Source organism: Vibrio sp. Vb0349, from assembly GCF_033338975.1.
Genome location: NZ_JAWOTS010000002.1, coordinates 230686 through 346028 on the forward strand (window position 1 = coordinate 230686; position 115343 = coordinate 346028).

Here is a 115343-nt window from a genome sequence, read left to right on the forward strand (position 1 = left end):
GCCGCAGCCAAGTTAAACGCTTTGAAGGAACGAAGCCCAAGCATCCCGTTCAGGCATTGTTAACTTTGTTGTAATCGGACTAAATCAAGCCCAGTTTTACTGGGCTTTTTAGAAACCGTATTTAGACCCTTTCAAAGGATATGAATCTTGAGAAAACTTGAACTCAAAGTCCCACCTGTTGTGGTGTTTTTGCTAGTCATACTTTTGATGTACGGACTTAAAGTTTTGACGCCGAGCATGAACATTCGAGTACCCTTTGTTGAATTTGTAGTAGGTGTATTAACTTTGTTGTCTGGCTACATGGGCATTGCTGGCGTGTATGAATTTCGCAAAGTAAAAACCACAGTGAACCCAGTAAAACCTGAAGCGGCATCTTCTGTTGTAAGAACTGGTGTGTTTGCCTTTTCACGCAACCCTATGTACACGGCATTATTGCTTCTAATCATAGCAACTGGTTTGTGGTGGCAGCACTTGAGTGTGGTGCTTTGTGGCGTGATATTTGTCAGTTATATGAATCGGTTTCAAATCAAGCCTGAGGAACGCGTTTTAGAGCGATTGTTTGGTGAAGAGTATGTGGATTATAAAAATCATGTTCGTCGTTGGCTCTAAGCATTGCATTTAGTTTTGTTTGGATGAGACATAAAAAGAAAGCCCAACGGTAGACGTTGGACTTTCTTTTAGTAAACACATTTTTTGTGCGCTTCTGATAGGGCAGTCGACTAGGCTGCCTTAACGAACTTTGCTAGGAATGCATCCTTACGTTCATTAAAGCGGCGTACAAGGTCGTCAACCGCTTCTTGGTCATATGGCTTCAAGCCACTTGCAACCATGCGCTTAATACCTTTACCAACGACTTCACCGTCTTCTTTAAACGCAAAGTTTAAGGTGACTACACCTCGTTTTCCTTCTACGTCGAATGTTGCGCCAGTGAAATCCACCTCTGGATGCGTAAGGTCTAAGCGTGAAAATTCGACTTCCATGCTTTCATAAATAACTAATGGACGCTGGCAGTTAATCATCATTTGCTTCTCTTCCATAAGAGGAACCATGATGTGAGGGAAGTTCATACCAGAAAATTGCACGTAATTTGTCACTACATGCTCAATAAATGCCGGATCGTGGTTAGTTTCACCTTCACGGGACATGTGTAAGTATTCTTTACCTGCCTCGTCAACAACAGCGCTTTCTTTGTCACACTTATTTTCAATATGAAGTGCTACACCATCGTTTACCATGCCAGAGAAGTTAAAACGCATCTTTTGGCTAACGCCTTCTTTACTAAGAAGCACAGCGAAAAGTAAATCTCCAGGGACACAAAAGCGTTTGTTGTCTTCATCATGAATTGGGTTGTAGTCACCTGCGACACGTTTTGCAAAGTGGCTTGCTTGTTCGCGAGTGAACTGAAACTGGTGATTAGTGTTTGAAAAATAAGGTGTTAGAAACATAATTTTTACGTAGTAACCAAAACTGTGTGGGATTATATGCGAATATCTGCGTAGCAATGGTCCATCCAGTGAAAACTTCACCGTATCCTAACAATAAGACACTATTTCGGCGGATAAACCGTTAAAAACGCATACTTTAGCAACGCTTTTATTTGTGAAAACAATAAACAACGACTTTTTCGCTCGCCTATCTTTTAAAGTATAGCCATCAAAGTAGACTGGCGTTCATAAATAGTGCCATCAACATGTTTAATCGTATGTAAAAAGGCTCCACGCTGAACGTAGAGCCTTCAAGTCATTATCTGTTTATTCGATGAAATGCCAGTTATGCTTGGTTATTGAACACTTGGTAACAAGCTCTCTGGCATGAGCGTGTTGTGGATAGCCAGCTTAAGCAGAGTATTTGCCTGTTCAATGTCTGGAGCAAAGTAGCGATCTTTATCGTAGAACGATACTTTTTCACGCAACATTTGTTTCGCAATCTCAATACGCTCAGAGGACTTGTTTGGTGCTCTAAAGTCTAGGCCTTGTGCTGCTGAGAGGTATTCTACCGCCAGAATACCGCGAGTGTTTTCGCCCATTTCTTTCAATCTGCGAGCCGCGAATGTTGCCATTGACACGTGATCTTCTTGGTTTGCAGATGTTGGCAAGCTGTCTACTGACGCTGGGTGAGCGAGCGTTTTGTTTTCACTTGCTAACGCAGCAGAGGTCACCTGAGCGATCATGAAACCAGAGTTCACACCACCATTGTCGACTAAGAACGGTGGCAGTTTTGATAGCGCGCTATCGATAAGTAATGCCATACGACGTTCAGACAAGCTGCCGATCTCGGCAATCGCAAGTGCTAGGTTGTCGGCTGCCATTGCAACAGGCTCCGCGTGGAAGTTACCGCCAGAGATGATGTCACCATCTTCAGCAAACACCAACGGATTATCTGATACGGAGTTCGCTTCTACTTGTAATACTTCCGCCGCATTGCGGATTTGCTGTAAACACGCGCCCATCACTTGAGGCTGACAGCGCAAAGAATACGGGTCTTGCACTTTTTCACAGTTAGTGTGCGAGTCACCTATTTCACTCGATGTGTCTAACAAATGACGGTATGCGAGTGCTGCGTCCATTTGGCTGCGATGACCACGTACACGGTGAATGCGCGGATCGAATGGACGTCGGCTGCCGAGAGCGGCTTCAACAGACATTGCACCACAAACGGTTGCTGACGCGAAAAGGTCTTCCGCGATAAACAGGCCTTCCAATGCGAACGCTGTGGATGCCTGAGTCCCATTTAGTAGCGCTAAGCCTTCTTTTGGCGCCAGAGTGATAGGCTCTAGACCTGCGATTTTTAAAGCTTCTTGCCCGGAAATGATATTACCGTTGTGGCGAGCTTGTCCTTCTCCCAGTAATACTGTGCTCATATGGGCTAGAGGAGCTAAGTCACCTGATGCGCCAACAGAGCCCTTTTTAGGTACGCAAGGGTAAACTTGTGCGTTGACTAGGTCGGTCAGCATATTAATGACTTTTAGGCGAATCCCAGAAAAGCCACGAGACAGACTATTGATTTTTAATACCATCATCAGACGAACCGTTTCATCTGACATAAACTCACCGATACCTGCCGCATGAGAAAGAACGATACTGCGTTGCAGTGTTTCTAAATCTTCTGGTGCTATTCGTGTGTTAGCCAATAGCCCAAAACCAGTGTTAATTCCGTAAACCGTTCGATCTTCCGCGATGACTCGGTCTACGACCTGTGTGCTTTCTTCAATGGCCGGAATGGCTTCAGGATCCAAAGTAAGGTTGACTGGTGAACGGCTCACTTGGCGTAGTTCGTTTAAGCTAATATGACCTGGCTTTAGCGTTAAATTTAACATCTCTTTCATCCTTACTTGAGCTTCTTCAGTTCTTCGTTGAGCATTGGCAAATCTAGCCCTTGCTCTGCTGCACATTGTTTAGCGATATCGTATCCCGCATCAGCATGACGCATAACGCCTGTTGCTGGGTCGTTATGCAGCACGCGGGCAATACGTTCTGAGGCATCTTCACTGCCGTCACAGCAGATAACCATACCTGAGTGTTGCGAGAAGCCCATACCTACGCCACCACCGTGGTGTAGTGAAACCCAAGTTGCGCCGCCCGCCGTGTTGAGTAGCGCGTTTAATAATGGCCAGTCTGATACGGCGTCAGAACCGTCCATCATACCTTCGGTTTCACGGTTCGGGCTTGCTACAGAGCCAGAATCTAAGTGATCTCGACCAATGACAACGGGCGCTTTAAGTTCGCCATTTTTCACCATTTCGTTGAATGCTTGACCAAGACGCTCACGATCTTTAAGACCAACCCAGCAAATACGCGCAGGTAAACCTTGGAACTGGATGCGTTCGCGAGCCATATCTAGCCAGTTATGTAAGTGCGGATTATCTGGAATTAGCTCTTTTACTTTTTGGTCGGTTTTATAAATGTCCTCAGGATCGCCAGAGAGAGCAGCCCAACGGAAAGGACCGATACCTTCACAGAATAGAGGACGAATGTAGGCTGGAACGAAGCCAGGAAAATCGAATGCGTTTTCTACGCCTTCTTCCAAGGCCATCTGGCGGATGTTGTTACCGTAGTCGAGTGTTGCGGCGCCGCGATTTTGCAGCTCTAACATCGCTTGAACTTGCACAGCCATGGATTTTTTCGCTGCTTTTACGACCATTGCTTCATCTTGCAAACGCATTTCTGCTGCGTGAGACATGCTCCAGCCTTGTGGTAAATAGCCATTGAGCGGGTCGTGTGCAGACGTTTGGTCTGTTACGACATCAGGCGTGATATTACGTTCTACCAGCTCAGAGAAAACGTCTGCTGCATTACCTAGTAGACCAACCGATACTGGTGTGTCTGACTCTTTAATGATAGCTAGCGCTTCATCTAAAGAAGTCGCTTTCTTATCGACATAGCCTGTACGCAGGCGGTAATCGATACGTGATTCATCACACTCTACTGCAATCATGGAGAAGCCCGCCATTGTACCAGCGAGAGGTTGAGCACCACCCATGCCACCAAGACCACCTGTTAGAATCCAACGGCCCTTTGCTTCACCGTCAAAGTGTTTTTTTGCAACAGATACGAACGTTTCGTATGTGCCTTGTACGATACCTTGCGAGCCAATGTATATCCAGCTGCCAGCGGTCATTTGGCCGTACATCATCAAGCCTTGTTTATCGAGCTCGTTGAAGTGTTCCCAGTTTGCCCAATGCGGAACAAGGTTTGAGTTTGCGATAAGCACGCGTGGGGCATTTTTATGAGTAGGGAAAACACCAACAGGCTTGCCTGATTGAACTAAAAGCGTTTGGTCATCTTCGAGTCTTTCAAGTACTTCAACAATCTTGTCGTAACATTCCCAGTTTCGCGCTGCTCGGCCAATGCCGCCATATACAACCAGTGAATGTGGATGTTCTGCAACATCAGGATCAAGGTTGTTCATCAGCATACGAAGAGGGGCTTCGGTTAGCCAAGATTTTGCGCGCAGTTTATCTCCGTGAGGTGCACGAATTGTTCTGCTTGTATCAAGTCGTGGATCTTGTCCCTGGCGCTGTGTCATTTCAGACTCCTTTAGTTTCTCGTGATGACCAAGTACTTGCTTGGTCGTAATAATCAGTGGCATCTGGGATGCATCATGGTTTGTGCTGTTTTTCCGCCATTGCGTTGGCGATATCCCAACACAAACGGGCAGCTAATCGTGCAGTTTGACTATCGACGTCATAATTTGGGTTGTATTCGGCGATATCAGCCAGCATTAGCTTATTTTTGTAATGAAGAATTCGCTCTAAAAAGGGTGCAATAGTGTCGTAACTCACTCCCCGAGCAGCTGGTGCGCTGACTCCAGGTGCGGTTGCGGCAGGAAATACATCTAGATCAATGGTCAAATAGAGGTAGTCACAGTCGTCAATAAAATGCTGAAGCTGAGTTAAGTGATAACTGTGGTTTAAGTAGCAGAGCTGATTGTCCTCTACATACCAAACATTTAACGCATCTGCTTTTTCAAATAGCGCTTTAGTGTTGCTACTACGGCTTACACCAATACAAGCGTAATGAAAGTCCCAATCGTTACGTTGACAAAAATGATGAATTTGGTTGAAGGGTGTGCCGGAGCTCGGTCTTATGTCGGCGAGGTTGCTCTCAAATGCGCGCAAATCGAAATGAGCATCGAAATTAATAATGCCGATTTTAGGCTTCTTCTCTGGATAGTGCTCTTTAAAATACCCCGCTAAGCCGGAAAAGGAGGCCCACGCAATCTCATGCCCACCACCTAGCACGATGACTGGCGTATGGGGCAGTGCGCTTGAAATGGTTGCTGCACATAGAGCTTGGCTCTCTTCCAGTAAGTCGTCTTCACACACCACAGTACCTAAGTCATATAGTGGGGCGTCTTGGTGCCATGCTAAATTAGCGAGTGCTCGTCGGATTAAGTCTGGCGCTTTTTTCGCGCCAATGCGTCCTTTGTTTCTCGCAACGCCAGCGTCGGTAGCAAAACCGAGTAATGAGACGCCATGCGCAACGGCACTCAACTCATCTGCTTTTTGGCGTTGAACAACGTGATGAATTCGCTGACGAAGCTTGCCGTCCTCGGCATCATGACGGCCTTGCCAATGAAATAGGGGAGAGTGTAGGTCGAATTGAGACATATTATTGGCCTCCGTGTGAAATGTATTCACCATTTACTATACGACCTACCAGACGTTTTGCTCCGACTTGATAGCTTAAATCCGCAGGGCTTTCGATATCCCAGATAGAGAAGTCCGCATCAAACCCTACTTTGATTTCGCCACGTGAGTTTTGATAACCCAGAGCTTTGGCTGCATGTTGCGTTACACCACGCAGTGCTTCTTGCGGTGTAAGGCGAAATAGTGTGCACGCCATATTCAGCATGAGTGTGAGATCAGAAAATGGTGATGTACCTGGGTTGACGTCCGTAGCAATTGCCATCGGCACGTTATGCTCTCTCAACAACTCAATCGGTGGTAACTGAGTTTCTCTTAGAAAATAAAAAGCGCCAGGCAATAGAGTGGCGACAGTGTTTGATCGAGCAAGTGCTTTAACACCTTGCTCATCTAAAAACTCGATGTGATCCGCTGACAGACCGTTGTATTGCGCAGTGAGGGCTGTACCACCGAGATTAGAAAGCTGCTCAGTATGCCCTTTAACCTTTAAGCCGTGACGTTTTGCAGCTACAAACACTTTTTCTGTTTGTTCAAGATTGAAACCAATCGATTCACAAAAAACATCGACACTCGTAGCTAATTCTTCCTTTGCGACAACAGGGATTATGTCCTGACAAATGTGCTCAATATAATCATCTGCACGACCTTGGAACTCTGGCGGAATGGCGTGAGCGGCGAGAAGTGTAGTGGTGATTTTAACTTTGCGCTCTTGTTCAAGCATTTTGGCTGCACGGAGCATTTTTACTTCATCATTCAGTGTCAATCCGTAGCCTGATTTCACTTCGACAGAAGTGACGCCGCTCGCGAGTAGCCCGTCTAAACGTGGCAACGCTAACTCAACTAATTGCGCTTCGGTTGCTGAACGCGTCGCATGCACCGTTGAAAGTATCCCACCGCCTTGTTTGGAAATTTCTTGATATGGCACGCCGTTTAAGCGCATTTCAAATTCGTTGGCACGATTGCCCGCGTAAATAAGATGAGTGTGGCAGTCGATCAAACCTGGCAGAACTAACTTGCCTTGAAGGTCGATACTCTGAGCGTAATGTTGGGCAGACAGCAGAGACTCGGTTTGCGGTGCGTCTTCACCAATGGCACAAGTACTGATCGCAACGATTTTTCCAGATTGAATACCAATGCGCGCTGGAGGCGTTGGAAGGTATCCGCATTCTCCCGATTGCATGGTAACTAGACGTGCGTTTTCAATCAGCAAATCCATGTTTGTGTCCCTGTGTTTATTTGTATCATTAAATGTATATACAAATAAATAGAGCAAAATAAGAACACTGACAAGATTGATGTTGCTAAAATGTGATCAAAACGTAGATCTAGAGGACAAATCTTGTCCTTAAATGAGCACTTTTGAGCTCAGCTTATATTTGTTACCAGGGTGATAAAGTAGGGCGGTACTGACTAACTTATCTTGGCTCCACGTTCTGCGATTCAAGAGAAGGCAAGGTTCATTGGCTTGCATTTTTAAGTCTTGCTTAATACGGCTTTCAGGCACAATTGCCTCTACAGTATGTTCTATCGCGCTGAGTGGGCAATTATTTGACAGGTATTGATTTGGAGTGATTTGTGTGAAGTCTTGATTTAAATAACTCGGGGCATATTGGCTATTCACCCAGCGGAGCTCCAATTGAATCGGCGTTTGGTCTTCATAGTGAATAATTTCACTGTAAAACACTGTCGTGCCTAGCATAACGCCGAGTTTTGTCGCAATGTTGTCATCTGCTTTTATGGCAATCTGTTTGAGCACTTTACTGCCATACTTTCGCCCTCTATCGCTGACTTCTTCGGCAATGTTTCGAATGTCTAGCAGGGGAGATTCTGACTTTTCACCAGGATCACACACGAACGTGCCTAAGCGTGGGCGACGTTGTAATCGGCCCTCATTAACTAAATCCCGAATTGCTTTGTTCACTGTCATTCTACTGACACCAAATTGCTCGGTAAGCTCAATCTCGGTGGCGATGCGATGACCAACTACCCACTCTCCAGCATCAATTTTATCCAGGATAAATTGTTTAATTTGAATGTAGAGTGGTGCAGACATAATGATTTCCCTTTATTTGACTATACAAATACTGCTTAATTTAGGTACAAATTGCAAACATTTCTCGACGAATGTACCGCTTAGTGACCGAACAATCCTATTGCAGAGCTGAATGACTCTTGCTGCTGAGCATTATTTGGATTGATGATTGAATTCAAACATTTTCTTGTGGTCTATTGCTTGCACAGCAGAAAACAATTGTGTAAACAAACGATTATTAGAAGAAAAGTCGCTAAAAAAGGAAAAGTATGTTTAAAAAATTGAAAGCATCACTGGGGATCGGCTCTGCAAAAGTAGATACCATTTTGGACGAAATGAGCGTGTTTCAAGGAGCGACGCTGAAAGGGCATGTTCATATCAAAGGCGGAGACGTCGAACAACAAATTGATGCTATTACGATTAAATTGAACACGGAAATGAAAGTCGAAGTGGATGATAGCGTAAGTTACCAAACCTTCACTATTGATCAATTGAAAGCAGTTGACCCTTTTGTGATTCAACCTAATGAAGAAAAGCAGGTTCCGTTTGAGCTAAAACTGCATGATGAAACGCCAATTACTGCGGTTAGCGCACTTAAGAATCAATGTCATGTTTGGGTCGAGACGACGTTAGATATTGATTTTGCGATTGACCCGCGTGACCGTGACTATATTGAAGTGAAACCACTACCAGTAGCATCTCGGGTTATTCAAGCGATCGAGCAAGCTGGCTTCACTATGGTTAAAGCCGATGTTGAAAAAGGCTTTTTGCGCGGTGGCTCGTTTGCCTCTCGCTCTGGTATTTATCAAGAGCTAGAGTTCCGTAACAGCGGCTTTATCTCATCAAAAGAAATTGAGCTCTCTTTTATTCTGGAAGGGCAGGTCATGCATTGTTTGGCAGAGATTGACCGTTCGCTCAGCTTGGCTGGTGACCAATATCGCTCGTTTACGTTGCCGATCAATGCAACCGATGCTCAAGTCGCTGCCGCAGTTGCACCAACGCTAAATCTATAGCTCTCATCAACTTGATGAAAATATGTACCGATATCCTATTGTGAAAGCGATATCGGTACTGTTATCCATGTTTCTTGCGTTCTCTACGGCTAAAAACTCAAGCGCTGAATTTTCCATTAGATATCGATAGCCTAACACCAGTTCATTAGAGGCATCAGCAAACTCTGTGGGCCCTTCTGTTGAGCCTTGATACCAATGATATTCCAACATCAGGTGATGGTTATCTTCTAAGGCATAACGGTACCCACCCGCAATGGCAATCGTATTATGTCGATAGGGCAGATCGAGCAAGGCACGGTCATCCGATCGAAAAGTCATGCCAATCATCGAATAAAATGCATGAGCATCACTTAAGTAGCTGTAGTTTAATTGGAAGCCTTGCTCGAAACTGCTACCTTGAAAAGTGCCGTGAGCCACATCGTTAAAATACAAACTGCCGCCAATCGATAGGCCGTGATGTTCATTTTGGAACACTTGATACTGTAAGTAAGTAGATAGGTTATTGGCCAGTGTTTGTCCTTCGAAATCATCTTCAAGCACATCATATTGCGGCATTGAAATGTAAAAACGATCTCTGTCTACTTTATCCCGCCCATTTTGTCCGATACCGAAAAGTTTATGGAAGCTTTTCGTCAGTCCATCTAAATGGTTGTCAGCGGCAAAGACCCATCGATAGTTGAGCTCCCACTGCCAACGATCGCTGACTTGCCATTTGTTGCCTAATTCGATTTGATTGTGGTAATAATCCAGTGCGTATTCATCAGTATGAGCCCAAACACTTGCCACGGTTCCTGAACCATAGGCTTCGACAAAACCAGAGGGCAGACTATGTCCTGAGCGCAGTATGTTAGTGTGACTAACCACTTGCATTGGGGATTGTGCGTAAGAACGCAGCGGGCCATATAAGTCATTTGATGCGAAGGCTTGTAAAGAACATATCGAGGTGCTTAGAAGCACCATAAAGCGCGATTTGAAATAGACCATGATGAATACCTACATACAAACTACTCTATAAAACAACTATATACCTAAATCGCACGTTGAGCTCTCGCCCAGCGTGTTAGGCTTTGTATCGGTTCACACGTAATAGGCGATATTGTAATTTGTTGTGTAAGTTCATTGAGGGGCAATTCCGTTGGTCCCTTAAAAGCATGATCAGATTGTCGTGACGGGTCTGCGGTTAAGTTCTTATGACAAAACAAAATCGCGCTTTGCATTCTAAATGTGAGCTAGGTACAATCCCATTTTCGATAACGGTCCGGTATTCGTGTTACCGAGAGGCCTTTATTGACTCTCAACTATTTTCAACAAATAGCTTCTAATTTGAATAACATGTGTTGCTTGGTGTGCAACACCACTGTAAAGGACATAGCATGCCTATTATTACTCTTCCTGACGGCAGTCAGCGTCAATTTGACAACCTAGTTTCTACTATGGAAGTTGCGCAATCGATCGGTCCTGGTCTTGCAAAAGCAACTATCGCTGGTCGTGTAAACGGTAACCGCGTTGATGCGTGTGATCTAATTGAAGAAGACGCAAGCCTTGAAATCATCACAGTTAAAGATGAAGTAGACGGTCTAGAAATCGTTCGTCACTCTTGTGCTCACCTTCTTGGTCACGCTCTTAAGCAGCTTTACCCTCAAGCTAAAATGGCGATCGGTCCAACCATCGACAATGGCTTCTACTACGATATCGACCTAGACGAATCTCTAACGCAAGAAGATCTTGAAAAGATTGAAAAGCGTATGAAAGAGCTAGCGAAAACCAAGTACGAAGTGGTTAAGAAAAAAGTAAGCTGGCAGGAAGCGCGTGATACGTTTGAATCACGTGGCGAACCATACAAAGTTGAAATCCTAGACGAAAACGTATCTCGCGATGATCGTCCAGGCCTTTACCACCATGAAGAATACATCGACATGTGTCGTGGTCCTCACGTTCCTAATATGAGCTTCTGTCAACACTTCACTTTGCTGAATGTTGCAGGTGCTTACTGGCGTGGTAACAGCGACAACAAAATGCTTCAACGTATCTACGGTACGGCTTTCCACGACAAGAAAGCACTGAAAGCGCACCTAACTCGCCTAGAAGAAGCGGCGAAGCGTGATCACCGTAAGATTGGTAAGCAACTAGACCTATTCCACATGCAGCAAGAAGCACCGGGTATGGTGTTCTGGCATCACAATGGTTGGTCTATCTTCCGTGATCTAGAAGTATTCATCCGCGCTAAGCTAGATGAGTACGGTTACCAAGAAGTGAAAGGTCCACTTATGATGGACCGTGTTCTTTGGGAACGCTCAGGTCACTGGGATAAATACGCTGATGCAATGTTCACAACTTCTTCTGAGAACCGTGAATACGCGATTAAGCCAATGAACTGTCCAGGTCACGTACAGATCTTCAACCAAGGTCTAAAATCGTACCGCGACCTACCGCTACGTATGGCTGAGTTTGGCTCATGTCACCGTAACGAACCATCTGGTGCACTACACGGTATTATGCGTGTACGTGGCTTTACTCAGGATGACGCTCACATTTTCTGTACTGAGAGCCAAATTCAAGAAGAAGTAACAAACTGTATCAAGATGGTGTACGATACGTACCAAACATTTGGTTTCGACAACATCGTAGTGAAACTGTCTACTCGTCCAGAGAAACGTGTAGGTTCAGATGAAATCTGGGATCAATCTGAAGAAGCATTGAAGCAGTCTCTTGAATCGATGGATATCCCATACGAAATTCAAGAAGGCGAGGGTGCGTTCTACGGCCCTAAGATTGAATTCACACTATACGATTGTCTAGACCGTGCGTGGCAGTGTGGTACTGTCCAGCTAGACTTCAACCTACCAGGTCGCCTAGGCGCTACTTATGTAGGTGAAAACAATGAACGTCTTGTACCGGTAATGATTCACCGTGCGATTCTAGGTTCACTAGAGCGCTTCATCGGTATCCTTATCGAAGAATATGCTGGTTTCTTCCCAACTTGGTTGGCGCCAGAACAAGCAGTTCTTATGAACATTACTGATAAACAGTCAGGTTATGTTCAAGAAATAGTACAAAAACTACAAAAAAGTGGAATTAGAGCTAAAGCGGACTTGAGAAATGAGAAGATTGGCTTTAAAATCCGCGAACATACTTTGAAGCGTGTACCGTATATGCTTGTTGTTGGTGACCAAGAAATGGAAGCTGGCGAAATTGCAGTGCGTACTCGTAAAGGTAAAGATCTTGGTAAATTTAAAGTGGATGATTTTATTGCATACATCCAAGACGAGATCTCTAGCCGTAAGCTCAATCTGGAGGAATAAGCTATTAAAGGCGGAAGACGTGGCCAACAGCCGGTAAAACAAAACCCGCACCGTATCAACGGTGAAATTCGTGGTATTCGTGAAGTTCGACTAACAGGCGCTGACGGTGAATCAGTTGGTGTTGTATCGATTCAAGAAGCCATTGCAGCTGCTGAAGAAGCTGGTATGGATCTCGTTGAGATCAGTCCTAACGCCGAGCCACCTGTTTGTCGTGTGATGGACTATGGTAAGTTCCTCTTCGAGAAGAGCAAAACTGCTAAAGAGCAGAAGAAGAAGCAAAAGCAGGTCCAGATCAAGGAAGTAAAATTCCGTCCTGGAACTGATATTGGAGACTATCAGGTAAAACTACGCAACCTGACGCGTTTCCTTGAAGAAGGCAACAAAGTGAAAGTAACAATTCGCTTCCGTGGCCGAGAGATGGCACACCAAGACATCGGTGTTGACGTTCTAAATCGTCTTAAGGAAGATACTGCAGAAATTGCTGTAGTTGAATCTTTCCCTAAGAAGATTGAAGGTCGCCAGATGATCATGGTGCTAGCCCCTAAAAAGAAGTAATTAACGGCTCATCAAGTAATTAAAACCTAGCCGCTTTCCTTTCGATAAAGGCATAACGGCTGGGTTTTGTTCGCCCTAATTACGTTGTTTATTAAACCTACTCAATGCGGAGTTATTCATCATGCCTAAGATGAAAACCAACAAAGGTGCTGCTAAGCGTTTTAAGAAAACTGCTGGTGGTATTAAGTACAAGCACGCTACAAAACGTCACATCCTGACTAAGCGTACTACTAAGAACAAGCGTCAACTACGTCCGAATGCAATCCTTCCAAAATGTGAAGTGGCTGCAGTAATCCGTATGTTGCCATACGCTTAATTCTTTTTAGTTATCAATCGTTTAGTTTAGGAGAAGCATAATGCCTCGCGTAAAACGTGGTGTACAAGCTCGTGCACGTCATAAGAAAGTTCTAAAACAAGCTAAAGGTTACTACGGTGCGCGTTCACGTGTTTACCGCGTAGCTTTCCAAGCAGTTACTAAAGCTGGTCAATACGCTTACCGTGACCGTCGCGCTAAGAAACGTCAATTCCGTCAACTATGGATTGCACGTATCAATGCGGCATCTCGTCAAAATGGTCTATCTTACAGCCGTTTCATCAACGGTCTTAAGAAAGCATCTATCGAGATCGACCGTAAGATCCTTGCGGACATCGCAGTATTCGACAAAGCTGCATTTGCAGTTCTAGTTGAAAAAGCGAAAGCTGCTCTTTAATTAGCAGTTTAGGATTAAGAGAAGGAGAGCATTAGCTCTCCTTTTTTATTGCTAAAATTTATACCCAAATGACTTTTAGCTTGGTTATTTAGAGTATTGTTTATCAGTCTTCTCAATTTATTGGTTAGCACCTTATGTTAGTTATAAGGTAGCTTGGGTATAAATTTTTACGTTTATAAGGGATTAAAAATGATCTACACAACGACCGAAAGCATTCCTGGCAAGCAGATCTCTGAAATCAGAGGGGTTGTAACTGGTAATGTTGTTCAATCAAAACATATTGGCCGTGACCTCATGGCGGGTATCAAGAGCATTGTTGGCGGCGAAATTCGTGGTTACACGGAAATGATGACCGACGCGCGTGATATTGCTATACAACGCATGGTGGCGGACGCTGAGTCTAAAGGTGCCGATGCAATTGTAGGGATTCGATTTACCACAAGCTCAATCGTAGATGGTTCTTCGGAAATTTTGGCATTTGGTACTGCGGTGAAATTAGCGAACTAGTCTACTTGAATAGCATTGCAAAAATGCCAATAGAGAGCGGTGAATTATTATGCATTTACCGTTCTGTTCCTTTTAGGTTAATTATTCTAGATTTTTGTAGAGCGAATAGGTTTATATTCTCAACTTTACGTTACTATTAAAATTAATCACGACAATTTAGAGTAATTGCTTTACTTTTATTTTGCATATTATTTTATATCTATAATGAAATTGAATTCATATTGAATTTTTCATTTGTTGTGTGAATTCTCCTTTCAGTATATTAATTCATGTTTTTCTTATAAAAATATGAACTTATACCTTGCCAAGCGGTTCTAAATTGTTACAAATACTATACAGCTGTAACATTGCCAAAAGGAATTGTAGATGAGAGATCTGACTCCCGAATACTTGCTAGCCGCATTACGCCAAGCGATTAAAACAAAAGGGCTAACATATCGAGAGCTATCTGAGAAAATGGGTATGCCACTGTCTACCTTTAAGAGACATCTTACAAGCACGAATCTCGCTTTAGATAAGTTGCTGGAATATTGTAGAGCGGTTGATTGCACGTTAGATGAACTACAAAAGCTCGCAAATCAATTGCAAGGTGAAGACGAGGATTACTTTAGTCGCACACAGGATGAAGTATTCTTTCAATTCCCTCACCTTTACGACTTTTATCGTGAATTGAGAATGTTACGAGGTAAAGACGGCTATTCTATTTTAAAGAAAAAGTATGACTTGTCTGAGCAGAGCATGTCCGATTACTTAAAAGCATTAGAGTTGTTGGATCTCGTTTACGTTGATGAAGATAAAAATATAACGCTGCACGGACCTTTATATTATAGCTATGCAGAGAACTCCAAGCTCAACGACAAATATACCGAAATCATAAAAGAGCAGACGACTACCCACGATAAGTGTGTTCGCGTTGCTTTGGCGCGTATGAAAATTACCGAAGAACAGCTTTTGTTACTGGAAGATCAAGTCGCAAAGACCGTCATCGATTTTCATTCCAAAAATGTTGTAGCAGAGAACTTTAATGTCTCTGATTTTACTAATATTGTTCTACTTGCTGGGCCACATCAGCCAGTCACATTCTCTGACGGCATTATTGAGACAGAGGGGCGATTTATTGATGATATTCGTTATGCCATCGCAGCTGCAGGTGATAAGCCAAGCCTATCTATATAGATTTTGAGCCTTTTTTGAAGAGAGTTTCTGAAAGGGCGTTGCAAAAGAAAAAGCCTAAGACAGCAAATACTTTGTAAGTAGGGCATTCAGCGGTGTTTGCTCTTAATTCAGACTTAAAGTGTTTTGGGCTTATTTCGAATAATACCTGTTCAGCATCTACTTTCGTTATTTTTAACATGCTGATTTCCTTCGTTGTTCCTCCCAAAGCCTCTCTCGCTTCCTCTACAAAGAAACCATTCTCGTTGAACCAAGCATCCTGTAGCTACTTGGGTATGCATAATTGGTGGCTATTTATCTTCTAATTATAAATTCATACTTGAAATGTTTGTTTTTTGATCTATTATGACGAAGTGTCATTTGTGACGGTTCGTCAACTTTAGTTACGTTCCTGTATTAAAGAATCGTGTTACAATTATTGGGAGTGTGTTGGTATACGGATCAAAGGATTATGTTTAACTTTCGCTGTAAAAAATATAGCAAGCAAGACGGATGTCGTGTGTCTTCAGGGCTAACAAAAAAGCAACAGGCGATTGCTGATCGTGAGATAGAGCTTATTCAATTGGCTAAGTCTTTAGTTCAAGAGCAAGGCTTTGCCAACTTAACGATGGACAAGCTTACAGCGTCAAGCCCTTATTCTAAAGGGACGATCTACAATCATTTTTGCAGCAAAGAAGATGTGATTCTTGCGCTTTGTATTCATTCGCTGAAAAGCGAAGCAATATTTTTCGAACGTACCGCCAAATTTAATGGCAATACCAGAGAAAAAATCATTGCGATGCATGTAGGTTATCGTATTTACGCTCGTATGGAGCCAGTACTATCAACCTGTGCGATTGTTGCAAAGACGCCTTGGGTTCTAGAGAAGGCTTCGCCTAAACGTGTGAATGAACTGAATAACTTGGAAGAACAAGTAATAGATGGTGCTGATGCGCTGGTGAACAATGCGGTAGAATGTGGTGATCTTAAGTTTTCTCCCGCAATTGGTTCTGATGCTATTGTATTCGCCAACTGGTCTATTGCATTCGGTTCAAACGCTTTGGCGCAAAATGCATCGAACAGTCGATGTATTCAGCGAATTCAGGACCCATTCTCAGTACTGCACAACGCGAATATGTTACTTGATGGTTTAGGTTGGTCGCCTTTATCTACAGAATGGGACTACCGTAAAACCTGGCGTCGAGTGGAGCAGGAGTTATTTAGTGAAGAGCTTGCTTATTTAGAGTCAGTGAATCGCTAATAAACTGGAAAGGCCAATCTGACGTTATGGTTGGCTTTTTTATCGCACTATTGTGACGAATCGTCATTAAATCTCGAGGGTTGGCGTTCAGCCAATGATCACGAGAAGCATAGGAAGTTACTAAAAACTGACTTATGTAGCCAAATTCATTCGATCTAAAGTTTGCATGTCGAGTTTGTCTGGTTATTTACAGCATTTGCTGTTTTTTTAGTTTTTAAATTTGACGAAACGTCACAAAAGGAGAGTGTGATGCCACATCACAACGTTCAACAATACGCCCGTTCAGGGTGGGGTAAGCTACCAACGAATTACAGTGTATTGGTGATGCTTGCTACCGTTTTATTGATTGTCATAGCAACTATTGGAGGAAAAAATCTTTACTTTAGAGGAGATTACGACATCTTCTTTGATGGAACAAATGAGCAGTTACTTGCGTTTGATGAAATTCAAACCACCTTTGCAAAATCTGACAGTCTTGCTTTGGTTATAGCGCCAAAGAGCGGCACTGTTTTTACTCCTAGCACATTATCTCTTATTCAGCAGATCACTGACGAGGCGTGGCAAGTTCCATACTCCACCCGCGTTGATTCCCTCGCCAACTACCAGCATACCGAAGCGTTTGAAGATGATCTTCTTGTCGAAGACTTACTGTATAGCGAATATGAATTGACACCTCAACGAATAGAGAAAGTCAAAAGTATTGCGTTGAGTGAGCCGGTTTTGAAAAGTTCACTGATTTCTGAAAAAGGAGATGTCACGGTCGTAAACATTACGGTCCAACTCCCTGAAATAGATAAAACTGCTGAAGTACAAGAGGTGGTTGCTTACATAAACGGAATGATTGAACGTTATCAGCAAGTGTACCCAGACACGGAATTCCACAAGGCTGGTATTATTGCAATGAACTACGCGTTTATGACCGCAGCCCAAGATGATAGCGCAACATTAGTGCCTACTATGTTACTAGTGATATTGGTGTTTCTGACCATCATGTTGCGCTCATTGCTTAGCGTCATCGCGACGCTCATCGTTATTATCGGCTCGGTTATGGTTACAATGGGCTTGTCAGGATGGGCTGGTATGTTCTTAAGCACGGCGACCGTTAATGTGCCTACCTTGGTGATGACGCTTGCCGTCGCAGACTGTGTACACATCATCGCGACAATGCGTCAGTCTATGCAAAACGGCTTTAGTAAAGCCCACTCTATTGAGCGAAGTATTGCGCTCAATTTCATGCCTATCTTGATTACCTCCATTACCACCGCGATCGGCTTTTTAATGATGAATATGTCGGATTCTCCAATCCTGAGAGATTTCGGCAACCTATCAGCCCTTGGCGTCATGGTTGCTTGTTTCCTTTCCATCACGTTACTTCCCGCCTTGCTTAATATCCTTCCGGTTACGGTGAAGTCGGATACTTCTGATGAAAGAAAGCACTTTATGGATCATTTAGGAGATTTCGTGGTGTCAAAGCGACATGCGTTATTGCCGTTGTCGGTGCTTGTTATTGTCGCGAGTGCGAGCTTGATTCCGCTGAACAAAGTCAATGATGAATCCGTCGAGTACTTTGGCCATAGCAATGAATTTCGCCGAGCGGCTGATTTTATGGAAGAGCGAATCAGTGGCATGGCGAACATCAGTATCGCGATAAAAACCAACGAATCGCAGGGCATTGCCGATCCTAATTTTCTCAATTCCGTGGGTAAATTTACTGACTGGCTAAGGTTGCAGCCAGAAATGGACCATGTTGCGACCTTGAGCGATGTTTATAAGCGCCTAAACAAGAACATGCATGGAGATGATCAGGCTTATTACTCGCTCCCTCAAGAAAGAGAATTAGCGGCTCAATATCTGCTGCTTTATGAAATGTCACTACCGTATGGTTTAGATTTGAACAACCAAATCAATGTAGATAAGTCGTCGATCAAGATGGTTCTCACCGTGGAGAACTTGGGCAGCGTCGAGCTTGTTGATTTGGAAAATCGCATTTACCAATGGTTTAACGAAAACGCGCCTCAATATGATGTTGTTGCGTCTAGTCCTTCATTGATGTTTGCGCATATTGGTGAAACGAATATGGCCAGCATGCTGTCAACCTTGCCCATTACTCTTGTCTTAATCTCTGCATTACTGATCTTTGCCTTGCGTTCGTTCAAGCTTGGCTTAATTAGTCTTGTCCCGAATATTGCTCCTGCGCTTATTGGTTTTGGTATTTGGGCGCTGGTTTCTGGCGAGATTAACTTGGGATTGTCTGTCGTTGTGACATTAACGCTTGGTGTTGTTGTCGATGACGCCGTTCACTTTCTTTCTAAATATCAACACGCTCGTAAAGATGGCCACAGTGCGGAGCAAGCGGTTCGCTACGCCTTTCGTACCGTGGGGCGCGCTCTCTGGATTACGACGGTCGTGCTTGTTGCTGGTTTCTCTGTTCTGGCGATGTCGAGCTTCCGTTTAAATGCCGATATGGGACAGTTGAGTGCCATTGTCATCTTTATTGCCCTTGTTGTGGATTTCATCTTTCTACCGACTCTACTGATGTTGTTTGACAAAGGCGTCTACGTCGAGGTGGACCGCCGAAACAAGCTTAAATCAACTGACTCTCAAACCACGGCTGTTACTCAGTCATAACGAATCAAAGGATTGAACATGAATTTACTAAAAAATGCCTTAAAAGTATCTGCACTTTCTGTCTCGCTTTTTATGAGTCATGCGGTGTTAGCGGATCAAGCGAAAGGATTAGAGATTGCTCAAGAGCGCAAAGCCCGTGATGAAGGGTGGGGGGATTCTGTTGCTACGATGCAAATGATTCTGCGAAACGCGCAAGGAGAAAGCAGCACACGTTTAATGCGCTTACAATCACTTGAAGTTGATGGCGATGGTGACAAAGGGCTCACGATATTTGATGAACCGAGAGATGTAAAAGGCACGGCGTTTCTCAACCATTCTCATACGGTGGGTGCCGATGACCAATGGCTTTACCTTCCTGCACTGAAACGTGTGAAACGTATTTCCTCGCGTAACAAATCAGGTCCTTTTATGGGCAGTGAATTCGCGTATGAGGATCTCAGTTCCTTTGAGATTGAAAAATACCGTTTCAACTACCTAAAAGATGACAGCATAAACGGGCAAGATGTTTTCGTCGTAGAGCAAATTCCGACCGATAAGAACTCAGGTTATACCAAGCAAACGGTGTGGTTAGATAAAGCGCATTATCGTCCACTTAAAGTTGAGTTTTACGACCGCAAAGGCTCTTTGTTAAAAACGCTTTCTTTTTCCGATTACAAGCAATATCTCAACCAATATTGGCGAGCGCACACTATGGCGATGACAAACCATCAAACAGGAAAAAGTACTGAGCTAACGACTAGCGAAATGCGTTTTAACACTGGATTACAAGACAATGACTTTCATAAGAATGTGTTGAAGCGAGTGAGGTAGTGGAGGAAAAATGAAGCGATTAAATGTTGGGTTGTTGCTTAGTGCAGCAGCCTTTTTTTACTCGATGCCTCTGACTGCCGTCGAGCTCGCAGGACAAGTCAATATTGAGCATCGTCAGTTTTTTAAAACGGGCTCTCAGGGTCAGAGCAAAGCGCAAACGTCATTGGTTTTGCAGCCAGAATTTTACTGGGAGATGCAAAATGGTGATGCAAACTTTACTTTCACACCTTTCTATCGTCTGGATGGTCTAGACGATGAACGAAGTCATGGCGACATACGAGAGGCACTTTATCTGACTTATTGGGATGATTATGAGCTTCGAGTTGGGATTAGTAAGGTCTTTTGGGGAGTGACTGAATCAGCCCATTTAGTTGATGTAGTAAACCAAACAGATGCCATTGAAGCCGTCGATGGTGAAGATAAACTCGGTCAGCCGATGTTACATTTTACCTCTTTCAAAGACTGGGGCACCGTCCACGCAATGTTGTTACCTTACTTTAGGGAACGAACGTTTGCGGGTACAGATGGCCGCTTGCGAACCGAACCCGTTGTCTCTGATGATGCTATCTATGAATCAAGCACAGAAGAGAAGCACGTAGATGTGGCTTTTCGATATTCGAAAATGCTTGGCGATTGGGACGTAGGCCTAAGCTATTTATATGGAACAAACCGGGATCCTTACTTTCGTTTAGAGTACGGAGAATTAAAGCCTTACTACGCTCTGATGAGTCATGTCGGTCTGGATGTGCAAGGAATCGTTGGCGATTGGTTATGGAAACTGGAAAGTATTTATCGAGATAGTGCTGATAATCATGTCGGTCTTGTGACGGGCTTTGAGTATACCTTCGTCGGTGCATTTGACACGGTTTGGGATGTGGGGGTTATTGGTGAGTACCTCTATGACAGTCGTGGGAACAACGCACAAACTATCGGTCAAAATGATGTGTTTGCAGGTATTCGTTGGGCGCTCAATGATGAGGACGGAACGGAAGTATTGACGGGAATTACGAAGGATTTAGATAACGATGATGTTTACAATGCTAAGTTAGAAGCATCGAGCCGAATATCGAATCACGTTAAGTGGCAAATTGATGCTTGGTTGTTTAAAAATGAAACACCAAATGATTTGCTCTACTTCGCTAGAGATGACGATTTTATCGAGCTATCTATTCAATACTATTTCTAAAACAAAAGGGCACAACTAAACGGCAGATTAACTAAAGATGACATTTTTGACGTTTTTGTGCTCTTTTTATTCAATAACCTCTTCTTTTCGTAATTCAATTTGGCATTGGTGCCCGGTTTGGCTACTATGTACAGCTATCAAAAAACCAATCACTCCCTTATGGACACTACCTACAGGTAGATGAGGAAACGATGCAACATCTAGAAGAGATCATTGCTAGCGCGAGCACTGCAATTGAAGCTGCCGAATCGCTAGTCGCACTTGATGAAGTGCGTGTTCAGTATCTGGGTAAAAAAGGTGAGCTAACTGCTCAACTTCAAAGCCTAGGCAAACTACCACCAGAAGAACGCCGTGAAGCTGGTCAAGAGATCAATAAAGCGAAAGGCGTAGTTCAGCAAGCTATCGCAGCTCGTAAAGATGCACTACAACGTGCTGAGCTTGAAGCGAAACTAGCAGCAGAAACAATCGACGTAACACTACCAGGTCGTCGTATTGAAAACGGTGGTTTACACCCAGTAACTCGTACTGTAGAGCGTATTGAGAAGTTCTTTGGCGAACTTGGTTTTAACACCGAGGCTGGCCCAGAGATCGAAGATGCATTCCACAACTTCGATGCGCTAAACATCGCAGCTGATCACCCAGCGCGTACTGACCACGATACTTTCTTCTTCAACCCAGATTTGATGCTTCGTACTCACACGTCAGGCGTACAGATCCGTACGATGGAAAATGGTAAACCACCATTCCGTTTCATCGCACCAGGCCGTGTATACCGTAACGACTACGACCAAACGCACACGCCAATGTTCCACCAAGTGGAAGGCATGCTGGTTGATGAGAACGTAAACTTTGCTCAGCTGAAAGGCATCCTGCACGATTTCCTATGTAACTTCTTCGAAGAAGAAGTAGAAGTACGTTTCCGTCCATCTTACTTCCCATTCACTGAGCCTTCAGCTGAAGTAGACGTGAAAGGCAAAAACGGTAAATGGTTAGAAGTGCTAGGCTGCGGTATGGTTCACCCGAACGTGCTACGTAGCGTAGGTATCGATCCTGAAAAATACTCTGGTTTCGCATTCGGTATGGGTGTTGAGCGTCTAACAATGCTTCGTTACGGCGTGAACGACCTACGTGCGTTCTTCGAGAACGATCTTCGTTTCCTAAAACAGTTCAAGTAATCCAGAGGGTTCATCAACATGAAATTCAGCGAATCATGGCTTCGTGAGTGGGTAAACCCTGCGGTTACTACTGACGAGCTAACTCACCAAATTACAATGGCCGGTCTAGAGGTAGACGACGTTCTACCTGTTGCAGGGTCTTTTACTGGCGTTAAAGTCGGTCACGTTGTTGAATGTGGTCAACACCCAGATGCAGACAAACTGCGCGTAACTAAAGTTGACGTGGGTGAAGAAGAGCTTCTAGACATTGTTTGTGGCGCACCTAACTGTCGCCAAGGTCTGAAAGTAGCAGTAGCAACAGTTGGTGCTGTTCTTCCAGGTGATTTCAAAATCAAAAAAGCGAAACTACGTGGCCAGCCATCTCACGGCATGCTTTGTTCATTCACTGAACTAGGTATCGACGTTGAGTCAGACGGTATCATGGAACTAGCAGAAGACGCAGTAGTCGGTACTGATTTCCGTGAATTCCTAGGTCTAGACGACGTAACAGTAGACGTAGACTTAACAGCAAACCGCGCTGACTGTTTCAGCATTCGTGGTCTAGCTCGTGAAGTTGGCGTACTAAACCGTGCTGACGTGACTGAGCCATCAGTAGAAGCAGTTGCCCCTTCAATCGACGATAAAGTGTCTATCGAAGTGAAAGCGCCAGCTGCGTGTCCTCGTTACCTAGGTCGTGTTATTAAGAACGTAAACGTTCAAGCTGAAACGCCACTATGGATGCAAGAGAAACTGCGTCGTTGTGGTATTCGCTCTATCGACCCTGTAGTAGACATCACTAACTACGTTCTTCTAGAGCAAGGCCAACCAATGCACGCATTCGATCTAGCGAAGATCGAAGGTGGCATCGTAGTTCGTATGGCTGAGCAAGGTGAGAAGATAACGCTTCTTGACGGCAACGAAGCAGAACTAAACGCAGATACACTAGTAGTTGCTGACCACAACAAAGCACTTGCAATCGCAGGTATCTTTGGTGGTGAAGAGTCTGGTGTAACAACTGAGACTAAAGACGTTCTACTAGAGTGTGCATTCTTTGCACCTGACCACATCCGTGGCCGCGCACGTAGTTACGGTCTTCACACTGATTCTTCAATGCGTTTCGAGCGTGGTGTGGATTACGCACTACAAGTGAGCGCAATGGAGCGTGCAACTCAGCTTCTTGTTGAGATCTGTGGCGGTGAAGTAGCACCTGTTGTTGCAGTAGAGTCTGAAGCAGACCTACCTAAGCCAAACAAAGTTGCTCTACGTCGTACTAAGCTAGACAACCTGCTAGGTCACCACATTGCAGATAGCGACGTAGTAGAAATCCTAGAGCGTCTAGGTTTGACTGTTGAAGCTTCAGAAGAAGGTTGGATGGCAGTAGCGCCAACATGGCGTTTCGATATCGCTATCGAGCAAGACCTGATTGAAGAAGTTGGCCGTATCTACGGTTATGACAACATTCCTAACCAACACCCAGCAGCAGCACTTAAGATGCACAACCACGTTGAAGCGGATCTTCCACTGAAACGCGTTCGTGATCTTCTTGTTGACCGTGGTTACCACGAAGCAATTACATACAGCTTCGTTGAGCCTGAGCAACAAAAGCTAGTTGTACCTGGTGTTGAGCCTCTAGTGCTTCCAAACCCAATTTCTGCAGACATGTCAGCAATGCGTCTTGGTCTTATCCAAGGTCTGCTGAACACGGTTGTTCACAACCAGAAGCGTCAACAGCCACGCGTTCGTCTATTCGAATACGGCCTACGTTTCATCCCATGTGAAACTGCAGAAAACGGCATGCGCCAAGAGCCTATGCTTGCAGGTGTTATTGCTGGTACTCGCGGTGAAGAACATTGGGATATCGAAACTAACACGGTTGATTTCTTCGACCTTAAGGGCGATCTAGAAGCGATTCTAGAGCTATCTGCGAACGAAAAAGCGTACTCTTTCGCTGCACTGTCACCTGAAAGCAAAAAAGCTAACCCAGCACTTCACCCAGGTCAATCTGCGGCAATCATCGTAGATGGCAAAGAAGTGGGTGTGATCGGTACCGTTCACCCTGAGCTTGAGCGTAAGTTCGGTCTAAATGGTCGTACTATCGTATTCGAAATCGAATGGTCTGCAATTAACAGCAAAGTGATCCCAGAAGCGGTAGCACTTTCTAAATTCCCTTCAAACCGTCGTGATATCGCGGTAGTAGTGGATGAAGCTGTTGCATCTGGTGACATCGTTAACGCTTGTCTAGAGCAAGGTGGCGAGTTCCTTAAAGATGCGAAACTGTTCGACGTTTACGTAGGTAAAGGCGTTGAAGATGGTAAGAAGAGCCTAGCAATCGCTCTGACTCTACAGTCACTTGAGCGTACGCTTGAAGATGCAGATATCGCGGGTGCGGTTGACGCTATCGTTGCTCACGTTTCTGAGAAGTTTGGTGCGTCTCTACGTGACTAATCTCGCGTAACGCATCTTCTTAAGAAATGAAAACCCTGCCAGCTCGGCAGGGTTTTTTATTTTTAGGATTACCTTATCGTTGTTCAAGTTCCTTACTGCTCGCACCACCCCTCATTACTTTAAAATACTAGACCAAACTAGGGATGGCCCTTACCCGAGATTAGGAACGTATTGTTTTTCAGCTAATACACGCTAACGATAGCTTGTTGGCGGTTAGGCAGCGAGTGAGAGGGTATAGCTAAGCAGAAGAGGTAGCGTAAGAATGCTGAAAAAGTTGCTAAATAGTACCATTGACGCCACTTTCATGGGTTCTATATTCAGCCTTTCCGCAAATAGGTAATTCATGACGGCTGGCGGCAGCATTGTGAAGAGCACCATCATTTGCAATTGCATCGTTGGAAGGGGAATTAACCAATAAATAAGTGCAAAAGCGACAGCACCAGTTGCCAGTGACTGCACGGTACACAACACACCAATCTTTAAACCGTCCAACCTTAAATGACACATTTGTGCCCCCAGAGATAAAAGCATCACGGGTACGGCCGCTTGCCCAAGTAGAGCCGTGGCTTCGTATAAAGGCGCCCATGCACCCACATTTGACACGTTGAGAAACAGAGCCAACGACGCTGCTAAAAAGATTGGCATCTTGACTATTTGCTTAAAAGGGTTGCCATGACTAAGCAGCATTACGCCTAAGCTGATATGCAAGCATGCTGACACGACAAATAAAAGCACTGCTGACGACAGCGCAATTTCTCCAAACGTATAGGTAAACAAAGGAATAGCTAGATTTCCGCTATTGCGAAACATATGTGGTGGCGCCCAGGTTTTAAACGAGAGTGACGTCCATCGACATACCGGGATCATGAGTAGTGCGGGAATTAAAACCGCGACAATTGCCGCCAAAAGAAGCGGCCCCTGATTTGAATCGAGCGGCATGCTAACGAGTGACGAAAATACCAGTGCTGGCGTAAATACCTCAATATTAATGCGGTTTATTGGGCGAAAGTCAGGCTTGATGTAACGACCGACCAAATAGCCAACTCCGACAAGAGCAAAAACAGGGAAAAGAATATTTATGATTTGATTAATCATGGTCGCCTAGAAGCAGTGTAAGAAGCTAATGAGGAAATACACGAACTTCCACATTATCAATCTTTATATATGGCGTCATCGTTAAACAGCGAGAAGCGTGGGTTTAATCAAGCTTTCTAAGCACAGTTGCAAAGTACAGGTGGTCATACCTTTTAATCTAATTGTTACGTATCGAGTTACATACAAATCACTGAATTTACGACAAGTTCTATGTCAAGTGTCTGTTAAATAACCAATATCTGATATTTTTATTAAATAGTGTTTAATGTTGATATTTAAACTACTTTTAGTTTTATAATCTGGATGTTTTTCCTGATAAAGATGAAACAAAAACAAAAATATCAAATTTCTGGTGTTTAACAATAATTTACGTAGTGCTATTCCTTTTGTTCGCCAAGAAAAAAGTTGGCGAAAATCATAAGCTTGTCATACACTTCCTGATGTAACCCCGATATGTTGTTGAATTGGTAGGGTAAAACTGCTCTGGCGCTACACTAACGTAGCATTGTTTAACATAGCTTTGAGGAAAGTTTTATGGCGCTCACAAAAGCCGAACTGGCAGAAAACCTGTTTGATAAATTAGGATTTAGTAAGCGGGACGCCAAGGAAACGGTGGAAGTGTTCTTTGAAGAGATTCGTAAGGCACTGGAAAGTGGCGAACAGGTAAAACTGTCAGGTTTTGGTAACTTTGATCTTCGTGACAAGAATGAACGACCTGGTCGTAACCCGAAAACTGGTGAAGATATTCCAATTACTGCTCGACGTGTAGTGACTTTTCGCCCGGGTCAGAAGTTAAAAGCTCGTGTAGAAAACCTGAAGAAAGTACAGTAAGCCGAATAAATGGATCACGCTAAGGCGTGGTCTTTTTTTGCGTAAAATTCGTGTGCATACAAATGAAAACCACCGCAATGCGGTGGTTTTTCTGTTTATGAGAGACGCTTAATGATATCGGTTACGCCGCTTCTAGATGCGTTGTTAAGTATGGTTGCCATGCTTGTTGGTACAAGTTCTTAGACTGTGTACGCATGTTGCGAATAGAGGCAAGCTCTATTTCGCTTAGCTCACGTTTTTCCAACATCGCTTGACGTTCTAGTTTCTGGATTTTTTCGTATAGGTCGTGTTCGGGACCGCTTTTTACATCTGCGATTGCTTTCAAGTGCAGTTGAACTTCGGCTACTAGGTTTGTTTTTGGTAAACGAACGAGCAAGTTCAAGTCTCTATATCCTGAAGGGCCAGGTTTTTTGAATCGATTTTTTACTTTCACAATCGTTGTTTCACGCTCTAACGTTTCATAAATGGAGACTAAACTCGCGACGTCTTCAGCTACAATCGTTGCACGTGCTAGGTCAGTAATACGTTCAACTTTCCCATCTAACTCTAAAGCTATCTTTTCTTCTGCTCGTTGTTTGGATTTCACGCCTGCGAAGTATGGCTGAGCGTCATTAAGAAGTGCGGTACTTTTACAGATAGTTTCAAGTTCAAATTGCGCTTGGTGAGCTTTGCTGTAAAGAATGTCGAAGTCAGAATATGGCTGAGTTGGTGTGGTGTCGATTGACTGAATGCCATATAAACCGCTAAGGCTGTGTTTAAAAAGTTTCGAACAAACTTCGTTTTGGCTGGTTGAACGATTTTGTTCGCCACTAGGCGCAGGGGTAATTGGAAGTGCGGCAAATGCCGGTGCACGGCTAAGTACCAAAAGCATCAATGCTGTAGTACGAAGAAATAAGCTCATTCACTCTCCTTAACTTGCTTGTACTTAGAAAATAGGGAACATAAAGGTCGCTAAGTTCGGCAAATCAGGTACTAACTTATAAATGGGGCCATTACGAAAGATTCCAAGGTTTCAGTTTTATCTTGAAGTAGAATCGTGCGTTAGATCACCATTTCTCTTTTCTTTATTCTGATTATCAGATAGAGGCGCGTCTCCTATGAGACCGATTACATCCTATCACCGCAGTATTAACCAAAGATGAACGGCATAGACAAATTGAAAAAAAACGTTAGTCTTACCTCTCAAAATGAAAACAGCCGACAAGTAGAAAGTAAAATGAGAGACCAAGAATTTTGGCATAACAAATGGGCCAGCAATCAGATCGGATTTCACTTGGAAGATGTAAACCCGCTATTACCAGTATATTGGAAACACACTAATCCAAAGCGTGAAGATAAAGTGTTAGTTCCTTTATGTGGAAAGTCAGAAGACTTGATTTGGCTAGCGATGAAGCATGATTCGGTTGAAGGTGTTGAGCTAAGCCATATTGCTGTGCGTGCCTTTTTTGCTGAACATTTTTACACGCCAACGGTAACGCCTCTTAATGGCAAGCACGAGCTTTATCAATTTGATGAGCTCTCTATTTATACTGGGGACTTTTTCACTGCACCACTATCTCAAGCCGATATCATTTATGATCGCGCCGCGTTGGTTGCTTTACCGCAAGATATGCGAGAGGAGTATGTAGAGCGTCTCAAGCAACTGCTGAACCCAGGCGGTCGTATTTTGCTTGTTACACTCAACTATCCTCAAGAAGAGATGGCGGGGCCTCCATTTAGCGTGCCGGTCGAAGAGATTGAGCAGTTATTTTCAGGTTACAAAGTTACTTGTTTGAACGTAGATGAAGCTGACGAGAATCATCCTAAAATTGTGAAAAAAGGCTTAAGTCGCTTCTCTGAAGAAGTGTACTTAATCGAGAGTGAATAGGCTCTCTTCGGTTTGGAACACGAAATAGCGCAGCAATTTGAGCTGCGCTATTTTTGTATGAGTGGTTCGTATTTAATAAATGATATTCACTTTTGAAGCACTTTCAACAGCATCTTGAACGGCTTCTTCGGTGGTTTTTCGTCGCGTAAGGACAACACCTAAACGGCGGCGGCCATCGATTTCTGGCTTACCGAATAGACGAACTTGTGTTTGAGGTTGAGCTAAAGCTTTGCTTAGGTTTTCAAAGCGAATGTTTGTGGAAGTTCCTTGTCCAAGAATAACAGCAGACGCAGATGGGCCATATTGCACAATATTATTAATTGGCATTCCGGTAAACGCGCGCACGTGGAGAGCAAACTCAGACATTTCCTGCGAAATCATTGTAACCATACCCGTATCGTGAGGGCGAGGAGAGACCTCATTGAAAATGACTTTATCGCCTTTGACAAACAGCTCTACACCAAAGATGCCGTAGCCACCGAGCGCGTTTACCACTTTCTCAGCCGTGTATTCAGCTGCTTTTACTGCGTTTTCTGACATAGCTTGCGGTTGCCATGATTCGCGGTAGTCGCCATCTTCCTGACGATGACCAATTGGAGCACAGAAATGCACACCGTCAACGGCTCTGATGGTCAATAAAGTGATTTCGTAATCGAAGTCGATAAAACCTTCCACGATAACGCGACCTGCACCCGTACGTCCGCCTTCCTGAGCGTAATCCCATGCTTTTGTAACGTCGTCTTCGGTCTTGATAACACTTTGCCCTTTACCGGAAGAGCTCATCACTGGCTTCACCACGCACGGAATACCCACATGTTCAACCGCGGCTTTGAAGTCTTCAAAGTTATCTGCAAAACGATAAGGTGAAGTCGTCAATTCCAGTTCTTCTGCTGCCAAACGTCGGATACCTTCACGATTCATTGTTAGCCTGGTTGCCTTAGCGGTTGGAACAACATTCAGTCCTTTTTCTTCAAGCTCTACCAGTTTGCCGGTTGCGATGGCTTCAATTTCTGGTACGACGTAAGTAGGTTGTTCCTTCGTAATAACTTCTTCTAAGGCGTTCCCATCTAACATGTCGATAACATAACTACGGTGAGCGACTTGCATCGCTGGAGCATTGGCATAGCGATCACAAGCAATCACTTCTAAACCAAGTCTCTGGCATTCAATGGCGACTTCTTTACCGAGTTCGCCAGAGCCTAAAAGTAATACACGGGTAGCATTTGCGCTAGTTGCAGTGCCAAACATAGTGTTCCCTTACAAAATAGAGTGATGAGACAGAAATTGCAGGAGATCATACTGAAGTTTTATGACAAAGCAAACGTTTGCTTTTGGTTTTTAGGTAATAAAAAAGCTCTACATGTTGTAGAGCTTTTTGTTGAATTTGTCGTTTATACGTTGACAAAACTAAGCGGAATATCTGGATTCAACGCTTCCAACGTTGATTGCGTATCGGCTAAATGACTGATCTTACCTTCTGAGTTCTCTACCAATGCAGCGGCTTTGATGCTGTCAAAGGTTTCACCCGCAAGTAAAACTTGGATTAGCGCAACTTGTAGCGGTGGCAAGCTAGGATTAAACGCTGCATTTTCTGCATAAGCGCCTTGGAATACACGACCGCTAGTCATCTCTAATGCTAAACCACTCAAGTTGTTGGTGTATGGAGAGTGGCTCATGTTCATCGCTTCAACTGCAGTTTGGATGAGTGCGTCTTCATCATCACATGAGAATTGGTGTTTAACTTCTGCCATTAAGCCGGACTCGATACCGAGATCATTTGGTCCAAAGGCTTCAGGCAGGTATTCATGAAGTGACTTTTCTTCGCGTTCTGGGAGCTGGATTTTAAGCTCGTTTGCGGTAGATAACTCATTCATGAACTGGCGGCAGTGACCACATGGGCTGAAGTTGATAGTGATATCCTTAACACCACGTTCGCCTTTCATCCAAGCATGGCTAATCGCAGACTGCTCTGCGTGAACCGTTTGACCCAACTGTACACCAAAGAATTCCATGTTGGCACCGAAGTAAAGGCGACCTGAAAGACCACGAACGATAGCGCCGACATAAAAGTCAGAAAGGGGAGCATAGGAGTACGCTGCGGCAAAAGGAAGTAGCGCAACACGAAGCTCTTTGTCTGATAGACCGGTAGCTGAAAGCAACTGCTCAAATTGTTGAACTGAAAGCGTAGCATCAAAATCATCAGCTTGGATGATAGGAGCAAGTTGTTTGGAAAGTGCTTCTGGAGCGCCTGCTAGCGCCTGTTCAATGCGACTTTTCATGTTGAATCCTTGTTATTGCATGGACAGTTATTCTATGTGAAAGATAGAAATGTTCCGTGCGTTAGATCACGATAAGTAATGCAATTGATAATTCTGTTACATAATTAGAGTGAGCTCACACATGTATTCGATTGCACAGGTGTGAAGCGTTATCTCCGTCTCACAATTAACCATATCAGTATATATTCATATGACCAAGGAGCAGGAGTATGTTACTAACGCGACTTTTACCGCTACGCTACTTTATACCTACGTAATCTAGAGCGAGTGGTAGCACCTAGAATGCTCATGCTATGAATGTATATCTCAGTCAAGTCCCTTCACGATATTACTGGGTGAGTTTGATAGATAAGATAGGGTTTTGAAAAGGGATAAGTAAGAAACGGAAAGGCTACGGCCTGCCGGAAGGAGGGCAGACCGAGAGCGCTTAACTATTGATATAGCCAGACCGCCAAAGCAAAAAAACTTGGAGCCAAAATAGAAGTTATGATCCCACATAAAACCAATGCGAGTGATGAGAACGCGGCATCTATGGGCTGTTTCTCTGCACAAGTAGCGGTGCCTAAGGCATGAGAGACTGTACCCATTGTCAGACCACGTGCAATCGGGTGTTTAATTCCAATTAAGTTGTAAATTGGGTATGCCAAAATCGCGCCCAATAAACCAACAATCAGAACCAAGATCGCCGCAACGGCAGCTTCACCACCGAGGTGACTCGAAATTTCCATTGCTATTGGCGTAGTGACGGATTTACCCACTAGACTTGCGATTAAACTGATATCTGCTTTGAAAGCGACTGCGATCAAGGTGGTTGTCATCATCGACATCACACTGCCTACTGTGCAAGCAAAAGTGATGATTCGCCAGTTTGCTTTAATCTGTGGTAGTTGTTCATATAGCGGGTAAGCCAGAGCAACTACGGCTGGTTGAAGTAAAAAACTGATCCCTTCGTTATCCGCATAATACGTTTCAAACGGTACATTTAAGTAAGTAAGCAAAGGAATGAGCACTGCAATACTGATCAGCAAAGGATTTGCTAGAGGATTATTCACTTTGATTGCGATTTGGCGCGCGACAAGAAAAACCGCAATGGTAACAACTAACCACATATCAGTGCTTCTCCTTTAGCAAGTAGTCCAGCAGCCAAGCGAGGCTGACTAGTACAATGAGTGAGCCTCCAACTGCGCTAGCAATGATAGGGAGGGCATTAGCGAGTAGCATATCGAAATGTTGCATTAATCCCACGCTAATAGGAACGAACAACAAAATCATGTAGCGGATAAATAGCGTGGCGCCCGGTTTGACCCAATCGACCTTTACAAGCCCAAGAGTCATAGAGAAAAACAGTACGAGCATACCGATGACACTTCCTGGGACGGAAACGCCAGTGAACTTTTGAATGGTAATTCCGATGCCAAGTGCCCCCATGATGAGGAAGATTGAAATGAGCAGTTGGATCAGTTGTAAGAATCGTTCTTTAATCATTTTGACAGTATATAAACAACAAGCACACCATAAGGTGCGCTTGTATTAGGAGGAGTTAAGAAGCTAAGCTCTCTACATAACGGTACACGGATTTTAATATCGCAATCTTCTTTTCGTCACTTTCATGTTCGTGAACTAAGTTTTCTAAATTCAGCATGTACTCTTCAATTTGGCTTTCAAACACTTCTCGACAGTGTAATGCCCAGCGTCTTTGTTCTTGCTCGTCTAATGTGCCTGGGAAGTTACGCGCACGATAGCGGAACAATAGAGGTTTAATGCGCTTGTCATCAAATTCAATGTCTAATGCAGCAAGATTATTCGGATCGGTTTCGCGAATGATATCCATAGCTGCGCGATCGGCTGGAGAAAAGAACCCGTCGTAAAGTTGTGTATCGACGTCATCACTTTTATCGAATTTGCGCTCGACTGAAAAGAGGCTAATCAGCTTTTCTCTAATTTCAGGATGTTGGCGCAACAAAGCGAGATTGGCGAGACATTGTTGGCGATCAATGCCAATAGACTCTGCATTTTCAGCCGTTAACGTTTTTGCAGGGGCGAGAATAGGGCATTTGTTCAAATGAACTAGTTTAACTGGCACTGGTAGCAATTCACCAAGATCTTCGCGCTTCGTGTAGAGTCTTTCGTGCAGCTCTTCTGCGGATAGCTCAAGAATAGGTTGAGGGTCTTTCGCTAAATCGATGGTGATAACGGCGTTATTATTGGTTGGATGCCAAGCAACAGGCACAATCCAGCTAGTGTACTGGCATTCGCGCCCTAGCATGCCTGAAACGTGCATCAACGGTGTCATGTTGACGATGTCGACTAAATCATTGAGCTTGCGCTTTTGGCGCATAGAAAAAAAGTAATCAAACAATTTTGGTTGCGCTGCTTTTACTTTCTTTGCCATTTCGATAGTCGCAACCACATCTGCCATGGCATCGTGCGCGTTACTATGTTCTATGCCGTTAGCCACGGACAAATGTTCTAATTTAAAGCTAGTGAAGCCATCTTCGTTTTCTGGCCATTCTACGCCTTCTGGGCGAAGGGCATGGCACGCGCGTAGTACATCGAGTAAATCCCAACGTGAGTTACCGTTTTGCCAACTCCATGCGTATGGATCGATAAAGTTGCGATAACAAGTATAACGGGTCACTTCGTCATCAAAGCGAATGCTGTTGTAGCCTAAACTGGTGGTATTTGGTCTCGCGAGTTCAGTGTGAATCTTAGCGATAAACTCTGGCTCAGAAAGGCCTTCTTGAACCGTTTTTTGCGGAGTAATACCAGTAATAAGCGCAGCTTCAGGAGACGGAAGATAATCAGCCGGTGGTTGACAGTACATGACTAAAGGCTCGCCGATGATATTAAAGTTTTCATCTGTACGAACACCAGCAAACTGGCTTGGGCGATCTTTCGCGGGGTTGGTTCCCCATGTCTCATAATCAAAGAAGAAAAAAGTGGGCTGATTATCTTGGTGCATTCTGCTTACCGTTTACAAAACCGATGACAGTATTAGACCATTCAACGCCTTGACTAGCAACGAAAGATGCAAGTTGAATTTTTGAAAATGAAAAAAGCCGATGGCGAACCATCGGCTTGATATTTTACGTTTTATCGCTTTGGAAGGAATTTGAGTTCTATGCTCGTGTTTCTTCCAATGTTGCTTCACTTTCTGGTGACTTCAGCACTCGGCTAGCAATTGTACCCGCAGTCATTGAACCTGAAACGTTTAGTGCGGTACGTGCCATGTCAATCAGTGGTTCAATAGAGATAAGCAGTGCCGCGATGGTCACAGGTAAGCCCATTGCAGGAAGAACAATCAAGGCTGCAAACGTCGCACCGCCGCCGACACCTGCAATACCAAATGAGCTGATGGTGATAATCGCAATCAATGACAGGATAAAGTGTAGATCAAGTGGGTTGATGCCCATTGTCGGAGCTACCATCACTGCAAGCATTGCAGGATAGATACCCGCACAGCCGTTTTGGCCGATAGTGGCACCAAACGATGCTGATAGGTTTGCAATCGCTGGTGGTACGTTAAGCTTCGTGATTTGCGCTTCTACGTTTAGTGGAATTGTTGCTGCTGAGCTACGAGATGTAAACGCGAAGGTCAGTACAGGCCAGATTTTCTTAAAGTATTCCGCAGGGCTAACGCCGACAAAAGAGACTAATACGCCATGAACAACAAACATCAGTGCGATAGCAACATAAGACGCCACAATAAAGCCAAGTAGGTTTAGGATGTCGCCTGCGCTTGATGTCGCTACCACTTTTGCCATCAGTGCTGCGATGCCGTATGGCGTTAGGGCCATGATCATCTTCACTAGTCGCATAACGATAGATTGAGCTGCTTCTACGAAAGTACGAATCGGTGATTCCAACTCTGCTTTTTCCATCATCACTTTACGAGCGGCGATACCAGTTAACACGCCGAAAATCACAACAGCGATAATTGATGTCGAGCGAGCACCTGTTAGATCAGCAAATGGGTTGGTTGGAATGAAGCTAACTAGCATTTGAGGAATAGTTAAGTCACTTACTGTACCGGCACGGCTTTCTAAAACGGCGATACGAGCGGTTTCACGCGCGCCTTCAGTTAAACCTTCTGTTGAAAGGCCAAATGTTGTTGTCACCAAGATACCGATGAGTGCAGCAATTGCAGTCGTTACTAGAAGAACAGAGATGGTCAGGCCAGAAATTTTACCTAATGATCCACCTTTCTCCAATTTAACAACTGCAGAGATCATCGATACCAACACCAGTGGCATGATGACCATTTTCAGTAGACCAACGTAGCCACTGCCTACAATGCCTACCCATTCAAGTGTTTGAGCAATAGCGCTGTTGCCTTCACCGTGAATGAGTTGCAAAGCAAGACCAAAAAGAGAACCGGTAACAAGACCGATCAAAACGAGACGTGAAAGAGTGTGTTTCTTTTGTTGTTGGTTAAATAGAAAGAACAATATGCCAACAAAGACGGCTAGAGAGGCTATCACTGCAAAATTCATAATTTGACCTTATCAACCAGCCGAAGTGGCGGTTGTTTTTTATACGGGGTTTTATACGGATTTATTTATGGAGCGTAAGATAACGCTCGTGATATAACTTTAAAAATGACAAACGGGTATTAGCTAGATCTAAAATGAATATAAAAACGAGATCTAAGTCGCGTGAGAGCGTGAATTAGCACGTTAATTGTACAAAATGGTTATTCGTAGTGATGCAGTAAGTCACGCATTTCTTTCCTTTGTAAGTAAACCACCGAGTCTTCTTGATAACTGAAAAGTTGATAAATCATCGCTTTGGCGACATCTTCTGCTCGAATCGGTAAAAAGTTGGACAGTTTGCCAAGCATAAGTGGGCGAATTACCTTAAACAGAGTTTGTACTAACTTCTCGTCCATTCTTGGGTTTTGACGTTGACCAACAAGCGGGCCTGGGCGAACAAATACGATTTCCTCAAAATCCATAGCTTCGATTCGTTGTTCCATTTGTCCTTTACAAGCTAAGTAATGGGATGGCGATTTACTATTTGCACCGAGGCTAGAAACAACCGCAAGGCGTTTGACTCCGATTGTTTTCATTTGTTGCGCGACTTTGCACACCAGATCAACATCTACTCTACGCAAATTATCCTTACTGCCTGCTTGCTTAAGGGTCGTGCCTAAACAGATAAAGCCGATGGTTGGTGTTGGTTGGTTCTCATCCCATTGGTGGATAGAAAGGTCTGCATCAATGAGAGGAATAAGCTTGTTGTCCACATCTAGGACGCCATCGAGTGGGCGGCGAGAAAGATAATATAATGTTCCAACACCTGATTGATTTATGAGGTTTGCAATGACTTTTGAGCCTACTAAGCCAGTTGCACCGGCGATGATTGCGCAGGTGTTGTTATCCATATCTTTTCTCCTATATGGGAACATAGTCTAAGCTATTGTAGCGGATTTCAACGAGTTACTTATAATCTCGTGCAAGAAAGGTGAGACGCTCTGCGAACTCGGCAGACTATCCTGAGATAAACTTGATTAGCGCTGCCCCAATTGGATGCAAGTGTATACAATAGTGGGGCGCGCAAAAACTGTCGCGGAACAAGACCTCTTGAACAACAGAACACCTCTCACCCAGACAACATCAAAGGAACGTAAAAAATGGATGACTCTTTTGCTGCGGAGATACAAGCACGCATAGATAACAAAACCAAACCCGTCGGTTCTTTAGGCTTATTGGAAAAGGTGGCACTGCAGTTAGCTCTTATTCAAAGTCAGAATAAACCTCAGCCAGTTGATTCCATCGCTATCTGCAAACCGAGCATGCTGGTATTTGCTGGAGATCACGGCGTTGCAGAGGAGGGTGTGAGCATTGCGCCAAGCGAAGTCACTCAGCAAATGGTGGCTAACTTTCTCGCTGGCGGCGCAGCCATCAACTGTTTTTGCGACATTAATGGCATTCAACTCAAAGTAATCGATTGCGGCATGTTGGCTCCTATTGATGTGCTGGTTCCAGAATTTAAATCCCATCCCAACTTGGTTGAACAACGGTTGGGTAACGGTACGGCTAATTTTTCTAAACAATCCGCGATGTCCCCAGAACAAGTGGCGTTAGGTTTAGAATATGGTGCGAAGATTGCTGAGCATACCATTTTGCATGGTTCAAACCTCTTAATGTTCGGCGAGATGGGCATCGGTAATACCAGTTCGGCCTCAGCACTGTTATCGGCGCTGAGCTCATTAGATATTGATTATTGTGTTGGCGTTGGCACCGGAATCAATCAACAGCAGTTGAGCCGCAAATATAAACTGGTAGCACAGGGGGTAAACCGATGTCGAGGTCTTGATACCAAAGCGATTCTCGCACAGGTTGGGGGCTTTGAAATCGTACAAATGGTGGGCGCTTTTTTAGAAGCCAAGCGGCTTAAAACTCCAGTTTTAGTGGATGGGTTTATCGTATCGGTAGCGGCTTATATTGCGACGTTGTTAGACGAAGAAACGCGTGAATACATGTTGTTTGCCCATCGCTCTGAAGAAAATGGACATAAATTTGTATTGGAACATCTAAAAGCAGAACCTCTGCTCGACCTTGGTTTACGGCTAGGGGAGGGAACAGGAGCCGCTCTTGCCTTGCCTCTGTTAAAAGCTGCTGCCCAGTTTTACAACAAAATGGCGAGCTTCGAGAGTGCAGGAGTTACAGTTTAGTGTCAGTCCCTGATAATTCTGAGAACGTCATGCCGTCATCGTTAAGATACCAGTGGGAGTTATTTCTATTAGCTACCAGTTTTTTTAGCCGCTTACCCGTGCCCCAAGCGTTGCCTTACAGTGAAGAACGCATGAATCAGGCAGGCCGTTACTTCGCGTTAGTTGGTCTCGTGCTTGGAGCGCTTTGCGCTTTGGTATTTTCGCTCACCTCAATTCTTTTCCCAGAGTCGGTTGCCATAGTATTAACGATGGTGTTTAGCTTATTGTTAACTGGGGCTTTTCACGAAGACGGCTTGACCGATATGGCGGATGGCATTGGCGGTGGCATGACCGTAGAGCGACGCCTCTCTATTATGAAAGACAGTCGTATTGGCACTTATGGTGCCGCCACTCTCATTATGGCGTTATTGGCTAAGTATGTTTTTTGGAGTGAACTCGCTAACTTGCCGCTCTTTTGGTTGGTCATTGTCGTCGCTTACACCGCAAGCCGAGCACTAGCAGCGACGCTTATTTATGACATGCCTTATGTCAGTGACAGTGATACGTCGAAAAGTAAACCGCTGGCAAGTCGCCAGTCTTCTCTAGAAGTCTCCATTTTGTTGTTTACTGGTGGTGTAACATTGCTTGTGCTTGGTATCGCGGATGCGATCTTGATATCGCTTGTTCTCGTGGTATTTCGTTTGATATTCAAACGTTGGTTAATCAAGCGAATTGGCGGCTTCACGGGGGATTGCCTTGGCGCAGCGCAGCAGTTGTCGGAACTGCTTATTTATCTCACTATGATTGGGTTGTATCACTCCTCATGAAGCAATTGATACTCGGTGGCGCGCGCTCTGGGAAGTCGCATTTGGCAGAAAAAACAGCTAAGCAATTATCGGTCGCTTCTCATCGATCATTACACTATGTTGCAACCGCGCTGCCATTTGACCAAGAAATGCGAGAGCGAATAGCGCATCATCAAAAGCAACGCGGGGGCGAGTGGCAAGAGCATGAATGCCCCCTTCATTTATCTGAGTTACTGACAAATTTCGCTACCACCGATGTTGTATTGGTCGACTGTTTAACCTTGTGGCTCAACAATTGGATATTTGAGTTAGGTGATGAATGTTCCCATGAGAAGCTAGAAGCAGAAATTGAAAAGCTTATACAGGTGGTACGTGGCTCAGATGCGACGTTAATATTCGTCTCTAACGAGGTTGGAATGGGCATTGTACCTTTGGGGGCGGTTAGTCGTTATTTTGTGGATAATGCAGGACGGATGAATCAAAAACTAGCCAGTGTTTGCCATCGCGTTACCTTTGTTGCTGCTGGTTTGCCGTTGGTTCTTAAAGAGTAGGATGGAACAAAATGAAAACACTCAATATCTATCTTGTGCGTCATGGAAAAGTAGACGCTCCACCAGGACTCCATGGCCAAACAGATGTAAAAGTTACGCCTGCTGATCAAGAGAGTATTGCTCGGGCTTGGGCCGAGAGTGGACGAGGTGTGGGTGGAATAATTTCTTCTCCGCTTTCACGCTGTCAAGAACTGGCAAACATCATTGCTGAACAGCAATTATTACCAGTAATGACGGATGAGTCTTTACAAGAGATGGCATTTGGTGATTTTGATGGTATGCCTTTTGATATGCTCACTGAGCAGTGGAAAAAGCTAGATGCTTTTTGGCAATCGCCAGCACAACATACGTTGCCGAATGCTGAGAGCTTAAGCACATTTTCTGAGCGCATATGTCGCGTTTGGTCTCAAATCATCAACGATATCAATGACAATCTACTTATCGTCACGCATGGTGGCGTCATTCGTATGATTCTTGCTCATGTATTGGAGTTAGATTGGCGTAACCCAAAGTGGTATTCGACGTTGTCGATAGGAAACGCTTCTGTCACGCATGTAACAATTACCATAGATGAGCAAATTTACGCCTCGGTGCGTTCGATTGGCGTACCTCTTTTAACTCGTTAATTTATAAATATTAAAATGCCCAGAACGATATTGCTTACGGGCATAGTCACGGAAGATGTCAGTGGAAGCCCATCTGCTAGGTGCAGGAAGCGAAAATTGACTCAGTTACATAAAAAGGAAATATAGAAATGACAACGCCGAGTTGGGATTTGTCCATCGTTTATAACGACCTTTCTGACCCACGAATTCAAGACGATATTGCTCTTGTGGAACAATGTATTGATCTTTTGAATAAACAATCAGCAGATTGTGGCAACGTAGAGATCATGCAAAATGCGATTTTGACCAATGAAGCCGCGAGTCGTTTAGCGGGTACAGTTGCAAATTTTGCGAGTTGTTATGCTTCTGTTGATGCAACAAACGCCGAAGCGAAATCGTTACTTGGTAAAATGACCCGCATCTTTTCGGAGCTTTCCCAAGCGTTCAGTCCCTTTGATTTGACACTAACGCATGCCGACGAAGAGTTTATCTTGCGCGTGTTAGACCATGAGAATCCTGATATCAGTGGGCAAGCTTTTTCTATCTTGAATTCTAGAAAGTTGGCGGATACTCGTCTTAGCAACGCAGAAGAACAGTTACTGGCTGCGATGAGTGTGGATGGCAAATCGGCTTGGGGTAACCTATACGATAACCTGACTGGCTCATTGAAAGTGAAGCTTGAGTACACAGATGGTAATAGTGAAGAGCTTGGGTTTTCTCAAGCGGCAAGCATTCTTTATGGTTCTGAATTCGAGCGTCAAGAAGCCGCGTGGCGAGGCGTACAAGATGCAATGCAAACGCACCAAGAATCATTCGCTGCGATTTTGAATGCGTTAGCAGGATGGCGCTTAACTGAAAACAAAAAGCGTTCTACGAAGCGTGAAGTTCACTTCCTAGAGCCGAGTTTGCATGGTAGCCGAATCCAAGCTGAAACTTTAAATGCGATGATGACCGTAGCCAAAGACAGTCGAGCTATTGGTCAGAAAGCGGGTTTATTGATGGCGCAAGTACATGGTCTGGATGAGATGAAACCTTGGAATCATCTGGCGGCTATGCCTGCTTTGAGCGGTGAAGTGAAGGTTTACGACTTTGATGAAGCGATTGATGTTATTTGTGAAGCATTTGAAACAGTAAACCCTGAGATGTCGGAGTTTGTCCGTTTGATGGTACAAAATGGTTGGATTGATGCCGCGCCAAATGCTAACAAGCGTCTTGGCGCATACTGCACCAAACTGCCAGCAACGCGAACACCACTTGTGTTTATGACTTGGAGTGGCAGTCGGTCAGACCTTATGACTCTGGCACATGAACTTGGCCATGCGTTCCATAACTGGGTTATTCGTGATTTGCCACTTTGCCAAACTTACTACCCAATGACGTTAGCAGAAACCGCCTCTATCTTTGCAGAAAACATCGTTCGTGATCATTTGATTTCGAAAGCTGAGAGCGTTGATGAAAAGCTCGAGATGTTGTGGGAAGAGTTGTCATCTGCGCTAGCTTTAATGATCAACATTCCGGTTCGCTACGAGTTTGAAAAATCGTTTTATGAACGCCGCCAGGATGGAGAGTTAACCGCAGATGAATTCTGTGAGTTGATGTCAGAAACTTGGAAAGAATGGTATGGCGACGTAATGAGCGAACCGGATCCGTACTTCTGGGCAAGCAAGCTGCACTTTTCTATTGATAGCGTGAGCTTTTATAACTACCCATACCTATTTGGTTTCTTGTTTAGCAAGGGTATCTATGCACAGCGAGAAACCAAAGGCGAAGCGTTTTACACCGATTACATCAATTTGCTGCGCGATACAGGCTGCATGATGGCGGAAGATGTCGTCGAAAAGCATCTGTCGATGGATTTAACCCAGCCAACGTTTTGGCAGCAGAGTGTTGAGCTAGTGCGTGAAAAAGTCGATGAGTTTGAGCGTTTGCTCGCACAGCGCGGCTAAGTTTTTCGCAGTGTTGATGCATAATCTGCTTTATAGCTACAAAAATTTGATCAAATCATAATGATCTTAATCAGGGCTGTGGTAAAGTTCACAGCCCTAACACTTTGTAATTGTTTGAAAATTAAACGCCTCAATGCTTGATTTGAGTGCCTGGCGCGAAAAGGCATCGGATTTTCGAGGGAAATAGTGATTTCTACTCATAAGTGAGATCGCAGCAACAAAAATCCTTTGTACAATTTATTAACATATCCGCCGTGCTATTAAGGAGTAACGCATGACGAAGTATCTCTTTCGCCAATCGTTTTTAACTGACACGTTAGATGTTCATATTGATGTTGCACCAGCGGAGCAGGTGCTTTCTAACGGTGTAAAACTTAAACTCTATCAGCGTGGTGTATTAGAAGTAATCCCTGCGAATTATACTCAGGATACGAAGAACATCATCATCTCTTGTGGGGTTCACGGAGATGAAACCGCACCGATGGAGCTGGTGGATTCCATTATTCAAGACATAGAATCTGGGTTCCAGACGGTCGATACCCGTTGTCTGTTCATTATCGCTCACCCAGAGTCCACTCTGGCGCACACGCGATTCCTTGAAGAAAACCTCAACCGTTTGTTTGACGAAAAAGAACACAAACAGACAAAAGAGCTTGTTATCGCCGATACGCTTAAGCTGCTTGTTCGAGATTTTTATCAGGATACCGACCCGACAACACGCTGGCACCTTGATTTACACTGCGCGATTAGAGGCTCGAAGCACTATACGTTTGCAGTAAGTCCTAAGACTCGTCATCCTGTGCGCAGCAAAGCATTGATCGATTTCTTGGACAGTGCACACATTGAAGCAGTGCTCCTGTCAAACTCACCATCGAGCACGTTTAGCTGGTACAGTGCCGAGAACTTTGGTGCGCAGGCTCTCACAATGGAGCTTGGCCGTGTGGCTCGTATCGGTGAAAATGACCTCGATAAACTGACCGCGTTTGATTTGTCTTTACGTAATTTGATTGCGGAAACGAAGCCAGAACACCTACCAAAACCATGCATTAAGTATCGCGTAAGTCGCACAATCGTTCGTTTGAACGAAGACTTTGACTTTATGTTCGACGACAATGTTGAAAACTTCACCTCATTTGTTCACGGCGAAGTGTTTGGTCATGATGGCGACAAACCATTAATGGCGAAGAATGAAAACGAAGCGATTGTCTTCCCGAACCGCCACGTCGCAATAGGTCAACGTGCAGCTCTGATGGTTTGTGAAGTGAAAACCCGTTTTGAAGAGGGTGAGTTGGTTTACGATTAATCCAACATTGCTTTGAGAAGTTAATTGCAATTTACCGAGGCTTAACTGTAAGGTTAAGCCTCGTTTGTTTTTATCGGCCGCTATGGATTTTCAACAACTTATCCTGAACAAGGAACGACGCTGGCAACGTAACCTGATGGTTATGTCGATCGTGCTCGCTGTACTCTCTGCCATCCACTTGATGGTCGGAGAAATTTTCCTTTCTCCTTTTCAATCCTTATCTGCATTTGAACAGAAGTTATTGGTGGACTTGCGTTTACCGAGGTTAGTGTCTGCGGCAATTATTGGTGCTGCGTTAGCGGTATCTGGCGCGACGTTACAAGTGTTGCTTGGGAACGTGTTGGCTGAACCTGGCGTGCTTGGTATATCTGGTGGTGCAAGCTTAGCAATGGTCTTAATCATGTTCGCGTCACCTGTTCTTCCTACCCCGATTGTTTTTATGTTGGCAGCGATTGCAGGCTCGATGTTATTCACGTTTGTTTTGGTGGCGATAGCAAGGGCAATGCACCTGACGACGGCTCGATTGCTTTTGGTTGGGGTCGCATTGGGTATTTTATCGAGCGCGATTGTGACGTGGGCATTTTACTTTAGTGATGATCTCAGTTTACGCCAACTGATGTATTGGTTAATGGGCAGTATTGGCGGTGCAAGTTGGTATCAACATACCGTTACTTTGGTGATGTTACCGGTGCTTATCTGGTTATGTTGTAAAGGCAAGTCGCTTGATAAATTGATGCTGGGTGAGATTCATGCGACCCAATTGGGTGTCGACGTGCATCAAATGCGTTGGAAACTGATCCTCGCCATTTCTGTTTTGGTGGGTAGTTCAGTCGCTTTGGGTGGCATCATCAGTTTTGTTGGTTTGGTGGTGCCGCACTTGTTGCGTTTGGCTTTTGGTACGGAAAACCGTTATTTATTGCCACTTTCTGCAATATCTGGTGCTGCGTTGCTTGTATTTGCTGACATCGGCGCAAGACTGTTATTGGACTCCGCAGAGTTACCTCTAGGTGTCATGACAACATCGATTGGCGCACCTATTTTCATCTGGATGCTGGTGAAGAGTCATGATGCACGTTAAACATATGTCGGTTGGTAGTCGATTATTGCCTCTTTCTTTTGAATGCAAAGCTGGCGAAATCGTACATATCGTTGGGCCTAATGGTTCCGGTAAGAGTACTTTATTGGCTGCGATTTCTGGTACGTTAAGTCACCGAGACGGTATGAGTGGTGAAGTGTACGTTGGCAACAAAAACTTGCTTACTTTACCGTTGTCAGAGCAAGCTCATGTTCGAGGTTATTTGTGTCAGCAATCGCGCCCAGCGTTTAATGTTGATGTGTTTCAGTATCTCGCTTTATCTCTGCCAAGTGGTGCTGAGATTGCGGATATCAAAGTGCGTGATGCTGTCAATATGGTGGTGGAGCTGGTACAACTGCAAGATAAGCTTCATCGCAGTATTCAAACATTATCCGGTGGTGAGTGGCAGCGTGTCCGATTAGCAGGTGTATGTTTGCAGGTGTGGCGTACCATTAATCCTTTTTCGCAGTTTTTAATTTTGGATGAGCCAGCAGCACCGTTAGATATTGCGCAAGAGGGTCTGCTCTATCAATTGATTAACGCTATGGCGGCGCAGGGAATTGGAGTATTGGTTGCTAATCACGATCTCAATCGAACATTAAAGCACGCAGATAAAGTATTGCTGCTTAACAACGGTGTGCTGCACTCATCAGGAAGTGCCGATACTGTGCTAACGGAAGAAGCTCTCGGGGAAGTGTTCAATACTCAAGTCAAAAAGGTCATCGTAGATGAGCAACCTTATTTAATCTTTGATTAATGTTTAGGGACAATAAAAAACGACCTACTTGAGGTCGTTTTTTTTTAATCGAGATAGCCAAACTCAACGCTTATTGAGTTAACGGTTTTAGATCTGCAGGGCGGTAGTAAACAGATTTGAGTACTTTGCCTTTACGAATGGTTTTACCTTCCGATACGAAATCTTCGGCGCATTTCGCGATGATGTACTCACCTTTCTGCACCGCCATCAACTTGATACCTTGTTCCGCGTAGAATGCTTCTGTTTCTGAGTACTCTTGCTCGTTACGGCATACTTTGCTCATGTTGCTTGAATGTACTTCATCCCAGCAAGGAATAAATTCGATACCACGGTTTACCGCAACGTTTAATAGAAGATCAATTAAGTAGCTGATCGCCAGGTTGTCTTCTATTTTGCTGTGGCCAAGATGAACGAGACGGCCCATTAATACATACACGCTGTCTACGATGGCATCTGCTTGCTCAGTTTTACAATCTGCTTCTGCTAGCTCTGTTAGCTCTTCGATCGCCAAAGAGGTGTGTAGTGTGTCTGCTTGCGTATCAAGGCTTGCAGCGTCTGCGACTGGTAAGTCGAACGTACTACGGAACTCGGTGATATCACGGTATAAGTGATCAAAAATCTCTTGGGTTAGCTTTGACAGTTGCATTCTAATTTCCATTGAATCGATTGAAGCGGCAATGATACCAAACCGCACTTTGAACCCCAAGGGCATTGCATCTAACTGGTGATAAATCTGCCTTTGGGAATGGTGGTGCTTAACGAAATAGGTAAGGGAACAGCTTTTTACGTTCTTCCTCTGAAAGGGCGGAAACACGAGCGATGTTCGTATCGGGAATGGATTCAGGATCAGGATAGTGTTTTAGTACCTTTTCCATACTCTCTTCGCGAATCAAATGGAAGATCGGGTAAGGAGAACGATTGGTTAGGTTTTCGTCGTCTTCAGGCCTTGCGCCGCCAAAACAGTAATCAGGATGGAAAGTCGCTACTTGGAAAACACCTTCCCAGTTTTGCTGCTTAATTAATCCTTCAACCCAATCTATGCAAAAGTTGTAGTCCCAGAAATCTTGTAGCATGTTGGGAACCACAACCAACGTGGTCTCAAGTTGTTCGGGTTCTGTGTTACTCAGCTCAATCAGCTGCAATAAAATATCTTCTAGAAGCGCTTCTTCTTGAGTCGCTTCACTAACAAAGATTTTGATTTGTTTATTACGTTGCGGCTTGGCAGCAAATGGACAAAGGTTGAGACCGATTACTACATCGTTGAGCCATTGATCGACCTGTTGAGTGATCGCTTCGATATCTGTGTTTTGTGTTGAACGCGTTGACATACGACTTTCTGGTTTTTATTAAAGTAGCGCAAGCATAGCAGAGTTGGTTATCCAAGTAACCAGAGAGGTATTACGCAAATGAGCGTACCTTAGCTACTCTTTAAACTCGCAGCGTCAGGTGTTTGGTCAGTATGCTTTCTTTCGGCAATGTGTTTCAAATACGCAATTGCAGCAAACATCGCTAGGTAGACTGCGCTTCCTCCCATAAGAACACTCGACCAACCACCATGTTGCCAACAATAAAGAAGTAAGAATCCTCCTAAGCTACCGCCTACGTAGTAGTGTACTAAGTAGAGCGCTGTCGCGGTGGCTTTGGCGCGAGTGGCGTTCTGACCGACCCAACCGTAGGCGAGGGTATGAGTAAAGAAGGCACCAAAACTTATCAGCAACAACCCAAATAGCATTGCAGTCAAGCTTTCAACCGCCGCAATCCACATCCCCGCCATGCTCACTATCGCGCCTAAGAACATACCGAGGATTGATGAATAACGTTTACTCCATTGGCCTGCGCAACGAGAGGAGAAAGTCCCTCCCAAGTAACAAATAAAGATCAGTGAGGCCAACCCGACGGGCACATTGTGAGGTTCACTCACCAGACGGAAACCCATGACGGAGTAAAGGTTGACGAACAAAGCAAAGTTGAGTCCTCCTATCAGCATTGCGAACCACACGCGTTGGTTTTTAAAATGACCAATAAGCGCACGATTTTGATGGCGCAAGCTGCTTGATGACGGGGTGAAGTTGCGCTGTGTTGGCAATAAATAGTGAACGCCAATGACACCAAGAAGAGTGAACACCATCATAACTTCAATGGCGACATCAACACTGAAATTGTCCGCCAATAAGCCGCCGCTAATACGCCCTGCAATACCGCCTAATGAGTTAGCCGCAATGTACGTTCCAATTGCCATCGAGAAAGCGTGCTTGTCGAGCTCTTCTGCCATGTAAGCCACGGCGACTGCAGCAAAAGCTGCGAGCGCGACACCGATCAGTGCTCGACATACCACCAAAAACAGAAATGAGTCACCAAATAGCATCAAAGCGGAAAGGGTAGGAATCGAAAACAGACCAGCCATCATGACTGGCTTTCTTCCCACTGATTCTGACAACACAGCCATTGGAACGAGGCTAAAAGAGAGAGCGAGTGTTGAGGCCGCAAATAACCAGTTCACTTGCGTTTCTGAGATCGTGAAAATTTGAGCAAAAGTGGGCAGCATTGGCTGTAGTAGGTATAAATTTGAAAAAACCAAGAAGGAACCAAGCGCTAGCGAGAGCGTAATGCGTTTGTATTCCGGTGTGCCAAAACTGACCATGAATCCTGCCTAATGTGAGCAAATGGAGAGACTGTGATCAATCTATCAGTTCGTTATAAATTAAAAAAATATATTAAAAATATGGACACCATATATTTTTGATCTAATGGAATCGAAACAACTTAAACATTTTCTGGCGGTCGCTGAACACGGAAACATTACCCATGCGGCGAAAGCCCTGCATATTGCCCAGCCCGCATTAAGCATTTCTATCAAAAAGTTTGAGCAGTCTTTGGGCGTTACCCTATTTCGCCGTGATGATAAAAAAATCAGCTTAACGAAAGAGGGCGAAACGTTATTTGTACATGCTAAGCGGGTGATTCAACAGTTGCACGACGCGCAGCTCGCGATTGATGAGTTGAAAGGTTTAGCGAAAGGCGAAGTAAGACTAGGGACGCCATCAATGATGGGCAGTTATTTCTTTCCACGAATTGTGATGGCGTTTAAAAGCCAATTCCCTGAGTTAAAATTGACCTTGGTCGAAGCTGGAACTCAATCGATTCGTCGTATGCTGCTCAATGGTCAACTCGATATTGGTGTGATCAGTTGTGATAATGTGCCTGATGATCTAGAAACTGACCATTTGTTTACTAGCCAAATGGTCGCAGTTGTTTCACCTGAGCATGAGTTAGCCCAGCGACACGCTCTTACTTTTGATGAGTTCTTTGAACACGATTTGGTTATGTTTCAGCATGGCTATTTTCACCGCGAATTTTTGGATCAGGTGAGTGAGGAGCATGGGTTTACCATGAAGTCATCATTCGAGACCAACTTACTGCCTTTGATTTTGAGTATTGTAAAACAAGAGTTTGCGATTACCGCGTTACTGGAATTGGTGACTCAACATGAGTCGGGCGTTGTTGGCTTACCGTTTGAACCACCAGTGACGCTGGATCTGGCACTTGCTTGGCGCAAGCAGGGGTATTTATCAATAGCAGATCGAACGTTTATCGACTTTATCAAGCGCTACGTTTAAACGCAGCGCAGATTCATCGTCCGAGCACTAGTCGCCTTTGTACATCTTCTCGAAGTTCTTTGGGTTCCAGCCAATCATTACCCGATCACCAATTTTTAAAACTGGCACTGAACGAGCACCAAGCGCATCAAGTTCTTTGCGACCGCGTTGCATCTTAGCATTGCACAAACGATAGTTAATATTTTTCGAATCCAGATAACGTTGAGCATCTTTGCAGTGAGGGCATTTGTCTTTGACGTAAAGGACGACACGTTTCATTGAGTTTCTCTCCATTATCATTGGGAGGCGAAGTTTAACGGCCTTTCACAATAAATGAAAGGCGAAAGCTAAGGTGAAACTGTCCTTTATCTCAGGTATATTGAGCGCCTTTATTTTGTCATAACAGACGTTAATTCTATGCATCCGTCACTTCGATACATTCAAGGCTACCCACAAAACATCGTAGAGCAGGTGAGCTCATTGATAGCGAGTGGCAAGTTTGTTCCTTGGTTCGAGAAGCGTTATCCGGACAGGCACCAAATCAAAAGCGAAAGGGCGCTCTATGAGTACGCCATGGCAATCAAAAACCGCTACATGAAGAAAGCCGCGCCAATCAGTAAAGTCGTCTACGATAAGAAAATTCACGCGGTAAACAACGCGCTTGGTTTGTACAGTGTAATCAGTAGAAACCATGGCGGTAAGCTGAAGTCGAAAAACGAGATTCGCATTGCCAATGTATTTAAGGATGCGCCCGAGCCACTATTAAGAATGCTGGTGGTACATGAGTTGGCGCATACTCGTGAGAAAAACCACGACAAGGCGTTCTATCAGCTATGTTGCTATATGGAGCCTGAGTATCACCAACTCGAATTTGATGCTCGTTTGTTTATGATTTACCTCGATTTAAAAGCGAATTTGAATGAAGAACAATAATCACAACGCGAAGCAAGCAAAGCCAAAGACTTCAAAGGCGGCTCAGAATAAAGACGCGAATAAAGCCAAGCCGAAGCGTGTTAAAGACAAAGTTGCGCGCAAATCCTCGCAGCCTGCAGGAAAGAGCGAAGTCGAGTTCATAAAAATAGCGAAGAATGGTTTGCATGAGCGTAATGTTCATCGAGGTCGTTACGATTTTAAAAAACTCGTGGAAAGTGAACCACAGTTAAAGCCATTCGTTATCAAAAATCCGAAAGGGGAAGACTCCATAAACTTCTCTGATCCTAACGCTGTTAAAATTCTCAATAAAGCATTGCTTGCTGCGTATTATGGTATCGAGTTCTGGGGCATTCCCGACACCTACCTTTGCCCACCGATTCCGGGCCGCGCTGATTACATTCACCGAGTGGCAGAACTTCTTGATGGTGAAGTAAAAGGTCAGTACGCGCACCAAAAAGTGAAAGCGTTGGACATTGGCGTGGGAGCAAACTGTATTTATCCGATTGTTGGTGTAACAAAATACGGTTGGCACTATACGGGCAGCGATGTCGATCCAAAATCCATCCAATCGGCTCAAACGATCGTAGAGCACAATCGTGTTTTGACGGGAAAAATTGCACTAATACAGCAACACAATGATGCCAATATTTATCGAGGTATCATTCAACCGAATGATCGTTATGATGTGACGACATGTAATCCGCCATTCCACCGTTCGGCGGAAGATGCCGCTATGGGCAGCCAGCGTAAAATCGATAATCTAAAAGCAAACCAGCGTAAGAAAGGGCTAAAACCTCAAACCGCACAAGTAAAGACAAGTAAGCCTGCGTTGAATTTTGGCGGTCAAAACGCTGAATTGTGGTGTGAAGGCGGAGAAGCGGCGTTTATCCGAAAAATGGCGAATGAAAGCCAAGCTTTTGCTGCGCAGGTCTTGTGGTTTACAACACTTATATCCAAAAAAGACAACGTTCGCCCGATGCGCAAGCAGCTTGAAAAATTGGGTGTGAAAGCCATTCGTGTGGTTGAAATGAGTCAAGGGCAGAAAGTGAGCCGCTTTGTAGCTTGGTCATACATGGATAAGCAACAGCGCAAAGCATGGATTGAACTAAAGTAACGTTGACCGTTTCACACTGAACAATAAAGTAGGAAGCCCGCTGATATCAGCGGGCTTCTATTTTGGGAGATCTAAAACTTAATGATGGGCTCACAATCTAGTGAACTGAGAGAGACAAAAGTATCTGTTTTGGCATAGTACAAGCCACAGGTTTCACCTCTTATCTGCAACGTATATTGGTCTGGAAGATCCGTATAGCTGCCATCCAACAGTTGATTGTTGTTCCCTTTTACTCGTCCTTTTTCAATCAACAAATGCGGTGAGGATTCAAATACGTTATTTGCGATTCTAGGTGCTGGTGTCCCTTGGATTTCTGCGATCGCGTTTTGAATCTCTATGACTGTTTCCGGAGAGTTCTTTTTACTCAATGCTTCAACGGGTTCTTGTGACATAGCTTGGCATCCTATCAAAGAAATCGAAGTGCCTAAGAAAAGCGCAACCCGAATCAGCATTCGTAAAAAGTTAGTTGATCTCAACATGAATTGCCTCTGTTCGTAGCGGAGAGCGAAGATCGCTTAACTCCGGAGATGAAATGTTACGCGGCATGGCGTTGAAACTTGAAGGGGATACTGGCGGACAGGTTCCTGTTTCCATGTAGTTTAGCGCCGCAGAAAGCATACCTTCAGACGGATCGCCTAACGGTTTTGTTAGGTCGTCATTGACCCAGCAACCTTCCACTCTATTGTTTAAGCCTAGCTCGGTATTGATTTGGCTCTTTGGAGTAGGAATAAAACCATCAGCGAAGTCGCCAAATTTTTTCTCGTTCGCCGACTTGAACTGAATAGTGTAGTACATAGTGCCGCAGTTTTGTTCTGGTGAGAACCCATACGGTTTACCTGTGGTTGTTGAGCCTATTTGGATAACCTCCACATCAATGCCGCGCAAAGCGTTGATTAACAGTTCACTTGAGGAAGCCGTGCCTCCTGAAGTCAGTACATATACGCGCTTTTTGTTCAGTGTCGGAAGCACTTGGTCCGAATATTTCTGTGCTGCCCAGTCTATTGCTAGATTCGTAAAGCGATAGATGTTATCCCCATCCTTAATGGTACGCATCACTTTGTCATTGTGAATCAATTCACTGAAGACTCGGTTCTGACCAGCACCGCTTAGCATGTAGCCTACTTGCGAGGACTGAAGGACTAAGCCACCGCCGTTGTAACGTAAATCAACGACGATCTCGTCAACATTCTCTGCTGAGAGCGTACTGAACGCCTCAATAAGCGGGGCTTGAGCGCTTGGTTCAAAGGAGTTGTATTGCAGATAGCCGATCCGCATACCATTGTGTGTAATCACTTTGGCATTTTTAACTGGAGAGGTCATGACATCAGAGGCGGTAAGCGTCACGGTTTTCTCTAGACCGTCAACACTCTCAAATGTGAAGGTGTAATCTTGATTGATGTCAGGGTTAAAGAGCGTTTTGTTAATAAAATCAATGTCGGACTGACTACCGGTGTTAACCACATCAATATTATTGATTTTCAGAAGCTTATCACCACGAGCAATGCCGCTTCTATCAGCTGGCGAGGCTTCTTCAGTGTAGGAAATACGAACGTCTCGAGGTTGTACGCCACGTAGGAATGCCCAGTTAAAACCAAATCCAGCAACTAAACCGGATTGCGATGATTTCATCTCATCTTCATAAGGGACGGTAAAATGGAAGCGATCTTTTGGTTTACCCGTCGCGGTAGTAGCAGAGGTGACCAGCGTATTGAAGTAATCAGTAACAGTTTTGTAGTTTGCTGGATTATTATCAGGAACCTCGTCATACCATAGATACGTTTCGTTAGTAAAAGCTCTTAAAAAGAGTTTTTCGTGTAATGCAGAGCCCAATTTATCTGGATAGGCGGCATAGTTGTCATATGGGTCCAGTCCGACGCGGGGCGTTTCACATTGGTTGATAAACGTTTTCGACGGTTGGCTAAAATCACCGGCTTTCCATGTTGGACCGTTTGCACTGCTAGTGGACGGAGTAGGTGATGAACCATCACCGCCGCCACCGCCACAGCCTTGTAATAATGCGAGAGTGACTGCCGTTGCTAAAGAATACTTAAATTTCACTTTTCTATGTCCTTATAAATAATAGAATTATAATTATGTGTTTTGCTTTTGTTTTTATTAGCCAGGTGAATGTATTAATTTAATTTGTTCGTCTGCAAATTTATAGTTAAATAGTGTGAGGTAAATAACGTAAAAAAGTTGTCTTTTATACTTAAGCTAAATTAGTCATTACTTAAGTTTTCTGTCTATTTCAAAAGAGCTAACAAGACAATTAATAAGTGTGAAATTAAGACAAGTTCTTAGTTGACTAAGCGATGCTTGCTAAATAAAAATCAGAATTAGATTCAGGAAACGCTTTGAATCAATAGTTTGGTAGGGATATATGATGTTATCTGGGGTTTGTTTGATTTATTTGTCTGATGCTTTAACTTAATTTAGTGAGTTGAGCGACGTGCTTTAATAGGCTTCCGTCAATGTTAGGTAAATCATCAGCGAAAAATATCTGAGCACCGGGAGTGCAGCGCATTAATATATTTATTAGTTCACCTTCATTGTTGGAAGTGTTAACTGCGTTAAGTTTCGCTAATTTATTACAAAGCTCGTCCTCTATTTGCACTTTCTGCTCTTCGGTGAGCCTAATGCGACCTATACATACGCCTGGGTTGATATCATGAGAAAGCGAATCTTGTTGAAATCGCTCTTTGAATAAGGTGTCTAATGCCGTACCTTCTTCCATAATAAATCGACGACCAGAACGGTAAAACAAGCCGTCTCCGAAGTTTTCGACATATCCTAGAATTTCCGCGATACGCAAATAGAATCGTAAGCTTGTATCAGAAAGTCCGTAAGTTTGGGCTATCTCTTGCGGTTTAATATCACGAGAAGTCAGCATATAAATAAAATCAAGTAAGTAAGGATGCTCAACGAAAAGGGCGCTCTCTTCATCTGTTAGCATTTGCTCGTTTTGGTGCTGAAGCTCGTTGGCTAAGGTTGCGAGTTCGATGAGATCGGTATTCAGGTAGTTCAGATAAATAAGTACTTTATCCAAACCTAAAGCTGGATTATGTAGGTGGCGTTTAATACTAGATAAAGGGATGCCACTTTTCTCTGACAAGGAATTGTAGCAAAGCCCTTCTTCTTTAATCTTTTGTCGTAGCGCTGCGAGTAAAAACTTTGGTCCAACATTCATCCTTGAATATCACCTTATTCGTTATTCCGTTTACTGGCTGATATTTTGCCTTTCAAGCAGCAGGTTTCGAATCGCTGTGCCCGCTTCTAGAATGTGTTTTTTCAGCAGGTACTTGGCGCCTTCGATATCGCGATTTTGGCACATTTCAAACAAGTTTAAGTGCTCTTCTTCTGCCTTTTTAATGCCTGTAGTAAACAATAGCTGCATGCGTATGTATCGGTCACACTTTGTGTTCAGGTTGTAAATGACGTCCATAGTTTCAGGCATGTTGGCTGGCGCATATAGGGCTTTGTGGAACTCGTAGTTGTAGTTGCTCCATTCTTCTACTTCGGCGCCACTGTTCACTACTGACTCGAAACGTTCGCGAACTTCGCGCGCGCGTTCAAGGTCAGCGTCTGTCATATTTTGAATCGCACGCTCTAAAATGTGGCATTCCACGACAGCGCGCAGTTCAAATAGCTCATTGATTTTCTCTGGAGATAGCTCAGTGACCGTCGCACCTTTGTGAGGTTCAAAGCTAACGAGTCCTTGTGCTTCCAATTGAACTAACGCTTCACGCACAGGAATTCGGCTAACATTAAACTCTTTTGCTAACGCATCTTGACGTAAAGGTTGACCAGTTTTTAACTCGCCCTTCAAGATCTGAGTTCGAATTGCTTCCTCAACGAGCTGAGTACGCGTTTTAAAAACAGGTTTCTGTGACATTGAAGTCTCCCGTGAAATTAATATTGTATCCAATCCATTTTACTTTAGTAGTTTATTGTTTTTCTGGCACAAACCAACTAGGAAAGAAGGTTTTGAGAAGTAGAGTGAAATAAAAGGCATCAGTTGATGCCTTTTTGAGCCATTTGGTGATCTTATTGGGAGACTCTGCCATCTATGGCGCGTTGAATACCCAGTGGGTTCGACGCTTTTAATGAATCCGGCAATAAAGATTCTGGTAAAGCTTGATAAGCGACGGGACGCAACCAACGATGAATAGCCTCTGCCCCGACAGATGTTGAGGCAGAATTGGTTGAAGCCGGATATGGTCCACCATGAACCATAGCGTAACCAACCTCGACGCCAGTTGGCCAACCGTTGAATACAAGGCGTCCGGCGATTTCTTCCAAACTTGGAAGCAGTTGCTTCGCTTGTTCTTCGTCTTCAGCGGTAGCGTGAAGGGTTGCGGTGAGCGATCCAGTCAGTGAATCACTCAGTTTCAACATGTCATCGAAATCTTCACAGATTACGATTAACGATTGAGGACCAAATATTTCTTCCTCCCATTGCGGGTTTTCACGCCAGTTTTTACTGTCCGTCACGAACAGTGCTGGTGAGACATTGGTCGCTTCTGCTTGTTCAGAACGAGTGACGTTAATGCCTGTTTCGGAAGCTCGCTTATCCACTTCGGATTCATACGTTTCTCGGATTCCTTGCGTTAGCAAAGTGGCCGTTGATTGTTGTCGAATTAACCCTTGAGCGATTTCGATAAAGGCTTGCGTTTCTGGGCTATTCAAGACAAATACAACGCCTGGTTTTGTACAAAATTGTCCACAGCCCAAAGTCATAGAAGCCACAAACTCTTCAGCCAATGAGGCGTTTGCTCGTATGGCTGAAGGGAGAATAAATGTTGGGTTAATCGCCCCTAGTTCACCATAGAAGGGGATTGGCTCTGGTCTTTGCTGAGCTAGATTGAACAGCGCACGGCCACCACCGACGGAGCCTGTAAACCCAACCCCTTTAATTTTTGGATGGGTAACGAGTGCTTGGCCAAGTGCGCGTTTGTTGCCTTGCAATAGCGTGAAGATGGCTTGCGGTAAGCACTCTTTCTCCAGTGCAGCCTCAATACACTCTGCAACAAGTTGACTGGTGCCAGGGTGGGCGGTATGGCCTTTTACAATCACAGGACAGCCAGCTGCCAGTGCCGAAGCCGTATCACCACCTGCCGTAGAAAATGCGAGCGGAAAATTAGACGCACCAAACACGGCGACAGGGCCAATTGCGATTTGTTGACGGCGAATATCTGGTTTTGGCAGTGGTTGACGGTTTGGGTTTGGCGTATCGAAAATTGCTTGATGGTGATTACCCGATCTCACAACCTCGGCAAATAGTCTTAATTGGCTCGCTGTACGTCCTATTTCACCGCTTAAACGTGCTTCGGGAAGGGCAGTTTCCAAATGAGCACGAGCAACGATTTCTTCACTCTTCACTTCCAATTCAGAGGCGATAGAGCAAAGTAAGCTCGCTCGCTTTGCATTGCTTAGTTGGCGAAACTCACGCGCAACGCTTTGGGCGGCTGAGGCGGCTTGATTAACTTCTTGCTCTCCATGTACCGGAAACGCTATAGGTAGAGGCTCACCAGTAAAGGCGTTGACTGCGTAAAAAGTGGTTGGTTCTTGTGGGTTCATCATTCTTCCTTACTATCCTTGTTACTTCACTTCAAATCCGTACGCATATGGGTCTTCATCGTCTACCCATATCGTGTTGTGACCGTATACTTGTGCCCATCCTTCAATGCTTGGCAAAATAGCGGCTTTGCCATTCACTTCGGTAATGCCTTCTATACGTCCTTGAAATAGGCTGCCGATGATACTTTCGTGAACAAAGTCTTCTCCTTGATTGAGTTTGCCTCTTGCATGCCATTGCGCCATGCGCGCACTTGTTCCCGTACCACATGGCGAGCGATCCAACGCTTTGTCGCCGTAAAACACAGCATTTCGAGCGGTAGCGTTTTCTTGAGTGGGCTCTCCGGTCCATAGCACGTGAGAAACACCGCACACTGTTGGATCTTCTGGATGTACGCACTCAACCGCTCGAGATACCGCTTCGCGAACTTTTGGAGAAAGCATCAAAATTTCATCTGGAGAGTAGTATTCAAGTCCGGCGTAGTTTTCTTGAGGATCGACGATTACGTAATAGTTTCCGCCATAAGCAACATCGACAGTGAGCTCACCTAAGCCCTCTATGTTCACGGTTACGTCTTGGTGGGCAAGGTAAGCTGGTACGTTAAATATCTTCACCGACGTGACCTTGTCACCTTTTGTTTGGTAGTGCACTTCGATTTGTCCTGCTGGGACATCAAGTATCAAACGGCCTTCTTTTTTGGGAGTGATAAGGCGATTCTCGATAGCGGTAGTGACGGTTCCAATGGTGCCGTGGCCACACATTGGTAAGCAGCCACTGGTTTCAATAAACAGAATTGAAGCGTCTGCGTTATCGCTGCAAGGAGGCAAGACAACTGACCCCGACATCATTGAGTGTCCGCGAGGCTCAAACATGAGTGCCTGACGAATCCAATCATAATGCTCAAGAAAGTATTGGCGCTTTTCGCTCATGGTATTGCCTTCGAGTGGAGGCACACCGCCTGCGACCAGCCTAACTGGGTTGCCGCAGGTGTGGGCATCAATACAGAAAAAAGTTCCTTGTCTCATTTTTCGCTCCTTGCTGAAAAAATGGTTGAATTAAATAATGGTAATGTTAACGTAATGTAAAATATATTGTATACAATCTACGTTTTCAAGTGTGACTCGGAGCATATTTATGTTGGTCAAGGATGAAACCAAAAAGGAAAGGATCGCCGTGATAGGTGCGGGGATTATCGGCTTATCAATTGGATTGAAGTTGCAGCAGCAAGGTTATCAAGTCACGATTTTTGATCCCAATGGCGTGGGGAATGGATGCTCTAAGGGAAATGCAGGCCATATCGCGACTGAGCAAATCTTCCCTCTTGCAACGCCAGCGCTGCTTTCACAATTACCTAAAATGCTGCTAGATCCCAAAAGTCCGGTTTCGATCCGTTGGCAAGATATTCCAAGCACTATCGGGTGGATGATTCGTTTTCTATTACAAACAAAGCCATCAGCCGCGGAGCAGGCAAAAAACGCGATTAAAACTCTTAACGAGCGGTCAGTGGCGAGTTGGCGTGGCGTGCTTGATTCAATCGGAAAAGCGCATCTAATAAAAATGAATGGTTCATTGCTCACTTTTGAAAACGAGAAACTGTTTAAAGACTACCAAAGTACGCTTAACTCACTGGCTAAAAACGGTGTGGCGTATCAAGTTTGGACACAAGAGGCGATTCGAGAGCGGATACCTGATCTCAGCCATAAGGTTCGTGTCGGCGTCTTTTTTCCCGATACAGGTCATACGCTAGACCCTTATCAGCTCTGTGTTGAGCTAAGTGAAGCTTTTGAAGTTCTTGGCGGTAAGGTTTTACAAAACGGTGTATCTGCGTTGGCGAAAAATGGCGAGGTGCTGGTTGAGTCTCAAACGTATTCATTTGACCGAATCATTGTTGCCGCTGGTGTACATTCTAAGCCTTTGATACGGCAACTAACCGGAGTCAAAGTGCCTATTCAAGCCGAGCGTGGTTATCACCTAATGGTGGATGACAAGCGTGATGTATTGCCATTTCCTATTAGCTCTGCCGATAGAAAGTTCATCATGACTCCGATGTCTGGCGGGCTACGCTTGGCAGGCACTGTTGAGTATGCCGATGTAGAGTCACCACCTAATATGAAACGTTCAGCAATGCTTTTTCAGTTAGGTGATGAGATGTTTGAATCGGAGTTAAATCCACTCAAGCAAGGAGAAAAGTGGATGGGTAATCGGCCTTCAACAGTCGACTCGTTACCGGTTATTGATAGCATTTGGGATGGAAATGTATTACTGGCATTTGGCCACCAACACCTTGGATTAACTCAAGCGGCGATTACGGCAGATCTCCTTTTAGAGCTTATCGAAGGAAAGCCGACATCGATTGATCTTTCACCTTTTTCATTACAACGATTCGCCTGAAAAAATTTAATATTAAATATTGTATAAAATATATTAAATGCTAATGTTAACTTAATTTTAACAAAAACTGGTGTCCAACAGCCGTACTCGGATGCCTCCAGAAAAACAACCAAAAGGAGTAATACATGTCACGAATGACCAAAGCACCATTGGCACTGTTGATTTCAGGAATGCTGTTGGGGACTTCTGCTTATGCTGAAGACAAATTGACGGTCGTATCTTGGGGTGGTGCATTCACCAAGAGCCAAGTGGAGGCATATCACAAGCCTTTCATTAAAAAAACAGGTGTTGAGATCGTATGCGAGGATTTCAGTGGCGGATTAGCCGAAATTAAAGCGCAGGTGGAAGCGAACAACGTGCGCTGGGATTTGGTGTCTCTCGACAAGCCGGACATTGTTCGTGGTTGTGCCGAAGGGTTATTAGAACCAGTGAACCCAAGTATTTTGCCTCCGGGCGCAGATGGAACACCAGCACAAGAGGATTTTATTGATGGTGCGATTCACGAATGCGCAATCAATACCATCGTAGTGTCCACTGTATTAGCGGTGAACGAAGACGCGTTTAAAGGTAAGGCTTTGCCTAGCAAGTTGAACGATCTCTTTGACCTAAAAACTTTTCCAGGTCGACGTGCATTGCAAAAACAGCCTCAGGGTAATCTTGAGTGGGCACTATTGGCTGATGGTGTAAAGCCAGAAGAGGTCTACAGCCTGCTCGAAACCGAAGCGGGGCGTGAGCGTGCTTTTGCTAAGTTGGATACGATCAAATCAGAAGTGCTGTGGTGGACAACAGGTGCCCAGCCACCTCAAATGCTTGCAGACAAAGAAGTGGTGATCGCCTCGGCGTTTAACGGCCGAATCCACAATGCCCGTAAAGATGAAGGTCAACCATTTCGGATTATATGGGACCGTCAAATGGGTTACATGAATGGATGGGCGATACCTAAAGGGAGTGAGAACACAAAGCTTGCATTGGACTTCATTGCTTTTTCTTCAGGAACAAAACCATTAGCTGATCAAGCTAAGTACGTTGCCTATGGGCCTACGCGTAAGTCGTCTTCGGCGGAGGTGAACCCAGACATTTTAGCGAACCTTCCTACCGCACCTCAAAACTTCCAAACCGCCTTCCTGATTAACGATGAATGGTGGTCAGACTACGCGGATGAACTAAATGAAGAGTTCAATACCTGGCTGCTTAACTAGGCGTTAATTTGTGTATGGGGTCGAGTTTTCATCCATAAGCGAGGTTCCGTACTTTTCCTCAACTGTATTTATGTTTTCGGAGAAATGATGAAAGTCATCGAAGCACAGCAAGTCGCGCAATGTTTAACAATGAAGTCTCTTATTGAAACGATGCGTGAAATGTACTCGCGGCCAGCAACAATACCTCAACGCCGAGTCATGCCCTTAGAAGAGGGAGAATACGAGGCGTTTGCGCTACTTCCAGCTTGGAACCAGGAGTTGATTGCGGTGAAAGCCTTTACGTATTTCCCGCATAACCCTGAGCACGGCAAAGATACGCTTGCATCTAAACTGCTTGTTTTTAGACGAAATGATGGTGAGCCGCTCGCACTCGTAGACGGTAAAGTTTTAACGTTTTGGCGCACCGCCGCAGCTTCTGCGTTGGCAGCGGACTACTTAGCGTGCCCCGATGCTGATCGTTTGTTGATCTGCGGAACGGGCAATCTTGCGCCTTATTTTGCTTGGGCATACGCTGCGGTTCGCCCGCTTAAGCAGGTTTACATTTGGGGGCGCAACTCAGACAAAGCCGAGGCGACGGTAGATGCCATTGTGTCATCTTCAGAGTATCAGTCGCTTCCTGATGAGCGTCGGTTTCGCGTTTCAGTCGTAGAAAATGTGGACCACATTATCAAACACGTTGATATCATCAGCTGTATTACCGCATCAGCAGAGCCTTTGTTTAATGGCGCAGACGTGCAGCCGGGCACCCATATTGATTTGGTCGGTAATCATGACTTGGATAAGCGTGAATGCGACTCCGAAGCAGTGCAACGAGCACAGGTGTATGTTGATAGCCGTATTAATGTATTAGCCGAAGCGGGCGATCTTCTCATTCCAATTCAAGAGGGCGTGTTCACGTCAGACGATATCAAAGGGGAATTACCGCAGCTTTGCGCCCAACAAATCTCAGGACGTCAAAACGATGAGGTCATTACTTTATACAAATCAGTTGGCAGTGCTTTGGCTGATTTGGCCGCTGTAAAGGCGGTGTTGTTAGAAAATGGCATAGATAGCCATGCCTGAGCATTTTTGCTCGTTCATTTAAATTGCATACAATATACATATAAGGAAAGTAGTTCATGAAAATTGATTGGAAAGGTGTTTATCCGGCGGTCAGTACGCAATTTCGTCAAGATCAGTCAATCGACTTAGACGCAACGCAAACTGTTATAGATAACCAAATTAAAGATGGTGTGAATGGCATTATCTGCTTGGGTACTGTCGGTGAGAACTGTGCGTTGTACCCGGAGGAGAAACGCCAGGTCTTGCAAGCGGCAAAAGAAGTCGTAAATGGCCGTGTGCCTTTGATTGCTGGTACAGCAGAGTCTATTACCACAGCAGCTGTTGATTACATGCAGGATGCGTACAAAATTGGTATCGATGGTTGTATGGTGATGCCTGCCATGGTTTACCGCACGTCTGAGAGCGAAACGTTCGAATATTACCGCACGCTAGCAAAAGCAACGCCAGAAATGCCAATCATGATTTATAACAACCCGGTTGCTTATGGTGTCGATGTAAACCTCGATATCATGGCGAAACTGGCTGAGTTTGAAAGTATTGTAGCTATCAAAGAGTCGACCACTGATACTCGTCGTATCACCGAGCTTTACAATAAATTTGATGACCGCTTTACCGTGTTCAGTGGTGTTGATGACATCGCTCTTGAATCATTGATGCTAGGTGCGACCGGCTGGATTTCTGGTTTAACCAACGCATTCCCAGAAGAGTCCGTTGCGATTTATAAACTGGCAAGCCAAGGTCGTTATGCTGAAGCGTTAGAGATCTACCGTTGGTTCTTACCCCTACTGCGTTTAGACACCATTCCTACGCTGGTTCAGTGCATAAAATTGGCCGAGCAAGTCTGCGGACGTGGCTCTGAACAAGTTCGTGCGCCACGCCAACTTTTACAAGGTGAAGAGCGTCAACAAGTCATTCAAATGGTTGAACATGCGTTAGAAACCCGCTTAGACCTATCCAAATACAATCTGTAATTGTGCTGTTTAGTAGAGCGTTAACTGACGCTCTACTCATTCGTAATATTCAAAAAATGAGAAGAGGGAAGTCATGAGCACGGAAAACAAGGACTATGTCAGCTTTCAACACGTTAAGAAAACCTACGATGGCACGAATTTGGTGGTGAAAGACTTCAACTTAGATATTGCTCCTGGAGAGTTTGTTACTATGTTAGGGCCGTCAGGATCGGGCAAGACCACTTGCTTGATGATGCTAGCAGGCTTTGAAACTGCGACCGGTGGAGACATTTATATTGATGGCGTTCCTGTCAATCATCTCGCGCCGCACAAGCGCGATATTGGTATGGTGTTTCAAAACTATGCGTTGTTTCCACATATGACCATTGCTGAGAATCTTGCGTTTCCTTTAAAGGTGCGAAAACTCGACAGTGACACGATTCAAAGCAAAGTTCAGAGTGTATTAGAAATGGTCGAGCTTGAGCATGTTGCGACTCGATACCCAAAGCAGTTATCAGGTGGTCAACAACAGCGTGTCGCGTTAGCGCGAGCATTAGTGTTTGAGCCTAAACTCGTGTTGATGGATGAACCACTAGGCGCATTAGATAAGCAGCTGCGCGAGCAAATGCAGATGGAAATTAAACATTTGCATGAAAAGCTTGGCATTACCATTTTGTATGTGACGCACGATCAAGACGAAGCTCTCACTATGTCCGACCGTATTGCGGTTTTTAATCACGGCGAAGTGCAACAACTCGCGACACCAACCGAGCTTTATGAATCTCCGAGTAATACGTTTGTTGCGCAGTTTATCGGAGAAAACAACCAACTCTCAGGTTTAGTCAAAGAGTGGAACGGAAAGTATTGCCAAGTGCTCGTTGGGAAAGAGTTATTTACTGCGAAACCTGTCAGAGTCTCTGAGCAAGGGCAGAGAACAACGCTTTCCATTCGACCAGAAAAGATTGTTATTCAACCAGAGAAAGCGTCTTGTGAGAACCAAGTCTCAGGCGTCCTACGAGAATTGATTTATCACGGTGATCATTATCGTTTGGTCGTCGAAGTAGAGAGCGTTGGTCACTTCATCGTTAAAGTACCTAACGATAATCGTAAACACTTGCAGTTAACGCCTGGCTCAATTTGTCGTATTGGTTGGCAAAGTGACGATTGCCATGCTCTTGATGGGACACAAACTCAAAGTAGCGAGGTAGCAGCATGAGTCGAGAGCTAACCGCATTAGATTCTGTATTGGAAATCGAACGCCAAGTTCATGAGCAAGAAACCAATTTGAAAGCGCAGTTGCAAAAGGCCGAGCGCCGAAAAAAGCTTCGCTCCATTATGCTCACAACGCCATTGGTGTGTTTTATTCTGCTTACGTTTGCTTTTCCTATCCTCGACATGCTTTATCGAAGCGTGGATAACCGAGAAATATCCCTGTCACTACCACAAACTATTCAAGCCTTAGAAAGTTGGGATTATCAAGGTCAGCCTCATCAAGAAGTCATTGAGGCATTCTCTGTTGAAGTACTTGCGCTTTATCAAAGCAAAGATCTACCGAAAATAGCCAACCGGATGAATATTGAAGAGTCTGGTATGCGCAGTTTACTCATGAAAACCGGCAGAAAGTTTTCTCGTTTGACGTCGCTGCCGAGCTCGGTGACACAGCTAGCTAAGCTGGATAAGCGTTGGGCTAATCCTAAATATTGGGCGGCGTTTAAGAATCTTAGTGGCGCATTAACATTCAGTCACTATCTTGCAGCGCTAGACTTGCAAGTGAATGAGTTTGGAGACATTGAACCCCAACCAGAAAAACGCCAAATATACGTCGACCTTTTCTTTAAAACTTTTTGGATGTCTATTTCAATCACCTTAATTTGTTTGGTGATGGCGTACCCCGTTGCTTACCTGCTTGCCAATTTACCTGATAAGCGCGCGAACTTACTTTTAATCATTGTGCTGCTGCCATTTTGGACATCATTATTAGTCAGAACCACGTCTTGGATTGTTCTGCTGCAAAACCAAGGGGTCATTAATGATCTCCTTATTTGGTCGGGTTTTACTTCTGAGCGAATTCAGATGATTCACAATACCTTCGGAACGGTGGTGTCTATGGTGCACATTCTGTTGCCTTTTATGATCCTGCCTCTGTATAGCGTAATGAAAGGAATTAGCCCAACTTATTTCCGTGCCGCTCGTTCTCTAGGCGCGACGCCTTTCATTGCGTTCATCAAAGTTTATATGCCGCTTACTTTACCGGGGATAGGTGCGGGGGCTTTGCTTACTTTCATTCTTTCTATTGGTTTCTACATTACGCCCGCTTTGGTTGGTGGAAGAAGCGGACAGATGATCTCCAATATGATTGCCTATCATATGCAGACATCACTGAACTGGGGGATGGCTGGCGCATTGGGTGGACTGCTTTTGTTCGTTGTACTGGTTCTGTTTTATATGTTCAACCGTGTGGTTGGCATTAACAACCTCAAGGTAGGGGGATAACCATGGCATTACCAAACTATGCATCAAAAGTAGAGCGAGTCGCTTACGCAGGTTACTTAGTTTTTTGTGGGTTGGTGCTGTTCTTTTTAATCGCTCCAATTCTGACCATCATCCCGTTATCGTTTAATGCAACGCCTTACTTTACTTTTACCGAGGGGATGCTAAACCTTGATTCGGCAGCGTATTCTACTCGCTGGTATCAAGAAATGTTTACTAGTGATCAGTGGCTGTTGGCGCTGAAAAACAGCACGTTCATTGCTTTTATGGCGACACTCGTTGCAACAGGGCTAGGAACTCTGGCGGCGTTGGGTTTAGCAAGTAGTAATTTGCCTTTTCGCAATACGATTATGGCGCTGTTGATCTCACCCATGATCGTACCAGTCATTATCTCTGCTGCTGCGATGTACTTTTTCTACACACGCCTTGGCTTATCACAAACTTATTTAGGCGTCATTTTGGCACACGCTGCGTTAGGTACGCCTTTTGTCGTCATTACCGTTACTGCGACGTTAAGCGGCTTTGACCATAGCTTGGTAAAAGCGGCGGCTAGCTTAGGAGCAAACCCTGTTTATACTTTCAGACACATTACCTTTCCTCTTATTCGTCCGGGGATGATTTCTGGCGGCTTGTTTGCTTTTGGCACTTCGTTCGACGAGGTTGTGGTGGCGTTATTCCTGACTGGGGCAGAACAAAAAACCGTTCCTAGGCAGATGTGGTCAGGAATTCGAGAGCAAATCAGTCCGACTATATTGGCGGTCGCTACGTTGCTGATTTTTATGTCGGTGTGTTTGCTCGTGACTTTAGAAGTTCTACGTAGGCGTAATGTACGCATTCGAGGCATTCAAGAATAACCAAACTTTTTCTTTGTTGCTCGCTACGCACTTTTGTTTAGGTGCTCCTCAATTTTTGACCAAATGCGCCTCATTGTAGGCGCTTGTCTTTTGTGTTTGTCGTCAGCGATGACTGACATGTCACTCCTGTAGATTAATGCCAGCCTGCTCGAAACGTGCCAAAGGCGACTTGTTTGATTGCTGATACCAACTAGCTGGCATGTTTGATTTAAGTCGCGCTTTTTCTTCCTTGCTAATCACAACATAATGCAAAAACGTATCAAGTGTGGTTCCCATCACGTCAAATGTCATTTCCCCATCTTTGCTGATGGCTTTCAATAACCCAACCACGGTTTCCTCAGGGACTAACGATTCAACCACCGCCTTTTTTCGCTCTTTTATTGATGTTGAAGCGCGCAGTTTTGCACGTGCCGTCTCCCAGCAAACTTTGTTGGTTTTACTGACAAGGTTGTGCTTGTAGCAGTAGTAACTGAATAAAAAGCGTGGCAGGTTTTGCCAGCGTTCGGCTTGGACTTCTAACCAAAGATGTTGTAGCTCAATATCAGCGTCGGTCATAAATATTATGGAAGATTATTAAAGTAGTGGCATTCTAACGTTTCATCAGCGATGCCGTCTATGATTCGGTTACTTCCCATCTTTATGTTGACACTTTGATTTTCAATGAAACAGTGACTTCTTATTACTGTAAATAGTGAGTGATTTGTCCAGTTTCTGACATTAGCGTTTGACTTGGGTAGTAGAGTGTGGGCGTTTTTTGTTTTGAAGCGTCAATATACATCATCACATACTCACGTCTTACTCTTTCTGAAATAAATACTTTTATCAAAGTAACTGTGTGATTTTCATTCAAATAGTATGTGTTTCATGGTGATGAAAATTCTGTTTATTGCGCTACAATCGAGTGTCGTTCGTAAAATGTAGCCTAATGACGAAAACCTTGCGTCTTCTATCTGGCTTTTTGTGTGCTACTTTTTAATAAGTATCTTTTGGGTGGGCTTTTATGTTTGGAGTTAAAAGAAATGCTGCTATCTCTGGCTTGTACCAAGCGAGTGAACTTAAAGCAAAGCTGTTCTCCAAGGATTTGGAAATCTTAAGACTTAGAGCTGAAACTGAGTTTAATAAAGTGCTTGATGAGCTACTAAGAATTAAAGATAACAATTCAAGGCTTCGTGAAAGTGGGCTTATTGATAAGCTTGAGCAAGAGAAGTCTAAATGGAACAGTGATCAGCTCAAAGACATCGAGCAACGTATAAGTAGTGTCGAGTTCTGTATTAAGGATTGTGCTTTATATGTCAGCAACATTGAGTCCCAATTCGCTGAGGATAGCGGTTTAGGATATGGTGAACTGAGCAGTCGTTCCCTTGAAGACGAGTTGGAAACACTATCTTTTAGTAAGATCCTTAACGCATCTGCACATGAGTACTTTTATAACTCTAAAGAGTATGAAATGTACCTTGAAAACACACCAAATACCGAATTTTTGCACGCGTTAAAAGAGCAAATTACCGCACTCTTCGACCACAAAGCAGCCTAGAACCTACAAAGTATTCGCCCATTGCCCGATTCCTTCTGAAGGGGCTTTGATTCGCGAATTTTTACCGACCCGCTTTGGAGTATACCTAGCCATTTAACGTGCTGGGTATACCCGTTTAACTACACGTTTCTTCTCTAGCTCATCTCTATTTTTTAACAAATACGAATTTTAGAAGCTCACTCCGTGTTCCTTCTAGTACCAAAAACTGATACCGCCACATCCAGTTGTTAACAAAATGTTTATTCTTGTCTTGCGAGTAGATTATATGGAGATGCTCTTGCAGTAATAAGGGCAGTGGCGATGCAAAAGACGTAATGCATCTAAGGAAAACTCAATATAGAAGAAATTAGATGGAACTGAAGATTTTGAGTGTCGCGATTGCGACAACATTAACCAGCACTGGCGTATTTGGGTTAAGCGAGCCAGTTTCTCAAGTTACAGAGCAACATGCACATTCGGCTCATACACACGGTGTTGAATCCAATCGAGTTGAATACCAACCAACCGCAACTCTCCCTATTCAGCCCTCCAAGGCAACTCGAGTACAGTCACTTGAAAGCCTTGATGAGTCGAGCACTGCTTGTGATTTGGAAGCATTGGTTACCGAAAGCAGTAACCAATTGATCAGCGAAATTTTAAGTCAGGGCGCGACGTGCGTGAACCAGTTATTCTCTGCTGAAAGTCGGGTTCAGGAGTCGGTATTTAGCTCCGATCATATGTACAACATCGCTAAGCACACTACGACCTTGGCGAAGGGTTATATGGGTGGCGGGAGCGATGAACTAGAAACGTTGTTCTTATACTTACGCGCGGGTTATTACGCCGAGTTTTACAATGACAACATCTCATTTATTGAATGGGTCACACCAGCGGTGAAAGAATCCGTGGATGCGTTTGTTAATAACGCAAACTTCTATGAGAACAGCGACCGTCACGGCAAAGTGCTTAGTGAAGTCATCATCACTATGGATAGTGCGGGCTTGCAGCATGCGTACTTACCGCAAGTGACCCAGTGGCTTACACGTTGGAATGATCAATACGCCCAGCACTGGTATATGCGCAATGCGGTTAATGGTGTTTTCACTATTTTGTTTGGTGGGCAGTGGAACGAGCAATTTGTGCAAGTAATTGGTAACCAAACAGACCTTGCCAAAGCTTTAGGCGATTTTGCTCTGAGGGCGTCATCAATCGGTGCTGAAGATGAGTTTATGGCCGCGAATGCGGGGCGAGAGCTCGGGCGTCTGACCAAGTATACGGGTAACGCGAGTTCTGTTGTGAAGAGTCAGCTGAGTCGAATCTTTGAACAGTATGAAATGTATGGTCGGGGTGACTCGGTTTGGCTTGCGGCGGCGGACACCGCCTCATATTACGCAGATTGTAGTGAGTTCGGAATTTGTAATTTCGAAACTGAGCTAAAAGGCTTGGTGCTATCGCAAACTTATACCTGTAGTCCGACAATTCGAATATTGTCCCAGAATATGACGCAAGAGCAACACGCGGCCGCATGTTCTAAAATGGGTTACGAAGAGGGTTACTTTCATCAGTCTTTAGAAACTGGTGAACAGCCAGTAAAAGATGACCACAATACTCAGCTCCAAGTCAATATCTTCGATTCAAGCACCGATTATGGTAAGTACGCAGGGCCAATTTTCGATATTAGTACTGACAATGGCGGTATGTACTTGGAGGGCGATCCTTCCCAGCCGGGGAATATTCCCAACTTTATTGCTTATGAAGCCTCTTATGCGAACGCGGATCACTTTGTCTGGAACTTAGAGCACGAATACGTGCATTACTTAGATGGTCGATTTGATCTCTATGGAGGGTTTAGTCATCCAACTGAAAAAATAGTGTGGTGGAGTGAAGGCATTGCAGAGTATGTCGCTCAAGAAAATGACAACCAAGCAGCACTTGAGACGATTCTAGACGGCTCGACATATACCTTAAGTGAGATTTTCGAGACTACTTATGATGGGTTTGATGTCGATCGAATTTATCGTTGGGGGTACTTAGCTGTACGTTTTATGTTTGAAAATCATAAAGATGACGTAAACCAAATGCTGGTGGAAACGCGCCAAGGGAATTGGAGCAATTACAAGGCCACGATCACCCAATGGGCGAATTTGTATCAAAGTGAGTTTGAGCAGTGGCAGCAAGCCCTTGTCTCAAATGGTGCACCTAATGCAGTCATAACCGCAAACAGTAAGGGGAAAGTCGGTGAAAGCATTACATTTAGCAGTGAAAACAGTACAGACCCAAACGGGAAGATCGTCAGCGTCTTATGGGACTTCGGTGATGGCTCGACAAGTACACAAACCAAGCCGACGCACCAATATGGGAGTGAAGGGGAGTATTCGGTCAGTCTAAGTGTGACAGACAGTGAAGGCTTGACGGCAACCGCCACTCATAGTGTTGTTATCTCAACGTTGGGCGGTAATGACACATTGCCACAAGACTGCGCGGTGCAAAGTAAAGTAAGCGGTGGGCGCCTAACAGCAGGAGAGCCCGTTTGCTTGGCAAATCAACAAACCATTTGGCTAAGCGTGCCAGCGGTGAATGAGAGCTCAAATCTGGCGATAACGACGGGGAATGGTACGGGCAACCTAAAGCTTGAATACAGTAACTCTGGTTGGCCGGATGGTGCTAATCGTCACGGGTGGTCAGATAATATTGGTAATGGAGAGTGTATTACGTTGTCAAATCAGAGTAACTACTGGGGCTACGTTAAAGTCTCTGGTGACTTTGAGAATGCCGCCATCGTCGTTGATTTTGATGCTCAGAAGTGTCGTCAGTAGGGCATTTTAACTGCATCATTTTAATTTAATTGATCGCCTCGCTAACATTGCGGGGCGTTTTTGTTTTTTACGCCGTTATCTCTATAAAAAAACCAGCCCGAAGGCTGGCAAACAAGGAGTTTGAGATGAAAATGAAAACGTTATAAAACTTGCTGATATCCTATTTCTCAATAAGTTGGGTTGTGCGTTGAAGCCAGTTTTTATCTTGCGCATCAAGAAAAGGGCTAAGCGCTTGATAGACTCGTGAATGGTAATGATTGAGCCAGTCTAGCTCTGCTTGATCTAGCATTGATAAGTCAAGGGCGTTGGTCGCAATTGGAGCAAGAGTGATGGTCTCAAAACCGTAAAACGTGCCGAACTCATTTTGTTCTACCTCTACAACTTTAAGAATGTTCTCTATTCTTACCCCGTACTCACCTTCGCGATAAACGCCTGGCTCATTAGTAATGACCATACCCGGTTTTAGTTCAACCTCGTGGTGGCTTTGCGAGAAATTTTGTGGGCCTTCGTGAACATTCAAGCAAATGCCCACGCCGTGTCCAGTGCCGCACTTGTAATCAATACCATGTTGCCATAAGACGCCACGCGCCATGATATCAAGATTGGCACCCGTAGAGCCTTTCATGAATCGAGTCTGAGTCAGTCGGATGACCGCTTTGAGCACCAAGGTATAATCTTTGCGCTGCTTAATGGTCGGTGACCCGAAGTGGAAAGTACGGGTGATGTCTGTTGTCCCGCCAAGGTATTGGCCACCAGAATCGACGAGAAAGAAGTTGCTTTCATTGACTGCCGCATTGCTTTCTTCATCGGCGGCATAATGCATTTTTGCCCCGTGAGCTGCGAAGCCTGCGATAGTGCGGAAACTGTCACTCACATAATGTCGGGTTTGACGGCGATAGTGGTTCAGTTGTGCCTCAGCAGACAATTCTGTAACGAATCCGCTTGGAACTTGCTCTTCTAGCCAGTTCATAAACCTTACGATTGCCACACCATCATCTGTTAATGCCTGCTCTAGGCAGGTTAGTTCGGTCTCATTTTTTATGGCCTTCATTGCCGTTACAGGGCAAGCCATTGGTTTTAGATTCACATTCCGTTCAATCGAACTCACCAATAAGCTGTCTGTGTGGGTAGGGCTAAAAGCGAGCGATAATCCCTCACATTGCTGATTCAAATACTGACTTACGTAGTTGTAATGGCGAATGTGTACACTCTGCTCGGTCAGCGCTCTTTCAACGTCTTGAGGCAGTTTGGCCTTATCAATAAACAGTGTCGCAAGTGATTGCTCTACGATTAGATAGGCTTCAGAAACTGGGCAGTAATTCGTATCACCACCTCGAATATTCATTGTCCACATGACATCATCTAGCGTTGACACTAATAAGCTATCTACTTGGTTCTCGGTTAACAAAGAACGGATTCTCGCTAACTTATTTTCTGTGTCAACGCCAGCAAAAGCGGTGGGGTGCTCGAATACGGGTGCACTTGGGCGAGGTGGTCTTTCAAGCCAAATCGGTGTGAGCAAATCTAGGTCGAGAATGATCTTAATGTTTTTCGCTTCAAAGGCTTGTTTGAGGCCTTGATAAAAAGCGTAACTGATGGCGCGCCCGTCAACCGCGACAATACTGTTTTCTGGGAGCGTGGTAGCCAGCCATTTGGTAATTGTCGGCGTTTCTGGTTGTTTGGCTTTAAACAGTTCAAGTCCTGTGCCGTGTAACTGTTCTTCAGCTTGAATATAGTAACGACCATCAGTCCACAGGCCACCACCTTGTTGGGTAATGACGACATCGCCTGCTGAGCCGGTAAAACCTGAAATCCAGCTTCGCGCTAACCAATGAACCGCTGAGTATTCACTGTTATGTGGGTCATTGTTGGTCACGATATATGCAGACACGTTGTGAAAGGACATTGCCTCACGCAATAACGTAAGGCGTTGGTTTACTGAGTTAGTATTGTTCATTAAATGGTTCCTAAAGTCATATTTGAGCAATAGATATGATGCTGCTCCGAGCCTGTTTTTATTGGGTTCTGTCGCCCGCATACTTCTGTTGCTTCTGGGCATCGAGTACGAAAAACGCAACCGCTCGGTGGATTAAGTGGAGAAGGAAGGTCGCCGGGCAATAGTTGTATTTCACGGTCACGTGCTAATTGCGGATTAGCTATCGGGACAGCAGATAACAGTGCTTTGGTGTAGGGGTGTTGTGCATCATCAAATACTTTATCGTAACGTCCTACTTCCATAGGTTTACCAAGATACATCACCATAACGCGGTCGCTGATATGGCGCACCACGCTTAAGTCATGCGCAATCATCACCAGTGTTAACCCCATTTCTTGTTTAAGATCATCTAGAAGATTGATGACCTGAGCTTGTATGGAGACGTCTAGCGCACTAACGGGTTCATCACACACGACCAAATCTGGATTGAGAATTAATGCTCTGGCAATGCCCACACGCTGGCATTGACCTCCGGAAAATTCATGTGGATAGCGGTTTCGCTGGCTCGCCAAGAGACCCACTTTATCCATCATAGCGATGACACGCTTTTCTACCTCTGCCCGTTTAAGTTGTGGCTCGTGGGTGAGCAGTGGTTCGGCGATGCATTCTGAGATGGTTAATCTCGGATTCAAACAAGCGGATGGGTCCTGAAACACCATCTGAAATTCTCTGCGTCGAGAGGAAAGCTCTTTTTTACTAAACCCGAGCATGTCTTGACCTTTCCAAGTCAACTCGCCATGTGTAGGTTCAATTAAGCGAAGTAAGGCGCGTGCAAGTGTTGATTTTCCGCAGCCTGATTCCCCCACAATGCCAAGTGTCTCACCTCGGTAAACATCTAAGTCGATACCATTGACCGCTTTCACGATTTTACGTCGACTTGGAATAAGATGACGTGAAACAGGAAAGTGGACGTTTAAATCACGAGCAGACATGAGGACTTCTTTTTTATTCATAACGCCTCCTTAAGCTTTTATTTGAATGGGAGTGATAACACTGGGTGCTTTAACGTGACAGGCAATGGACTGGCTCGTGTTTAATGGAGAAAACCGTGGGGTTTCGTATTGGCAACGCGTCTCTCGATGCTCGCACCGCTCTCTAAACGGACACCCTTTATGGTTAATCAACGCACTTGGTGGGTTACCTGGGATGGTTGGTAAACGCGGCATATCTTCAGTGATAGAAGGAATAGCCTTTAGCAGACCTTGAGTATAGGGGTGCGCAGGTTGAGCGAACAATGTCTCGGTATCGGATTGCTCCATTTTTTGACCACCATACATGACCAATACGCGATCACACATCTCGGCGACGACGCCCATATCGTGAGTGATCAGTAAAATAGCCGTATTGAACTCTTGTTGTAAGTCTCGTAATAGCGTCAAAATTTGAGCCTGAACGGTTACATCTAATGCGGTGGTTGGTTCGTCTGCAATTAACAACTCGGGCTTACACAACAACGCCATCGCTATCATGATTCGCTGACGCATTCCGCCAGATAATTCGTGAGGGTATTGATTCATCCGAGTTTCGGGAGAGGGAATACGCACCGCATCCAACATGTGAATCGATTCCATTTTTGCTTGTTTTCGGCTCATTCCTTTATGAATCATGAGAACTTCACAAAGCTGCTTGCCAATTTTCATGAATGGATTAAGTGACGTCATCGGATCTTGAAAGATCATTCCGATTTTCTCTGCACGGATGCGGTTGAGCTGCTTTTTCGACATCGCGAGTAAATCATCACCGTGGAACATTGCGCTTCCAGACACGGCGCCGTTATCCGCGGTTAACCCCATTAATGCGAAAACAGATTGGCTTTTTCCCGAACCTGATTCCCCAACAATCCCAAGAGTTTCGCCCGCTTTAATCGAGTAGGAGAGATTACTGACCGCTTGCACTTGCCCATCTGGTGTATCGAAGCGCACGTTCATGTTTTCAATAGATAGCATGGGTTTGTCCTTATCGGTCTTTCGGGTCAAGAGCATCACGCAAGCCATCGCCGATGAAGTTAAAACAAAAGAGGGTGGCAACTAAAAACAGAGAGGGAAAAAGCAGCATCCACAATGCCACGTCAATCGTTTTTGCGCCTTCGGAAATTAGGATTCCCCAGCTCGTGTCTGGTGGTTGAACACCAAGCCCTAAGAAGCTTAAAAACGATTCGAACATAATGAATCCAGGTACCATTAAGGAGGAGTAAACCATCACGATCCCAAGCACATTAGGCAGAACATGGCGTCGGACAATTGTCAATTTAGAAACCCCAATAGAGTGTGCGGCTTCGATGAACTCTCGCTTTTTTAGACCGAAGGTGACACCACGTACAACACGGGCAATGCCCAGCCAAGATACCATTCCGATCACGATAAAAATCAGGTAGATGTTGTTGCCAAAAAGGGTAACAAACAGGATAACCATAAACATAAATGGCACCGAATCGAGCATCTCAATAATGCGCATCATTACGCTATCGACAACGCCGCCAAGATAGCCGGAAATACTTCCCCAAATCGTACCAATAACAACGGCGACTAAGGCGCCGACAAAACCCACCAAAATAGAGAGCCTGCCGCCTTGCATCGTGCGAGCAAAGACATCTTGCCCGAGATCATCGGTACCAAAGTAATGGCCACTGCTCAGTGAAGGTTTCCCTAGCTCGTATGGATCGATGAGCACTTCCCAGTCAATTTCATCATGGCCAAAAGCGGCAAGAGAGGGGCCGAAAGTGATGCATAAGGTAATGAAAGCCAAAACATACACTGATGTCATCGCGGCTCTGTTTTTACGAAATCGAGTCCATGCATCCTGCCAAAGACTGCGACCTTCGACGGCTTCAATATTGTCGACGACTTGATCTTGAAGAGCTTGTGTATCCAGTTTTTTGATCGTTAACATGCCGGACTCCTAAACGCGTATACGAGGGTCGATAATCGTATATAGCAAGTCGACCACAAGGTTAAAGAAGATAGTGAGTGAAGCGACAATCAGAGTAATGCCCATTACTAGGCCGTAGTCGCGGTTGAGAGCCCCAGACACAAAGTGTTGTCCCATGCCACCTGTACCAAAGAAAATGTCGATAATCACCGAGCCTGTCACGACAGACACAAACGCAGGGCCGAGCATCGCAACGACGGGAATCAGGGATGGTCGCAAAGCGTGATGGAATAAAATGTAGGTTGTGGACAAACCTTTGGCTTTTGCCGTTCGAATGTATGGTTGGTTGAGCGTTTCAATCATTGCGCCACGCATGACGCGTGCAATACTCGCAATGGAGCCAATCGCCAGGCTAAGCACGGGAAGAACAAGAAAAGCCAGCTTTCCTCCTTCCCAACCACCAGCAGGGAACCAGCCGAGCTGAATGGCGAAGATCATGACTAAAACTGGAGCAAGCACGAAAGCCGGAACCACAACTCCAGTCATCGAAAGTGTCATCAGGCCGTAATCTAGGCGGCTATTTCGGTTCAATGCCGCAATGGTGCCAAGCAACATGCCAAGTGGAACGGAAATGCAAAAGGAGAGTACGCCTAATACTGCTGAAACTGGCCATGATTGTGCGACGAGCTGTGTAACACTGAAGTCTTGATAAACGAAGCTCGGACCGAGATCTCCTTGTATGAAATTACCAATGTAAATCCAAAACTGAGTAAGGAAGGGCTGGTCCAAATGGAATTTTGCTTCGATATTCGCACGTACCACTTCTGGCATAGGCCGTTCCATATCAAATGGCCCCCCTGGTGCAATGTGCATCAGCCAAAATGATACGAGTGCGATGAATAGAAGCGTGGGGATAGCGATAGCTAATCGCTTAACAATGTACCAAATCATGATCCATCATCCTTTGGTCATCCGAAATCACTTCGAACGGTTATGAATAAAAAATGGTCTGAGCTCAGGTTGCCTTCTCCACCGAGAGATATGAGGAACGGCAAGTAAACATTGAACTTGCCGACTCAGACCGAAAACATGCTTTTAGTGGGCTTTTACATAGACATTCTTGCGGTAGTACGACGACTCAGGGTTTGTCAGTTCGTAGCCGCCCACGTAAGGCTTGATGAGGTATTGATCGTTACCCGGACGATAAATAGGAATAATGGCCATGTCTTCAATCAGCAGGCTTTCTGCTTGTAGATACAGTTCTGATGGGTTGCTCATGGTCTTTGATCGAGCCATTAACTCGTCGTATTGCGGGTTGTTATAACGAGAATCGTTGTACTCGCCACTAGAAACAAAGATATCTAACCACGTAGAGGCTTCATTGTAGTCGGCCGTCCAGCCGCCGCGAGTAATGTCGGTCGGCTCTTTAAGTGCGTAGAACACTTTCGGTTCTAGCTGTTTTATCGTGACTTGCGCACCCAATCGGCTTTTCCACATGCCTGCCATGGTGGTTGCCATTTTTACGTCCATCGAGAAAGTTGGTACGGTAAACGTCAACTTAAGCGGATTGCTTTTATCGTATCCAGCTTCTGACAGTAATTGCTGCGCTTTTTCGATACGTTTATGGCGGTTCCAAGTTGCGAACTCAGGAGTGTGAGATTTAAAACCATCTGTTTGAGGTGGCACAAGGGTATACATTGGAACCCCACCGTTTCTCAAAATAGCACTCGTTAACAGTTGACGGTCAATGGCATATGAGAGGGCTTTACGAACTCGCACGTCTTTTGTTGGCCCTTGTTGAGTGTTGAGGTAATAGAATGTGGAGCCAAGATACGCACTGGTGCTTGCCACTTCTTGTGGGCGTTGTTGAATTAACTTTTTCTTCTGAGCGGCAGGAATGGAAACCGCTTGGTCTATCTCACCAGCTAGGTAGCGGTTTAGCACTACGTTTGCATCACCAATTGGTAGCCAGGTGACTTTTTCCAGCACTACATTGCTTGCGTCCCAATAATGTGGATTTTTAACCATCACCAGTTTTTCGTTAACTTTCCATTCAGAGACAGTAAACGCACCATTTGTAACGATATGCTCAGGCTGGGTCCAACGGTTGCCATGTTTTTCAATGGTCGCTTTATGAACGGGGGCAAGCACTGGATGACTTAATAGTTTCGTAAAGAAGGGAATAGGCTCTTCGAGTGTTACCTGGAACGTTTTTTCATCCAGCGCCTTCACGCCCAAAGACTCGGGTGCGGCGTCGCCTTTCATAATGGCTTGCGAGTTTTCGATATTTGGAATGGCCGCAAACCAAGCGTAGGGTGAAGCAGTGCTTGGATTCAGTAAGCGTTGCCAGCTGTAGACAAAATCTTGTGCAGTGACCGTTTCGCCATTTGACCATTTTGCATCACGTAAGTGGAAGGTATAAACCGTATTGTTGTCATTGACTGACCAAGACTCAGCAACACCAGGAATGGTTTTACCTTGCTTATCTTGAATGACCAGACCTTCAAACAGGTCTCGACCGAGATTAAAAGCGGGCTCTGCGGCTTGCTTGGCTGGATCAATAGAAGTAACTTCAGCTCCATTGTTTAGCGTAATTTCTTGTGTCTCATCGAGGGTCACTCCTGCGGGATACGGCGCGGCATAGCTTGATGTCGCCAGTATTGGACTCATCATCGACGCTAATAAAAGCAACTTAGGTAATTTCATCCTTGTCTCACTCTTTTCATCCTGAAAGATGCCAAAAATGTATATTGTATAAATTGTCTGCACAATCGAGTTTTAACATTACTGTAACAGGGTGTCGGGTGTTGAGCTGTCTGGTCTCAAAAAGTGAGCTAGGGGAATTTCTTTGAAGATCTGATATCAAGTTGGCATGACGGGAAGTAATTTTGCTTCGATACAAATTAAAATCCCCTTCAAGCACAGGCTAGAAGGGGAAGATAGTCAGTCTGCTCTTCAAAAGGCATGACGTTAACTGACTAGGAAATGTTTCACGAACTCAGTGATTTTGACCATATCACTTACCGCGATAAACTCTTCTGTCGTGTGTACTTTTGCCATGCCAGTTGAAAGGTTGACAGTTGTGAGACCTTTCTTGTTAAAGTTGTTGGCATCGCTACCGCCGCCAGTGCCTTTTGTGAAGGCGTCAATTCCCAACTCTGAAAACGCTGCTTTTATAGCGTTTACGTGTGGGTGGTTTTCTTCAATAACAAAAGCGTCGTAGGCTCGGCTAGATTCAATTTCGACTTCTGCACCGTGTTTTTCACAGACAGACTCTAATGTTGAGATCATATGATTGACCTGAGCATCTAGTTTATCGCCATTCAGGGAGCGTGCTTCTGCCACGATTTTTAATTCAGGCATAACAATGTTTGTGGCCTGACCGCCGTTAACCATACCGATGTTGGCTGTCGTTTCTTCGTCGATGCGAAGCAGCTTCATTTGGTTGATGGCATCTGCCGCCACCATGATCGCACTGATGCCTTCTTCTGGCGCAAGCCCAGCGTGTGCTGGTCGACCTTTGATTTTTGCCATGATCTTTTGCTGGCCTGGGGCTGCGGTCACAATGGTGCCAATAGGGCCACCCGTATCTAACACGATTGCTTCCGTTGAAGTGACGTGTGACATATCGAAGTATTGTGAACCGAATAAACCGCCTTCTTCATACACGGTGAAAGCAAGTTCTAACGTTTTGTGCTCACGGTTTTCCGCTTGAATACAACGAACGGCTTCCATGATGGCAGCAATACCAGATTTATCATCGCCACCGAGAATCGTATTGCCTTTTGAACGGATAATGCCGTCTTCGATGATTGGCTCAATGCCAATACCTGGAGTGACCGTATCCATATGACAGCTCATTAGAATAGAGCCGTCTTTTTTGCCGTCTAAACGGGCGTACACGTTAAAACCGTTAGAAATGTGCTCAGGCACTGGAAGTTTGCGTACGGTAAAGCCTAGCTCGCCTAGCTGTTCTGCCAGTGTTTCTGCAATTTGTTTTTCGTTTTTTGATTCGCTGTCGATACGTACTAGTTGGCAAAAGTGTTCAACTAAGCGTTCTTGATTGATGTGTGTCATTAGATGTCTCTTTTTCTGATCGAGCGTGAAGCCTTGTGGCTCGGCTCGATAGGGAACAGAGCACCACTTATGGCACAGTTACTTTTGAATAAAACTGAGGTGAATCAATAAAGGGGTATCCATGACACGATTCTGACCGATGAGCCTTTCGAACTGTATGAAGCGTCACGAAACATTACTTTTGATGTTTTGCAGGATCAAATGAATAAATCGGATAGAGATAGGGTGCAATAGACTTTCCATCCCCTTTTGCTTTTTGAGCTACGTTGCCAAGATAAAATGCCAAAGTAACAACTTGTTTACATTTTATGTGGTGGCGTAAAGCCTAAAATATCAATCTAATATATTGAAAATAAGCAGTTTGTTTGATGTTTACGAAAGTGGGTTCGATGTGCTCTCTATGTGTAACATATGTTTTACAATTATGCGTAAAAATCGCCAAGATAAAGATTTCTCACCACCTATTCCAATTTCTCAAGACCTGCGCCAAGTTAGAAAAATAAGTCCAAACAAAAGCTACTGAGACAAGGAGAAAGTCATGGTTGATGCATATAACCCACTAGGAACAGACGGATTTGAGTTTGTTGAATATACCGCTGCTGACAACAAAGGCATTCAACAGCTTAAAGATCTGTTTATATCGTTAGGTTTTGCGGAGATTGCAAAGCATCGCTCAAAAGAAGCGTGGTTATATCGACAAGGTGACATTAGCTTTATTGTGAATGCGCAGCCGCATAGCCAAGCTGAGGGATTCGCCAAAGTTCACGGTCCGTCGGTTTGTGGCATGGCATTTCGTGTGAAAGACGCCACCGTTGCTCTGGCGCATGCGTTAGAGAATGGCGGTAAAGAATATAAAACGGAAATTGGGCCGATGGAGCTTAGCATTCCTGCTATTTATGGCATCGGTGAAAGCTTGCTTTATTTTGTCGACCGTTATGGAAAGCAGAGCATTTATGATGTCGATTTTCGTTTTTATGATGATGCTGATGAGCGTTTATCAAAAGCGAATGTTGGTCTTTACGAAATCGACCACTTAACGCACAACGTTAAGCAAGGCAACATGGATGTCTGGTCAGGTTTCTATGAGCGCATTGGTAACTTCCGCGAAATTCGTTATTTCGATATCGAAGGTAAGCTGACTGGTCTTGTCAGCCGTGCGATGACCGCACCTTGCGGCAAAATCCGAATTCCTATCAATGAGTCGTCAGATGATAAATCACAGATTGAAGAGTTTATCCGTGAATACAATGGCGAAGGTATTCAACACATCGCATTGACCACTGACGACATCTACGAAACGGTCAAAACCTTGCGTGAGCGAGGCATGGACTTTATGCCAACGCCAGATACTTATTACGAGAAAGTCGATCAGCGTGTTGAAGGCCACGGTGAAGATGTAAGCAAGCTTCGTGATTTGCAGATTCTTATTGATGGTGCACCAACGAAAGATGGCATCTTGCTACAAATCTTTACTCAAACCGTTATCGGCCCTGTGTTCTTCGAAATCATCCAACGTAAAGGCAATGAAGGCTTTGGCGAGGGTAACTTCAAAGCGTTGTTTGAATCGATAGAAGAAGACCAAATTCGCCGAGGAGTATTGAGCGATGCATAAATGGATCACATTCCCTCACCGGGAGGGAGTGTGCTCTAAACAAGCGCATGCTGACTTCCCGGAAGAGGCAATTTATGAACGTGAGGCAGGTCGAAGTGGCTTCTTCGGCCCCGCAACACATTTTCATCATCAACATGCCCCAACGGGGTGGTCTGAGTGGGAGGGCGAGCTACGTCCACGAGCGTTCGATTTTAATCTAGTTGAGAAAGCCAGCCATATTACCCCGTGGGCAGTCCCGCATCTATTACACAACGCGAATTGTAAAGTTCGTGTTTGGCGTATGGATGAAAAAATGGACTTCTTGGTGAGAAATGCAGATGGCGACGAACTGCTATTCATCCACCAAGGTACGGCAGATCTCTACTGTGATTATGGTCATTTGAAAGTGAGCGAAGGGGATTATGTCATGATCCCTCGCTCAACGAGCTGGCGTTTAGAACCAAGCGAGCCGATGTTCATTCTGATGATTGAAAACACCGATGCGGCTTATACATTGCCCGAAAAAGGCATGGTTGGAAACCACGCGGTGTTTGATCCGGCGGTTTTAGAAACGCCGTCGATCAACGATCAGTTCCGTGCTCAATACTCTGATAATCAAACACAGGTTCAGGTGAAACGCCACGATAAAGTCAGTGTTATCACTTACCCATTCAACCCGTTGGATGCGATTGGTTGGCATGGTGATTTGGCGGTAGTAAAAGTGAACTGGCGTGATATTCGTCCACTTATGTCACATCGTTACCATTTACCGCCTTCTGCACATACTACATTTGTAGGAGCAGGATTTGTGGTGTGTACCTTCGTCCCTCGTCCAATTGAAAGTGATCCTGGAGCGCTCAAAGTACCGTTCTACCACAACAATGACGATTATGACGAAGTCTTGTTCTACCATGCTGGTGACTTCTTTAGTCGTGACAACATTGAAGCGGGTATGGTGACATTCCATCCAGCAGGATTTACGCATGGTCCTCACCCGAAAGCATTCAAAGCAGGGCGAGAGCACAAGAAGACTTTCACCGACGAAGTTGCGGTCATGATTGATACGCGTCACGCACTTCAGTTTTCGGATGAGCTGGAAAAAGTAGAAAACAAAGAATACGTCTATAGCTGGCAAGAGAAGTAAGAGGCAAGGATGAAATTAGCAACCAAGAAAAATGGCACTCGTGACGGTTTGTTGATGGTCGTGAGCAAAGACTTAACGCGCTGCGTACCAGCGACAGAAATTTTCCACCCCATGAACTTAGCACCGACGATGCAGGTGGCACTTGATAACTGGGATACGCTAGCACCGCAACTGGAAGAGCTATACGTTGCACTGAACAATGGCACGGTTGCAGGGTATGAAGAGTTTGAAGCGCACTACTGCGAGTCGCCGCTTCCTCGCGCTTATCAGTGGGCTGATGGCAGTGCTTACGTAAACCACGTTGAGTTGGTTCGAAAAGCTCGCGGCGCTGAAATGCCAGAGAGTTTTTGGACGGACCCGTTGATGTACCAAGGAGGCTCTGATGCCTTTATTGGACCTTGTGACAACATCGAGTTTGCGAGTGATGAATGGGGTATTGATTTCGAAGGTGAAGTTGCTGTGGTAACTGGTGACGTGCCAATGGGCGCGAGTGTTGCAGAGGCTCAGGAGTCGATTCGTTTGATCATGCTGGTGAATGATGTCTCACTGCGTGGTCTAATTCCGGCAGAGTTAGCTAAAGGGTTTGGTTTTTTCCAATCTAAACCTTCTTCTGCGTTTTCTCCTGTGGCAGTAACACCTGACGAACTAGGCGATGCGTGGTACGAAAACAAAGTGCATTTACCACTGGTCTCGACATACAACCACAAGCCGTTTGGTCGCCCAAATGCGGGTATCGATATGACGTTTGATTTTGCAGACTTAATTGTTCATGCGACTAAAACGCGCCCGCTATCTGCTGGGGCAATTATAGGTTCTGGCACGGTATCTAATAAGCAAGGCACCGAACATGGCACTTCGATTGAGGAGGGTGGTGTTGGTTATTCATGTATCGCGGAAGTTCGCATGATTGAAACCATTCGTGATGGTAAGCCGTCGACTAACTTCATGTCGTTTGGAGATTCAATTAGATTGGAAATGTTCGATGCGGATGGCAACAACATATTCGGTTCGATTGACCAACAAGTTAGCCAATATCTCAAGCACTAACAGTGCTGGTTGGGAGACGATATGAGCGATAGCATGGTTTTGTACGGATATTGGCGGTCTTCAGCGGCGTATCGTGTGCGTATTTGTTTGAATCTTAAAGAGTTATCGTATGATTCAAAATCGGTACACTTGGTGCGCAATGGTGGCGAACAACACAGTGACGAGTACCATGAGTTAAACGCTTCTGAACTGGTTCCTTTGCTGGTGGATGGGGAGGTTCAGTTAACCCAGTCACTGGCGATCATTCAATACTTAGAAGAACACTACCCGGATGTCACCGTGATCCCCGAGCAAACGCCGCTTCGATACCAAGCGCTAGCTTTGGCTCAGGATATTGCAATGGAGATTCATCCCCTGAATAACTTAAGAGTTCTACAGTATTTAGAGGGGGAGTTAGCTTGCGAGCCAGAGCGCAAAGTCGCTTGGATTCATCACTGGATCCACAAAGGTTTTACGGCATTAGAAGAGAAACTTCAGAAGCATCGTAAACTAAATGGTGATTGTAAGTTTAGCCTGACAAGCTCGCCATCTATTGTCGATATTTGTCTGGTACCACAATTTTATAACGCACAACGCTTTGGTGTAGATACCTCTCTTTATCCAACCATTAACGCTGTTGTGCAGTCATGCAATCAACTGCCAGCTTTTATTGATGCGATGCCAGAGAATCAGCCAGACGCTAATAGTTGATTCTTAGCATACATAATGTATTAACAAAATTTAAACGAGCCAATCCAAGTGTGTGATTGGCTCGTTTTTATTGGTGAGCAAAATTTTCTGTTTCTCGCTATCGTCGTGGCGCCTCAAAATTGCGAGGTTTTGTTGCTCTGCATAACATTTCCATTTACGCTTTGAGCAACGAGTTGTTTTGGATGCACTTTATTTATGACCAACATTTTTATCATTGTTGTTCTTCTGGTTTTATTCTTCTTTGTTATTCAAAAGTACGTGATTAAGCACGATGACACGCGTGATTATCCTTATCGCTCGAAAGGCCCTCTGCTCAGAGGTCAAGAGGGTGCGTTCTATAATGCGTTAAGAGCGGCGGTCGGGGAGCATGCCGTAGTATTCGCGAAAGTAAACATGTCCAGTTTGGTTACGCCAAAAGAAATCAAAAATAAGAAGCAGTTTTTTGTCGCGAACAATCGTATATCTCGAAGCTATTTTGATTACGTTATTTGTGACCCAAGGACACTAGAGCCGCGCGTTATCGTTGAATTGGATAATGGGCAGGAGCTAAACAAGGGTAAGATAGAAAGACAAAAGTTATTGATTCATGTTTGTAAGACGGCCAACCTGCCTTTAATCGGCGCTTCGATAAAGCACAGTTATCAAGTTGGGCGATTACGTCGTTTGCTTGCGGCACACATTGATTTGATTGAGCCCGATAAAGAAGTGCGTTTTTGTAAAAAATGCGGCAGTCCGATGATCATTAAAACCGCAAGCCAAGGTGAGTTCAAAGGGAGACGTTTCTTTACTTGTAGCCGTCAGCCGAATTGTACATACACCGAAAATTATAACGTTGTGTTTGAGGCGGACGACTAAACACGACAATTAACCAGCAGAAACAAGGGGCTTTGATTAGAGATGATCAAAGCCTTTTTTGTATCAGTCATCAAGGCAGGGCCTATACTTTGAAAAAGAGGGCAGAATAGGGCAGCCATATGCGATACGGATGGATTTTATCGGCGTTGTTCATCGCATCGAATGCTAGTGCGATACCTAATTTGAAACCACTGGAGTGTGAATTGACAGAGACACCCCAAGATCATTTCTTGTTTTACCGAGAGCAAATGGTTTACCACAGTGAGCAGTTTGTCATATTTCAAAACTTCAAAGGCAGGGTGAGCACTCAAGTAGACGTCAAAACAGGAGAGTTGATCCGTACAACCTATATCGGCGAACCATTTAAACCTAAATATCAGATTTTGTTCGGCACTTGCCCTAAGGTATCGCAAACCTTACAGATTTGGATGCTCAGTGAAGTGCCTTACGACAATTAAGTGAGATAATAAAAGTTATATAGATCACACTTTTAAACCCTGCAGGCTCAGTCCTTGTCGATAAAATCATCTGAAAACGCGTGTTGAGTTTACATTTTCGCCAAACGGTTCAAAGTTGGTAAATTTGTGCTTGCACCGTCGTTCGCTTATAGCTAATATCCTCGTCGTTCCAGAGAAATGCGTCCGTAGCTCAGCTGGTTAGAGTATCGCCTTGACATGGCGGGGGTCGGTGGTTCGAGTCCACTCGGACGCACCATTCTGAATTGAATGGTTAGGAACATAAAAATTTGGGTCCGTAGCTCAGTTGGTTAGAGTACTACCTTGACATGGTAGGGGTCGGCGATTCGAGTTCGCCCGGACCCACCAAATTTTAGAAAAAGCCCACCTTTTGGTGGGCTTTTTTGTGTCTGTAATTCATTGATACTCAAGTAAAACTACTTCTTTTCTTGTCCCTTGTTTTTGCTCTGCTTTAGCCCCTTGTTAGAGATAAAAGCGCACTACTTGATCCGCAACACAACCTCAAAACCCTAAATGCAATGCATAAGGTGTATACGCTTCAAACCCACTAGAGCCGTCTATAAATCATGTTGCGTGCCACTAGCCGTGGCATTAGAGACAATGACTATTAATCTAAATTATCTGGCGTGTGAAGATTGGTGCCGCATATTGTACATTTGTAGTCACCAGTCGCTTCGCCTTCCATTAATGAGCTAATTATTGCTGCAAATAGACCTGAGAAGAAACCTTTAGCTTTTTTCTCGGTCTTTTCCTGCGCTTTAGAGAAGCTTTCGTACCGATGCAGCGTTACTTCTTTACAATTACAGCAAAACGCTCTTGTCTCTTCAGAACCGTACATTTTTACCAATTGATTTACTCCCTGTAAGTTAATTTCCCCAAGTGGCGTTATGTTCAAGGGTAAGTCACACAAGACTGATGTGTGACTTACCCTAAACACTAAAACTAACGTAATGTAAAACACCACATGTTATGAATGATTATTTAACGCCTTGTTATCCGAGCTTGCTAACTCTGCTGATTGAATAGTTGTGGCAATAAGTTCTTCAAACAGCTCTAATTGCCCAGCAGGTATCAATTGATTTTGTATAGCTTTTCGTTTGTTTGAGTCAAATAGCCGCTCTGTTAACCAACCAATTAGATACATCAGTGAAAGACAGCCACCGGCCGTCGCTACATTACCGTCTATCACGAGAGGCAGATCCTGAACATCTCCTCCCATACTTTGTAGAACAGCCTTTGCATCTGGGTTTGTTGTTAATCGCTTGCCTTTTAGTAAACCGAGTTCATGGAGGATGAATGATCCCGCACAAATCGAACCTATTAGCTGCCTATTTGGATCAAGATTCAACGCTGACATAAATTCAGCATCTTTTAAAGCGGCTGGAATACCCTGTTTGCCGCTTGTAATAAGAACGACATCTTGATTCGTCACCTCAGAAAGGTGTCCGTCTGTTTTAACTTTCATACCGAGGTGGGAATGATGTTCAGATTTAGTTCCAAGTATACTTACTGTCCAACTGTCGGTTGTGCGCCCCAGCAAGTCATACATAAGAAAGAAATCGACATCCGTGAAATCATCAAATAAAACAACGCCGATTTTATACATAACATTTATCCTTTTGGACTTACTCGTAAGTCGCAAAATGTGTAGTAGGAGGGGAGGGGCATTCAATACGCAAGCTTCTACTGAGCACCTTAAACACCAAAGGCGGTGCAAACTAACAATGCCATGTGTGCCAAATCCCTATTATAAAACTTTGTTATGTTTGTTTTATGAGCCCGCCCAGAAAAACTCAACCCTAATACCACTTGGGTCGTAACACATTAAATGTTTTGCGGGTCCTGTTTTAACAAGCTCGGGACCAAACTCAATTTCGATTCCCGACGCCATAAATTGATCACGCAACTCATCGAGTTGCTTCTCAGTCTCTACCAGTAAAGCTAAGTGATGCAAACCAATATTCGTTTTTCTGTCAAATGGAGTGGCGGCATCAGCCTTAGCCGCCCATAGTGTAAGCATGATATGCCCATCACTCACAAATATTGCCGGGTAGTCTGGATTTCTTTTTACTTCACTCCAACCTAATTGTTCAGTGAAAAACTTCGCGCTTGCTTCTAGGTTAGATACGGTTAAACCTACGTGGTGTATGCCTTTTGTTAACACAGTCACTTTGTTTCCTTACTCGTTTTAATGGCTATCAAACAAAGATAACTCGATAAAAAGTAAGCATCAATACACATATATTGATTAACTTCGTCAATCTATTCGAATACGGTAATCCAACTGGAAACATAACATTGTAAACAAGAAACCCAATCTTGAACTAAAAATTAAACTTAGAGTTCATTCTTAAGTACTGTATTAATCAAATACATTAATAGCCATAATATTTAAGCCAGCCTATAGGGCATATCATTCCATTAAAGGTTTGAATGTTCTTATCTAAGCTAACGTCTTCCAATTTGTAACAGTGAACAACATTACTAGTCGAAGTAGATGCTGGTGTTGAATACGTTACAGGTTTAGAAGCGTTTGCTTTATGTATTTCATGTGCTCGCTGCTGGTCTATCGCCACTTGATTCTTATGATTGTTAACTTCTCGCAATCCAGATTCTAGGGGTAGGTGCCAATCCTTACATGTTGTTCCTAAACCATCATTCTGAGACTGATATTCTGATAACGCTACACGAGCTTCATTTACAGACTGATCGATATCGGACTGATCGACTAGCCAAGTAGAAAAAGAATAGTTAATGGCCTCTCGATAGTTTACCGATTGCTCTAAGCTATAAGCATCGGAATGAAAACAGGCTTCTACTACTGCCCATTGAGTCGATAGGTTTGATAATACGTTTTCAGGTATAGGCTGTAGCTGGCTTTGCGTAGACTGGCAACCGGTTAGAAGAAAAGGGACAGGGAGTAGTTTTAGAAAAAATTTTTGGTTCATTTTAATCTTAAAATTAATGCAATCTTTTTCATTATCATAATACAGGACGATTGAAGAAAGTAGCATTTCTATCAGTAAGGGAATGTGGCTAACGCACTGATAAGGTGTGAGTAAAGCGATATCAAAGCCCTCAACACACCTTAACTACGAATACTACCGCATAACAAAGATGCTATGCGGTAGCGGCAGTATTCAGGCTTGAACAGTTTGTCGCACGTTGCTCTCGCCTGCCAGCACGGAAATTCTCTCAAAATCTCGACTCGGGAAGTCAGGATCTACGTACACAAACATACGACTTATCATTTTTCCTTCAAACTCAAATACACTACAAAAACGCCCTGTGGAAACTTTGTTGTCCGGCCAAGAGGTACCATCACTCATTACGCCGCCTTCCTGTCCTTCAACAATGACCTTGTTTCCAGCAGTCGTTATTTGAAAGCCGTCTATGTCGTGCCAGATACTAATCAACGAGCTACCAATCCTATTGCCAAACTCCACTAAGGCACTCTTTCCTTTCGCTTGCCCAAATTTAGGAAAGAAAAAATCAACATCCTCTGAGAATAGATCCAGATAGCTAGGATCACCGGCATCTATTTTCTCGAAATACTTAACTACTAGCCCAACTAAATCGTCTTTTTCCATAATTATTTCACACCCATATAAGCTTTACGCACAACCTGAACGCTTGCATCTTAAACACAGAGTACATTTAAACTGAAATTGCCAAGAGTTGCGAATCTTATTGAAGTGCTTTGTTAGATGTAATCCGTTTAGCCTACGTATACACCATTGAAGTACTCGACGCGTTCTAACGTCATTCTTAACTTACATTCTTCAATCTGGACACCTTGCCAGGGTGAGGGCGTGGAAGACAGGCCCGTAAACTCACATTCGGCGTCTCTGTATTTTAGCCAAGCTCTTTGGGCCTTTCGAAATGGCTCTACCAGTTCGGTCTGAGACCATGTTTCCCTTAGTGCTTTTTCTTCCTCACCTATTCTAGCGAGTGCTTCCTTGTAACTTTCGTTAAGCTCTTTATCTGCAGATTCCATTTTCTTTTCTACACACTGATAACCAGCCATAACGCCACCGCCTTTTACTTTGCAGGGATCTTCAACATCATCAGAGGCCAAGCAAGGTAAAGAAACCAACGCAAATATCATAAGTAATTTGTTCAAAATTGCCTCCAAGCTTCGAGTGCTTGTTAAACCGTTATCCGCTATTTTTCCTTTTCAATCATGCAGCTTTTTATCTGTGCCTTCAAAGATAAAATAGAAGGTTAGTGATTCTAGTGCCTAAATAGAAGGTAAAAGAGATTGATACACAGGTTAAATGACGCCGTAATCTGAGTTATTTTTAGTGGGCGTTTGGTGTTAATCTTTTCTGTGGAATCATTAGTTTGATGGCGTCTGAGGATGTTAATATGACTCCCATGGAATTTATTATCGCCCTGAAACACCTAGGTTGATTTAAGTGGTGACTATTCCCCTCCAATCATGAAGTTGATTCAAAGGTAGGGCGATAAATGTTGCGATTCGTAATAAAAATTTATGCCAAGTGCAGTTCGCTATCGCGGCTTATATTGAGTTGGGCAATAACCTCTAATGATGTCTGAGTTTCGTAGCTTGTTGTGTTTTGTATTGCGCCCCGAAACCCTTTTACGCCACAATTTAAAGCTACTTGATTTGAGCCGGCTACGCATAAACTGAATCACGTCGGATTCATTCAAACCAAATTGAAATTCGATAGCCTCAAATGGGGTGCGGTCTTCCCATGCCATTTCTATTATTCTTGACTCAATTTCCGAGGTCAGTTTCATTTCAAATAACCTATTTTAGAAAAGACATTGTTACGACGGAAATTGAGTCTTGGTTCAAATGTTCTTATATGCGTGCTTAGTGTTTAGCGACTTAACACCTACAAAAACTTCTCAATGAGGACTTCGTCTACGTATTTCCCACGAACTTTTGCATGCTTCTTCGCGGTCCCTACGATTTCGAAGCCTTGTTTGAGATAGGCTGATAACGCTCGCTCATTATCGCTGCGAACGTACGCAAATAGTTTTTCGTAACCCTTTTGTTTGGCTACTTCGAATGTCGATTTGAAAAGCTGTTTAGACACACCTTGGCCACGAGCACCGTCACTAACAAACGTACCAATTATGCCAACATGGTCAAAAGCTTTTGTATATTGTGCAAAGGGCTCGATATTTTGGAAACCAATGACTTGTGAGCTATTTTCGGATAAAGCGACTGTAAACACGCCCCGTTCTGGGAAATGAGTAATGAACTCTTTTTCTTCTTCAGGTGTGAAAGGCGTATCTAATACAGTGTATAAACCTTCAATAATGATGGGATTGAGGACGTTTGTAATGCCTTCAGCATCACCTAAAGTTACCTGACGTACAATTAAATTCATGCCACTTAGCTCCTATTAAAATTAGGGCTGTTTTGTACATGAGTTGGAGACTTGCGGCAACAAGTAACGTCATTAAGTCGTAAAGAATATACCTATTACACTTAAGCGGCGGTTAATAGTGCTGATTGTTACTTTAGTATTTCTGATATATCACTTTTTAAGTGACGGCTTAACTTCTACAGAATATTTCCACATCACGATCCCGTTTTCTACAAGATCATAACTCGCGCTTTGACCCTCGGAGTTGAGTACAAATACCGGCATTTCCATCCTTGACGTAGCGCCATCTCGGTTGCATGACATGGTAGCTTCAAGCTGTATGCTATTTTTGCTCGGTTCTGAAAGGGTTCCTAAGTACGCGCAGCCGTCGACAAAACTGGTTTTGCTTTTTCCTTTAGAGGATATTTCAAAAGTCGGAAAAATGAATGTTGATTGAGGCTCTGTTACTACCACATTGACTTGATAGTTCGTCGCTGAAAAAGCATTGAAATGAGCTCCAAGCATAAGTAAGAACAAGATTTTTGATTTCATAAACTCTTCTTTATTTCGATATTACTAGTTTGGTTGCGGCGTTATTAACGTGACCACTTAATCTAAAATTTTACTGCGGAAGCATTAAAAAGGATACAAAGGTAGAGTAGTTGAATATGGTTAATCGGCCGTAAATAGTTTTATTAAGCGATCTTGCATACCTAAAAGAGGTAAGTTCTTTCGCTTTTGATAGGTTAATGCTAATTCTAAACAGGTCTTGATTGAAGCTTCTGGCAAAGGAGCTGATAAAGATAGAATTATTGCTCGATTACCCTGAAACTCAAGTGAGTCACTATACAGTTCGCGGAATGTGTCGACGAGCTTAGTTTGGCAATTAAAGAACAGATAATAACGACTAGGCGTTTTCTGTTTCCAATCCATCCTTACCGGGCTACCTGTTTTCACACTGTAGCTTGGCTCTCCCCATTTTAGAGATTCTTCAACTTCCCCCAGTTTTAATTCAGAAGCGATAGTTAAGACGATATTTCGTAGCTCTTCTATCCGAATACGCACATGTTTTGGATACTCATCAAATCTTGCCTTCACTGCATGGTTCATTGGTATCTCCTATAAATAGCGCTGTTTTTGGGGGGAAGCCCAAGCGTACTTTGGCTATGTAGCAATTACGTCATAATGTTATTAATCAATAAATCTAGCACATAGCCAAAATACTAAGCGTAAGGGTTTCCCTCGGTTACGTTTAGGATGCTCTGGGTGAAAACATGATGATTGACATGCCAAGCATAGCGACAGAAACCCCCACTATGTCCCAGAGCGTTGGTCGAACGCCGTCGATACACCACAACCATAGAATTGCGACAAAAATATAGACACCACCGTAAGCGGCATAAACTCTGCCAGTTGCGGTAGGATGTAAAGATAGAAGCCAAGCAAACATAGCAAGGCATAGCGCTGCTGGTACCAAAAGCCAAACTGACTTATCTTCCTTTAACCAGAGATAAGGTAAGTAGCAGCCTAATATTTCTGCAATGGCGGTTATAAAGAAAAGCCCAATGGTTTTGACTTCAGTCACTTAAACATTCCTATCTTTCTCTACAAATATATGATGCTTGTTAAATGGGCAATTGTTCGACTCATTACATTTCGCCCAGCTTAATCTTGGATTGAGCCTCACTCACGGTTTGTTTACCGAATAACAAATCCATCATCGAAATGATTCGTTTGTTGTCTTTACCCCATTTATCTGGATTCGCGCTGTTTGGTGCTTTAAATTCAACTTGTCCTACTTTTTCGTTATTTTTGTAGGCTTTGATCTGAGCATCAGCGATAAATGTTCTAAAATCCCAGCTCCAGCGTGATACGTAAGTAAGTGTTAGCTCAGAGCTAACAGGAGGCGTGCCGTCGCTTACGACTGTGCATTTGTGGGCGGTATCCAAACACCAGTCTTGCATCGAATCTAAGAAAACATCTCGCGTGGCGTTGTCTTTTACGATGGTGATTTCCTTGCTCTGATTTTCTTTCGAGATTGTTTCTACCGTATACTTTGGTGCCGCACATGCAGCTAATAGAATAGGCAAGCTTAGAATGATGAGTTTTTTGTGCATCTTATGTCTCTTTTTTTTAAATTTATATATTCAAACAACTTCAAGATACTGAGTTCAACGAGAATAACTAACAAGCATGGCAACTGTTATTAACAAAACCTTTAGAGTAGAAGGGTTTGTTTCGGGAGTATGCCAATGTCTCGATGCAAAATAATTAGTAAGAGATTGCTATTGCGTTATGTTAACTCTTGAACTTATGTCCGTATCAATGTCCAGAATTCTTCGCATTGAAGTTTTTGAAGTGCAATTCTAACGGAATTTTAAATTGCTGCATAATGCTCAATTAAGAGGAATAGGGGAGCTTATCGTTAAACATAACGTGTAGTGCTGTAAATTCGTCCCTAAGACTAAGCTAAAAGGGCCTAATGTTTTAAAATAGCTTCTTGTCTATTCTGTTGTGTGAGTTTTCAATGTTGTCTCATACTAGCCACTTAAAAGAGCGCTGTAAGAACTCGTCTGCATTATCAAGGACGATTTCACCGTGAGCCATAACCAATATATTAGGTTTCCAAGACAGCAATTTATTTAAGTGTTTTCGAGCCTCTTGTTTGCTAAACATAAAACTTAGGCGCCAATCCAAAGGCATTTTTCCATTCGGAGCAAGAATACCGGCCCCTTTAGCCACAAACCGCTGCCAGTAGTTAAAGTCCTGGCCAGAAAAGTTCTCGACGAGGTCAGTAACAATTAAGGTCTTTGAAGGTCGATGATAAAACACACACTCTTCCATTAATGGAGAGCCAGAAAATAGTTCTTGTTCAATCTCAGAGTTCCAAGCATTACCACCTTGGTTAAGTGAAGCGTGAAAGTGTATATCACGGCACTTCTTAATGACTTTATCTGTGCCATAAACTTCTGCGCTAGGATAGGCAAATACCCATTCAGATAAGAACAAGTGGTGTAAATGATTAGGAGCGATTAAGTATTTCACTTGGCCTAGATTGTTGATTTGCTCTCTAATCGAATTTGATAACTTAATTGGACTATGAATCCAAAGGCCACCATCAGAAAGCCTAACAATAGTCATACGAGTGGTGTATGGGAGTCCTAAAAATTGTACGGGATCTCCATCAAATATCCATATCTCATGGGCTAACTTTTTCATGTCTCTCCAACCGTTAACACTGTATTAAGGCGGCATTTAAGTTACTCAAAAGCTGCCTTGCTGCGCAATAAACGCTTCGCTAAGCGTAAACCAAAAATATTAGGTTTACCAAACCCTTATTGAGTGCAGCTGTACATCTTTGAGTATTTTTATACTGAACGAACGTAAAGTAGTTTTAAGAGGATCATTTGACTTGATAGAACAAAACCCCGCTATTTTTGAGCAGGGTTTTGCAATTAGATAAAGGGGCTAACCGATGATGAAGAAGAAAATCGCGGTTGTAACAATACCAATCAACGCATAAGGAAACTGTGTGGTTGCGTGTTGCATTGCTGTACAGCCCGAACCTTGTGCAGATAACACGGTTGAGTCACTAAAGAAACAAGAGTGGCTCCCTGCCGCTGATGCTGAAAGCAGCGCTGCAACGGTTAAGTGTAGAGGCACACCAAGCTGTTCGCCCAAAGGTAGAACAATTGGCATCGCTACTGCAAACGTTCCCCAAGACGATGCCGTTGCAAATACCAACGCGCCTGTAATCATAAAGATAATCGCAGGGAAGTAAGACGCTGACAGGTAAGGGCTGACGGTCTCAATGACATACTGCGTGACGCCCAATGAGTCGTTGACCGATTTCAACATGAAACCACCAATAACGGTCGCAAGCGGCAGTAGCATAACCTTAATGCCATCATAAACAGCTTCGAACATGTCGTTCATCGAGATCAGTTTTTGTGCGCCGTAAAAGCTAATAGTAAAGATTAACGCGACGAAAACACCAGCAAGTAGATCGATACCAAAATACCAACTTGCGGCAACAAGTACGATCATTGGTAACAAGAAGTTGACAAGGCCCATGGTTGGGTTGGTATGTGCAGATACATCGGGACCAAAGTCGACATCTGTTGCACCGTCTGGACGAACTTGACCATTCTTCGCACGCTTTTCTGCCTTTTTCATCGCGCCTAGATCTGGGACCTTTTCCATTGCAACCAGCAAAACAATCACCAGCGTTACCCAGCCGTAAGCCATGTATGGAATAGCTTCAATGTATGCTTTGATACCATCTCCCGCTTCTGCTACTCCGTTTGCTTCTAGCAACGAACTGAAGAAAATTGCCCAAGTGGAAATCGGTACGAGGATACAGATAGGTGCGGCGGTTGAATCCACAAGATATGAGAGCTTTTCACGCGAGATTTGGTAGCCGTCCGTAACTTTTTTCATTGAGGAAGAAATTGCAATCGCATTCAAATAATCGTCGATAAAGATCAGAATACCTAACGCAAAGGTCATCAGCATCGATTGCTTACGGCTTTTTACTTTCGTGACCAGCATGTCGGAGAAGCTTAAGATACTGCCGCCTTTCTCCAAAATAGCAATTAGGCCGCCCATCAAACCACAAACGAGGATGATCCAAGCAATAGTTTCATCCATCATTACACTCATGGAAATATCAACAATCTGTTCTACCGCTTCAGTTGGGTTAAGCAGAAGAACACCGGCAATAGCGCCGCTAAAGAGGGCTTCCACAGTTCGGTGTGTTGTCAGCGCAAAGACCAATACCAACGCCGTTGGTAAAAGACTCATCCATCCGTAGGCTTCGCCTTCCTCATGGTTTAAACCGATTGTGGTAAAAAAGACAAACGTCGCAACCGAGATTAAAGAAACAATAATGTGTTGAGAGTTGATTTTAAGAGGCGCATCCAGCGCCTTGGTCTGCGTAGTCATAAAGTTCATTTCCTTTGTTTATGCCGAGTGCAACATCCAGTCGATTTCCAATGGAGTAATCGCTCGCTCAAATTCTGCGAGTTCACTCTGTTTGCAAGCTAGATACAAATCGATAAAGTCTCTTGAGATGTATTGAGCCAGCTCACTGTGCTCCAGTCGCTCTAGAGCTTCTGACATACGCAGAGGTAACTCAATTGCATCATCACTGAGAGTCGGTGGACATTGATCTTTGGTGTAGCTTTCACTCGCTAATACTGCGGAAAGTACTACTGCAGCGAGAATGTATGGGTTAACGTCAGCGCCTGCTATACGATGCTCTATACGGCGATTTTTGCTATCGCTGATAGGCACACGCAACGCAACACCGCGGTGGTTTTCTCCCCAATCGGCTTTGGTTGGGACGTAAGCGCCAGGAACAAAGCGACGGTAAGAGTTAACGTTAGGACAGATTAGGGCCATGGCATCGGATGTTTGTGACAGCATCGCTGCCATGGTTTGATAGAAGAAGGCGCTCGCTTGACCGTCTGGTTGGCTAAAGTGGTTGTTACCATCTGTATCAACCAAGCTGAGGTGAATGTGCATGCCATTACCCGCTTGCTCACTAAAAGGTTTCGCCATAAATGTGGCGTCAAATCCGTGCTGATGAGCGACCTGGCGAATCAAGCGTTTTGCGATGATGATTTCATCACATGCTCGAAGCACATCTTTAGAATGGTTGAAGTTGATTTCGAACTGCCCTGGTGCCGATTCAGATAGGGCTCCGGAAGTGTTTAAACCTTGTTCTAATGCAATTCGATTAAGGTCGGCCAAGAAATCAGCGTAGTCATCTAGTCCATCAAGGTCGTAAACCTCGGTATCTTTTTCTCGAGTTTTTTTCGTGGGGTTAATTGCCGTTAATGGTTCGCCATTTTCGCCGCGGGTTTTGTCTATTAAATAGAACTCCAGCTCGAGCGCGACGCAAGGATATTGGTCTTTAGCATGCAGTGTTTGCAATATAGAAGCGAGAATGTTTCGAATGAACAGTGGGTTAGGGTGCTGCCCGGTTTCATCCATCATACTAAGCAGTAGCTGACCAACTTGTTCTTTTGCCGTCGGCATTAAGGTGCCGCTGATTGGATAGCAGAGATTATCTGGTTCTCCGAGATCTTCTCCCAACCCGGCTGTTTCAACGACGTTACCTTTGGTATCTAGGGTGATGGTCGAAAGGGGGAGGGCAACACCTTTATTCAGTTTTTCTAGAGCATCTATCGGGATGCGTTTTCCTCTTGGGGTGGCATTTATATCGGTAAAGATGAGATCGATAAATTCAATATCGGGCCATTTTTGTTTAAAATTTTTTACTTCCTGTAGATACGATTCCATTTTCTTCTCCAAATAGCCTGACGAGTAGAAATTAGAAATAACCAAATTAACAAATAAATTACAGTACTCTGAGCGAGTTGTTTGTTTTTTAGGTTATTTTTAATTTAAACATGCACTTACACTGTGTTTTTGATGTTTAACGGCTGGTTTTTATGTCTTTTTGTTAACTATTTTGTAACAGTTGGTTTTGTTTTGTTCAATATAATGAGCATAAATATTCAGTTTTGAAGCCTAAAAAGTGCGTCAGATCACGTTGTGACGATAATAATGGTCATCTGTGTTGATAATTTTGTACATGGTTTGTAGGGTTTGTGTTAAATAAATTGAACACGGACATATCATGGCAGATACACACAAACCCATCATTGGTGTGGTTAGCTGCGCTAAAGAGTTGGGTGGCTATCAGATACAAGCGGTCAACGACTTTTACCTTCGCGCCATAAAGGATTTTGGAGGACTACCGATTATGTTGGCTCCCGACATGTCGGGCGATGACGTAACCACCATCCTAGACATATGTGATGGTTTTCTTTTTCCTGGCAGCCACTCTAACGTTGCGCCACATCGATACAATGCAACGCACGAAGAGAGCTACAAAGATGAAGCTCGTGATGAGCTCTCATTCACGTTAATTCGTCATGCGGTTGACCAAAACATTCCGTGCCTTGGTATTTGCCGCGGCTTTCAAGAGATGAATGTCGCACTTGGTGGCTCGTTAAACCCAGCCGTTCATGACTCCGGCTTCAATGACCATCGTGAAGCGCCTGTTGAAGATTTCGAACAAAAATACGCGCCAGCACACGCTGTACTAGTTCAAAAGCAGAGCTTATTTGAACAATGGCTGGTGCAAAATCATTGGGAAAATACCACCTTCTTTGAAGTGAACACACTACACAACCAAGGCGTCGATCAGCTTGCTCCTCTATTACAAGTAGAAGCTAAAGCCCCGGATGGCTTGGTAGAAGCATTTAGTCTTCCTAATCAAAAATTTTTCGTTGGCGTGCAGTGGCACCCAGAATGGGAAGCAAAAACCAATCATTTCTCTCAAATTTTGTTCAATGAATTTATGATGGCTACCTCTCGTTAAACGTTTGGAGCTGTATGAATGGACAATCAAGAGATTGGTAAAAATATTGTTCAGTTACGAAAAAAACATGGATTGTCACAAAGGGAACTAGCCGAGCGCGCTGGTATTACCCACAGTGCAATCTCATCCATTGAAAATGGCAAAGTGAGCCCGTCGGTCAGCTCACTACAAAAAATCGTTAATGTATTTTCTTTATCGTTATCAGAGTTTTTCACTTTTGAACAACCTTCGAACGATGAAGTGAAAGTAGTCATCAAGCCGTCAGATCTTGTGGAAATCGGGAGCGAGACGGTGTCCATGAAACTGGTAACGAATGGTGACAAAGATCAAGTCATCGGATTCTTGATCGAGGAATACGCACCTTATGGAACCACTGGTGCGGCAGAAATCAAACACGAAGGCGAAGAGATTGGCACCGTATTAGAGGGTGAAATCACTCTGGAATATAAAGGGCAATCTCATGTCATAACAGCGGGCGAGTCGTACATTATTGATACGACGAAGCCCCATCGATTTACAAATCACACAGACAAGGCTTGTCGAATGATAAGTGCGCATACGCCAACCACATTTTAGTGGGGGCTTGCCTTGTGTGATCACAAGGAGAGCGTATGAAAACCCAAGAGCAATGGATTGAACTAAAAAACAATCTAAACATCGAAAACAGGGCGTACATTAACGGTGAATACAGTGCCGCTTTAACAGGGCAAACCATCCCGGTAGTTAACCCAGCAACAGATGAGATATTCACCGAAATCGCCCGTTGCCAAAATGAAGATGTTGATCTCGCGGTTTCATACGCTCGCCAAGCATTTCAATCCGGTCAGTGGAGCGAGAGCAGCCCAGCTCATCGCAAAGCAGTGCTTAAACAGTTTGCTGACTTGATTGATCAAAACCAAGAAGAATTGGCTCTGCTAGAAACGCTTGATACCGGTAAGCCTATTTCTCACAGCTTCTCTACCGATATTCCTGGTGCGGCGAGTGCATTACGCTGGTACGCAGAAGCAATCGACAAAGTATACGGCGAAGTTGCCCCAACCGAAAAAGATGTACACGCTTTTATTTCTCATCAACCGATTGGTGTGGTTGCTGCGGTTGTACCGTGGAACTTCCCACTTTGGCTTGCGTGCTGGAAGCTTGGCCCTGCTTTAGCGGCTGGTAATAGCGTGATTCTAAAACCGTCAGAAAAATCTTCTCTCACCGCGATATTCCTAGGTCAACTTGCTTCTCAAGCGGGCTTACCAACAGGCGTTTTCCAAGTCGTTACGGGTTTTGGTCATGAAGCTGGCGACGCGCTGGCGAAACACCAAGACGTAGACTGCATCGCCTTCACAGGCTCGACGCGCATTGCAGGTCAACTGATGGTCAGATCGGGTGAGAGCAACCTAAAGCGTGTGTTTGCAGAAGCGGGCGGCAAGAACGCGAACATCGTGTTTGAAGATTGTGATGATTTAGACCGCGCAGCAGCAGACACCGCCGCAGGGTGTTTCTACAACCAAGGTGAGGTATGCGTCGCGGCAACCCGCCTGCTTGTTCACGAAAGCATCAAAGATCAGTTTATAGAAAAAGTTATTCAAGCGTCGAAAGCGTTCACGCCAAAAGACCCAATGGACCCAAGTTCATCCATGGGTGCACTCATCGACCAAGATCATAAATCAAAAGTATTGGAATACATCTCGTTAGGTGAATCAGAAGGTGCAAACGTACGTTGTGGTGGCGATGTCGATGGGCAGGGCGCATTTGTTTCCCCAACCATTTTAGACAACGTCGACAACAAGATGCGTGTCGCCCAAGAGGAAATTTTTGGTCCGGTGCTGTGTGTCATTCCATTCAAAGATGAAGCGCAAGCAATTGAGATCGCTAACGATTCGAAGTACGGCTTAGGTGCTGCACTTTGGAGCAGCAATATCAACCGCGTTCATCGCGTAGCAAAACGACTGCAAGCCGGCTCGGTTTGGGTCAACAACTACAACGAAGGTGACATGACGGTCCCATTTGGCGGATTCAAAATGAGCGGAAATGGTCGAGACAAGTCTCTCCACGCGATTGCAAAATTCACCGAAACCAAAACCACTTGGATTCGCCTCCATCCTTAAGCCTGCTGACGATTACGATAAATAAAGGAATAGTTCTATGAACAAGCATACGGATTCGTTCTACGCGCACTCTGTGCCAAACATGCCGGAATACCCACAGTTGCAAAACGACATCGAGTGCGATGTGTGTGTAGTCGGTGCGGGATTTTCTGGTCTTTCTTCTGCACTACACCTTGCAGAAAAAGGTTTTAAAGTTGTTGTGCTAGAAAGCGCAAAAGTGGGCTTTGGAGCAACTGGTCGTAACGGTGGCCAAATCGTTAACAGCTACAGCCGAGATGTTGACGTGATTGAAAGCCGTTACGACCAAAACCAAGCCAAAGCTCTGTGCGATATGATTTTTGAAGGCGGCGATATCATCCGTGGTCTGATCGACAAATACGACATCAACTGTGATTACAAGCAAGGCGGCTTGTTCACGGCACTGAACAGTAAACAACTCAAAGGGCTAGAAGAACATAAGAAGAACTGGGAGCGTTACGGCAACGACCAACTGACTCTGCTTGACGCAGGAGAAGTAGAACAAGCGGTAGGGACCAAAGTGTACACTGGTGGCTTGTTGGATATGCGCGGTGGTCACATTCACCCGCTTAAACTCGCGTTAGGTGAAGCCGCTGCGTTTATTTCTCTGGGTGGCCAAATCTTCGAACAGTCGGCGGTCGTATCGATTGACAAAGGGATTAACCCAGTAGTGAAAACAGCGCAAGGCAGCGTGAAGAGCAAGTACGTGGTTTTGGCAGGTAACGCCTACCTTGGTGGTTTGGCACCAAACATCAGCAACAAAGCGATCCCGTGCGGCACACAAGTGGTGGCGACTCAGCCTTTGAGTGATGAGCAGCTAAAACAAGTGCTGACTAGCGACTACTGCGTTGAAGACTGTAACTACTTGCTTGACTACTTCCGCTTAACCGCCGACAAGCGTTTGTTGTTCGGAGGTGGTGTGGTTTACGGAGCACGTGACCCAGAAAACATCGAAGCACTGATCCGTCCGAAGATGGAAAAAGTCTTCCCACAATTGAGAGGCATCAAGATTGATTACACCTGGACAGGTAACTTCTTGCTGACTTACTCACGCATGCCGCAATTTGGCTCGTTTGCAGACAACATTTACTACCTACAAGGCTACAGCGGTCACGGTGTAACGTGTACTCACCTAGCAGGTAAGTTGCTGGCCGAAGCTCTGACCGGACACGCAGAACGCTTTGACGCGTTTGCTGCACTGAAACATTACTCCTTCCCGGGGGGCCGCCACTTCCAAATTCCGTTTACGGCAATGGGCGCGGCTTACTATAACCTACGTGACAAACTGGCGATTTAAGAGATAAGGAATATCCAATGAGCAAAGTAGTGAAATTTGCAGCCCTTCAACTGACGAAAAGCTGGGATCTGGAAGATAACTTAGCCAAAGCAAAAAAGGCGATTCGTGAAGCAGCACAAAACGGTGCGAACGTGATTCTTCCGCAAGAGCTGTTCGCTGCGCCTTACTTCTGCAAAAAACAAGAAGCAAAGTATTTCGAGCTTGCAGAAGAAACGGAGAATTGTCGTCTTATTAAAGAGATGAGTGCGTTGGCTAAAGAGCTCGGCGTGGTGATTCCTGTCAGCTACTTTGAAAAAGCGGGCAATACGTTTTTTAACTCGCTAGTGATGATTGATGCCGATGGTACGGTACTAGATAACTACCGCAAGTCACACATTCCTGACGGCCCGGGCTACAGCGAGAAGTACTACTTTAGCCCTGGCGATACCGGTTTCAAAGTGTGGCAAACCAAGTTCGGTAAGTTCGGTGCTGGCATTTGCTGGGACCAATGGTTTCCAGAGCTTGCACGCAGCTTGGCTCTGCACGGCGCGGAAGCGATTTTTTACCCAACTGCAATCGGTTCTGAGCCTCAAGATCCGACACTGGATTCACGTGACCACTGGCAACGTACAATGCAAGGTCACTCGGCAGCAAACCTCGTTCCAGTGATTGCGTCAAACCGAGTGGGCACTGAAGTCGATGATGGTATCGAGACCACGTTCTACGGCTCTTCTTTTATCACTGACCACACTGGCGCAAAAATTGCCGAAGCACCACGTGAAGGTGAAACCATCATTTACGCAGAAATTAACCTCGCTGCGACAGCGAAAGCGCGTCACGCATGGGGCTTGTTCCGCGACCGTCGTCCAGACCTTTACACCAGCGTTGGAAAACTAGCTGTTTAAAGAGGCATTAAAATGAAGTTATCGACAACACCAGCGCAAGATGGCTTCTATTTTCCGGCTGAGTTTCAGCCGGTTAGTGAAGTTTGGCTAGCGTGGCCAGAAAGGAAAGACAACTGGCGTGATGACGCATTACCCGCGCAAGAAACCTTTGCCAGAATCGCGAACTTAATCGCGGAAGTGACCAAGGTGTGCGTGGCGGTATGCTCGCACAACTTTGACCGAGCGCGTCAAATGCTCCATTCAGACGTACGTTTGGTGGAAATCCCATTTAACGATGCGTGGATGCGCGATATTGGACCGACCGTGCTCGTGAATCAGGCGGGCGAGCGCCGTGGGATTAGTTGGCAATTCAACGCGTGGGGCGGCGAATACAACGGGCTTTACGACAACTGGAAGCAGGACGACCTTGTCGCTGGCTCGGTGTGCGACATCATCGGTATTGATTATTACCGTGCTCCGTTTGTACTTGAAGGTGGGGCGATTCACACCGATGGTGAAGGCACCCTTTACACCACAGAAGAGTGCTTACTTAGTCCGGGGCGAAATCCGCAATTGAGCAAAGTGCAAATCGAAGAGCAGTTAAAGGTGTATCTCGGCATCGAAAAAATCATTTGGTTGCCAAATGGTTTATTCAATGACGAAACAGACGGCCATGTTGACAACCTGATGCACGTCATCGCACCGGGTAAGGTGGTACTGAGTTGGACCGATGACTCAAGCGATCCGCAATACGCGTTGTCTCGTCAAGCGGAACAAGTACTGAAATCTCAGCACGATGCGAAAGGGCGCGAGATTGAAATTGTCCGTTTGCCATTACCGGGGCCGTTGCATTATAGCGAGCGCGAAGCCAATGGCATTGACGCCAGTTCAGGAATGAGTCGACAAGCTGGCGAACGCCTAAGTGCCTCTTATGCGAACTTTCTTATCGTCAACGGCCATGTGTTTTTGCCGATGCTGGACGAAGAGACCGACGCTATGGCGATCGATATTTTGCAAAACGCGATGCCGGAATACCAAATCATCGCGATACCGTCGAGAGAGGTTCTACTCGGCGGAGGGAACATTCACTGTATTACGCAGCAGATCCCTGCTTAAACATAAACTCGCCGCTGGCTTAGCGGCGATGATGAGTTGTCAAAAGGAATGACCATGCAACAGATACAAAACCAAACCCTTGTTTCGTTTATGGTAGCGAATCCACAACAGGGCATTGCAGTGACTAATCCGGCGACCGGAGAACTCCTCGGGTACGCACCAGTCTCAACCGAAAACGACATTTTAAATGGCATTGAACGCGCCAGTGTGGCGCAGAAAGAATGGGCGGCACTGCCAGCAAAAATGCGTGCTGGCATGCTCAATCGTTGGTTCCAACTCCTGTTAGAAAACAAAGCCGACCTAGGCCGCTTAATGACGTTAGAGCAAGGTAAGCCGCTGGCTGAAGCTCAAGGTGAAGTGCTTTACGGCGCGAGCTTTATCGAATGGTTTGCTGAAGAAGCGAAACGTACCTACGGTGAGACGATTCCTGCCCCAAGTGCGGACAAGCGTTTGGTGACCATCAAACAGCCAATTGGTGTCGCCAGTGCGATTACGCCTTGGAACTTCCCAATCGCGATGATCACGCGCAAAGCAGGCCCAGCTTTAGCAGCAGGCTGTAGTTTTGTCGTAAAACCATCTGAATCCACGCCGTTGTCTGCATTTGCGGTGGCAGAACTTGCCTATCAAGCGGGTATCCCACGCGATGTGCTGCAAGTGGTTCTGGGTGAAAATTCACGTCAGGTAGGCGCTATCTTCACTTCGCATCCGTTGATTCGTAAGTTGTCTTTCACTGGCTCTACCCACGTTGGTAGTGTGTTGATGCAGCAAAGCGCGGCGGACATTAAACGTACCTCAATGGAGCTCGGTGGCAACGCGCCGTTTATCGTATTCGATGATGCGGATATTGATGCAGCCGTGGCGGGTGCGATGGCTTCGAAGTTCCGTAACGCAGGCCAAACGTGTGTTTGTGCGAACCGTTTCTATGTACACAGCAAAGTGTATGACGAATTCGTTGCTAAGTTTGACGCTGCGGTTCAGCAGCTCAAAGTTGGTAACGGATTGGAAGAGGGGGTCAACATTGGTCCAGTGATCAGCGAGTCAGCGAAGCAAGGCATTCAGACGCTTATTGATGGTGCTATCGAGCAAGGCGCGAAGCCGGTTTCAGAGCTTAAAAAGCTCGATGGTCTATTTATGCAGCCAGTGGTTCTCAAAGACGTTACTCACGACATGAAGATTGTTTCCGAGGAAATCTTTGGCCCTGTCGCGCCAGTGATTCGTTTTGACAGCGACGAACAGCTAGTCGAAATGGCGAACGACACCATCTACGGTCTCGCGTCGTACTTCTACAGCCAAAACATTCACCGTGTTTGGAAAATCGCAGAAGCGCTCGAATACGGCATGGTTGGCATTAACGAAGGCATGATTTCTACTGAAGTCGCTCCTTTCGGCGGTGTTAAGCAGTCCGGCATCGGACGCGAAGGAGCAAAACAAGGTATCGATGAATATATGGACGTGAAATATCTCTGCTTTGGCGGCAACTAATTAAGGACAAAACAATGACAAACCAACAACTACACGAAAGAAGAAGCCAAGTTATCGCTCAAGGCATGGGCGCACTATACCCACTTTACGTCGAGAAAGCAGAAAACGCTTACGTATGGGATATCGAAGGCAACAAATACATCGACTTTGCAGCGGGCATCGCGGTAACTAACACCGGGCATTCTCACAAACGTATCAGTGAAGCGGTAAAAGCTCAGTTGGATAACTTCTCGCACACGTGTGCGATGGTTACGCCGTATGCGTCATTCGTTGAGCTGGCAGAAAAGCTGACAGAACTTGTACCAGGTGAGACTAAGAAGAAAGCGATCTTTCTAACCACTGGCGCCGAGGCGGTCGAAAACGCAGTGAAAGTAGCGCGCGCTCATACGGGTCGTAGCGGCGTGATAGCATTTAAAGGCGGCTTTCACGGTCGTACTAACATGACGATGGGGTTAACTGGTAAAGTTGCGCCGTACAAAGCGGGCTTTGGTCCTTTCCCGAACGAAATCTACCACGCGCCGTACCCAAATGCGTTCCACGGCATCAGTGTGGAGCAAAGCTTACAAGCGATCGACGATCTATTTGCTTGCGATATCGAACCTTCACGCGTTGCGGCGATCATCTTCGAGCCAGTGCAAGGTGAGGGCGGCTTCTACAAAGCACCTGAAGCGTTTGCACAAGGCTTGCGTCAGCTGTGTGATAAGCACGGTATTATGCTGATTGCCGATGAAATCCAAACGGGTTTTGCTCGTACCGGTAAAATGTTTGCAACAGAGTACCTAGGCATTGAACCAGACCTAATGACAATGGCGAAAGGCATTGCTGGTGGTTTCCCAATCTCAGCGGTAGTTGGTAAAGCGGATGTAATGGACTCCGCACTGCCTGGTGGTTTAGGTGGCACTTATGCGGGCTCGCCACTTGGTTGTGTTGCTGGTCTTGAAGTGCTGAAAATCATCGAAGAAGAAGATTTGTGTGCTAAAGCGATGGGCATCGGTGAAGTGGTCAATGCACGTATGACCAAACTGCAACAATCTGTGCCTGCTATTGGTGAAATCCGTACTACGGGTGCGATGATGGCGATTGAATTTACTGACCCAGAATCAGGTAAGCCGCTACAAGAGATGACCAAATCGGTGATTTCTAAAGCGCAAGAAAATGGTCTTATCCTGCTTTCTTGTGGGGTAAAAGCGAACGTGATTCGTCTGTTGCCTCCACTGACCATCGAATCTGACGTACTGAACGAAGGCTTAGATAAGTTGGAAAAAGTGATTCTTGAAGTGGCGTAATTCACGCGCTTTTAAATAACAATAACAAATCAAGGAAGCGGTTGGCATCAATCGTTTCCTTTTTGTTTTTTAGCGTATCTGCTGCCTATCTAAAAAGTATTGCTCAAGCTCCAAGTCGTCACTTTTATTACGGATGACTTAACAATTGGGCTCGTTCTTACTTTCCACTTATTCGCTACTCTGTTCCCCTCGAATGTGGTTTGGTGCTCACATTCTAAATCCCGACATCTGAAAGCCACTTGAGCCTATCATTTTATTGAGCGTCATTCCTCACTTTTTGGACTATAAAAATGAGATAGTATTCATATCCCACTTAGGTTGCTTGACAGATTAGCAGGACGAACTTTGATAACAAAGAATACAAGGTATGCCACTTTACTCGGCTTAGTTCCCATCGCCATATTTGTAGTGGCCTTTCATTCGATAACCAACTTTTACGTCAACTCGGTAAAAGCGTCGAAAATAGATGCTTACGTAGATTATTTAAATCAAAGGTCTGCCTATTTGGACGGAGCAATAGTGAAGCAGATTGCTCAGTTAGATTTTACTTGTAGTGATAGTGATGTAAGAACTTTACGCGACCCACGTTTTTATAACCGTTACATTCGTTTTATTGCGATGACCACAGAAGGCGGTAAAAAGTGTTCCACGGTTGGTAGTGAAGTGTCTCGCCCATCTAGTAGTGAACGATTTCAGATGGATGAAAACTTTTTCGCATCACTTATTTTGCCGCAACAGAATGACCAAATAGAGTGGATGGTCATTTATGATAATGAACACGTTGAAGTCTTCTGGGTGCTTGATAACAGTTGGGTTAACGAGGTAATAAAAACGCCTTGCAAAGACTGCCTATTTGTAGAGTTTAAGTATGATGAACCAATATTTGGTGATTTAACGATAAGCCGTGGCAAAGCGAATATTGCAGGAGAAGAAAACGCACTCTCAAAAGAGTTTTTCTTTTCAGGAGAGTCTCAAGCCAACATGCTCATAAAGATATACAGCGGTGAAAAACTTAAAAATTATGCTCAGGAAAGAGTACTTTTGTGGGGCGGTCTTGTAAGTGTGCTTGCTGGTCTTGCGACTGCCTTTGCATACATATCTGGTAAAAGCTTGAGAAAATCCATTACTGGTCTAATTGAAAATGGGATTAGTAATGCAGAATTTATTCCTTACTACCAGGCGATTGTCGATAGTCGCGATGGTAAGACAGTAGGATACGAAGCACTGATTCGATGGTCGCGGCGTGATGGAATGGTGCCACCAAATATGTTTATTGGTGCTGCAGAAGAAAGTGGCCTGATTATCCCGATGACCAATCAGCTTATTCGTAAAATCATACAAGACTTAAGTGACTTACCCGAGCATACGTGGGTCAGCATCAATATTGTTTCCTCCCATTTAGAGTCAGGCGTATTAACGAAGTTGCTGTCGGAGTTAAATTGGCCAATCTCGAATAGAATTCATTTTGAGTTGACCGAGAGAATACCAGTAAAAGACACTGAGGCCGCGAAAAAAGAGATTTTGTATTTAACGAATAAAGGCTACAAGTTCAAAATTGACGATTTTGGTACCGGATATGGTGGCTTTTCTTACCTACAAGATTTGGGCATCCGATGTTTAAAAGTGGATAAGATGTTTATTGATCCAATAGGATCTGACGACCAAAAATTGAAAGTGCTGGACTCAATTGTGTCTGCAGCGAACAAAGCGGAATGTGAGATGATTGCAGAAGGTGTAGAGAGCCAGGCTCAAGTCGAATATCTGGCTCAGCATGCGATTTACCTTATTCAAGGTTATGTTTACGCTAAACCAGAGCCCCTGACTAACCTTGCAAGCGCTTAATAGCCATAACGTCATAACAGCTTTAAAGGTGCCAGTTTCCTAGGTTAGCGCTGATTTCTGCTGGTAGGCTCACACTTGAGGATTCCTAACACTCTCATTACTCCTAGAGTGTTAGGAATTAACGTTACTTAGGAGGAGAGTGCGGCTCTTTTCGTTTTGATTGACGTAATGAGCTGAGGTAGTAATGACATTACGATCATTCCCAGCATTAAGCTGTATTGCAGAGGAGTGAACGTTTCCCCCAATAGCAGTAGGCCCGAAACAATGCCTGCGACTGGGTTTGCAATACCACCAAAGGTAAAATCTACGACCGACATCCGCTGTAATAACCATACATACATGCCATACCCTAATGCGGTGTTCAGAATAATTACCCACAGTAACCCTAGAATATTCGTCATGGATACGTCCTGAACGACTGTAACATATGGCTCTGGATTGTTTATCGCCAGCACACTTGTTGCGATAGACATAATCACGCCACCCAAAATGAGCTGCCATGTTAGCACTGTCCACCAGTGCATTTTTGTACCTAGTGACTTTGTTACGCTACTTCCTATCACGATGCACATAATGGCGGAGATCATCGCAAGTAAGCCCACGGGTTCGAGAGAAATAGAGCTAGGATCAAATAAGAACCAAGCTAAAGCAATCAAAGTTGCGCCGCTTATCGCTTGAATGCCACTAGGCTGACGTTTGTAGGCCGCCCAACCAAACAGCATCGCAAAAACGGGGACCGAAACCATACCAACACCAGAGATGGCAGAAGGAAGCGTCAACGCCATGACAAAAATGAGACCAAAGAAGCAAGCGATGTTGATGGTTCCTAAAACAAGCAGCACCTTCCACTCACTTCTTTTTGGAAACGAGGGCTTTATTGCCAGCAACAAAAGACCCGCAGGCAGTGCCCTTAGAGCGCCAAGTAAAACGGGAGGCCAGTCCGGTAGAGTAAACTGAGTAACAGCGTAAGTCGTCCCCCAAAAAAAGGCAGGAATCATCGCAAGTAAAATGTTCATGTTAAATATCTTTATGTAGAGATAATTAAATGTAACGATATCGGCAAGGTGGCTTTTTGTAAAGTATCTTTATGTTAAAATAAAAAACATATGATGTTTGGAGAGAAATAATGGATGCAATTGATAGAGTGGTAGAGCAGTGGGCTAGGGAGAAGCCAGACCTCGACACTGAACCGATGGCAATAATGGGTCGACTAATGCGAATTGCAAAACACATGGAATCTAGGGTCGCCGAGCTACATAAGAAGTACGATCTGAAAATGGGTGAATTTGATGTGTTAGCGACACTGCGTCGAGCTGGTTCACCATATTGTCTTACTCCCTCAGCGTTAATAGAGTCGATGATGCTCACTTCGGGTGCGATGACTAATCGCTTAGATAAACTAGAGAAGAAAGGGTTTATTACCAGAACCCATAGTAAAGAAGACCGACGTAGCGTCACCGTTGAACTAACAGAGCAAGGCTTAACCTTAATTGACAAGCTAATTTTGGAGCATGTAGACGTTCAGCAATCGTTATTGCATGGTTTAGAAGGCAATGAAAAAGCGCAGGTTAACCAGGCGTTAAAATTGCTATTGCCACAATTTGAATGAGAACGCAGAAGGAGGTAGGGGATATGAAAAGCAAAGAACTAGAACAATACTTAAGTACCTTCATGTGTGCAGAAAGCGATTTCCCATTTGGGCCTGAAGCGGTTGTTTACAAAATCAAAGGCAAGATGTTTGCCATCATTGCAGAGAGAAACGGTCGGGAGTATGTCAGCGTAAAAGTAAAACCAGAAGATGGAGAAGTCTTAACGTCGCAGTTTACGGACATTATCCCGGGTTATCACTTAAATAAGCGTCATTGGATAACGGTTTATTTTAACGGTGATGTCGAGGATGGGTTGATTCAAGACTTGTGTGAACGCTCTTATGCTCTTGTCGTTGCCAAGCTGCCGAAAGCACAACGAGCGTTGCTTGGTGAGTAATCGGCAACGCACTGGCCTCTGTTGTTTTGTCGCTCGTTGCTCGTAGCCTTTACGGAAAAATTCGCACCTTTTTCATCCTCGGGCTATATAAGAATAAGAAGGTGGAAAAGGGGAATGATATGCGAGCATTATCTGAATGGCTAAAAGAATACGGGGAGAGTCACCAAAACCCTGTCAACCAAAAGATTCACACAATCGCAGTTCCAGGTATCTACCTTTCTGTGGTTGGACTTATTTGGTCGATTCCCCAGATATCATTATTAGGCTTCGAACTTAATTGGGTTTGGGTAGCAGTGATCCCCACTTGGGTTTTCTATTTTCGTTTGTCTCTGAGCGTATTCATGATGATGATCGGCTACACATTAGCGTGCATTGGCCTTATTTGGTCTCTAGAGGTATTGATGTTGCCCGTTCTGCATATTTCTATGCTCTTGTTTGGTGTATTGTGGATATTGCAATTTATCGGTCACAAGATTGAAGGTAAAAAACCGTCGTTTTTTGAGGATTTACAGTTTCTACTCATCGGCCCGATTTGGGTGTTCAGAAAACACTAGCGATAAGCAAAATCAGGCATCATCCGAATTACACAAGACATATAACGTTCAGAGATTATGTAGCTCTTACTACAGAATACATCTCCTTCTTATTGCCACGACAAGCATTCACTTTAGATACGCACTATGATTAAAGAGGTGCCAACGCACTTTACGCTATCGAGATGCTTAAACTTACGGCAAGTTTACTTTAGGGGGATGAATGTACGATCGACAATATAAGTATGCCTATTGGAGAGAAGAGCGTAAAAAAGGCAAATGGCACTATATATTAAAGTCCTTCTTTATGATTTGTTGTGCATTACTGCTTGGTAAAGTCATCGGTTTGTTCATTTTTGGAGAGCTGCATTCTTTAAGCGACATTTGGGAACAACTCCCTGCGGATGTTTTTATTATGATGCTCGTGGGCTTTCCAATTAGTGTCCTTGGTTGGTACCACGAAGAGTCAAAGTTTTTCCGGGCACTGCGACGCAAAGAAAAGCGGTTAAAAGACAATCAAAACAAACCGAAATAGAGTAACCTTTGTCTATGTTTGGATTGCCACTTATCTATCTGAACTGTTCGATTTTACCCCTTTCAGTCATTTAGCGTTTAGTTACGTGTTGCAAAAAGCCTTCTTAATGCAACAGCCCCTAGCGTTGTGGAAATTGGTACTGTAAGAAACATTAAAAAACGAAGTTGAGCATTAGCGTATAAAGGCTCGCACTGTCATCCTTTGGGGCTGATGAAAACGCGCCAGAGCTATTATTGTAGGCGTTGAACCTTTGCCATTCTGCGTTTAGGGAAACGTTGTAATCTAGGTCGTATCTCAATCCGAGTAAGAAACTGTCTCCACTTTTTTTATCCCGACTATTAAACTGCTGACCGTAAACAATATAAGGAGTCAACTTTTTTACATTATAACTTGTTGTCGCGTACCAAGATGAGGAAAGATTGCTGGTCTGTCCTTCTGCCATAATCACAATGTTATCGAGCTCGTATCTTAACCCTAGAGAAAACAGATCGATCGTGTTGTTTTTTTCTGTTTCAACTAGACGGTCAATGATTGTGGTTCCGCCACCGGGAGTGGACTGCTCAATGTTAGAGAGCGTCGTTGTTTGATCATAATCGCCGTGGAGGTAGGAAAAATTCCAACGATAGCTCTCTCCGCTTAGCGTTAAGTTCATCCCTGCAGTGTTGTTTGACTCAATTTCCAATTCAGTACGTTCATTGATGGTTACGTCACTATTGTCTTTAAACCCGACAAACGGCATGGCGGTAAGTACGACTTGCTCATTAAGGTCATGAATCCAGCGTGCAGATAGGCCGTTATAAGCCGTGATACCTAGAATGCTGTCATATACCTCATTCGGTGGGCGGGCTTGGGTAAAAGCGTGACCGACATAGTTGTACTCAGACATCAAAAACAGTGGCAGTCTTAAGCGTCCTCCTCTTATTTCTATGTTTTTATAGGTATAAGCCAAATACGCCCACTCGAGCTGAGGCGAGCTCCAATGGTCTTGCGGGCGCTTTACGACTTGTGCGGATGCCCGAAATGCCTTGTGAAAATAATCGAGCTGCATGCCGAAAGTGGTATCGCAATCGAAACAAGATTCATCGCCAATAAAGCGGTTAACTAGTACCGTAGTTGGGTTATCGGATTTTGCCCACGAAGTAGAGCCAAAACCACTTAAAGAAAGTTGTTCTGTTAGTTCAATCGTGGCTGAGCTCGGAAAGGTCGCGATACTCAGCGATAACATGGTTAAATATTTTTTCATATCAATTCTCCGAGCTAACCACACATAAAACATGAGCATTACTAGGGACGCTCGATGTTGGGGCATAACCAATTCTATTCGGCTTCTCTTGCATCCATGCTATGAGGTCATCAATGCTGGAGCGTGCAATCACTTTTGGCGGTCTAGCTTTACCTGAAAAAGACAAGCTTGCCCAATGCGCGTTCATTTGCGCTAAATTTTTGTTGAGAAGATAACGATAGAACTCAGCTCTTTCTGTTGATGTCGCAGGCCAGTCAGAGAGTTCAATTCGCTGGCCTTGTAAAAGTTGCGTCTTCCCTCTGTACAACTTTCGCGCTTTATTGACAGTGAGCGGAGAGAATTCGTCATTAAATGAGAAAACGGCGTAGCTCTCTGCAGCGAGAGCTTGGCAATTTAATGAAAGAAGGGCAATCAGAATAAACAGATAGCGTTTTATGTAACGCAAAGGAAAAGCAACGCGAGAATGATTTCTACTCATAGAATCCACCTACATTGCTTGTTCAATTTGATACAACAGTTTTTCTTTGCGCACAGGCTTTGGTACGTAGGCATCCATTCCTGAATCAAAGCAGCGTTGAATATCATCATCAACGACGCTTGCTGTTAATGCGATAATGGGCGTCTTAGTTAATCCTTTACTCGCTTCATAAGCTCTAATTTGCCTAGAAGCTTCAAACCCATCCATTATGGGCATCATGCAATCCATCAAAATAACATCAAACTTTCCATCTTTTTGGAACATTTCGACTGCAATTTGACCGTTTTCTGCGACTTCGAATTGATAGCCTGCTTTAGATAGCAATAGAGAAGCCACTTTCTGGTTCACTCTATTATCTTCGACAAGCAAGATGCGTTCGGAGCGAATAGGCGTTACCGTTGCTTCTGGTTGCTCAGAACTTGCAGGTAGTTCATGAGTTTTATCGGGGGTGGTGTTCTCTTGGTGTGGTTCAGCAGGCGTCGTGTTGGAAACGCGTAACCCTATTGCCTTATCTAACTTCTCTTTAAGCAACCCTGCTTTAAACGGTTTGGGCACATAGTCATCCATTCCAACGTCAAAGCATTTTTGTATATCGTCATCGACCACACTTGCCGTTAGAGCAATAATCGGAATTCTGAAAGCGCGTTTTTCTTTTACTTCTATTTGACGAATTATTTGGGTGGCTTCAAATCCATCCATTACGGGCATCATGCAGTCCATTAAAATTAGGCTGTACTGATTCTGTTGAAATTTCTCAACCGCTTCTTGTCCGTTTACTGCGACATCAAAGTCGAAGCCAGCTTTTGTGACGTGTAGCCCCGCGATTTTTTGATTGACCGTATTGTCATCAACGACCAAAATTTTCGGCAGAGATTTAACATGTTGCGCTGAAGTGCTCTCTTGTTGTGCGTGCGAGAAATTTGCCGCACAACTTTCAAGTGCTTTAATTAAGCGCTGCCCTAGTAGTGGCTGAGTGACCAAGGCGCTGATACTGTTTCTAAAGTCGAATTGTGGGCTATGAAGGTGCTTGATGAGGCAGACACGAATGTTTCGTTTACAAAGGCTTTCTATCTCATCGATATGCATCGCCGCTGCATTTGGTGATGCTTCTACATGAATAACGATAACGCGCTCGTTATCAATCCACGTTGGCAACGCACTTAAGGTATCTACTGACTGCGTTATATTGATGTTGAAAAAACTTAACTCGTTACGCAGTTTTTGTTCTAGTTGAGTACTGCTGCATACAATCCATATATCGTTGTGATTCAGAGCGTGATAAGCGTTAAACTCTTGCGTCACAACAGGAGCAGTTAGTTCAAAGAAGAAGCGACTGCCTTTACCTTTCTCGGATTCAAGTTGAATTTCTCCACCCATTAGCTCAACTAATTGCGTGCTAATGGCAAGCCCAAGTCCAGTTCCCCCAAATTGTCGGGTAGTAGAGTTATCCTCTTGGGCAAATGGAGCAAATATTTTCTTTTGCTGCTGGGCATCAATACCAATCCCTGAATCTTTAACAGAGAACTCGATGACCGCTTCACCATTTTTTATTTCGCGGGTGATGACCGATAGCTCTACACTGCCTTGTTCGGTAAATTTTACCGCGTTAGACATGAAGTTCATGACAACTTGGCGTATACGATGGTCATCCAACATTACGTGGTAAGGCGTGTTACGGCTAATGTTGACTTGCACATCGATGCCTTTTTCCTTTGCTTTCGGTGAAATGATAGAAGCAATGTCATAGATAGACTCTCGAACACAAGTTGAATGTGGGCTAATGAGCAACATCCCAGATTCAATTTTTGAGAAGTCTAGAACGTCATTAATTAAACTCAAAAGCAGTTGGGAGGAGGTTTCAATCGTGTCGACGTAATCGCGTTGTGTGGCAGTCAGGGAAGTATCGGATAACACTTCAGAGATGCCAATAACGCCATTTAGCGGCGTGCGGATCTCGTGGGACATGTTGGCCAAAAAGCTACTTTTGGCTTTACTCGCCTTAATTGCATCATCTTTTGCTTGTTCTGCATCTTCTTTAGCTTGTGTGAGCTTTAGTCTGGACAACATCCGCTCATCACTAAGCTTTTTTACCTCTCGAGCAAACTTACTCAGCTCGTCTTTACCCTTTATTAGTTGAGCAAGAGGTGAATTTTCAGTGTTACTTTGTTCATTGCTTTCGTTACTGAGAAATTTGAGGACTAGATTCAAGTTTCCAGTAACTTTTCGCACCAATCTTAGCGTTAAACTTACGACCAACAGCGTTAAAAGGCTCATCATTGCGATAAAGGTAAAGCGGTGCTGTGTCGTCGTGTTGATTGTCTTTGATATATCATCACTCAGCTGTTGTTCCATTTTGTCGTCAACACTTTGTAATAACGATAAGCGTTTGTTGAGTGCAGATAACCCCGCATCAATCTCATCCGGGGTTAATGATTTGAGTTGAGCTGGTTGCAATAAATAAGCACGAAACTCTTGGCTTTTGATAAAGACTTCACCCGTAAACGTCTCAATGAGCAGATCTACTTGTTGTTGATTGGCATTTAGCGTCACAAAACGCTCTAGAAATAGTTGTTGGTTCTGGATTAAAGATTGGATAGAAGCCTGTGTTGTGAGGTCGTACTCGTTATTTTCCTCTGAAGATCGAATCAAATATTCGCTTAATCTATGCTCTTCAGTGGACCAAAACATCAACCATTCAAGTTGCATCAAAGAAGAAAGGTGAGTGTTTGTTTCATAACTCACATTTCTAAAATAGACTTTGTCTAAGCTCATGAGGATTTCTTTGAACGTATCAGCGCGCCACTCTGCCGCATCTAACTTTTCTTCTTGATTTTGCGAAGAGAGCATCGAGAGGGTTGCTTCCTCAAAGCTTGTCAACTGGTTTAGTATCTCAGCGTTTTCACCGAATACTGGTGCAGCGGTGTCGCGTAACAATTGAGATATCTGCTGAGTTTTTAGTTGCTTATCTATTACATCAGGGTTATTCGGTAGGTGATAAAGCGAAGATACGCGGTCGATGTAGACAGAGAATAACTGTGCTTTTTGTAGTTCCTGAGCCTGGATAGAAAGGCTTTGTACATGTTTACCCGCGAGGACAAGCAACAATAAAATTGGCAGCAAAACCAACCCAAATAGCTTTTGTTTTACCGACAGGTTGTTCCAAGAAAAGATTCCTACCACGCGCATATCCATATCCAAGAAGTTGATATGAAAAGTGTAGTTTATTTATCTCAGATGTTAGATTTTAAGAGAAAATTCATATTAATGAGGTGGGGGAAGTGTGACCGATATTGCATTACGAGTACTAACGCGCTAAGCGGCAATAGTTAACAAAACGGCGTTCTAAGCAAAGTGATTGACGCTTTGAGCGCCACTCCCTCGTTGGTATTCAAATGCAATCAATTCCTCGGCAGGTACAGGTCTACCTAAGAAAAAACCTTGTACGACGTCACAGTGGAGAGACTCCATTCGTGTGAGTTGAGTTTGAGTTTCTACGCCTTCGGCTACTACTTTCATTCTTAGGTTGTGAGCCATGGATACAATCGCGCGAACTAATGAATCGTCTTGATCGCTTTTTCGGATTTGAGCGATAAATGAACGATCAATCTTGAGCCCGTCAAAAGCCATATGTTGTAGGTAGGCAAGGGCTGAATACCCCGTACCAAAGTCATCTAGCCAAACTTCCACTCCGATACTTTGTAGTTTTTTAAGCACATATTGAGCTTTCTCTGTATCATCAATAAAAAGTGACTCTGTCACTTCAACATGAATGGTTTGAGGGGCGACATCATGTCGTCGTAAATACTTAGAAAATAATTGACTTAAATCTTGGCGATAGATTTGCCTTGGGGATAAATTTAATGCGATGTGAAAATCAGTACCGAAATGTTCTGCCCACATTGCCCGCTGAGCAACTGCTGTCTCAA

The 115343-nt window shown here is 44.5% G+C and carries 111 protein-coding genes and 2 tRNA genes (2 of these 113 only partly in view); 58 read left to right on the forward strand and 55 right to left on the reverse strand.

Annotated features, from left to right (window positions below):
• Together R7Q47_RS04310 and R7Q47_RS04315 are read left to right on the forward strand one after the other, a co-directional pair.
• Positions 1–74, forward strand: partial view of an FAD-binding and (Fe-S)-binding domain-containing protein gene (locus tag R7Q47_RS04310; RefSeq protein WP_025766832.1) — the final stretch only. The gene continues 2962 nt to the left of window position 1, outside the view; only the last 74 of its 3036 coding nucleotides appear in the window; its start codon lies beyond the left edge, outside the window; its stop codon occupies positions 72–74.
• A 73-nt stretch (positions 75–147) separates the two neighbouring features.
• Positions 148–609 (forward strand): methyltransferase family protein, encoded by a 462-nt coding sequence (locus R7Q47_RS04315; protein WP_005377951.1) that lies wholly within the window; start codon positions 148–150, stop codon positions 607–609.
• Between the two features lie 110 nt (positions 610–719).
• Here the strand turns inward: R7Q47_RS04315 and R7Q47_RS04320 are convergent, their stop codons facing one another.
• From R7Q47_RS04320 to hutC, 6 genes are all read right to left on the reverse strand, one after another.
• Entirely contained in the window at positions 720–1445 is a 726-nt protein-coding gene (locus R7Q47_RS04320; protein ID WP_017821813.1) for a DUF3581 domain-containing protein, read from the reverse strand.
• 335 nt (positions 1446–1780) lie between these two features.
• Complete coding sequence (gene hutH / locus R7Q47_RS04325; protein WP_017634855.1) at positions 1781–3316, reverse strand: histidine ammonia-lyase; 1536 nt, start codon at positions 3314–3316, stop codon at positions 1781–1783.
• A gap of 11 nt (positions 3317–3327) precedes the next feature.
• Positions 3328–5025, reverse strand: coding sequence for a urocanate hydratase (gene hutU / locus R7Q47_RS04330; RefSeq protein ID WP_025766830.1), 1698 nt, complete (start codon positions 5023–5025; stop codon positions 3328–3330).
• Between the two features lie 73 nt (positions 5026–5098).
• Positions 5099–6109 carry a formimidoylglutamase gene (hutG, locus tag R7Q47_RS04335; RefSeq protein WP_025766829.1) on the reverse strand — a complete coding sequence of 337 codons (1011 nt, stop codon included), beginning with the start codon at positions 6107–6109 and terminating at the stop codon, positions 5099–5101.
• 1 nt (position 6110) lies between these two features.
• Positions 6111–7361, reverse strand: coding sequence for an imidazolonepropionase (hutI, locus tag R7Q47_RS04340; RefSeq protein ID WP_005377945.1), 1251 nt, complete (start codon positions 7359–7361; stop codon positions 6111–6113).
• 129 nt (positions 7362–7490) lie between these two features.
• Positions 7491–8198 (reverse strand): histidine utilization repressor, encoded by a 708-nt coding sequence (gene hutC, locus R7Q47_RS04345; RefSeq protein WP_005377944.1) that lies wholly within the window; start codon positions 8196–8198, stop codon positions 7491–7493.
• 248 nt (positions 8199–8446) lie between these two features.
• Here hutC and R7Q47_RS04350 point away from each other — a divergent pair, with 248 nt between their 5' ends.
• Complete coding sequence (locus R7Q47_RS04350; protein WP_017821818.1) at positions 8447–9190, forward strand: sporulation protein; 744 nt, start codon at positions 8447–8449, stop codon at positions 9188–9190.
• A 6-nt stretch (positions 9191–9196) separates the two neighbouring features.
• Here R7Q47_RS04350 and R7Q47_RS04355 read toward each other — a convergent pair whose 3' ends face one another.
• Positions 9197–10174: a DUF3187 family protein gene (locus tag R7Q47_RS04355; RefSeq protein WP_213874418.1), complete on the reverse strand. Its 978-nt coding sequence runs from the start codon at positions 10172–10174 to the stop codon at positions 9197–9199.
• A gap of 389 nt (positions 10175–10563) precedes the next feature.
• On the opposite strand from R7Q47_RS04355, the gene thrS reads away from it, so the two are divergent.
• From thrS to R7Q47_RS04385, 6 genes are all read left to right on the forward strand, one after another.
• A complete protein-coding gene (gene thrS / locus R7Q47_RS04360) occupies positions 10564–12492 on the forward strand; it encodes a threonine--tRNA ligase (protein WP_248487534.1) in 1929 nt (642 codons plus the stop codon).
• Positions 12493–12495: 3 nt separating this feature from the next.
• Positions 12496–13047, forward strand: coding sequence for a translation initiation factor IF-3 (gene infC / locus R7Q47_RS04365; protein WP_080276913.1), 552 nt, complete (start codon positions 12496–12498; stop codon positions 13045–13047).
• A gap of 121 nt (positions 13048–13168) precedes the next feature.
• Entirely contained in the window at positions 13169–13363 is a 195-nt protein-coding gene (rpmI, locus tag R7Q47_RS04370) for a 50S ribosomal protein L35 (protein ID WP_005377932.1), read from the forward strand.
• Between the two features lie 40 nt (positions 13364–13403).
• Complete coding sequence (rplT, locus tag R7Q47_RS04375; protein ID WP_004727974.1) at positions 13404–13757, forward strand: 50S ribosomal protein L20; 354 nt, start codon at positions 13404–13406, stop codon at positions 13755–13757.
• A gap of 189 nt (positions 13758–13946) precedes the next feature.
• Positions 13947–14264: a heavy metal-binding domain-containing protein gene (locus R7Q47_RS04380; protein ID WP_130546017.1), complete on the forward strand. Its 318-nt coding sequence runs from the start codon at positions 13947–13949 to the stop codon at positions 14262–14264.
• Between the two features lie 366 nt (positions 14265–14630).
• Positions 14631–15440 carry a helix-turn-helix domain-containing protein gene (locus R7Q47_RS04385; RefSeq protein WP_005385480.1) on the forward strand — a complete coding sequence of 270 codons (810 nt, stop codon included), beginning with the start codon at positions 14631–14633 and terminating at the stop codon, positions 15438–15440.
• Here R7Q47_RS04385 and R7Q47_RS04390 read toward each other — a convergent pair.
• The gene (locus R7Q47_RS04390; RefSeq protein ID WP_005377915.1) at positions 15433–15618 is read right to left on the reverse strand and encodes a hypothetical protein; all 186 of its coding nucleotides are present in this window, start codon (positions 15616–15618) and stop codon (positions 15433–15435) included. The two genes, R7Q47_RS04385 and R7Q47_RS04390, sit on opposite strands and share 8 nt — an antisense overlap.
• Positions 15619–15888: 270 nt before the next feature.
• Here R7Q47_RS04390 and R7Q47_RS04395 point away from each other — a divergent pair, with 270 nt between their 5' ends.
• The 6 genes from R7Q47_RS04395 to pheT all read left to right on the forward strand — a co-directional run bounded on the left by R7Q47_RS04395 (position 15889) and on the right by pheT (position 24900).
• A complete protein-coding gene (locus R7Q47_RS04395) occupies positions 15889–16677 on the forward strand; it encodes a TetR/AcrR family transcriptional regulator (protein ID WP_005377913.1) in 789 nt (262 codons plus the stop codon).
• A gap of 249 nt (positions 16678–16926) precedes the next feature.
• Positions 16927–19305 (forward strand): efflux RND transporter permease subunit, encoded by a 2379-nt coding sequence (locus R7Q47_RS04400; RefSeq protein WP_248487536.1) that lies wholly within the window; start codon positions 16927–16929, stop codon positions 19303–19305.
• 18 nt (positions 19306–19323) lie between these two features.
• Entirely contained in the window at positions 19324–20115 is a 792-nt protein-coding gene (locus tag R7Q47_RS04405) for an outer membrane lipoprotein-sorting protein (protein ID WP_213889993.1), read from the forward strand.
• Between the two features lie 10 nt (positions 20116–20125).
• On the forward strand, positions 20126–21301 hold the full coding sequence (locus R7Q47_RS04410) for a hypothetical protein (RefSeq protein WP_411912867.1): 1176 nt from the start codon (positions 20126–20128) through the stop codon (positions 21299–21301).
• A 191-nt stretch (positions 21302–21492) separates the two neighbouring features.
• A complete protein-coding gene (gene pheS, locus R7Q47_RS04415) occupies positions 21493–22476 on the forward strand; it encodes a phenylalanine--tRNA ligase subunit alpha (RefSeq protein ID WP_005385470.1) in 984 nt (327 codons plus the stop codon).
• Positions 22477–22494: 18 nt separating this feature from the next.
• The gene (pheT, locus tag R7Q47_RS04420; protein ID WP_248487538.1) at positions 22495–24900 is read left to right on the forward strand and encodes a phenylalanine--tRNA ligase subunit beta; all 2406 of its coding nucleotides are present in this window, start codon (positions 22495–22497) and stop codon (positions 24898–24900) included.
• A gap of 213 nt (positions 24901–25113) precedes the next feature.
• On the opposite strand, the gene R7Q47_RS04425 is transcribed toward pheT, so the two are convergent.
• Complete coding sequence (locus R7Q47_RS04425; protein ID WP_318088661.1) at positions 25114–25995, reverse strand: AEC family transporter; 882 nt, start codon at positions 25993–25995, stop codon at positions 25114–25116.
• 534 nt (positions 25996–26529) lie between these two features.
• Here R7Q47_RS04425 and ihfA point away from each other — a divergent pair.
• Positions 26530–26826 (forward strand): integration host factor subunit alpha, encoded by a 297-nt coding sequence (ihfA, locus tag R7Q47_RS04430; RefSeq protein ID WP_005377899.1) that lies wholly within the window; start codon positions 26530–26532, stop codon positions 26824–26826.
• A 121-nt stretch (positions 26827–26947) separates the two neighbouring features.
• Here ihfA and R7Q47_RS04435 read toward each other — a convergent pair whose 3' ends face one another.
• Complete coding sequence (locus R7Q47_RS04435; protein WP_025766820.1) at positions 26948–27727, reverse strand: phosphoribosylglycinamide formyltransferase; 780 nt, start codon at positions 27725–27727, stop codon at positions 26948–26950.
• A 315-nt stretch (positions 27728–28042) separates the two neighbouring features.
• On the opposite strand from R7Q47_RS04435, the gene R7Q47_RS04440 reads away from it, so the two are divergent.
• A complete protein-coding gene (locus R7Q47_RS04440) occupies positions 28043–28693 on the forward strand; it encodes a thiopurine S-methyltransferase (protein WP_154204661.1) in 651 nt (216 codons plus the stop codon).
• Between the two features lie 72 nt (positions 28694–28765).
• Here the strand turns inward: R7Q47_RS04440 and purT are convergent, their stop codons facing one another.
• The 7 genes from purT to R7Q47_RS04475 all read right to left on the reverse strand — a co-directional run bounded on the left by purT (position 28766) and on the right by R7Q47_RS04475 (position 36355).
• Positions 28766–29941, reverse strand: a complete 1176-nt coding sequence (gene purT / locus R7Q47_RS04445) for a formate-dependent phosphoribosylglycinamide formyltransferase (protein WP_021033842.1) — start codon at positions 29939–29941, stop codon at positions 28766–28768.
• 143 nt (positions 29942–30084) lie between these two features.
• Complete coding sequence (cdd, locus tag R7Q47_RS04450) at positions 30085–30972, reverse strand: cytidine deaminase (protein WP_206959126.1); 888 nt, start codon at positions 30970–30972, stop codon at positions 30085–30087.
• A 431-nt stretch (positions 30973–31403) separates the two neighbouring features.
• Positions 31404–32081: an LrgB family protein gene (locus tag R7Q47_RS04455; protein WP_005377888.1), complete on the reverse strand. Its 678-nt coding sequence runs from the start codon at positions 32079–32081 to the stop codon at positions 31404–31406.
• A gap of 1 nt (position 32082) precedes the next feature.
• Entirely contained in the window at positions 32083–32457 is a 375-nt protein-coding gene (locus tag R7Q47_RS04460; protein ID WP_005397786.1) for a CidA/LrgA family protein, read from the reverse strand.
• A gap of 55 nt (positions 32458–32512) precedes the next feature.
• On the reverse strand, positions 32513–33934 hold the full coding sequence (gene sbcB / locus R7Q47_RS04465) for an exodeoxyribonuclease I (RefSeq protein ID WP_017820876.1): 1422 nt from the start codon (positions 33932–33934) through the stop codon (positions 32513–32515).
• 157 nt (positions 33935–34091) lie between these two features.
• Positions 34092–35465 carry an L-cystine transporter gene (locus R7Q47_RS04470; protein ID WP_248487540.1) on the reverse strand — a complete coding sequence of 458 codons (1374 nt, stop codon included), beginning with the start codon at positions 35463–35465 and terminating at the stop codon, positions 34092–34094.
• 200 nt (positions 35466–35665) lie between these two features.
• Entirely contained in the window at positions 35666–36355 is a 690-nt protein-coding gene (locus R7Q47_RS04475) for an NAD(P)H-binding protein (RefSeq protein ID WP_053350419.1), read from the reverse strand.
• A gap of 249 nt (positions 36356–36604) precedes the next feature.
• On the opposite strand from R7Q47_RS04475, the gene cobT reads away from it, so the two are divergent.
• The 8 genes from cobT to btuD all read left to right on the forward strand — a co-directional run bounded on the left by cobT (position 36605) and on the right by btuD (position 44670).
• The gene (gene cobT / locus R7Q47_RS04480) at positions 36605–37648 is read left to right on the forward strand and encodes a nicotinate-nucleotide--dimethylbenzimidazole phosphoribosyltransferase (RefSeq protein ID WP_005377883.1); all 1044 of its coding nucleotides are present in this window, start codon (positions 36605–36607) and stop codon (positions 37646–37648) included.
• Between the two features lie 29 nt (positions 37649–37677).
• Positions 37678–38454: an adenosylcobinamide-GDP ribazoletransferase gene (locus R7Q47_RS04485; RefSeq protein ID WP_213962632.1), complete on the forward strand. Its 777-nt coding sequence runs from the start codon at positions 37678–37680 to the stop codon at positions 38452–38454.
• On the forward strand, positions 38451–38984 hold the full coding sequence (cobU, locus tag R7Q47_RS04490) for a bifunctional adenosylcobinamide kinase/adenosylcobinamide-phosphate guanylyltransferase (protein ID WP_213962602.1): 534 nt from the start codon (positions 38451–38453) through the stop codon (positions 38982–38984). The genes R7Q47_RS04485 and cobU overlap by 4 nt, the downstream gene beginning before the upstream one ends.
• A gap of 11 nt (positions 38985–38995) precedes the next feature.
• Positions 38996–39610, forward strand: a complete 615-nt coding sequence (gene cobC / locus R7Q47_RS04495) for an alpha-ribazole phosphatase (protein WP_017820880.1) — start codon at positions 38996–38998, stop codon at positions 39608–39610.
• 128 nt (positions 39611–39738) lie between these two features.
• Positions 39739–41535: a M3 family oligoendopeptidase gene (locus R7Q47_RS04500; protein ID WP_154204657.1), complete on the forward strand. Its 1797-nt coding sequence runs from the start codon at positions 39739–39741 to the stop codon at positions 41533–41535.
• A gap of 274 nt (positions 41536–41809) precedes the next feature.
• Positions 41810–42838, forward strand: a complete 1029-nt coding sequence (locus tag R7Q47_RS04505) for a succinylglutamate desuccinylase (protein WP_047100701.1) — start codon at positions 41810–41812, stop codon at positions 42836–42838.
• Between the two features lie 82 nt (positions 42839–42920).
• Positions 42921–43916, forward strand: coding sequence for a vitamin B12 ABC transporter permease BtuC (btuC, locus tag R7Q47_RS04510; RefSeq protein WP_025766768.1), 996 nt, complete (start codon positions 42921–42923; stop codon positions 43914–43916).
• The gene (gene btuD, locus R7Q47_RS04515; RefSeq protein ID WP_017820884.1) at positions 43903–44670 is read left to right on the forward strand and encodes a vitamin B12 ABC transporter ATP-binding protein BtuD; all 768 of its coding nucleotides are present in this window, start codon (positions 43903–43905) and stop codon (positions 44668–44670) included. Before btuC ends, btuD begins: the two co-directional genes overlap by 14 nt.
• Before the next feature lie 70 nt (positions 44671–44740).
• On the opposite strand, the gene R7Q47_RS04520 is transcribed toward btuD, so the two are convergent.
• From R7Q47_RS04520 to R7Q47_RS04530, 3 genes are all read right to left on the reverse strand, one after another.
• Entirely contained in the window at positions 44741–45316 is a 576-nt protein-coding gene (locus tag R7Q47_RS04520; RefSeq protein WP_025766767.1) for a nucleoside triphosphate pyrophosphohydrolase family protein, read from the reverse strand.
• Between the two features lie 109 nt (positions 45317–45425).
• Positions 45426–45998: a DUF1415 domain-containing protein gene (locus R7Q47_RS04525; RefSeq protein ID WP_025766766.1), complete on the reverse strand. Its 573-nt coding sequence runs from the start codon at positions 45996–45998 to the stop codon at positions 45426–45428.
• Positions 45999–46087: 89 nt separating this feature from the next.
• A complete protein-coding gene (locus tag R7Q47_RS04530) occupies positions 46088–47311 on the reverse strand; it encodes an MFS transporter (protein ID WP_154204656.1) in 1224 nt (407 codons plus the stop codon).
• A gap of 106 nt (positions 47312–47417) precedes the next feature.
• Between R7Q47_RS04530 and R7Q47_RS04535 the strand changes: the two genes are divergently transcribed.
• Positions 47418–48287, forward strand: a complete 870-nt coding sequence (locus R7Q47_RS04535; protein ID WP_005389786.1) for a LysR family transcriptional regulator — start codon at positions 47418–47420, stop codon at positions 48285–48287.
• 27 nt (positions 48288–48314) lie between these two features.
• Here the strand turns inward: R7Q47_RS04535 and R7Q47_RS04540 are convergent, their stop codons facing one another.
• Positions 48315–48545, reverse strand: a complete 231-nt coding sequence (locus R7Q47_RS04540) for a glutaredoxin family protein (protein ID WP_005377871.1) — start codon at positions 48543–48545, stop codon at positions 48315–48317.
• Between the two features lie 138 nt (positions 48546–48683).
• Here R7Q47_RS04540 and R7Q47_RS04545 point away from each other — a divergent pair, with 138 nt between their 5' ends.
• The gene (locus R7Q47_RS04545) at positions 48684–49199 is read left to right on the forward strand and encodes a M48 family metallopeptidase (protein WP_154204655.1); all 516 of its coding nucleotides are present in this window, start codon (positions 48684–48686) and stop codon (positions 49197–49199) included.
• The gene (gene rlmF, locus R7Q47_RS04550; protein WP_248487542.1) at positions 49186–50313 is read left to right on the forward strand and encodes a 23S rRNA (adenine(1618)-N(6))-methyltransferase RlmF; all 1128 of its coding nucleotides are present in this window, start codon (positions 49186–49188) and stop codon (positions 50311–50313) included. Before R7Q47_RS04545 ends, rlmF begins: the two co-directional genes overlap by 14 nt.
• Positions 50314–50384: 71 nt before the next feature.
• Here the strand turns inward: rlmF and R7Q47_RS04555 are convergent, their stop codons facing one another.
• The 6 genes from R7Q47_RS04555 to R7Q47_RS04580 form a co-directional block, all read right to left on the reverse strand.
• Complete coding sequence (locus R7Q47_RS04555; RefSeq protein ID WP_005397755.1) at positions 50385–50705, reverse strand: hypothetical protein; 321 nt, start codon at positions 50703–50705, stop codon at positions 50385–50387.
• 70 nt (positions 50706–50775) lie between these two features.
• Entirely contained in the window at positions 50776–52371 is a 1596-nt protein-coding gene (locus R7Q47_RS04560) for a S41 family peptidase (protein ID WP_225472828.1), read from the reverse strand.
• A 364-nt stretch (positions 52372–52735) separates the two neighbouring features.
• On the reverse strand, positions 52736–53500 hold the full coding sequence (locus R7Q47_RS04565; RefSeq protein ID WP_017633951.1) for a hypothetical protein: 765 nt from the start codon (positions 53498–53500) through the stop codon (positions 52736–52738).
• Between the two features lie 30 nt (positions 53501–53530).
• Complete coding sequence (locus R7Q47_RS04570; protein ID WP_225472830.1) at positions 53531–54205, reverse strand: GntR family transcriptional regulator; 675 nt, start codon at positions 54203–54205, stop codon at positions 53531–53533.
• Positions 54206–54357: 152 nt separating this feature from the next.
• Entirely contained in the window at positions 54358–55890 is a 1533-nt protein-coding gene (locus R7Q47_RS04575; RefSeq protein ID WP_239932056.1) for an aldehyde dehydrogenase (NADP(+)), read from the reverse strand.
• A gap of 21 nt (positions 55891–55911) precedes the next feature.
• Positions 55912–56913: a 4-hydroxyproline epimerase gene (locus R7Q47_RS04580; protein ID WP_239932028.1), complete on the reverse strand. Its 1002-nt coding sequence runs from the start codon at positions 56911–56913 to the stop codon at positions 55912–55914.
• A gap of 109 nt (positions 56914–57022) precedes the next feature.
• Here R7Q47_RS04580 and R7Q47_RS04585 point away from each other — a divergent pair, with 109 nt between their 5' ends.
• From R7Q47_RS04585 to R7Q47_RS04615, 7 genes are all read left to right on the forward strand, one after another.
• Positions 57023–58279: an NAD(P)/FAD-dependent oxidoreductase gene (locus R7Q47_RS04585; protein WP_239932029.1), complete on the forward strand. Its 1257-nt coding sequence runs from the start codon at positions 57023–57025 to the stop codon at positions 58277–58279.
• A 125-nt stretch (positions 58280–58404) separates the two neighbouring features.
• Positions 58405–59478, forward strand: coding sequence for a polyamine ABC transporter substrate-binding protein (locus tag R7Q47_RS04590; RefSeq protein WP_318088662.1), 1074 nt, complete (start codon positions 58405–58407; stop codon positions 59476–59478).
• A gap of 87 nt (positions 59479–59565) precedes the next feature.
• Entirely contained in the window at positions 59566–60540 is a 975-nt protein-coding gene (locus R7Q47_RS04595; RefSeq protein WP_239932057.1) for an ornithine cyclodeaminase family protein, read from the forward strand.
• A gap of 56 nt (positions 60541–60596) precedes the next feature.
• Positions 60597–61511, forward strand: a complete 915-nt coding sequence (locus R7Q47_RS04600) for a dihydrodipicolinate synthase family protein (protein WP_005389756.1) — start codon at positions 60597–60599, stop codon at positions 61509–61511.
• A gap of 73 nt (positions 61512–61584) precedes the next feature.
• Positions 61585–62706, forward strand: a complete 1122-nt coding sequence (locus tag R7Q47_RS04605; RefSeq protein ID WP_048626301.1) for an ABC transporter ATP-binding protein — start codon at positions 61585–61587, stop codon at positions 62704–62706.
• Positions 62703–63983: an ABC transporter permease gene (locus tag R7Q47_RS04610; protein WP_203346417.1), complete on the forward strand. Its 1281-nt coding sequence runs from the start codon at positions 62703–62705 to the stop codon at positions 63981–63983. The genes R7Q47_RS04605 and R7Q47_RS04610 overlap by 4 nt, the downstream gene beginning before the upstream one ends.
• A gap of 2 nt (positions 63984–63985) precedes the next feature.
• Positions 63986–64834: an ABC transporter permease gene (locus tag R7Q47_RS04615; RefSeq protein ID WP_005393492.1), complete on the forward strand. Its 849-nt coding sequence runs from the start codon at positions 63986–63988 to the stop codon at positions 64832–64834.
• Positions 64835–64954: 120 nt separating this feature from the next.
• Here the strand turns inward: R7Q47_RS04615 and R7Q47_RS04620 are convergent, their stop codons facing one another.
• Complete coding sequence (locus R7Q47_RS04620; protein WP_203346416.1) at positions 64955–65389, reverse strand: hypothetical protein; 435 nt, start codon at positions 65387–65389, stop codon at positions 64955–64957.
• 445 nt (positions 65390–65834) lie between these two features.
• On the opposite strand from R7Q47_RS04620, the gene R7Q47_RS04625 reads away from it, so the two are divergent.
• Complete coding sequence (locus tag R7Q47_RS04625; RefSeq protein ID WP_203346415.1) at positions 65835–66368, forward strand: DNA repair protein; 534 nt, start codon at positions 65835–65837, stop codon at positions 66366–66368.
• Positions 66369–66718: 350 nt separating this feature from the next.
• Positions 66719–69163, forward strand: a complete 2445-nt coding sequence (locus R7Q47_RS04630; protein ID WP_262656930.1) for a collagenase — start codon at positions 66719–66721, stop codon at positions 69161–69163.
• Between the two features lie 160 nt (positions 69164–69323).
• Here the strand turns inward: R7Q47_RS04630 and R7Q47_RS04635 are convergent, their stop codons facing one another.
• The 7 genes from R7Q47_RS04635 to R7Q47_RS04665 form a co-directional block, all read right to left on the reverse strand.
• The gene (locus tag R7Q47_RS04635) at positions 69324–71120 is read right to left on the reverse strand and encodes an aminopeptidase P family protein (protein WP_318088663.1); all 1797 of its coding nucleotides are present in this window, start codon (positions 71118–71120) and stop codon (positions 69324–69326) included.
• Positions 71120–72112, reverse strand: coding sequence for an oligopeptide/dipeptide ABC transporter ATP-binding protein (locus R7Q47_RS04640; RefSeq protein ID WP_318088664.1), 993 nt, complete (start codon positions 72110–72112; stop codon positions 71120–71122). Before R7Q47_RS04640 ends, R7Q47_RS04635 begins: the two co-directional genes overlap by 1 nt.
• A gap of 9 nt (positions 72113–72121) precedes the next feature.
• Positions 72122–73105: an ABC transporter ATP-binding protein gene (locus R7Q47_RS04645; RefSeq protein ID WP_053303146.1), complete on the reverse strand. Its 984-nt coding sequence runs from the start codon at positions 73103–73105 to the stop codon at positions 72122–72124.
• A 10-nt stretch (positions 73106–73115) separates the two neighbouring features.
• Positions 73116–74048, reverse strand: a complete 933-nt coding sequence (locus R7Q47_RS04650; RefSeq protein WP_248487544.1) for an ABC transporter permease subunit — start codon at positions 74046–74048, stop codon at positions 73116–73118.
• Positions 74049–74057: 9 nt separating this feature from the next.
• Complete coding sequence (oppB, locus tag R7Q47_RS04655) at positions 74058–74978, reverse strand: oligopeptide ABC transporter permease OppB (RefSeq protein ID WP_005377838.1); 921 nt, start codon at positions 74976–74978, stop codon at positions 74058–74060.
• A gap of 144 nt (positions 74979–75122) precedes the next feature.
• Positions 75123–76733 (reverse strand): peptide ABC transporter substrate-binding protein, encoded by a 1611-nt coding sequence (locus R7Q47_RS04660; protein WP_248487546.1) that lies wholly within the window; start codon positions 76731–76733, stop codon positions 75123–75125.
• 264 nt (positions 76734–76997) lie between these two features.
• Positions 76998–78104, reverse strand: a complete 1107-nt coding sequence (locus R7Q47_RS04665; protein ID WP_248487548.1) for a M20/M25/M40 family metallo-hydrolase — start codon at positions 78102–78104, stop codon at positions 76998–77000.
• A 538-nt stretch (positions 78105–78642) separates the two neighbouring features.
• On the opposite strand from R7Q47_RS04665, the gene hppD reads away from it, so the two are divergent.
• From hppD to R7Q47_RS04705, 8 genes are all read left to right on the forward strand, one after another.
• Entirely contained in the window at positions 78643–79716 is a 1074-nt protein-coding gene (gene hppD, locus R7Q47_RS04670) for a 4-hydroxyphenylpyruvate dioxygenase (RefSeq protein ID WP_005377835.1), read from the forward strand.
• Positions 79709–80839, forward strand: coding sequence for a homogentisate 1,2-dioxygenase (locus tag R7Q47_RS04675; RefSeq protein WP_033905172.1), 1131 nt, complete (start codon positions 79709–79711; stop codon positions 80837–80839). The genes hppD and R7Q47_RS04675 overlap by 8 nt, the downstream gene beginning before the upstream one ends.
• Before the next feature lie 9 nt (positions 80840–80848).
• The gene (locus R7Q47_RS04680; protein WP_025766743.1) at positions 80849–81886 is read left to right on the forward strand and encodes a fumarylacetoacetate hydrolase family protein; all 1038 of its coding nucleotides are present in this window, start codon (positions 80849–80851) and stop codon (positions 81884–81886) included.
• A gap of 21 nt (positions 81887–81907) precedes the next feature.
• Complete coding sequence (maiA, locus tag R7Q47_RS04685) at positions 81908–82576, forward strand: maleylacetoacetate isomerase (RefSeq protein WP_017820906.1); 669 nt, start codon at positions 81908–81910, stop codon at positions 82574–82576.
• 195 nt (positions 82577–82771) lie between these two features.
• A complete protein-coding gene (locus R7Q47_RS04690; RefSeq protein WP_005377831.1) occupies positions 82772–83431 on the forward strand; it encodes a DUF2726 domain-containing protein in 660 nt (219 codons plus the stop codon).
• Between the two features lie 119 nt (positions 83432–83550).
• Positions 83551–83889 carry a hypothetical protein gene (locus R7Q47_RS04695; protein WP_053303140.1) on the forward strand — a complete coding sequence of 113 codons (339 nt, stop codon included), beginning with the start codon at positions 83551–83553 and terminating at the stop codon, positions 83887–83889.
• Positions 83890–84068: 179 nt separating this feature from the next.
• Positions 84069–84145 (forward strand) — tRNA-Val (locus R7Q47_RS04700).
• A 33-nt stretch (positions 84146–84178) separates the two neighbouring features.
• Positions 84179–84255: transfer RNA gene (locus R7Q47_RS04705), tRNA-Val, on the forward strand.
• A gap of 259 nt (positions 84256–84514) precedes the next feature.
• Here R7Q47_RS04705 and R7Q47_RS04710 read toward each other — a convergent pair.
• The 15 genes from R7Q47_RS04710 to R7Q47_RS04780 form a co-directional block, all read right to left on the reverse strand.
• Positions 84515–84745: a hypothetical protein gene (locus tag R7Q47_RS04710; RefSeq protein WP_017820907.1), complete on the reverse strand. Its 231-nt coding sequence runs from the start codon at positions 84743–84745 to the stop codon at positions 84515–84517.
• Positions 84746–84874: 129 nt separating this feature from the next.
• Entirely contained in the window at positions 84875–85513 is a 639-nt protein-coding gene (locus R7Q47_RS04715; protein ID WP_017820908.1) for a DJ-1/PfpI family protein, read from the reverse strand.
• Positions 85514–85678: 165 nt separating this feature from the next.
• A complete protein-coding gene (locus R7Q47_RS04720) occupies positions 85679–86077 on the reverse strand; it encodes a VOC family protein (RefSeq protein WP_017820909.1) in 399 nt (132 codons plus the stop codon).
• Between the two features lie 205 nt (positions 86078–86282).
• A complete protein-coding gene (locus R7Q47_RS04725) occupies positions 86283–86855 on the reverse strand; it encodes a hypothetical protein (protein WP_021033853.1) in 573 nt (190 codons plus the stop codon).
• Positions 86856–87047: 192 nt separating this feature from the next.
• The gene (locus tag R7Q47_RS04730; protein WP_248487550.1) at positions 87048–87497 is read right to left on the reverse strand and encodes a nuclear transport factor 2 family protein; all 450 of its coding nucleotides are present in this window, start codon (positions 87495–87497) and stop codon (positions 87048–87050) included.
• A gap of 128 nt (positions 87498–87625) precedes the next feature.
• Positions 87626–88015 (reverse strand): lysozyme inhibitor LprI family protein, encoded by a 390-nt coding sequence (locus R7Q47_RS04735; protein WP_318088672.1) that lies wholly within the window; start codon positions 88013–88015, stop codon positions 87626–87628.
• Positions 88016–88419: 404 nt separating this feature from the next.
• On the reverse strand, positions 88420–88671 hold the full coding sequence (locus R7Q47_RS04740; protein WP_248487552.1) for a TIGR03643 family protein: 252 nt from the start codon (positions 88669–88671) through the stop codon (positions 88420–88422).
• A gap of 98 nt (positions 88672–88769) precedes the next feature.
• Positions 88770–89270: a GNAT family N-acetyltransferase gene (locus R7Q47_RS04745; RefSeq protein WP_017633971.1), complete on the reverse strand. Its 501-nt coding sequence runs from the start codon at positions 89268–89270 to the stop codon at positions 88770–88772.
• A 150-nt stretch (positions 89271–89420) separates the two neighbouring features.
• Positions 89421–89801, reverse strand: coding sequence for a hypothetical protein (locus R7Q47_RS04750; protein WP_025766737.1), 381 nt, complete (start codon positions 89799–89801; stop codon positions 89421–89423).
• A 120-nt stretch (positions 89802–89921) separates the two neighbouring features.
• Complete coding sequence (locus R7Q47_RS04755; RefSeq protein ID WP_248487554.1) at positions 89922–90359, reverse strand: DUF1801 domain-containing protein; 438 nt, start codon at positions 90357–90359, stop codon at positions 89922–89924.
• 142 nt (positions 90360–90501) lie between these two features.
• On the reverse strand, positions 90502–90834 hold the full coding sequence (locus R7Q47_RS04760) for a YnfA family protein (protein WP_005377819.1): 333 nt from the start codon (positions 90832–90834) through the stop codon (positions 90502–90504).
• A 64-nt stretch (positions 90835–90898) separates the two neighbouring features.
• Complete coding sequence (locus R7Q47_RS04765) at positions 90899–91366, reverse strand: Sbal_3080 family lipoprotein (RefSeq protein ID WP_005385757.1); 468 nt, start codon at positions 91364–91366, stop codon at positions 90899–90901.
• 418 nt (positions 91367–91784) lie between these two features.
• Entirely contained in the window at positions 91785–92468 is a 684-nt protein-coding gene (locus tag R7Q47_RS04770; RefSeq protein ID WP_248487556.1) for a DUF4336 domain-containing protein, read from the reverse strand.
• Positions 92469–92717: 249 nt separating this feature from the next.
• Entirely contained in the window at positions 92718–94193 is a 1476-nt protein-coding gene (locus R7Q47_RS04775) for a Na+/H+ antiporter NhaC family protein (RefSeq protein WP_248487558.1), read from the reverse strand.
• 18 nt (positions 94194–94211) lie between these two features.
• The gene (locus R7Q47_RS04780) at positions 94212–95555 is read right to left on the reverse strand and encodes a glutamine synthetase family protein (protein WP_053306915.1); all 1344 of its coding nucleotides are present in this window, start codon (positions 95553–95555) and stop codon (positions 94212–94214) included.
• A 340-nt stretch (positions 95556–95895) separates the two neighbouring features.
• Between R7Q47_RS04780 and R7Q47_RS04785 the strand changes: the two genes are divergently transcribed.
• The 9 genes from R7Q47_RS04785 (at position 95896) to R7Q47_RS04825 (ending at position 106642) form a co-directional block, all read left to right on the forward strand.
• Positions 95896–96642 carry a gamma-glutamyl-gamma-aminobutyrate hydrolase family protein gene (locus R7Q47_RS04785; RefSeq protein WP_005377814.1) on the forward strand — a complete coding sequence of 249 codons (747 nt, stop codon included), beginning with the start codon at positions 95896–95898 and terminating at the stop codon, positions 96640–96642.
• 18 nt (positions 96643–96660) lie between these two features.
• Positions 96661–97218 carry an HTH-type transcriptional regulator PuuR gene (gene puuR / locus R7Q47_RS04790; protein WP_005377813.1) on the forward strand — a complete coding sequence of 186 codons (558 nt, stop codon included), beginning with the start codon at positions 96661–96663 and terminating at the stop codon, positions 97216–97218.
• A 35-nt stretch (positions 97219–97253) separates the two neighbouring features.
• A complete protein-coding gene (locus R7Q47_RS04795) occupies positions 97254–98738 on the forward strand; it encodes an aldehyde dehydrogenase (RefSeq protein WP_176310937.1) in 1485 nt (494 codons plus the stop codon).
• 37 nt (positions 98739–98775) lie between these two features.
• On the forward strand, positions 98776–100053 hold the full coding sequence (locus tag R7Q47_RS04800) for an NAD(P)/FAD-dependent oxidoreductase (protein ID WP_193837422.1): 1278 nt from the start codon (positions 98776–98778) through the stop codon (positions 100051–100053).
• 17 nt (positions 100054–100070) lie between these two features.
• On the forward strand, positions 100071–100937 hold the full coding sequence (gene aguB, locus R7Q47_RS04805) for an N-carbamoylputrescine amidase (RefSeq protein WP_248487560.1): 867 nt from the start codon (positions 100071–100073) through the stop codon (positions 100935–100937).
• A 12-nt stretch (positions 100938–100949) separates the two neighbouring features.
• Positions 100950–102032 carry an agmatine deiminase gene (aguA, locus tag R7Q47_RS04810; RefSeq protein ID WP_248487562.1) on the forward strand — a complete coding sequence of 361 codons (1083 nt, stop codon included), beginning with the start codon at positions 100950–100952 and terminating at the stop codon, positions 102030–102032.
• A gap of 54 nt (positions 102033–102086) precedes the next feature.
• Positions 102087–103514 (forward strand): NAD-dependent succinate-semialdehyde dehydrogenase, encoded by a 1428-nt coding sequence (locus R7Q47_RS04815; RefSeq protein ID WP_213962584.1) that lies wholly within the window; start codon positions 102087–102089, stop codon positions 103512–103514.
• 14 nt (positions 103515–103528) lie between these two features.
• The gene (gabT, locus tag R7Q47_RS04820) at positions 103529–104800 is read left to right on the forward strand and encodes a 4-aminobutyrate--2-oxoglutarate transaminase (protein WP_154204640.1); all 1272 of its coding nucleotides are present in this window, start codon (positions 103529–103531) and stop codon (positions 104798–104800) included.
• Positions 104801–105319: 519 nt separating this feature from the next.
• Positions 105320–106642 carry an EAL domain-containing protein gene (locus R7Q47_RS04825; RefSeq protein ID WP_195723099.1) on the forward strand — a complete coding sequence of 441 codons (1323 nt, stop codon included), beginning with the start codon at positions 105320–105322 and terminating at the stop codon, positions 106640–106642.
• Positions 106643–106770: 128 nt separating this feature from the next.
• Here R7Q47_RS04825 and R7Q47_RS04830 read toward each other — a convergent pair whose 3' ends face one another.
• Positions 106771–107658 carry a DMT family transporter gene (locus tag R7Q47_RS04830; protein ID WP_318088665.1) on the reverse strand — a complete coding sequence of 296 codons (888 nt, stop codon included), beginning with the start codon at positions 107656–107658 and terminating at the stop codon, positions 106771–106773.
• A gap of 110 nt (positions 107659–107768) precedes the next feature.
• On the opposite strand from R7Q47_RS04830, the gene R7Q47_RS04835 reads away from it, so the two are divergent.
• The 4 genes from R7Q47_RS04835 to R7Q47_RS04850 all read left to right on the forward strand — a co-directional run bounded on the left by R7Q47_RS04835 (position 107769) and on the right by R7Q47_RS04850 (position 109696).
• Entirely contained in the window at positions 107769–108251 is a 483-nt protein-coding gene (locus tag R7Q47_RS04835; protein ID WP_053350391.1) for a MarR family winged helix-turn-helix transcriptional regulator, read from the forward strand.
• Between the two features lie 23 nt (positions 108252–108274).
• Entirely contained in the window at positions 108275–108628 is a 354-nt protein-coding gene (locus tag R7Q47_RS04840; protein ID WP_005377801.1) for an MmcQ/YjbR family DNA-binding protein, read from the forward strand.
• A 119-nt stretch (positions 108629–108747) separates the two neighbouring features.
• Complete coding sequence (locus tag R7Q47_RS04845) at positions 108748–109182, forward strand: DUF962 domain-containing protein (protein ID WP_154204638.1); 435 nt, start codon at positions 108748–108750, stop codon at positions 109180–109182.
• A gap of 202 nt (positions 109183–109384) precedes the next feature.
• Positions 109385–109696 carry a hypothetical protein gene (locus R7Q47_RS04850; protein WP_054577887.1) on the forward strand — a complete coding sequence of 104 codons (312 nt, stop codon included), beginning with the start codon at positions 109385–109387 and terminating at the stop codon, positions 109694–109696.
• A 151-nt stretch (positions 109697–109847) separates the two neighbouring features.
• Here the strand turns inward: R7Q47_RS04850 and R7Q47_RS04855 are convergent, their stop codons facing one another.
• The 4 genes from R7Q47_RS04855 to R7Q47_RS04870 all read right to left on the reverse strand — a co-directional run.
• Entirely contained in the window at positions 109848–110939 is a 1092-nt protein-coding gene (locus tag R7Q47_RS04855; protein WP_064353870.1) for a hypothetical protein, read from the reverse strand.
• 1 nt (position 110940) lies between these two features.
• Entirely contained in the window at positions 110941–111417 is a 477-nt protein-coding gene (locus R7Q47_RS04860; RefSeq protein ID WP_017633987.1) for a hypothetical protein, read from the reverse strand.
• Between the two features lie 9 nt (positions 111418–111426).
• Positions 111427–114603, reverse strand: coding sequence for a response regulator (locus R7Q47_RS04865; protein WP_213962583.1), 3177 nt, complete (start codon positions 114601–114603; stop codon positions 111427–111429).
• Positions 114604–114759: 156 nt separating this feature from the next.
• Positions 114760–115343: the final stretch of a GGDEF domain-containing phosphodiesterase gene (locus tag R7Q47_RS04870; RefSeq protein WP_213969546.1), read on the reverse strand. Its footprint extends 1573 nt past the window's final position; 584 of the gene's 2157 nt are visible here — the last part of the coding sequence; its start codon lies off the right edge, out of view; the stop codon is at positions 114760–114762.

Bases quoted from the DNA above. Each gene is read 5' to 3' on its own strand.
- rlmF (WP_248487542.1), top strand. From the start codon at position 49,186: ATGAAGAACAATAATCACAACGCGAAGCAAGCAAAGCCAAAGACTTCA.
- R7Q47_RS04860 (WP_017633987.1), bottom strand. From the start codon at position 111,417: ATGAGTAGAAATCATTCTCGCGTTGCTTTTCCTTTGCGTTACATAAAA.
- R7Q47_RS04460 (WP_005397786.1), bottom strand. From the start codon at position 32,457: ATGATTAAAGAACGATTCTTACAACTGATCCAACTGCTCATTTCAATC.
- R7Q47_RS04750 (WP_025766737.1), bottom strand. From the start codon at position 89,801: ATGAAATCAAAAATCTTGTTCTTACTTATGCTTGGAGCTCATTTCAAT.
- R7Q47_RS04525 (WP_025766766.1), bottom strand. From the start codon at position 45,998: ATGTCAACGCGTTCAACACAAAACACAGATATCGAAGCGATCACTCAA.
- R7Q47_RS04600 (WP_005389756.1), top strand. From the start codon at position 60,597: ATGAAAATTGATTGGAAAGGTGTTTATCCGGCGGTCAGTACGCAATTT.
- R7Q47_RS04715 (WP_017820908.1), bottom strand. From the start codon at position 85,513: ATGTATAAAATCGGCGTTGTTTTATTTGATGATTTCACGGATGTCGAT.
- R7Q47_RS04385 (WP_005385480.1), top strand. From the start codon at position 14,631: ATGAGAGATCTGACTCCCGAATACTTGCTAGCCGCATTACGCCAAGCG.
- R7Q47_RS04615 (WP_005393492.1), top strand. From the start codon at position 63,986: ATGGCATTACCAAACTATGCATCAAAAGTAGAGCGAGTCGCTTACGCA.
- hppD (WP_005377835.1), top strand. From the start codon at position 78,643: ATGGTTGATGCATATAACCCACTAGGAACAGACGGATTTGAGTTTGTT.
- R7Q47_RS04745 (WP_017633971.1), bottom strand. From the start codon at position 89,270: ATGAATTTAATTGTACGTCAGGTAACTTTAGGTGATGCTGAAGGCATT.
- R7Q47_RS04785 (WP_005377814.1), top strand. From the start codon at position 95,896: ATGGCAGATACACACAAACCCATCATTGGTGTGGTTAGCTGCGCTAAA.
- R7Q47_RS04800 (WP_193837422.1), top strand. From the start codon at position 98,776: ATGAACAAGCATACGGATTCGTTCTACGCGCACTCTGTGCCAAACATG.
- R7Q47_RS04390 (WP_005377915.1), bottom strand. From the start codon at position 15,618: ATGTTAAAAATAACGAAAGTAGATGCTGAACAGGTATTATTCGAAATA.
- R7Q47_RS04520 (WP_025766767.1), bottom strand. From the start codon at position 45,316: ATGCAACTGTCAAAGCTAACCCAAGAGATTTTTGATCACTTATACCGT.
- R7Q47_RS04815 (WP_213962584.1), top strand. From the start codon at position 102,087: ATGCAACAGATACAAAACCAAACCCTTGTTTCGTTTATGGTAGCGAAT.
- R7Q47_RS04675 (WP_033905172.1), top strand. From the start codon at position 79,709: ATGCATAAATGGATCACATTCCCTCACCGGGAGGGAGTGTGCTCTAAA.
- cobT (WP_005377883.1), top strand. From the start codon at position 36,605: ATGGATGACTCTTTTGCTGCGGAGATACAAGCACGCATAGATAACAAA.
- hutH (WP_017634855.1), bottom strand. From the start codon at position 3,316: ATGTTAAATTTAACGCTAAAGCCAGGTCATATTAGCTTAAACGAACTA.
- R7Q47_RS04605 (WP_048626301.1), top strand. From the start codon at position 61,585: ATGAGCACGGAAAACAAGGACTATGTCAGCTTTCAACACGTTAAGAAA.
- R7Q47_RS04435 (WP_025766820.1), bottom strand. From the start codon at position 27,727: ATGAGCTTATTTCTTCGTACTACAGCATTGATGCTTTTGGTACTTAGC.
- R7Q47_RS04470 (WP_248487540.1), bottom strand. From the start codon at position 35,465: ATGAATTTTGCAGTGATAGCCTCTCTAGCCGTCTTTGTTGGCATATTG.
- aguA (WP_248487562.1), top strand. From the start codon at position 100,950: ATGAAGTTATCGACAACACCAGCGCAAGATGGCTTCTATTTTCCGGCT.
- R7Q47_RS04380 (WP_130546017.1), top strand. From the start codon at position 13,947: ATGATCTACACAACGACCGAAAGCATTCCTGGCAAGCAGATCTCTGAA.
- R7Q47_RS04475 (WP_053350419.1), bottom strand. From the start codon at position 36,355: ATGGATAACAACACCTGCGCAATCATCGCCGGTGCAACTGGCTTAGTA.
- R7Q47_RS04730 (WP_248487550.1), bottom strand. From the start codon at position 87,497: ATGGAAAAAGACGATTTAGTTGGGCTAGTAGTTAAGTATTTCGAGAAA.
- R7Q47_RS04410 (WP_411912867.1), top strand. From the start codon at position 20,126: ATGAAGCGATTAAATGTTGGGTTGTTGCTTAGTGCAGCAGCCTTTTTT.
- R7Q47_RS04765 (WP_005385757.1), bottom strand. From the start codon at position 91,366: ATGCACAAAAAACTCATCATTCTAAGCTTGCCTATTCTATTAGCTGCA.
- thrS (WP_248487534.1), top strand. From the start codon at position 10,564: ATGCCTATTATTACTCTTCCTGACGGCAGTCAGCGTCAATTTGACAAC.
- R7Q47_RS04575 (WP_239932056.1), bottom strand. From the start codon at position 55,890: ATGAACCCACAAGAACCAACCACTTTTTACGCAGTCAACGCCTTTACT.
- R7Q47_RS04350 (WP_017821818.1), top strand. From the start codon at position 8,447: ATGTTTAAAAAATTGAAAGCATCACTGGGGATCGGCTCTGCAAAAGTA.
- R7Q47_RS04585 (WP_239932029.1), top strand. From the start codon at position 57,023: ATGTTGGTCAAGGATGAAACCAAAAAGGAAAGGATCGCCGTGATAGGT.
- R7Q47_RS04530 (WP_154204656.1), bottom strand. From the start codon at position 47,311: ATGGTCAGTTTTGGCACACCGGAATACAAACGCATTACGCTCTCGCTA.
- R7Q47_RS04755 (WP_248487554.1), bottom strand. From the start codon at position 90,359: ATGAACCATGCAGTGAAGGCAAGATTTGATGAGTATCCAAAACATGTG.
- R7Q47_RS04595 (WP_239932057.1), top strand. From the start codon at position 59,566: ATGAAAGTCATCGAAGCACAGCAAGTCGCGCAATGTTTAACAATGAAG.
- gabT (WP_154204640.1), top strand. From the start codon at position 103,529: ATGACAAACCAACAACTACACGAAAGAAGAAGCCAAGTTATCGCTCAA.
- R7Q47_RS04795 (WP_176310937.1), top strand. From the start codon at position 97,254: ATGAAAACCCAAGAGCAATGGATTGAACTAAAAAACAATCTAAACATC.
- aguB (WP_248487560.1), top strand. From the start codon at position 100,071: ATGAGCAAAGTAGTGAAATTTGCAGCCCTTCAACTGACGAAAAGCTGG.
- R7Q47_RS04650 (WP_248487544.1), bottom strand. From the start codon at position 74,048: ATGTTAACGATCAAAAAACTGGATACACAAGCTCTTCAAGATCAAGTC.
- hutC (WP_005377944.1), bottom strand. From the start codon at position 8,198: ATGTCTGCACCACTCTACATTCAAATTAAACAATTTATCCTGGATAAA.
- R7Q47_RS04830 (WP_318088665.1), bottom strand. From the start codon at position 107,658: ATGAACATTTTACTTGCGATGATTCCTGCCTTTTTTTGGGGGACGACT.
- cdd (WP_206959126.1), bottom strand. From the start codon at position 30,972: ATGAAAAGTCGCATTGAACAGGCGCTAGCAGGCGCTCCAGAAGCACTT.
- R7Q47_RS04395 (WP_005377913.1), top strand. From the start codon at position 15,889: ATGTTTAACTTTCGCTGTAAAAAATATAGCAAGCAAGACGGATGTCGT.
- R7Q47_RS04630 (WP_262656930.1), top strand. From the start codon at position 66,719: ATGGAACTGAAGATTTTGAGTGTCGCGATTGCGACAACATTAACCAGC.
- R7Q47_RS04690 (WP_005377831.1), top strand. From the start codon at position 82,772: ATGACCAACATTTTTATCATTGTTGTTCTTCTGGTTTTATTCTTCTTT.
- R7Q47_RS04485 (WP_213962632.1), top strand. From the start codon at position 37,678: ATGCCGTCATCGTTAAGATACCAGTGGGAGTTATTTCTATTAGCTACC.
- purT (WP_021033842.1), bottom strand. From the start codon at position 29,941: ATGTTTGGCACTGCAACTAGCGCAAATGCTACCCGTGTATTACTTTTA.
- ihfA (WP_005377899.1), top strand. From the start codon at position 26,530: ATGGCGCTCACAAAAGCCGAACTGGCAGAAAACCTGTTTGATAAATTA.
- R7Q47_RS04710 (WP_017820907.1), bottom strand. From the start codon at position 84,745: ATGTACGGTTCTGAAGAGACAAGAGCGTTTTGCTGTAATTGTAAAGAA.
- R7Q47_RS04535 (WP_005389786.1), top strand. From the start codon at position 47,418: ATGGAATCGAAACAACTTAAACATTTTCTGGCGGTCGCTGAACACGGA.
- R7Q47_RS04555 (WP_005397755.1), bottom strand. From the start codon at position 50,705: ATGTCACAAGAACCCGTTGAAGCATTGAGTAAAAAGAACTCTCCGGAA.
- hutI (WP_005377945.1), bottom strand. From the start codon at position 7,361: ATGGATTTGCTGATTGAAAACGCACGTCTAGTTACCATGCAATCGGGA.
- R7Q47_RS04590 (WP_318088662.1), top strand. From the start codon at position 58,405: ATGTCACGAATGACCAAAGCACCATTGGCACTGTTGATTTCAGGAATG.
- R7Q47_RS04735 (WP_318088672.1), bottom strand. From the start codon at position 88,015: ATGATATTTGCGTTGGTTTCTTTACCTTGCTTGGCCTCTGATGATGTT.
- maiA (WP_017820906.1), top strand. From the start codon at position 81,908: ATGAGCGATAGCATGGTTTTGTACGGATATTGGCGGTCTTCAGCGGCG.
- R7Q47_RS04840 (WP_005377801.1), top strand. From the start codon at position 108,275: ATGAAAAGCAAAGAACTAGAACAATACTTAAGTACCTTCATGTGTGCA.
- R7Q47_RS04620 (WP_203346416.1), bottom strand. From the start codon at position 65,389: ATGACCGACGCTGATATTGAGCTACAACATCTTTGGTTAGAAGTCCAA.
- R7Q47_RS04665 (WP_248487548.1), bottom strand. From the start codon at position 78,104: ATGACACACATCAATCAAGAACGCTTAGTTGAACACTTTTGCCAACTA.
- R7Q47_RS04570 (WP_225472830.1), bottom strand. From the start codon at position 54,205: ATGTCACAGAAACCTGTTTTTAAAACGCGTACTCAGCTCGTTGAGGAA.
- R7Q47_RS04695 (WP_053303140.1), top strand. From the start codon at position 83,551: ATGCGATACGGATGGATTTTATCGGCGTTGTTCATCGCATCGAATGCT.
- oppB (WP_005377838.1), bottom strand. From the start codon at position 74,978: ATGATTTGGTACATTGTTAAGCGATTAGCTATCGCTATCCCCACGCTT.
- R7Q47_RS04770 (WP_248487556.1), bottom strand. From the start codon at position 92,468: ATGAAAAAGTTAGCCCATGAGATATGGATATTTGATGGAGATCCCGTA.
- R7Q47_RS04660 (WP_248487546.1), bottom strand. From the start codon at position 76,733: ATGAAATTACCTAAGTTGCTTTTATTAGCGTCGATGATGAGTCCAATA.
- R7Q47_RS04645 (WP_053303146.1), bottom strand. From the start codon at position 73,105: ATGCTATCTATTGAAAACATGAACGTGCGCTTCGATACACCAGATGGG.
- R7Q47_RS04775 (WP_248487558.1), bottom strand. From the start codon at position 94,193: ATGACTACGCAGACCAAGGCGCTGGATGCGCCTCTTAAAATCAACTCT.
- R7Q47_RS04610 (WP_203346417.1), top strand. From the start codon at position 62,703: ATGAGTCGAGAGCTAACCGCATTAGATTCTGTATTGGAAATCGAACGC.
- R7Q47_RS04500 (WP_154204657.1), top strand. From the start codon at position 39,739: ATGACAACGCCGAGTTGGGATTTGTCCATCGTTTATAACGACCTTTCT.
- rplT (WP_004727974.1), top strand. From the start codon at position 13,404: ATGCCTCGCGTAAAACGTGGTGTACAAGCTCGTGCACGTCATAAGAAA.
- btuC (WP_025766768.1), top strand. From the start codon at position 42,921: ATGGATTTTCAACAACTTATCCTGAACAAGGAACGACGCTGGCAACGT.
- R7Q47_RS04440 (WP_154204661.1), top strand. From the start codon at position 28,043: ATGAGAGACCAAGAATTTTGGCATAACAAATGGGCCAGCAATCAGATC.
- pheS (WP_005385470.1), top strand. From the start codon at position 21,493: ATGCAACATCTAGAAGAGATCATTGCTAGCGCGAGCACTGCAATTGAA.
- R7Q47_RS04740 (WP_248487552.1), bottom strand. From the start codon at position 88,671: ATGAAACTGACCTCGGAAATTGAGTCAAGAATAATAGAAATGGCATGG.
- hutU (WP_025766830.1), bottom strand. From the start codon at position 5,025: ATGACACAGCGCCAGGGACAAGATCCACGACTTGATACAAGCAGAACA.
- R7Q47_RS04780 (WP_053306915.1), bottom strand. From the start codon at position 95,555: ATGGAATCGTATCTACAGGAAGTAAAAAATTTTAAACAAAAATGGCCC.
- R7Q47_RS04850 (WP_054577887.1), top strand. From the start codon at position 109,385: ATGTACGATCGACAATATAAGTATGCCTATTGGAGAGAAGAGCGTAAA.
- R7Q47_RS04680 (WP_025766743.1), top strand. From the start codon at position 80,849: ATGAAATTAGCAACCAAGAAAAATGGCACTCGTGACGGTTTGTTGATG.
- R7Q47_RS04845 (WP_154204638.1), top strand. From the start codon at position 108,748: ATGCGAGCATTATCTGAATGGCTAAAAGAATACGGGGAGAGTCACCAA.
- R7Q47_RS04505 (WP_047100701.1), top strand. From the start codon at position 41,810: ATGACGAAGTATCTCTTTCGCCAATCGTTTTTAACTGACACGTTAGAT.
- R7Q47_RS04635 (WP_318088663.1), bottom strand. From the start codon at position 71,120: ATGAACAATACTAACTCAGTAAACCAACGCCTTACGTTATTGCGTGAG.
- R7Q47_RS04640 (WP_318088664.1), bottom strand. From the start codon at position 72,112: ATGAATAAAAAAGAAGTCCTCATGTCTGCTCGTGATTTAAACGTCCAC.
- cobC (WP_017820880.1), top strand. From the start codon at position 38,996: ATGAAAACACTCAATATCTATCTTGTGCGTCATGGAAAAGTAGACGCT.
- R7Q47_RS04625 (WP_203346415.1), top strand. From the start codon at position 65,835: ATGTTTGGAGTTAAAAGAAATGCTGCTATCTCTGGCTTGTACCAAGCG.
- R7Q47_RS04865 (WP_213962583.1), bottom strand. From the start codon at position 114,603: ATGCGCGTGGTAGGAATCTTTTCTTGGAACAACCTGTCGGTAAAACAA.
- R7Q47_RS04580 (WP_239932028.1), bottom strand. From the start codon at position 56,913: ATGAGACAAGGAACTTTTTTCTGTATTGATGCCCACACCTGCGGCAAC.
- cobU (WP_213962602.1), top strand. From the start codon at position 38,451: ATGAAGCAATTGATACTCGGTGGCGCGCGCTCTGGGAAGTCGCATTTG.
- R7Q47_RS04545 (WP_154204655.1), top strand. From the start codon at position 48,684: ATGCATCCGTCACTTCGATACATTCAAGGCTACCCACAAAACATCGTA.
- rpmI (WP_005377932.1), top strand. From the start codon at position 13,169: ATGCCTAAGATGAAAACCAACAAAGGTGCTGCTAAGCGTTTTAAGAAA.
- R7Q47_RS04540 (WP_005377871.1), bottom strand. From the start codon at position 48,545: ATGAAACGTGTCGTCCTTTACGTCAAAGACAAATGCCCTCACTGCAAA.
- R7Q47_RS04855 (WP_064353870.1), bottom strand. From the start codon at position 110,939: ATGAAAAAATATTTAACCATGTTATCGCTGAGTATCGCGACCTTTCCG.
- R7Q47_RS04400 (WP_248487536.1), top strand. From the start codon at position 16,927: ATGCCACATCACAACGTTCAACAATACGCCCGTTCAGGGTGGGGTAAG.
- R7Q47_RS04425 (WP_318088661.1), bottom strand. From the start codon at position 25,995: ATGATTAATCAAATCATAAATATTCTTTTCCCTGTTTTTGCTCTTGTC.
- R7Q47_RS04320 (WP_017821813.1), bottom strand. From the start codon at position 1,445: ATGTTTCTAACACCTTATTTTTCAAACACTAATCACCAGTTTCAGTTC.
- R7Q47_RS04405 (WP_213889993.1), top strand. From the start codon at position 19,324: ATGAATTTACTAAAAAATGCCTTAAAAGTATCTGCACTTTCTGTCTCG.
- R7Q47_RS04835 (WP_053350391.1), top strand. From the start codon at position 107,769: ATGGATGCAATTGATAGAGTGGTAGAGCAGTGGGCTAGGGAGAAGCCA.
- R7Q47_RS04355 (WP_213874418.1), bottom strand. From the start codon at position 10,174: ATGGTCTATTTCAAATCGCGCTTTATGGTGCTTCTAAGCACCTCGATA.
- pheT (WP_248487538.1), top strand. From the start codon at position 22,495: ATGAAATTCAGCGAATCATGGCTTCGTGAGTGGGTAAACCCTGCGGTT.
- sbcB (WP_017820876.1), bottom strand. From the start codon at position 33,934: ATGCACCAAGATAATCAGCCCACTTTTTTCTTCTTTGATTATGAGACA.
- puuR (WP_005377813.1), top strand. From the start codon at position 96,661: ATGGACAATCAAGAGATTGGTAAAAATATTGTTCAGTTACGAAAAAAA.
- R7Q47_RS04725 (WP_021033853.1), bottom strand. From the start codon at position 86,855: ATGAACCAAAAATTTTTTCTAAAACTACTCCCTGTCCCTTTTCTTCTA.
- R7Q47_RS04455 (WP_005377888.1), bottom strand. From the start codon at position 32,081: ATGTGGTTAGTTGTTACCATTGCGGTTTTTCTTGTCGCGCGCCAAATC.
- btuD (WP_017820884.1), top strand. From the start codon at position 43,903: ATGATGCACGTTAAACATATGTCGGTTGGTAGTCGATTATTGCCTCTT.
- R7Q47_RS04565 (WP_017633951.1), bottom strand. From the start codon at position 53,500: ATGAATGTTGGACCAAAGTTTTTACTCGCAGCGCTACGACAAAAGATT.
- hutG (WP_025766829.1), bottom strand. From the start codon at position 6,109: ATGTCTCAATTCGACCTACACTCTCCCCTATTTCATTGGCAAGGCCGT.